The organism is Corynebacterium sp. MSK218 (genome assembly GCF_030232655.1).
Classification (GTDB): Bacteria; Actinomycetota; Actinomycetes; order Mycobacteriales; family Mycobacteriaceae; genus Corynebacterium.
In genome coordinates this window covers 57,672-171,629 of sequence record NZ_JASPGN010000002.1, presented here as the reverse complement: position 1 = coordinate 171,629, position 113,958 = coordinate 57,672, and the positions used below count along the sequence as shown (strand labels likewise).

General features: G+C 60.1%; 106 protein-coding genes, 5 tRNA genes and 1 pseudogene (2 of these 112 running past the window's edge). 39 read left to right on the top strand and 73 right to left on the bottom strand.

The annotated features are described in order from the left end of the window. Both QP922_RS02460 and QP922_RS02455 read right to left on the bottom strand, forming a co-directional pair. Positions 1–58 carry the 5' end (the start) of a response regulator gene (locus QP922_RS02460; RefSeq protein WP_284807719.1) on the bottom strand. Its footprint begins 587 nt before the window's first position, so only the first 58 of its 645 coding nucleotides appear in the window; the start codon lies at positions 56–58; its stop codon lies off the left edge, out of view. Then, positions 55–1,239, bottom strand: coding sequence for a sensor histidine kinase (locus QP922_RS02455; RefSeq protein ID WP_284807717.1), 1,185 nt, complete (start codon positions 1,237–1,239; stop codon positions 55–57). Before QP922_RS02455 ends, QP922_RS02460 begins: the two co-directional genes overlap by 4 nt. 87 nt (positions 1,240–1,326) lie before the next feature. Between QP922_RS02455 and QP922_RS02450 the strand changes: the two genes are divergently transcribed. From QP922_RS02450 to QP922_RS02440, 3 genes are read left to right on the top strand one after another with little or no spacing between them, the layout of a single operon-like run. After that, positions 1,327–2,115, top strand: a complete 789-nt coding sequence (locus QP922_RS02450) for a PrsW family glutamic-type intramembrane protease (RefSeq protein ID WP_284807715.1) — start codon at positions 1,327–1,329, stop codon at positions 2,113–2,115. After that, the gene (locus QP922_RS02445) at positions 2,112–2,534 is read left to right on the top strand and encodes a hypothetical protein (protein WP_284807713.1); all 423 of its coding nucleotides are present in this window, start codon (positions 2,112–2,114) and stop codon (positions 2,532–2,534) included. The genes QP922_RS02450 and QP922_RS02445 overlap by 4 nt, the downstream gene beginning before the upstream one ends. Continuing rightward, positions 2,531–3,301 carry a PrsW family glutamic-type intramembrane protease gene (locus QP922_RS02440; protein WP_284807711.1) on the top strand — a complete coding sequence of 257 codons (771 nt, stop codon included), beginning with the start codon at positions 2,531–2,533 and terminating at the stop codon, positions 3,299–3,301. The genes QP922_RS02445 and QP922_RS02440 overlap by 4 nt, the downstream gene beginning before the upstream one ends. On the opposite strand, the gene QP922_RS02435 is transcribed toward QP922_RS02440, so the two are convergent. Then, positions 3,261–4,604, bottom strand: a complete 1,344-nt coding sequence (locus QP922_RS02435) for a M20 metallopeptidase family protein (protein ID WP_284807709.1) — start codon at positions 4,602–4,604, stop codon at positions 3,261–3,263. The two genes, QP922_RS02440 and QP922_RS02435, sit on opposite strands and share 41 nt — an antisense overlap. A 64-nt stretch (positions 4,605–4,668) precedes the next feature. On the opposite strand from QP922_RS02435, the gene QP922_RS02430 reads away from it, so the two are divergent. The 3 genes from QP922_RS02430 to QP922_RS02420 are packed head-to-tail and all read left to right on the top strand — an operon-like array spanning position 4,669 to position 7,143. After that, the gene (locus QP922_RS02430; protein WP_284807707.1) at positions 4,669–5,748 is read left to right on the top strand and encodes an alpha/beta hydrolase; all 1,080 of its coding nucleotides are present in this window, start codon (positions 4,669–4,671) and stop codon (positions 5,746–5,748) included. 10 nt (positions 5,749–5,758) lie between these two features. After that, positions 5,759–5,965, top strand: a complete 207-nt coding sequence (locus QP922_RS02425) for a hypothetical protein (protein WP_284807705.1) — start codon at positions 5,759–5,761, stop codon at positions 5,963–5,965. A 50-nt stretch (positions 5,966–6,015) separates the two neighbouring features. Next, positions 6,016–7,143 carry an HNH endonuclease signature motif containing protein gene (locus QP922_RS02420; RefSeq protein WP_284807703.1) on the top strand — a complete coding sequence of 376 codons (1,128 nt, stop codon included), beginning with the start codon at positions 6,016–6,018 and terminating at the stop codon, positions 7,141–7,143. A 429-nt stretch (positions 7,144–7,572) separates the two neighbouring features. Here QP922_RS02420 and efeB read toward each other — a convergent pair whose 3' ends face one another. From efeB to lepA, 4 genes are all read right to left on the bottom strand, one after another. Then, on the bottom strand, positions 7,573–8,817 hold the full coding sequence (efeB, locus tag QP922_RS02415) for an iron uptake transporter deferrochelatase/peroxidase subunit (RefSeq protein WP_284807701.1): 1,245 nt from the start codon (positions 8,815–8,817) through the stop codon (positions 7,573–7,575). Beyond that, positions 8,817–9,950, bottom strand: a complete 1,134-nt coding sequence (locus QP922_RS02410) for an EfeM/EfeO family lipoprotein (protein ID WP_284807700.1) — start codon at positions 9,948–9,950, stop codon at positions 8,817–8,819. The genes efeB and QP922_RS02410 overlap by 1 nt, the downstream gene beginning before the upstream one ends. Positions 9,951–9,962: 12 nt before the next feature. Next, positions 9,963–11,906, bottom strand: coding sequence for an alkaline phosphatase family protein (locus QP922_RS02405; protein WP_284807698.1), 1,944 nt, complete (start codon positions 11,904–11,906; stop codon positions 9,963–9,965). Between the two features lie 237 nt (positions 11,907–12,143). Then, positions 12,144–13,991, bottom strand: a complete 1,848-nt coding sequence (gene lepA / locus QP922_RS02400) for a translation elongation factor 4 (protein WP_284807696.1) — start codon at positions 13,989–13,991, stop codon at positions 12,144–12,146. 18 nt (positions 13,992–14,009) lie between these two features. Here lepA and QP922_RS02395 point away from each other — a divergent pair, with 18 nt between their 5' ends. The 4 genes from QP922_RS02395 to QP922_RS02380 all read left to right on the top strand — a co-directional run bounded on the left by QP922_RS02395 (position 14,010) and on the right by QP922_RS02380 (position 16,912). Continuing rightward, the gene (locus QP922_RS02395) at positions 14,010–14,531 is read left to right on the top strand and encodes a type II toxin-antitoxin system PemK/MazF family toxin (RefSeq protein ID WP_284807694.1); all 522 of its coding nucleotides are present in this window, start codon (positions 14,010–14,012) and stop codon (positions 14,529–14,531) included. 118 nt (positions 14,532–14,649) lie between these two features. Next, positions 14,650–14,913: a 30S ribosomal protein S20 gene (rpsT, locus tag QP922_RS02390; RefSeq protein WP_284807692.1), complete on the top strand. Its 264-nt coding sequence runs from the start codon at positions 14,650–14,652 to the stop codon at positions 14,911–14,913. Next, complete coding sequence (locus tag QP922_RS02385) at positions 14,914–15,723, top strand: DNA adenine methylase (protein WP_284807690.1); 810 nt, start codon at positions 14,914–14,916, stop codon at positions 15,721–15,723. Beyond that, positions 15,716–16,912, top strand: a complete 1,197-nt coding sequence (locus QP922_RS02380; protein ID WP_284807688.1) for a type II restriction enzyme — start codon at positions 15,716–15,718, stop codon at positions 16,910–16,912. Before QP922_RS02385 ends, QP922_RS02380 begins: the two co-directional genes overlap by 8 nt. 17 nt (positions 16,913–16,929) lie before the next feature. Here the strand turns inward: QP922_RS02380 and QP922_RS02375 are convergent, their stop codons facing one another. The 26 genes from QP922_RS02375 to QP922_RS02250 form a co-directional block, all read right to left on the bottom strand. Next, positions 16,930–17,571: a LysE family translocator gene (locus tag QP922_RS02375; RefSeq protein ID WP_284807687.1), complete on the bottom strand. Its 642-nt coding sequence runs from the start codon at positions 17,569–17,571 to the stop codon at positions 16,930–16,932. After that, complete coding sequence (locus QP922_RS02370) at positions 17,568–17,936, bottom strand: ankyrin repeat domain-containing protein (RefSeq protein WP_284807685.1); 369 nt, start codon at positions 17,934–17,936, stop codon at positions 17,568–17,570. The genes QP922_RS02375 and QP922_RS02370 overlap by 4 nt, the downstream gene beginning before the upstream one ends. Positions 17,937–17,947: 11 nt before the next feature. Beyond that, positions 17,948–18,886: a DNA polymerase III subunit delta gene (gene holA, locus QP922_RS02365; RefSeq protein WP_284807683.1), complete on the bottom strand. Its 939-nt coding sequence runs from the start codon at positions 18,884–18,886 to the stop codon at positions 17,948–17,950. After that, positions 18,883–20,133 carry a ComEC/Rec2 family competence protein gene (locus QP922_RS02360; protein WP_284807681.1) on the bottom strand — a complete coding sequence of 417 codons (1,251 nt, stop codon included), beginning with the start codon at positions 20,131–20,133 and terminating at the stop codon, positions 18,883–18,885. The genes holA and QP922_RS02360 overlap by 4 nt, the downstream gene beginning before the upstream one ends. Beyond that, the gene (locus QP922_RS02355) at positions 20,130–20,756 is read right to left on the bottom strand and encodes a ComEA family DNA-binding protein (RefSeq protein ID WP_284807679.1); all 627 of its coding nucleotides are present in this window, start codon (positions 20,754–20,756) and stop codon (positions 20,130–20,132) included. The genes QP922_RS02360 and QP922_RS02355 overlap by 4 nt, the downstream gene beginning before the upstream one ends. 83 nt (positions 20,757–20,839) lie before the next feature. Then, complete coding sequence (locus QP922_RS02350) at positions 20,840–21,628, bottom strand: DegV family protein (protein ID WP_284807677.1); 789 nt, start codon at positions 21,626–21,628, stop codon at positions 20,840–20,842. After that, complete coding sequence (locus tag QP922_RS02345) at positions 21,628–22,326, bottom strand: histidine phosphatase family protein (RefSeq protein WP_284807676.1); 699 nt, start codon at positions 22,324–22,326, stop codon at positions 21,628–21,630. The genes QP922_RS02350 and QP922_RS02345 overlap by 1 nt, the downstream gene beginning before the upstream one ends. Further along, on the bottom strand, positions 22,323–22,790 hold the full coding sequence (gene rsfS / locus QP922_RS02340) for a ribosome silencing factor (RefSeq protein ID WP_039676388.1): 468 nt from the start codon (positions 22,788–22,790) through the stop codon (positions 22,323–22,325). The genes QP922_RS02345 and rsfS overlap by 4 nt, the downstream gene beginning before the upstream one ends. Before the next feature lie 106 nt (positions 22,791–22,896). Continuing rightward, positions 22,897–23,514 carry a nicotinate-nucleotide adenylyltransferase gene (gene nadD / locus QP922_RS02335; RefSeq protein ID WP_039676389.1) on the bottom strand — a complete coding sequence of 206 codons (618 nt, stop codon included), beginning with the start codon at positions 23,512–23,514 and terminating at the stop codon, positions 22,897–22,899. Next, complete coding sequence (locus QP922_RS02330; protein WP_284807673.1) at positions 23,507–24,367, bottom strand: cutinase family protein; 861 nt, start codon at positions 24,365–24,367, stop codon at positions 23,507–23,509. Before QP922_RS02330 ends, nadD begins: the two co-directional genes overlap by 8 nt. 10 nt (positions 24,368–24,377) lie before the next feature. Beyond that, a complete protein-coding gene (locus QP922_RS02325) occupies positions 24,378–25,283 on the bottom strand; it encodes a cutinase family protein (protein WP_284807671.1) in 906 nt (301 codons plus the stop codon). Positions 25,284–25,473: 190 nt separating this feature from the next. Continuing rightward, positions 25,474–26,742: a glutamate-5-semialdehyde dehydrogenase gene (locus QP922_RS02320; RefSeq protein WP_284807670.1), complete on the bottom strand. Its 1,269-nt coding sequence runs from the start codon at positions 26,740–26,742 to the stop codon at positions 25,474–25,476. A 33-nt stretch (positions 26,743–26,775) separates the two neighbouring features. Then, positions 26,776–26,934, bottom strand: a complete 159-nt coding sequence (locus tag QP922_RS02315; RefSeq protein WP_156126963.1) for a hypothetical protein — start codon at positions 26,932–26,934, stop codon at positions 26,776–26,778. Positions 26,935–26,982: 48 nt separating this feature from the next. After that, complete coding sequence (locus QP922_RS02310; protein WP_284807669.1) at positions 26,983–27,489, bottom strand: DUF1707 SHOCT-like domain-containing protein; 507 nt, start codon at positions 27,487–27,489, stop codon at positions 26,983–26,985. After that, positions 27,489–28,394, bottom strand: coding sequence for a D-isomer specific 2-hydroxyacid dehydrogenase family protein (locus tag QP922_RS02305; protein ID WP_284807667.1), 906 nt, complete (start codon positions 28,392–28,394; stop codon positions 27,489–27,491). The genes QP922_RS02310 and QP922_RS02305 overlap by 1 nt, the downstream gene beginning before the upstream one ends. A gap of 12 nt (positions 28,395–28,406) precedes the next feature. Further along, entirely contained in the window at positions 28,407–29,336 is a 930-nt protein-coding gene (locus QP922_RS02300; RefSeq protein WP_284807666.1) for a D-isomer specific 2-hydroxyacid dehydrogenase family protein, read from the bottom strand. Next, positions 29,336–30,496 (bottom strand): glutamate 5-kinase, encoded by a 1,161-nt coding sequence (gene proB, locus QP922_RS02295; protein ID WP_284807842.1) that lies wholly within the window; start codon positions 30,494–30,496, stop codon positions 29,336–29,338. Before proB ends, QP922_RS02300 begins: the two co-directional genes overlap by 1 nt. A 91-nt stretch (positions 30,497–30,587) precedes the next feature. Next, the gene (gene obgE, locus QP922_RS02290; protein ID WP_284807665.1) at positions 30,588–32,114 is read right to left on the bottom strand and encodes a GTPase ObgE; all 1,527 of its coding nucleotides are present in this window, start codon (positions 32,112–32,114) and stop codon (positions 30,588–30,590) included. A 67-nt stretch (positions 32,115–32,181) separates the two neighbouring features. Beyond that, positions 32,182–33,018: a class C sortase gene (locus tag QP922_RS02285; RefSeq protein ID WP_239187688.1), complete on the bottom strand. Its 837-nt coding sequence runs from the start codon at positions 33,016–33,018 to the stop codon at positions 32,182–32,184. After that, positions 32,999–39,064 (bottom strand): DUF5979 domain-containing protein, encoded by a 6,066-nt coding sequence (locus QP922_RS02280; protein WP_284807663.1) that lies wholly within the window; start codon positions 39,062–39,064, stop codon positions 32,999–33,001. Before QP922_RS02280 ends, QP922_RS02285 begins: the two co-directional genes overlap by 20 nt. Beyond that, on the bottom strand, positions 39,061–40,434 hold the full coding sequence (locus QP922_RS02275; protein WP_284807662.1) for an isopeptide-forming domain-containing fimbrial protein: 1,374 nt from the start codon (positions 40,432–40,434) through the stop codon (positions 39,061–39,063). Before QP922_RS02275 ends, QP922_RS02280 begins: the two co-directional genes overlap by 4 nt. Before the next feature lie 32 nt (positions 40,435–40,466). Continuing rightward, positions 40,467–41,303, bottom strand: coding sequence for a class C sortase (locus tag QP922_RS02270; protein WP_284807661.1), 837 nt, complete (start codon positions 41,301–41,303; stop codon positions 40,467–40,469). A gap of 30 nt (positions 41,304–41,333) precedes the next feature. Further along, positions 41,334–42,914 carry a SpaH/EbpB family LPXTG-anchored major pilin gene (locus tag QP922_RS02265; protein ID WP_284807660.1) on the bottom strand — a complete coding sequence of 527 codons (1,581 nt, stop codon included), beginning with the start codon at positions 42,912–42,914 and terminating at the stop codon, positions 41,334–41,336. 278 nt (positions 42,915–43,192) lie between these two features. Beyond that, positions 43,193–43,471 carry a 50S ribosomal protein L27 gene (gene rpmA, locus QP922_RS02260; RefSeq protein ID WP_042531960.1) on the bottom strand — a complete coding sequence of 93 codons (279 nt, stop codon included), beginning with the start codon at positions 43,469–43,471 and terminating at the stop codon, positions 43,193–43,195. A 43-nt stretch (positions 43,472–43,514) separates the two neighbouring features. After that, the gene (gene rplU / locus QP922_RS02255) at positions 43,515–43,820 is read right to left on the bottom strand and encodes a 50S ribosomal protein L21 (protein ID WP_010190885.1); all 306 of its coding nucleotides are present in this window, start codon (positions 43,818–43,820) and stop codon (positions 43,515–43,517) included. A 200-nt stretch (positions 43,821–44,020) separates the two neighbouring features. After that, positions 44,021–47,098, bottom strand: a complete 3,078-nt coding sequence (locus QP922_RS02250; protein ID WP_284807659.1) for a translation initiation factor IF-2 N-terminal domain-containing protein — start codon at positions 47,096–47,098, stop codon at positions 44,021–44,023. A gap of 162 nt (positions 47,099–47,260) precedes the next feature. Here QP922_RS02250 and QP922_RS02245 point away from each other — a divergent pair, with 162 nt between their 5' ends. Continuing rightward, the gene (locus QP922_RS02245; protein WP_284807658.1) at positions 47,261–48,064 is read left to right on the top strand and encodes a hypothetical protein; all 804 of its coding nucleotides are present in this window, start codon (positions 47,261–47,263) and stop codon (positions 48,062–48,064) included. On the opposite strand, the gene arsB is transcribed toward QP922_RS02245, so the two are convergent. Then, positions 48,061–49,125: an ACR3 family arsenite efflux transporter gene (gene arsB, locus QP922_RS02240; RefSeq protein WP_284807656.1), complete on the bottom strand. Its 1,065-nt coding sequence runs from the start codon at positions 49,123–49,125 to the stop codon at positions 48,061–48,063. The two genes, QP922_RS02245 and arsB, sit on opposite strands and share 4 nt — an antisense overlap. Before the next feature lie 113 nt (positions 49,126–49,238). Between arsB and QP922_RS02235 the strand changes: the two genes are divergently transcribed. Then, complete coding sequence (locus tag QP922_RS02235) at positions 49,239–49,589, top strand: ArsR/SmtB family transcription factor (protein WP_284807654.1); 351 nt, start codon at positions 49,239–49,241, stop codon at positions 49,587–49,589. Positions 49,590–49,708: 119 nt separating this feature from the next. On the opposite strand, the gene ndk is transcribed toward QP922_RS02235, so the two are convergent. The 6 genes from ndk to QP922_RS02205 are packed head-to-tail and all read right to left on the bottom strand — an operon-like array spanning position 49,709 to position 56,098. Further along, a complete protein-coding gene (gene ndk, locus QP922_RS02230; RefSeq protein ID WP_039676402.1) occupies positions 49,709–50,119 on the bottom strand; it encodes a nucleoside-diphosphate kinase in 411 nt (136 codons plus the stop codon). 48 nt (positions 50,120–50,167) lie between these two features. After that, a complete protein-coding gene (locus QP922_RS02225) occupies positions 50,168–50,479 on the bottom strand; it encodes a hypothetical protein (protein ID WP_204099652.1) in 312 nt (103 codons plus the stop codon). Positions 50,480–50,484: 5 nt separating this feature from the next. Further along, entirely contained in the window at positions 50,485–51,330 is an 846-nt protein-coding gene (locus QP922_RS02220; protein ID WP_284807651.1) for an alpha/beta hydrolase, read from the bottom strand. 45 nt (positions 51,331–51,375) lie between these two features. Beyond that, on the bottom strand, positions 51,376–51,822 hold the full coding sequence (locus QP922_RS02215; protein WP_070669512.1) for a DUF4233 domain-containing protein: 447 nt from the start codon (positions 51,820–51,822) through the stop codon (positions 51,376–51,378). Beyond that, entirely contained in the window at positions 51,819–53,348 is a 1,530-nt protein-coding gene (gene folC, locus QP922_RS02210) for a bifunctional tetrahydrofolate synthase/dihydrofolate synthase (RefSeq protein ID WP_502869580.1), read from the bottom strand. Before folC ends, QP922_RS02215 begins: the two co-directional genes overlap by 4 nt. Then, on the bottom strand, positions 53,348–56,098 hold the full coding sequence (locus tag QP922_RS02205) for a valine--tRNA ligase (RefSeq protein ID WP_284807648.1): 2,751 nt from the start codon (positions 56,096–56,098) through the stop codon (positions 53,348–53,350). Before QP922_RS02205 ends, folC begins: the two co-directional genes overlap by 1 nt. 57 nt (positions 56,099–56,155) lie before the next feature. Here QP922_RS02205 and panB point away from each other — a divergent pair, with 57 nt between their 5' ends. Together panB and panC are read left to right on the top strand one after the other, a co-directional pair. After that, entirely contained in the window at positions 56,156–56,977 is an 822-nt protein-coding gene (gene panB / locus QP922_RS02200) for a 3-methyl-2-oxobutanoate hydroxymethyltransferase (RefSeq protein ID WP_284807646.1), read from the top strand. 10 nt (positions 56,978–56,987) lie between these two features. Beyond that, entirely contained in the window at positions 56,988–57,809 is an 822-nt protein-coding gene (gene panC, locus QP922_RS02195; protein ID WP_284807644.1) for a pantoate--beta-alanine ligase, read from the top strand. Here panC and QP922_RS02190 read toward each other — a convergent pair. Next, positions 57,806–58,768: a malate dehydrogenase gene (locus QP922_RS02190; RefSeq protein WP_284807642.1), complete on the bottom strand. Its 963-nt coding sequence runs from the start codon at positions 58,766–58,768 to the stop codon at positions 57,806–57,808. The genes panC and QP922_RS02190 overlap by 4 nt on opposite strands. A gap of 191 nt (positions 58,769–58,959) precedes the next feature. Between QP922_RS02190 and QP922_RS02185 the strand changes: the two genes are divergently transcribed. Next, the gene (locus QP922_RS02185; protein ID WP_284807641.1) at positions 58,960–59,703 is read left to right on the top strand and encodes a TetR/AcrR family transcriptional regulator; all 744 of its coding nucleotides are present in this window, start codon (positions 58,960–58,962) and stop codon (positions 59,701–59,703) included. Positions 59,704–59,981: 278 nt separating this feature from the next. Here QP922_RS02185 and clpX read toward each other — a convergent pair whose 3' ends face one another. From clpX to QP922_RS02170, 3 genes are all read right to left on the bottom strand, one after another. Continuing rightward, positions 59,982–61,277: an ATP-dependent Clp protease ATP-binding subunit ClpX gene (gene clpX, locus QP922_RS02180; protein ID WP_284807638.1), complete on the bottom strand. Its 1,296-nt coding sequence runs from the start codon at positions 61,275–61,277 to the stop codon at positions 59,982–59,984. A 519-nt stretch (positions 61,278–61,796) separates the two neighbouring features. Continuing rightward, positions 61,797–62,420, bottom strand: a complete 624-nt coding sequence (locus tag QP922_RS02175) for an ATP-dependent Clp protease proteolytic subunit (protein WP_039676418.1) — start codon at positions 62,418–62,420, stop codon at positions 61,797–61,799. Positions 62,421–62,441: 21 nt separating this feature from the next. Continuing rightward, positions 62,442–63,041 (bottom strand): ATP-dependent Clp protease proteolytic subunit, encoded by a 600-nt coding sequence (locus QP922_RS02170; RefSeq protein ID WP_284807636.1) that lies wholly within the window; start codon positions 63,039–63,041, stop codon positions 62,442–62,444. A 138-nt stretch (positions 63,042–63,179) separates the two neighbouring features. On the opposite strand from QP922_RS02170, the gene QP922_RS02165 reads away from it, so the two are divergent. The 6 genes from QP922_RS02165 to QP922_RS02140 all read left to right on the top strand — a co-directional run bounded on the left by QP922_RS02165 (position 63,180) and on the right by QP922_RS02140 (position 68,643). Then, complete coding sequence (locus QP922_RS02165; RefSeq protein WP_284807634.1) at positions 63,180–63,860, top strand: metal-dependent transcriptional regulator; 681 nt, start codon at positions 63,180–63,182, stop codon at positions 63,858–63,860. A 115-nt stretch (positions 63,861–63,975) separates the two neighbouring features. Further along, entirely contained in the window at positions 63,976–64,443 is a 468-nt protein-coding gene (gene nrdI / locus QP922_RS02160; protein WP_039676421.1) for a class Ib ribonucleoside-diphosphate reductase assembly flavoprotein NrdI, read from the top strand. A 50-nt stretch (positions 64,444–64,493) separates the two neighbouring features. Continuing rightward, a complete protein-coding gene (nrdE, locus tag QP922_RS02155; RefSeq protein ID WP_284807632.1) occupies positions 64,494–66,689 on the top strand; it encodes a class 1b ribonucleoside-diphosphate reductase subunit alpha in 2,196 nt (731 codons plus the stop codon). A 51-nt stretch (positions 66,690–66,740) separates the two neighbouring features. Next, the gene (gene nrdF, locus QP922_RS02150) at positions 66,741–67,766 is read left to right on the top strand and encodes a class 1b ribonucleoside-diphosphate reductase subunit beta (RefSeq protein ID WP_204099638.1); all 1,026 of its coding nucleotides are present in this window, start codon (positions 66,741–66,743) and stop codon (positions 67,764–67,766) included. Continuing rightward, positions 67,750–68,022, top strand: coding sequence for a hypothetical protein (locus tag QP922_RS02145; protein ID WP_034655492.1), 273 nt, complete (start codon positions 67,750–67,752; stop codon positions 68,020–68,022). Before nrdF ends, QP922_RS02145 begins: the two co-directional genes overlap by 17 nt. Before the next feature lie 39 nt (positions 68,023–68,061). Beyond that, the gene (locus QP922_RS02140) at positions 68,062–68,643 is read left to right on the top strand and encodes an NADPH-dependent FMN reductase (protein ID WP_284807630.1); all 582 of its coding nucleotides are present in this window, start codon (positions 68,062–68,064) and stop codon (positions 68,641–68,643) included. A gap of 174 nt (positions 68,644–68,817) precedes the next feature. On the opposite strand, the gene tig is transcribed toward QP922_RS02140, so the two are convergent. The 3 genes from tig to QP922_RS02125 form a co-directional block, all read right to left on the bottom strand. Continuing rightward, complete coding sequence (gene tig, locus QP922_RS02135; protein ID WP_284807629.1) at positions 68,818–70,173, bottom strand: trigger factor; 1,356 nt, start codon at positions 70,171–70,173, stop codon at positions 68,818–68,820. 73 nt (positions 70,174–70,246) lie between these two features. Beyond that, positions 70,247–70,320, bottom strand: a tRNA-Pro gene (locus QP922_RS02130). 140 nt (positions 70,321–70,460) lie between these two features. Next, positions 70,461–71,291 (bottom strand): DUF1542 domain-containing protein, encoded by an 831-nt coding sequence (locus tag QP922_RS02125; protein ID WP_284807628.1) that lies wholly within the window; start codon positions 71,289–71,291, stop codon positions 70,461–70,463. A 166-nt stretch (positions 71,292–71,457) separates the two neighbouring features. Between QP922_RS02125 and QP922_RS02120 the strand changes: the two genes are divergently transcribed. Together QP922_RS02120 and QP922_RS02115 are read left to right on the top strand one after the other, a co-directional pair. Further along, a tRNA-Gly gene (locus tag QP922_RS02120) sits at positions 71,458–71,532 on the top strand. Positions 71,533–71,589: 57 nt separating this feature from the next. After that, a complete protein-coding gene (locus tag QP922_RS02115; protein ID WP_284807627.1) occupies positions 71,590–72,432 on the top strand; it encodes an aldo/keto reductase in 843 nt (280 codons plus the stop codon). Here QP922_RS02115 and QP922_RS02110 read toward each other — a convergent pair. Then, positions 72,429–72,902 carry a ribose-5-phosphate isomerase gene (locus QP922_RS02110; RefSeq protein WP_010191143.1) on the bottom strand — a complete coding sequence of 158 codons (474 nt, stop codon included), beginning with the start codon at positions 72,900–72,902 and terminating at the stop codon, positions 72,429–72,431. The genes QP922_RS02115 and QP922_RS02110 overlap by 4 nt on opposite strands. 110 nt (positions 72,903–73,012) lie before the next feature. Between QP922_RS02110 and QP922_RS02105 the strand changes: the two genes are divergently transcribed. Further along, on the top strand, positions 73,013–73,384 hold the full coding sequence (locus tag QP922_RS02105; RefSeq protein ID WP_284807626.1) for a hypothetical protein: 372 nt from the start codon (positions 73,013–73,015) through the stop codon (positions 73,382–73,384). Here QP922_RS02105 and QP922_RS02100 read toward each other — a convergent pair. Beyond that, on the bottom strand, positions 73,381–73,995 hold the full coding sequence (locus tag QP922_RS02100) for a mycothiol-dependent nitroreductase Rv2466c family protein (protein WP_284807625.1): 615 nt from the start codon (positions 73,993–73,995) through the stop codon (positions 73,381–73,383). The genes QP922_RS02105 and QP922_RS02100 overlap by 4 nt on opposite strands. Positions 73,996–74,094: 99 nt before the next feature. Between QP922_RS02100 and pepN the strand changes: the two genes are divergently transcribed. Both pepN and QP922_RS02090 read left to right on the top strand, forming a co-directional pair. After that, complete coding sequence (pepN, locus tag QP922_RS02095; protein ID WP_284807624.1) at positions 74,095–76,635, top strand: aminopeptidase N; 2,541 nt, start codon at positions 74,095–74,097, stop codon at positions 76,633–76,635. Between the two features lie 75 nt (positions 76,636–76,710). Next, positions 76,711–77,820, top strand: a complete 1,110-nt coding sequence (locus QP922_RS02090; RefSeq protein WP_284807623.1) for an HNH endonuclease signature motif containing protein — start codon at positions 76,711–76,713, stop codon at positions 77,818–77,820. Positions 77,821–78,003: 183 nt separating this feature from the next. On the opposite strand, the gene QP922_RS02085 is transcribed toward QP922_RS02090, so the two are convergent. From QP922_RS02085 to QP922_RS02055, 7 genes and pseudogenes are all read right to left on the bottom strand, one after another. Then, entirely contained in the window at positions 78,004–78,750 is a 747-nt protein-coding gene (locus QP922_RS02085) for a GntR family transcriptional regulator (protein WP_284807621.1), read from the bottom strand. Between the two features lie 52 nt (positions 78,751–78,802). Next, complete coding sequence (locus tag QP922_RS02080; RefSeq protein WP_284807620.1) at positions 78,803–79,477, bottom strand: SDR family oxidoreductase; 675 nt, start codon at positions 79,475–79,477, stop codon at positions 78,803–78,805. Positions 79,478–79,494: 17 nt separating this feature from the next. Further along, positions 79,495–80,682, bottom strand: a complete 1,188-nt coding sequence (locus tag QP922_RS02075; RefSeq protein WP_284807619.1) for an alkylhydroperoxidase domain protein — start codon at positions 80,680–80,682, stop codon at positions 79,495–79,497. 29 nt (positions 80,683–80,711) lie between these two features. After that, entirely contained in the window at positions 80,712–82,346 is a 1,635-nt protein-coding gene (locus tag QP922_RS02070; RefSeq protein ID WP_284807617.1) for a dipeptide ABC transporter ATP-binding protein, read from the bottom strand. Position 82,347: 1 nt separating this feature from the next. Further along, the gene (locus tag QP922_RS02065) at positions 82,348–83,202 is read right to left on the bottom strand and encodes an ABC transporter permease (protein WP_284807615.1); all 855 of its coding nucleotides are present in this window, start codon (positions 83,200–83,202) and stop codon (positions 82,348–82,350) included. Further along, positions 83,199–84,206 (bottom strand): annotated as a pseudogene (locus QP922_RS02060) (ABC transporter permease). The gene QP922_RS02065 and the pseudogene QP922_RS02060 overlap by 4 nt, the downstream one beginning before the upstream one ends. Next, positions 84,207–85,865: a TIGR04028 family ABC transporter substrate-binding protein gene (locus QP922_RS02055; RefSeq protein ID WP_284807613.1), complete on the bottom strand. Its 1,659-nt coding sequence runs from the start codon at positions 85,863–85,865 to the stop codon at positions 84,207–84,209. A gap of 112 nt (positions 85,866–85,977) precedes the next feature. On the opposite strand from QP922_RS02055, the gene QP922_RS02050 reads away from it, so the two are divergent. Next, on the top strand, positions 85,978–87,858 hold the full coding sequence (locus QP922_RS02050) for an FAD/NAD(P)-binding protein (protein WP_284807612.1): 1,881 nt from the start codon (positions 85,978–85,980) through the stop codon (positions 87,856–87,858). Between the two features lie 96 nt (positions 87,859–87,954). On the opposite strand, the gene QP922_RS02045 is transcribed toward QP922_RS02050, so the two are convergent. After that, positions 87,955–89,115, bottom strand: coding sequence for a cystathionine gamma-synthase (locus QP922_RS02045; RefSeq protein ID WP_284807611.1), 1,161 nt, complete (start codon positions 89,113–89,115; stop codon positions 87,955–87,957). A gap of 181 nt (positions 89,116–89,296) precedes the next feature. On the opposite strand from QP922_RS02045, the gene QP922_RS02040 reads away from it, so the two are divergent. Together QP922_RS02040 and QP922_RS02035 are read left to right on the top strand one after the other, a co-directional pair. Continuing rightward, on the top strand, positions 89,297–90,220 hold the full coding sequence (locus tag QP922_RS02040) for a mechanosensitive ion channel family protein (RefSeq protein WP_284807840.1): 924 nt from the start codon (positions 89,297–89,299) through the stop codon (positions 90,218–90,220). A gap of 2 nt (positions 90,221–90,222) precedes the next feature. Further along, positions 90,223–90,612 carry a globin gene (locus QP922_RS02035; protein ID WP_284807610.1) on the top strand — a complete coding sequence of 130 codons (390 nt, stop codon included), beginning with the start codon at positions 90,223–90,225 and terminating at the stop codon, positions 90,610–90,612. On the opposite strand, the gene ald is transcribed toward QP922_RS02035, so the two are convergent. Next, the gene (ald, locus tag QP922_RS02030; RefSeq protein ID WP_284807609.1) at positions 90,609–91,691 is read right to left on the bottom strand and encodes an alanine dehydrogenase; all 1,083 of its coding nucleotides are present in this window, start codon (positions 91,689–91,691) and stop codon (positions 90,609–90,611) included. The two genes, QP922_RS02035 and ald, sit on opposite strands and share 4 nt — an antisense overlap. Before the next feature lie 127 nt (positions 91,692–91,818). Between ald and chrA the strand changes: the two genes are divergently transcribed. Continuing rightward, positions 91,819–93,000, top strand: a complete 1,182-nt coding sequence (gene chrA, locus QP922_RS02025; protein ID WP_284807608.1) for a chromate efflux transporter — start codon at positions 91,819–91,821, stop codon at positions 92,998–93,000. Between the two features lie 40 nt (positions 93,001–93,040). On the opposite strand, the gene QP922_RS02020 is transcribed toward chrA, so the two are convergent. The 5 genes from QP922_RS02020 to QP922_RS02000 all read right to left on the bottom strand — a co-directional run bounded on the left by QP922_RS02020 (position 93,041) and on the right by QP922_RS02000 (position 98,855). Then, positions 93,041–93,697: a DUF8185 domain-containing protein gene (locus tag QP922_RS02020; protein WP_284807607.1), complete on the bottom strand. Its 657-nt coding sequence runs from the start codon at positions 93,695–93,697 to the stop codon at positions 93,041–93,043. 3 nt (positions 93,698–93,700) lie between these two features. After that, on the bottom strand, positions 93,701–94,162 hold the full coding sequence (locus QP922_RS02015) for an acyl-CoA thioesterase (protein WP_284807606.1): 462 nt from the start codon (positions 94,160–94,162) through the stop codon (positions 93,701–93,703). A gap of 70 nt (positions 94,163–94,232) precedes the next feature. After that, complete coding sequence (gene ettA, locus QP922_RS02010) at positions 94,233–95,903, bottom strand: energy-dependent translational throttle protein EttA (RefSeq protein ID WP_284807605.1); 1,671 nt, start codon at positions 95,901–95,903, stop codon at positions 94,233–94,235. Between the two features lie 83 nt (positions 95,904–95,986). Beyond that, positions 95,987–96,586, bottom strand: coding sequence for a single-stranded DNA-binding protein (locus tag QP922_RS02005; protein ID WP_284807604.1), 600 nt, complete (start codon positions 96,584–96,586; stop codon positions 95,987–95,989). Between the two features lie 184 nt (positions 96,587–96,770). Next, positions 96,771–98,855: a bifunctional copper resistance protein CopD/cytochrome c oxidase assembly protein gene (locus tag QP922_RS02000; RefSeq protein WP_284807603.1), complete on the bottom strand. Its 2,085-nt coding sequence runs from the start codon at positions 98,853–98,855 to the stop codon at positions 96,771–96,773. Between the two features lie 76 nt (positions 98,856–98,931). On the opposite strand from QP922_RS02000, the gene QP922_RS01995 reads away from it, so the two are divergent. The 3 genes from QP922_RS01995 to QP922_RS01985 all read left to right on the top strand — a co-directional run bounded on the left by QP922_RS01995 (position 98,932) and on the right by QP922_RS01985 (position 100,701). Then, positions 98,932–99,858, top strand: a complete 927-nt coding sequence (locus QP922_RS01995) for a LysR family transcriptional regulator (protein WP_284807602.1) — start codon at positions 98,932–98,934, stop codon at positions 99,856–99,858. Positions 99,859–99,900: 42 nt separating this feature from the next. Then, positions 99,901–99,974 (top strand) — tRNA-Arg (locus QP922_RS01990). Positions 99,975–100,053: 79 nt separating this feature from the next. Then, positions 100,054–100,701, top strand: a complete 648-nt coding sequence (locus QP922_RS01985; protein ID WP_284807601.1) for a hypothetical protein — start codon at positions 100,054–100,056, stop codon at positions 100,699–100,701. On the opposite strand, the gene QP922_RS01980 is transcribed toward QP922_RS01985, so the two are convergent. Continuing rightward, positions 100,702–100,887, bottom strand: a complete 186-nt coding sequence (locus tag QP922_RS01980) for a PspC domain-containing protein (protein WP_070673102.1) — start codon at positions 100,885–100,887, stop codon at positions 100,702–100,704. A 120-nt stretch (positions 100,888–101,007) separates the two neighbouring features. Here QP922_RS01980 and cmrA point away from each other — a divergent pair, with 120 nt between their 5' ends. Then, positions 101,008–101,820: a mycolate reductase gene (gene cmrA / locus QP922_RS01975; RefSeq protein WP_284807600.1), complete on the top strand. Its 813-nt coding sequence runs from the start codon at positions 101,008–101,010 to the stop codon at positions 101,818–101,820. Positions 101,821–101,878: 58 nt separating this feature from the next. Here cmrA and QP922_RS01970 read toward each other — a convergent pair whose 3' ends face one another. Next, a complete protein-coding gene (locus QP922_RS01970; protein WP_284807599.1) occupies positions 101,879–103,423 on the bottom strand; it encodes an alanine/glycine:cation symporter family protein in 1,545 nt (514 codons plus the stop codon). A gap of 292 nt (positions 103,424–103,715) precedes the next feature. On the opposite strand from QP922_RS01970, the gene orn reads away from it, so the two are divergent. The 4 genes from orn (at position 103,716) to QP922_RS01950 (ending at position 106,096) form a co-directional block, all read left to right on the top strand. Continuing rightward, positions 103,716–104,348, top strand: a complete 633-nt coding sequence (orn, locus tag QP922_RS01965) for an oligoribonuclease (protein WP_284807598.1) — start codon at positions 103,716–103,718, stop codon at positions 104,346–104,348. 49 nt (positions 104,349–104,397) lie between these two features. Next, positions 104,398–104,470 (top strand) — tRNA-His (locus QP922_RS01960). A gap of 192 nt (positions 104,471–104,662) precedes the next feature. Then, entirely contained in the window at positions 104,663–105,523 is an 861-nt protein-coding gene (locus QP922_RS01955) for a siderophore-interacting protein (protein ID WP_284807597.1), read from the top strand. 27 nt (positions 105,524–105,550) lie between these two features. Next, positions 105,551–106,096: a DNA-3-methyladenine glycosylase gene (locus tag QP922_RS01950; protein WP_284807596.1), complete on the top strand. Its 546-nt coding sequence runs from the start codon at positions 105,551–105,553 to the stop codon at positions 106,094–106,096. A 43-nt stretch (positions 106,097–106,139) separates the two neighbouring features. On the opposite strand, the gene sucD is transcribed toward QP922_RS01950, so the two are convergent. The 4 genes from sucD to QP922_RS01930 form a co-directional block, all read right to left on the bottom strand. Further along, a complete protein-coding gene (gene sucD, locus QP922_RS01945) occupies positions 106,140–107,018 on the bottom strand; it encodes a succinate--CoA ligase subunit alpha (protein WP_284807594.1) in 879 nt (292 codons plus the stop codon). An 8-nt stretch (positions 107,019–107,026) separates the two neighbouring features. Beyond that, on the bottom strand, positions 107,027–108,199 hold the full coding sequence (gene sucC, locus QP922_RS01940; protein ID WP_284807839.1) for an ADP-forming succinate--CoA ligase subunit beta: 1,173 nt from the start codon (positions 108,197–108,199) through the stop codon (positions 107,027–107,029). A gap of 198 nt (positions 108,200–108,397) precedes the next feature. Next, positions 108,398–109,033, bottom strand: coding sequence for a hypothetical protein (locus QP922_RS01935; protein ID WP_284807590.1), 636 nt, complete (start codon positions 109,031–109,033; stop codon positions 108,398–108,400). Positions 109,034–109,099: 66 nt separating this feature from the next. Next, complete coding sequence (locus tag QP922_RS01930; protein WP_284807589.1) at positions 109,100–110,329, bottom strand: L,D-transpeptidase; 1,230 nt, start codon at positions 110,327–110,329, stop codon at positions 109,100–109,102. A 281-nt stretch (positions 110,330–110,610) separates the two neighbouring features. Here QP922_RS01930 and QP922_RS01925 point away from each other — a divergent pair. Further along, a tRNA-Lys gene (locus tag QP922_RS01925) sits at positions 110,611–110,683 on the top strand. 60 nt (positions 110,684–110,743) lie between these two features. On the opposite strand, the gene QP922_RS01920 is transcribed toward QP922_RS01925, so the two are convergent. The 4 genes in view from QP922_RS01920 to QP922_RS01905 are tightly spaced (at most 11 nt apart) and all read right to left on the bottom strand, a layout consistent with a single transcriptional unit that may run on beyond the window. Continuing rightward, a complete protein-coding gene (locus QP922_RS01920) occupies positions 110,744–111,244 on the bottom strand; it encodes a 2'-5' RNA ligase (RefSeq protein WP_070673081.1) in 501 nt (166 codons plus the stop codon). A gap of 11 nt (positions 111,245–111,255) precedes the next feature. After that, a complete protein-coding gene (locus QP922_RS01915; RefSeq protein WP_284807588.1) occupies positions 111,256–112,017 on the bottom strand; it encodes an ABC transporter ATP-binding protein in 762 nt (253 codons plus the stop codon). Beyond that, positions 112,008–113,168 (bottom strand): FecCD family ABC transporter permease, encoded by a 1,161-nt coding sequence (locus QP922_RS01910; protein ID WP_284807586.1) that lies wholly within the window; start codon positions 113,166–113,168, stop codon positions 112,008–112,010. Before QP922_RS01910 ends, QP922_RS01915 begins: the two co-directional genes overlap by 10 nt. A gap of 2 nt (positions 113,169–113,170) precedes the next feature. Continuing rightward, on the bottom strand, positions 113,171–113,958 hold the 3' portion of the coding sequence (locus QP922_RS01905) for an ABC transporter substrate-binding protein (RefSeq protein WP_284807584.1). The gene runs 358 nt beyond the window's last position; 788 of the gene's 1,146 nt are visible here — the last part of the coding sequence; the start codon falls outside the window, past its right edge; it ends in the stop codon at positions 113,171–113,173.

Genomic DNA, 113,958 nt, shown 5'->3' with positions numbered 1-113,958 from the left:
TGAAACGGATGCCGCGCCGCAGCGCCTGCTCGTCATCGACCAACACCACTGAAATCATTGTGCGCTTGCCTCCTCCGGGAGTTCGAGGACCCAGGTGAAGGTGGAGGCGTCGTCAAGCACGGTGAAAGTACCTCCAGCCAGCCGGGCGCGTTCCTCCAGCCCCAGCAAACCGTTGCCGCCGCCGGACTCCGGCTGGGCCGCCACTTTCTTGTTCTGCATAGTCACCCGCACCTTACCCTCCTCATTGTCCACGGTGAGCGTCACCTTCTGCCCCGGCGCGTACTTGCGCGCATTCGTCAGCCCCTCCTGCACAGCACGGCCCAGCGTGTGGGCGGCTAGTGTGCCCAAATTGTCGATGCGCTCGTGCGCATCCCCCTTGACGTACCGCACCTTCGTCCCCGCCGCGCGTGCGCGCTCGATGTGTTCCTCGATGCTCGCGCGCGGATCCACCCGGTCATCCACGCGCAGCGCCTTGATAACCCCGCGCAGGTCCTCCACGGCGGACTTCGCCTCGGATTGGATGGTGTCGGCCGCCTCGGCGACGCGCTCCGGGTCGGCGTCCTTGCGGTAGCTCAAGCCTCCCGCGTAGACGGAGATGAGGCTGAGCCGGTGCGAGAGGGAATCGTGGATATCGCGTGCAATGCGGTTGCGTTCCTCCAGGCGGGCGCGTTCCTCGCGCGAGCGCAGCTGGTCCTCGTTGAGCTCCGCCAAGCTCACCAACGTGACCTCGCGCTGGCGGCGCTGCGCGCGCACCGAGCCGGTAATCCAGGCGACGACGAGCACAATAATTCCAAAGAACCCGTAGCCGTAAACCGACAGGTAGCTCAAGTGCAAGTACGGCACCGCCATGACGGTCACATACGAGACCACCAGCACCACCGTTCCCGCCAGGGACCACCGCAGTCGGCCGCGCGAGATAAGCGAAATCAACACCACCAGCACTGACAGCGACAGTGGGCGAAACCCGCCGAGCGCTAAGACGAGCAGAGCCGCACTCAGCGCCACCGGGTGGCCGGGGTACTCCTCGTGGATGTTGCGCTCGCGCCGCGAGTGGTGCAGGGCAAAGGGCAGCAAAATCCACGTGACAACGGCACAGACAACCATGAAGGAGGTGATGTAAATTTCCCGGTCGGTCACCTCAAAGCTTTCGATCTGAAGGATCCACGTGGCCATATCCGCCAACACGCAGAGCAGAATGAGCAGCACCGTGATCCACAGCGGTCGCGTCTTTCTCGTCATGGTTGTCACGATAGCCCTCCCCCACGGTATGGAAATCCTCCCTGCGGAGGATACCGGCACCCCGGCGCGGTTCATAGCCTAAACCTCATGAGAAGAACACAGACTTTGTACGAACTGCTCACCGCCGCCGGGCTGGTGTACGTCGCTTATGATTTCTCCCACGGCGCTTTCGTCACCACCAGCGCGCTCGCCGCGGTGTTGTACGCGGCCGTGGCCATTGGTCTCACGCTGCTGATTCTGCGCAAGCACCCAGGCATTGCGCACGGTGTGGTGTGGGGCATCGCGGTCACCGGAGTCGCGGCTTCGCTCAACGAGTGCATGAACCACCTCCTCATCCGTACGGTCCCGGACTGGCTGGTCATCGCTGGAATCGCCCCACTTAACGAGGAAGTCCTTAAATTCCTCGGCGTCGTCTTCATCTGCACCTGCGTCATCCGGCCCCGCCACTGGGCGGACTACGTCTTCGTCGGCGTGGCCGTGGGCATGGGCTTTAGCGTGACCGAGAACGCCGTCTACTACGCCAACATGACACTGGAGAACCTCGACTCTGATCTCAAGGGAACGCTTCTGGGGCTCCTTGCCCGATTCATCGCGAACCCGCTCATGCATTCCTTCTTCACCTCAATCGCAGCTTACGGGCTCTCCCGCCGGCAACCGGTGCGCTGGTTGCTCATCGCCATGGCGGTGCACTTCACGGCTAATTTCGGCCCGTCTATCTCTACCGCGTTTGACGACGCCCTATGGCCCATCTTCCCCACCTTCCTCATCCTCATCGGCCTGTGGGTGGCCATGATTGTCAGCATTGTCAAACTCCGCAAAATCCTCCCTGCGGAGGATACCGGCGCAAACCCGCAGTTCGTAGGGTCAAAAGCATGAGAAACACACTGATTTATTCCTGCATCGGCGTCCTCGCCGCAGTACCGCTTGCCGACGCCCTCCTCCCCGACCCCACTCCCGACACCACCCCCGTGCGCGGTATCCCGGGGCTCGAATGCCCGGAGGATCCGTACGCTTCCTCGCAGACATGGAACTGCGGGAGCGCGACCATCATTTCTGAGGAAGGCAGCTCCTCCCGCGAGGTCGAGACCTACCTGCCGCGCCAGCACCGCTCCTTCAACGGGACCAGCGTGCTGACCGACGCCCCCATCACCACCCAGGCTGCCGAGCTCTACCGCGTCGAAGACGGCGACGGCATCACGCTGTCTCAGCGGCACAACAACACCATCTCCTTCCTCCACATCGAGGGCCCGAAGGCACGTGACTTCGCCGACCGCGTGCAGCCGGAGGACGCATGAAGTACCTGTACTACCTGCTGACCCTCGGCGCGCTGGCCGTCACCGCCTTCCACTACGCGGGCGAGCCCTTCCTGCCCGCAAGTGCTCTGGCCGCCGTGATCTTCGCCGCCGTCTTTGTCTGCCTCACGCTGTTCTTCCTGCGCCGCCGGGATGGAATTGCGCACGGCGTGGTGTGGGGCTTTGCCGTCTCCGGACTCGCGGTGGAGCTCAATACCAACATGACCCATCTCCTTGTCCGCGCAGGCCTAGAGTGGCTGGGCGCTGCCGGCTACGCGCCACTCAACGAGGAAGTGCTCAAGTTCCTCGGCGTGCTACTCATCTGCACCTGCGTCATCCGGCCCCGCAGCTGGCTCGACTATGTCTTCGTCGGCGTGGCTGTGGGCCTCGGCTTCACTGCGGGCGAAAATGCCACTGCCTTCGCGCGCATGACGGTGGATAACCTCGATTCGGATACCGCTGGCGTCCTCGGGGCAGCCGTCATTCGCCTGGTGTCCAACCCGCTCTCACATGCGCTGTTCACTGGGCTTAGCGCCTATGGTCTGGCCCGAAAGCAGCCGGTGCGCTGGCTCATTGCGGCCATCGCGGTGCACGTGACGAAGAACCTTTTCCCGTCGTTAAGCGCTGCATTCGACGACGCCATCTGGCCCCTCCCCGCCGGCCTTCTCGTCGTCTTAGCGCTGTGGGTGGCCACCATCTGGGGCATTATTGCGCTGCGGAAGAAGGCGGCTACTGCTCGGAGCCCGTTGCCTGAACGGGCGTACGCATAGCCTTCGTGGCCGGCGAGGGATGAGCGTCTTCGGCGGCGAGGCGCTCGAAGGCCACCGCCGCCAGGGCTGCGGCTTGGTCACCCAGCACTGAGTCGTCGAAAGTCACCAACGGCGAGTGGTTCCACTCGCGCATATGCTCCGGGGTTTCCGGATTGGCTGTACCAAACCACATGAACGTGCCCGGAACCTGGGCCAGCACCACGCCAAAGTCCTCCGAGGCCATCATCGGCGTCTCCATCGGCAGGACATTCTCAGCGCCAAACATGCCCGCCCACAACGACGCCGCAAACTGGTCTTCTCTCGGCGAGGTTTTCGTCGCGGCATAGAGCACCTCAAAGTCCACCTTGGCCGTGCAGCGATGCGAGGCTGCCACGGAGCTCGAGACTTCAATGATCATCTGGCGGACGGCTTCGATGTGTTCGTCGCGAAGCACGCGCACCGTCGCCCCCAGCTCGGCCTTATCAGGAATGATGTTGACCGCGCCGTCGCCCGCGCGCAGGTTCGTCACGGTGATGACGATGGGTTCGTTAGCGTCGAAGCGCCGCGTCAGGGCCACCTGCAGCGCCATCTGGATTTCCGCGAGCGCCGCCACCGGATCCACAGCGTCGTGCGGGCGCGAGCCGTGACCGCCTTTGCCGTAGACCGTGATCCACAGGTTGGAGGACGACGCCATCATCGGGCCGCCAATGTGGTGGAATGTGCCCCGATCCTGCGGCCCGACGTGGAGACCGTAGGCGGCAATGGGACGGCGTCCAGCAGCGTCAAGCACGCCTTCTTCAACCATGGGCTGCGCACCACCAGGGCCCTCCTCGCCTGGCTGGAACATGAAGGTGACATCCCCCAAGAGCTCCTCACGGTGGCGGCACAGCATCTTCACCGCTCCGATAAGACCAGCCGTGTGCAGGTCGTGGCCGCAGGCATGCATGTTGTTATTCCGCGACGCAAAAGGACTACCCGTCTGCTCGCGCAGCGGCAAAGCGTCCATGTCCGCGCGCAGCAGCACCGACACTGGGCGCTCGCCGCGCTTGCCTCCGCGCAGCACCGCCACGACCGAGCTCAAATCATGCCCACGGTGAATCTCCAAAGGCAAACCTTCGAGTGCTTCCAACACCTTCTTCTGCGTGCGCGGCAGGTGCAGGCCAATCTCCGGATTCTGGTGCATATCGCGCCTAAATTCCTGCAGCTCTGGGAGCAGCTCGCGGCCCTCCTCAAGGAATACCTCGGTGGCGAGCCGGTCCCCCAACTTCGCAGAAACCATGGGAAGCGGGGGTAGTTGCTGGCGGTGGCGCGGCGCCATCTTCATGGTGTCATCCTTTCGCAGAGTGGTTTCCCCGAGCCTACCTGCGACTGTATTAATGTACTAGGCCATGAAGGTCCTTTCCGCGCTGGTGGCCAGCTCCCTAATGTTCACGCCCGGCTCCTCCTACCAACTGTCGAGCCGCGACGAAGCCTCCTCACAGTGGGCCGTCGACACCATGTTTAACGTCATCGATGGCTTGGGCACCTCCTCCCATCTGCTCACCGACGCATGGTCTACGGAGCAGGAAGAGTACCCGTACCCGATTAGGGACATCGACGAGGTCTCCCTCATAGAGCGGCGTGCTACCGACGAACCCGGCCGTGAGAAGTGGATCGTGTCCTCGCCGTCGATGGGTCGTGACATTCCCGTCGACGTCGTCGTGGGCAACGGCGGGCCCGTTGTGTACTTTCTCGAAGGCGTAGATTCCCCGGAGACCTCGAACTGGATCACCAAAGGCCACGTACGGCGCGTGTTTGGGGATACGGATGCGAGCGTGGTGATTCCATCGCAAGGCGCAGGTTCCATGTGGACGGACTGGAGAGAAGATGACCCGAAGTTGGGCCGCCACAAGTGGGAAACGTTCCTCATCACAGAACTGGCTCCGCTGGTGGAGGCGGAGCTGAACCACAACGGCAAGCGCGGGCTCATTGGGTTGTCCATGGGAGCATCGGGCGCAGTGATGATGGCGAACAACAACCCGGGCTTCTTCAATGGCGTGGCGGGCATTTCCGGCTGCTATTCCACCACCAGCAAGGTGGGCCAGGGTACGGTGGACTTGACGGTGCGCACCAAGGGCGGCGACCCAACGAACATGTGGGGCCCGCGCGGTTCGGAGGATTGGCTGCGCAATGACGTCATGTCCCACCCGGAGGGGCTGCGTGGCACGGCGCTGTACCTCGCCGCGGCCTCGGGCGCGTGGACGGACGAGGAGCTGGCGGCTTATCCCGGAAAATCCGTCAATGACCGCATCGGGGGCACCCTTTTGGAGGCCGGCTCGCGTCGCTGTACGGAGGAGTTTTCCGCCGCGCTTTCCGACGCCTCAATCCCCCACACCACCGACTATCTCACCGACGGCACCCACGACTGGGTGATGTTTGGCAAGCAATTGCAGCCGGCGTGGGATGCGATTAAACCGGCTCTCTACTAACGTCGACGGCATGTCCCACTCCCGCAGCGCTTCCATCCCAGCAGCCATTCTTGTGGGAGGGCTTATCCTCCTCGCAGTGTTCTACGTCGGCTTAAGCCGCCATTACAACGCGCAGGAGCTCCACGCGCTTATCGACGGCGCCAATGCCAACGGCCAGGACTATAGCGTCGTCATCCACAACGAGCTGACTGGGAGCTATTCCTTTAACGCCGAGTAATTCTGCGTTCCGGTTGCGGGGCCTTTGGGCCTACTTTAAGCTTCGTGGCCATGGGGGTATTAGAAACCTACTTCCACTACCGCAACTCGGGGATCGCGCTAGTGGAACAAGCAACCAGCTCACCCGATGAGCTCCGCGCGCTCGGCGCCGACGCCAATGATGCTGTAGAACTCGCCCACCTTCACCGCATCTACTTCGGGCACACCCGCTTCACCGGCAAACAACGCAAAGCACGCGCCGCCGCAGTGGCACAACAACATAGCCTTAGCATTCTCACCCTGATTGAGTCCTACACCGCCAAAGTAAACAAAGACCTCGACGCCTGGAACCTACGCATAAAACTTGCCGGCACCCCCGCCCACAAAATCCGCCAGGTAGCCACCAAGCGTTTAAAGGAGCTTCGTGCCAAACGCACCGCTAAGCCCGGAGTACGCTTCACCTACCGGTCCAAGGGACCGAACTCCATCACCATCACCGACACCCCAACCGTCATCGCCGATATCCGAGGAACCCTCGAATCCGTTAATAAAACAAACCTGCTTGAGGCTGCCCGCACCGTCATTGTCACCGGTGGTATCGGCACCAAACCCGCCGTGCATGCTCAAGTCGTTGTCACCCTCAACGAGCTCGACCAAATTATTAACGGTGATGGGGAGGAAATCGAACTTAACCTCACCAACGGCGCACGCATGACCGGCGCAGACTTCTTAGCCTATAAGTTTGCCGAGATTGGCTACGCCACCATCATCCACCCCCTTGAAGGCCCGGTTAACTCCTATAGGCTTCAGCGGCATGCCAGCTGGAAACAACGCATCAGCCTGGCTGCCGAATTCCAAACCTGCTCTAGGCCCGGCTGCAACCAACCAGCTGATTACTGCGAAGTCCACCACCTCATCCCCTGGCAAGCAGGAGGTTTCACCAACCTCAAAAACCTCACCTTCCTGTGTGCGTATCACAACGGTATTAACGATGATGACCCGAAACGACCCACCGGACGCGGTTACATGTTCCGGTTGAATACCGGGGTGAGCTACATCCCGCCCTGGGGTATGCCAATTACCGCCATGCCCGAATACCAAGAAGCCACAGCCAGACTCGCCGCCGAACAGCAAGCAAAACCACCATCAGCACAAACCCCAACCGCACCACCAGAACAGCCGCCACCTGACAGCAGCTAACACCCCAGCCACCAAACACAGAAAGGACACCACCAACCACCAGTACACGCCGAAACCCGCCAACCAAAGCCAGGTGCGCGGGGATATCGGCGATCCCTAACCACGCTTCACTCGCCGCCGGATACAGCAGAGGCACTGACGGCAAGGCCTTAAGCCCTTAAAGAGCGAAACCCGCCAACCAGAAGGAGGTTGACGGGAAATTCGGCGCTCGTGGGATAAGTGCCGGGCAGCGAGCGAAGATAACCACCTCGTCGCGCACGCCCGCGCCAATCTGGCTTGCGCAGTGTGAAGCGCACAGTGCTAATGAAATGGGGTCCGCTAATGGAATGGGTGTTCTCGGTACAGGGCTATGTGCGAATCATGCTCCGGAAGTCCCGGTTTCGGACCCCAAGAATTCAAGCCCCAATGGCACGCAACGCGCGGACTAGGTTAGGCGGTGAGAAGTGCGCGTCCGAAGAAATCCGACTCATCGCGCACACCTGGCAACGCGTAGAAATAGCCACCGCCATAAGGACGGATGTAGTCCGCGAGCGGCTCGCCCTCAAGGCGCTTTTGTACGGTAATGAACTGGCGCTCCAGATCCTGTTGGAAGCAGATAAACACCAAACCTACATCGAGGGTGCCATTATCGCGCACGCCGTTGTCGTAGTTATACGCGCGGCGCAGCATAAGCTGATCCGCGGTCTCCGGAGTGCGCGGGTTAGCCAAACGGATATGGGCATCGGTAGGAATGACGTCTCCGTGATCGTCGAGGTAGCTTGGTTCCGCCCATTCATCGCCGCCCGAGAGCGGCCCGCCAGTGGCACGGTCACGCCCGAAAATCTGCTCCTGTTCCGCAATGGAAATACGATCCCAGAACTCCGTGTACATCGCAATAAGGCGCACCACCATGTAGCTTCCTCCCGCGGCCCACGCGGGCTCATCGGTACCAGCCCACACTAGGGTGTCGTGCTCCTCTTCTTTCGGGTTCACTATTCCATCCTTGAAACCCAAATGGTTACGTTGCGTGCCGGACGGGCGGGGCTCGTTCATGTATCCAGACTGGCGCCAGCGCACCGCGACGTCGCCGCGTGTGTGGCGCAAGATATCGCGCAACGCGTGCAAAACGGTGTCGTGCTGGTCGGCGCAAATCTGGATGGCGAGGTCACCATGACAGAGATTTTCTTGAAGCGAGTCGTCGGCAAAAGCTTCCATCGTGGATAGGTGCGCAGGTTTGTGCGAGCTGAGGCCGAAACGGTCATCAAAAAGAGACTCGCCCACCGCCACGGTAATGGACAGATTGTCCGTAGGCAGGTCAGTTCCCAGCTCGCCGGAATCATTCGCCGGGTAAGCAATACCATCGGGCGCGGTCTGGCCGCCTGTAGTGAGGAAGCGAGCGCGATCCGTTATGGTGCGCAGAAGGGTCTCCAAACGCGACACATCTGCGAATTGGATATCAAGAGCAATAACCTCACAAAACTTCTGTGGCGCCGTCACAATGCCCTCTTGGTGCTCGCCGTGAAAGGCGGCAACTTCCTCAAGGTCCTTACTCCTGCCATTGTCCGGATTCGTCATCGGCTTGGAAGAACCGAAGAAGCTCGATTGCGCATTCGCCGTTGGTACGGCGACCGCCGCGGTACTCGCGGCGAGTCCCGAAAGAAAAGAGCGACGAGAGAAGTGAAACGGGCAGGTCATTAATCCATCCTTCGGACAACAGTCATGGTAGCTACCGGAGCGAGCAACTCGTTGGCGCTCGCAACCGCAGCTTGCAGGCGCAAACGATCCTTCTGGGACCACTCAGCAAAGGCGACGTCATACTTCGCATCGAATTCAGCGGCCAAAGCATCAAGTTCTTCAAGTTGGGCGTAAATCGGCGCCGTATCTAGCCCGCGGCCTTCCACCAGCTCACGTACAGGGTCGAGCATGAAACGAGTGGAGAGGACATTGGCGCGCAATGCCACTGGTAGCGCATGGGCGCCGTAATCACGCTCGCCGCGCATATCGAATCGCTCAAATTCCTCCATCACCTCGTGAGTGCGCAGGCCATAATCGGGAGCTGGCACTGTAAAATGCGTCTTTTCAAGGGTCTCAACTTTGGCATGAACGGCGGCCACAAGGGCGTCGGCAAGCGTAGGCGTGAGGTCGGCGTCGGAGAAGAGCTGCTTTTCGACGCCCCCATACTCAACATCCTCTCCCAGCCACAGACCCGAATAGTTGTCGAAGGTGCGAAAAAACTCGTAGAACTCGAGGTAGGCGGCCTGTGCATCGGCACGATTACCGGAATGCACAGCCTTACCCAAGGCATCAGCTTTGCTAGCAAGTTCGGGAAGGCGCTTCTTTTGTTGCGTTGCCTGTTCAATGGCGACCGCGGAAATCTCACGATCCGTAATAGGCACCATCTTCGGAGCGTTCGTAAAGGTGGAGCCAGACACTGTGAAGTTATTCGACTTAATGGCGGAGTCGTTATGGAACACGCACGTCAGGTGGTACGTACCGTTCTGAAGCTTGGGGGTCCAGGCGCGCTGAGCAGGGCTGCCAACGCGCTCGAGGACCTGGTAGGCGTTACCCGCATCATCTGCAACGTAGACGGTGAGGGCAAGGCCGGTAGTGTTGAAGACCTTCCACTCCGCCTGTCCCTGAACGTCGTCCGGAGTCGGACAGTGGTACACGTCGCGCACATTGAGCTGCGGCTCCGGTTTCTCAGCAGACACCTTAGGGGGCGCATCGGAACGCGAAGAGCTGAGCCCGAAGGAGCTTTGAGCATCGGCGGTGGGGGTGGCGATGAGCATGACGGCAAGCGCCGCAGTGGTGATATGGAAGGTCTTCATGGGTTTGTCAGATTAGAACGGCAGCTTGATACCGAGCTTGTCTAGGTCCAGGCCGGGGTGACCGTTCATGAACCAACCAACGACACCGGCGGCAGCAACGGCAAGCACGGCGAGGATGGCGAAGACGCCACCCTTGGAAGACTCGGAAGACTTGTCCTTCTTATCTTTGTCCTTCTTATCATCGGAAGGCTTGGTCTCAGACGGCTTGGTCTCAGACTGCAGCTTGGTGATTTCCGGAACGCCGTTTTCGGTCACCTTCGGATCATTCATGCCCTCGACGACCGGCTTGAGGTTGGTGCCAGCGCGAGGGGTGACATCGACGTGTTCGATCGAGGCATAGTCCTTTGCCACCGTGCCGTCGGTCTCGTTGAGGAAAAGCTTTGGAGCTTTCTCACCGTTGAAGTCAAACATGTTGTTCAGCTCGCCGGCGCGTTCATCGAAGGCGATGCCACCCAAGCGGCCCAGTCCGAAGTTGTCCTGGATGAACTTGGTGACGGAGGTCTGCTCGGTGTAGGTCGAATCAACGAAGTTGGTCTTGGCGTACGGGGAAACCACGATAAGCGGCTGGCGGGTACCCGGACCGCACTGACCATGCTTGTCACCGGCAACGCCGACCTTAGCAGCAGCCGCAGTGCAAATCTCGGAGTCTTGGTGTGGGTCATTGGAGCCGTTGAGGATCTTCGGTGCCTGGTGGTCGTACCAACCATCGGAATCATCGTAGGCAATAATCACGGCGGTGGAGTCCCACTCCGGGGAGTTCTGCAGCTCGTTGATGTAGTGGGTAATAAAAGCCTGTTCATCGAGCGGGTTGGAGTAGCTTGCGTGACCATCCTGGAAGTTCGACGCCTTAAGGAAGGACACAGCCGGCAGGTTGCCCTGCTCGAGGGCGGTGTCGAAATCCTTTAGATCGTACTGGTGGTTAGCCCGGTCCGTCTTGCCGATCATGTCATCGCTCGACGGCGCGAGGTGGTGGGGATTCGCCGTCGATGCGTAGTACTGGAACGGCTGGTGGTGCGGGTTGTAGTCCGTCTGAGGATTACCGTTCAGCGTGGTGTGAGACGAGCCGCAGCGAGCACGGGAGGTATCGGTGGCCTCTTCAGTCGGACGGAAACCACCCTGGAACCAGCCCCACGTGACGTCCTTTTCGTTGAGCTGGTCGCCGATGTTCTTGGAGTGCATCGCGGTGACTTGGTTGGTGCCAGCGGAGGAACTGTTGGAGCAGTCGTCGTACAGCGGATCCGGGTCTCCCACCACGGTGGCGGTCTTTCCGTCTTCCGAAACACCGGCCAAAGCGTGGTTCTCGCCATCTTTGATGGTCTGCTGCTCACCCGTGGCCGGGTCATGCATCGTGGCACCAGCAACGGTTCCTGCAATAAGGTTCAGCGCGCCCGGTGTAGATGGACCGAAAATAGTGGAGAACGAATTATCGTTCATGGCGAAATTCTGCGCGTAGTTCCACATGCCGGTAACGGTGTTGCCATCGTAGTAGCCCATGGTCAGGCCGGTGGTGCCGTAGGACTGCGGGTCATACTTGTCATTGTCTACAGACACAGTCTCAGGGAACTTGTCCATCTTTCCACCGTTGTAGGCCTTCTGCTCATCGGCGTAGTGGTGGTTCTGGTCCGCAGTCACAGCCTGCTCCGGGGTGAGACGGAAAGGCTTAGTGGAGTTCGGGTTCTTATCTCCGAGCAGGTCATTGTTCTCCAGGTTGTTGACCTTCGGGGTGCCTTCCTTGGCCTTAAATTGCGGGGCATCCTTTTCACTGCCCTGCAGCTTCTCGCCGTCTTTATTGAGGGCATTCGGGTACGTTGCGAAGTAGTGATCGAAGGAAATATTCTCCGAGTAAATGACCACGACGTGCTCGATGGGGGTCGTGGGGGCAGCTAGGGCCGGGACGGCGGACGTGGTTGCAGCAACTGCGGCGCACAGGGCCACAGCACGAGAGCGAAGTTTCATGGAAGATTCCAACCTTAGATGAGACTCTTAGGAACAATGAGGTTGAAAGTGGCTGTGGCTCGCCAGATGAGTCATCGGTCGCTTTCACAGCGGATTTAACGCCTACTGTGACGTTGCCGCAACAAAAGAAAAAGGGCATTCCCCGGACAGAGAATGCCCTGAAAACGCTGCCTAGACGACCAATTTTCCGTTCAGCGGACATGACAGCAGTTCATCTACAATTCATAATAACTTTTCCTAATCGCTATCCGTGGACAGCGCCGCCACGAAGGCCTCCTGGGGCACCGACACGGAGCCGATGGACTTCATGCGCTTCTTACCGGCCTTCTGCTTCTCCAGCAGCTTGCGCTTACGCGAGATATCGCCGCCGTAGCACTTGGCCAGCACGTCCTTGCGCATCGCGCGGATGTTCTCGCGCGCGATAATCTTCGAGCCGATGGCCGCCTGGACGGGCACCTCGAACTGCTGGCGTGGGATGAGCTCCTTGAGCTTCTTCGTCATCTTATTGCCGTACCACTGCGCGGACTCGCGGTGCACGATGGCAGAGAAGGCATCCACCGGATCACCGTTGAGCAGAATATCGACCTTTACCAAGTCCGCCAGCTGCTCGCCGGCCTCCTCGTAGTTGAGGGAAGCGTAGCCCTTGGTGCGGGACTTCAGCATGTCGAAGAAGTCGAAGATGATTTCACCCAGCGGCATGGTGTAGCGCAGCTCCACGCGGTCCTCAGACAGGTAATCCATGCCGCCCATCTGGCCGCGCTTGGACTGGCACAGCTCCATCGTCGAGCCGACAAATTCCTCCGGCACGATGATGGTCATCTTCACAATCGGCTCGTAGACCTCACGCAGCTTGCCACCGGGCCAGTCCGACGGGTTGTGCACATAAGACTCCGTACCGTCTTCTGCCACCACACGGTAGGTCACCGACGGTGCGGTGGAAATCAGGTCGAGGCCAAACTCGCGCTCCAGTCGGTCGCGGGTGATTTCCATGTGCAGCAGGCCCAAGAATCCGCAGCGGAAGCCGAAGCCAAGAGCCACGGAGGTCTCGGGCTCGAAGGTGAGGGAGGCGTCGTTAAGCTGCAGCTTCTCCAGCGCGTCACGCAAGTCCGGGAAGTCCGCCTGGGAGATGGGGAACAGACCCGAGTACACCATGGGGTTCGGGTCGGCGTAGCCCTTGAGCGGCTCAGTAGCGCCATTCGACGCCCACGTAATCGTGTCACCCACCTTGGTCTCACGCACATTCTTCACACCGGTGATGAGGTAGCCCACCTCGCCCGGGCCCAGGCCCTCACACTTCTGCATGGTGGGTGAGACGATACCCACCTCAAGCAGCTCATGGTTGGCGCCAGTGGACATCATGGTGACTTTCTGGCGCGGGGTGAGCTTGCCGTCCATCATGCGGATGTAGGTCACCACGCCGCGGTAGGTGTCATAAACCGAGTCGAAGACCATGGCGCGGGCCGGGGCATCGGGCCCGAACTCGGACGTCGGAGCGGGGATGAGTTCGGCGACCTTATCCAGCAGCTCAGGCACGCCCTCGCCGGTCTTGCCGGAGACGCGCAGCACCTCTTCTGGTTCGCAGCCAATGATGTTAGCGATTTCCAGGGAGTACTTCTCCGGGTCAGCCGCAGGCAAGTCAATCTTGTTGAGAACCGGGATGATCTCCAGATCGTTTTCCATAGCCAGGTAGAGGTTGGCTAGGGTTTGGGCTTCGATGCCTTGGGCGGCGTCGACAAGCAGGATGGCGCCCTCACACGCCTCCAACGCACGGGAGACTTCATACGTAAAGTCCACGTGGCCGGGGGTATCGATCATCTGCATGACAATCTCCTCCCCCTCACACGCACCGGACTGAGGAATCCAGGGCAGGCGCACGTTCTGCGCCTTAATAGTGATGCCGCGCTCGCGCTCGATATCCATGTTGTCGAGGTATTGGTCGCGCATATCGCGCTCCTCCACCACCTGCGACAACTGCAGGATGCGGTCAGCCAGCGTCGACTTGCCGTGGTCGATGTGGGCAATGATGCAAAAGTTTCGGATCTTGGACGGATCCGTAAACGTCGTGGCCGCAAAGTTTCTAGACATGCGTTTAGAATAGACGACATGACTAGGTTGGCCCGCATTTTAGGCTTCGGACGCCCCGAGCCTGTCGATGACGGCCTCCAGCGCATCACCGAGCGCCTCGGGATGAACCAGCCCAATGTAGTAACGGAACCGCGCAAGGCCGCCGACATCCGCGTCGAGGCTGCCGCCGCCCATCCCCGCAGCGTCTTCTTCACGCCCGACATGGATGGCCAGGCTGACTCCGGTGAAGTGGTGTGGGTCTGGGCACCTTCCGACGGCAAACAGTCCCCACCGCGCGAACGCGCCGTGCTTATTGTCTCCCGCACCCGTACCACCGTGCTGGGTTTGCTGATTTCGGCCAACCCGGGGCATGCGAACAAGGAGGAATGGCTCGACATCGGCACCGGCGAATGGGATGAATCCGGCCGGCAGTGTTGGGTACGCATCGACCGCGTGCTGGAAATCTCCGAGGAGCAATGCCGCCGCCAAGGCACGCTCTTCCCAGAGAGGCGCTTCGAGCGCATTGCCAACCGGCTACGCTCGCGCTACCACTGGGCGTGATTTGGGTTTTCGTAGCTTGGCTTGCTAAATTTTGTGGGATGCCGAGGCATGTGTGGCGGTCAGGACCTTGGGTCCGCCTTCCTCGGTCAACATTCCTACGACTCTAAGAGGTATAACAATGGCAAATATCAAGTCTAAGCAGAAGCGCGTTCTCACCAACGAGAAGTCCCGTCAGCGCAACAAGTCCGTACGTTCCGCCGTACGCACCGAGATCCGTAAGTTCCGCGAGGCCGTCGAGTCCGGCGACAAGGCTGCAGCTGAGAAGCAGCTGCGCGTTGCTTCCCGCGCACTGGACAAGTCCGTATCCAAGGGCGTCTTCCACCGCAACAACGCGGCCAACAAGAAGTCCGGCATGGCCACCGCCTTCAACAAGATGGCCTAAATGAAACCGCTCCTGAAGTGGGTGGGCGGAAAACGTCAGTTACTTCCCGCCATCCACTCCATGCTGCCTGAGAGCTTCGACACTTATGTCGAGCCTTTCTTGGGCGGCGGAGCGGTTCTTTTTTCTTTGGCGCCCTCCCGCGCCCGGGTCAATGACCTCAATACCGAGCTCATTACCGTCTACGAGGTCGTCCGCGATGATGTGGACGAGCTCATCGCCCTGCTCAAGGGCTATCCGAATGATTCGGATTTCTTCTACGAGATGCGCGCCCGCGATCGTTCTCCGGAGTTTGCGCACTTGAGCGCCGTCGAGCGTGCAGCACGTACGATTTATCTCAACAAGACCTGCTACAACGGGCTCTACCGCGTTAATAATGCAGGACAGTTCAACGCCCCCTTTGGCCGCTACGCCAATCCCACGATTTGTGATGAGCCGAACCTGCGGGCGGTTTCTTCCTATTTGTCCGCCAACGATGTGGTTTTTTCCAACGGTGATTACGCTGCGTTGGAGGCGCATGAGGGGGATTTTGTCTACTTCGATCCGCCTTATGACCCGGTAAACCCGACGAGTAATTTCACCGGTTACCAATCCGGCGGGTTCGGCCGTGCGGATCAGATTCGCCTCAAAGAGACGTGTGACGAGCTAGATGCGCAGGGAGTGAAGTTCCTACTGTCGAATTCCGCGACGGATTTCATCAAGGAGCTCTACGCCGACTATCGCATCGAGATTGTGGGGGCCACGCGCGCGGTGAACTCCGTGGCGTCGAAGCGCGGCAAGGTCAACGAGGTGCTGGTGCGCAACTATGCTTAACGACGCCGCGTGGGACCTCGTCTTCCCCCACATCCAGGCCGAGATTGCCGAATCCGGTTTCACGGTCCTGGAGGCGAGTAAGCTCAAACGGTTGTCGGGGCGTGAGCCGCGTTTGATGGCTAAGCACGATTTTTCTGCGGCACGCCCACAGGTATTCCAAGAGCATGGGCTGTCGATGTTGCCGATTCGCCGCGATGCGTACCTCATTGGCCGCTTCGATCTGTACCAGCCTTTCCCGGAGCAGGCAGGCCCTCTGACGACGATGCCGGTGCCGCGGCATATTAAGTCCATCGACTTTGACAACTTGAGCTCCGAAGCCGCAGCGCTCACGGCAGCAAGCTTGAGCGGAATGGTGGATGATTTCATCGGTGCCGAGTGTGTCGCGACGGTCAGCGGGCGCATGTCGACGCTGCAGCTGCCGATGACTATCGACGGCCGCGAGGTGGTTGTCGACCGTGCCCAGATGGAGATTGATGCCGGTTTTGAATCGGCGGAACATCTCGTCCTGCTGGAGGCGAAGAACCACGTGTCCCCCGACTTCAATATCCGCCAGCTGTATTTCCCTTTCCGCCGCTTCAGTCTGGCATTGGACAAAGAGATCGTACCGGTCTACATGGTGTATTCCAACGGCGTGTTCCATTTCTACCGATATGCGTTTAGGGATCCGGCGGATTTCCGCTCCATCGAGCTGGTCGCGGCCCATCGCTATATCCTCGGCCCCTCGACGGTCACCGCCGAGACCGTACGCAGCATTTTGGCTGCCACGCAGGTAGAACGCCCGGGGTTCCCTTTCCCCCAGGCTGATTCCTTTGCGCGCGTTATTAGCTTGTTGGAGAATCCGATTCCCAAGGCAGACATGCCGGAACAGTATGGCTTTACCCCGCGCCAGGCGGATTACTACACCAACGCGGCTCGCTACCTTGGCTTGACGGAGCTGCGCGGTACCCGCGATGAGCGCAATGCTGCCCTCATTCAGGCGCTGGCTTCGCGCCCGGTGTTCCGGGATATGCTTGCGCACGTGGTGGACACGTGCCGTGCGCTGAGCAAGGACGAGGCTTATGCCTTGATGCGCGCTGCCGACTTGGGGCTTAAAGAATCCACGCTGCGCCGGCGCTCGTCCACGGTGGCGGCGTGGTCGCAATGGGTAGCGGAACTGCTCGAGATGGGCCAGCTCCGCATACCGAGTTAGGAGGCTTGGCTTGTGGGCTAGGCGGCTTGGATTCCGGCCCAGACGAGAGCGCAGCCGGCGACGACGAAGAAGGCACCGGAGCCGATATCAATCCACGGACCCGCGGCGAGAAGGCGCCGGCGAATCGCGCGCGTCGAAATCACCGTGGAGAGAAAGACAAACAGCAGGTAGCTCGATAGTGACAGGCTCAACACCAACACTATCGAGAGCCACACCGGCGGGTGCGGCGGCAGCAGCGGAGCCACCACCGCGGCCAAGAAGAGCACGATTTTTGGGTTAGACAGGTTGGTGGCAAGCCCAGTGCGGAAGACCTTAGCCATCGACCCCAGGCGAGCAGCCGCATCGTCCTCATCTTGCGGGGGATGCTTGCGCAGCTCAAGGCCTGAGCGAATGGAGAGCACGCCCATGAAGACCAAGAAGCAGCCTCCCACGACCTGAATAAGCGACATGACCCCCGGGAATGCCGACAGCAGAGCCGCGGCGCCAAAGACCGTCAGCGTGCACCAGAAGAGCACGCCGACCTGGATACCGGTGGCCGCCGCGATGGCATGGCGGCGCGAGCGCGTGGCGTAACGCGTAATCAACACGACGTCAGGGCCCGGCGCGGCGGCGCCCACCAGGTTCATCAGCAAAATGGCCGCGAATGCGGACCAGCTCATGACAGGCGCTCGAGAAGATCCTCGCGGCCGAACATGCGAGCCGAGTCAATGGCATTGGGCTGGCCGGCGGTGGGATCGGCGTGAGCGTCAAGGAGGGCGTCGATAACCGCGTCTTCCTTCTTGAAGATAGCCCCGGCCAGCGGGGACTGGCCGCGATCGTTGAGGAGGTTGACGTCGGCACCGGCGGCGACCAGCTGGCGCACCAGCTCGGCATGCCCGTGGTAGGCAGCGAGCATGATGAAGGACTGACCTTCTTGGTTCACCATGTCGACGTTGACGCCCTGCGCGATGTAGTCGAGCAAGGTGGCGTCGCCGCTGCGAGCGAAATCAAAAAGCTTGGTTACAAAGTCCTGGATCTCATCCATGGTGGGATAGTTTAGCGCGCTAACTCTGCCACCCGCCGCACTGCGGACTCAATGGCGAATTCCTCGTCGCCGCCTTGGCCCTTGACCGCGCCATCGAGTTCCGCCATGAGGATGACGGCCTTGGTGATGTTGTCCCCCGACCAGCGGCGCGCTACCGGTTGAGTAATTTTAACGGCATATGGCGCCATACCGGTCTGGGAAGCCAGCGAGTACTGGTCTCCCCGCGCGGAATAGAGGCGCGCGATGTTGCCCACCTTGTTCGCCAACGCCGAAGCGATAGCCACGGGGCTCGCACCCAATTGGAGTGCGCGGCGGCACGTCGACACGGCCGCTTCTACGCGCCCGGCCACGGCCGCATCCGCAATGTCCCAGTTAGCCACTTCAGCCACGCCCACGTAGTACTCGTGGACCGCTTCGCGCGTGACCTTGCCGCCGGTGTCGAAGACGAGCTGGGAGATGGCGGAGGCGAGTTCGCGGAGGTCGGACCCGACGCCGTCGAGAAGCGCCTGCACCACGTCCGGGGTGGGGCGCACGCCGTGGGAGGCAAACTCGCGCGTGGCCCACGGAGCCAGCTCGTTGGGATACAGGGAAAACACCTCGTGGACCTCACCGCTCTTACGCAGAGCAGCGACGATCTCCGGTGGCTTCTTCTTGTTCTTCAGCGTCTTCGCCGTCACCGAATATAAGAGGATGAGGGTAATGCCGGGCATGGGGTTGGCGCAGGCGTCGAGAAGAATGCGCGTAACCTCTTTGCCGGCCTTCTCCACATCACTGATGACGATGCAGCGCTCATCCCCGAAAAGGGAGGGGCTGGTGGCCTCGAGGATTTCTCCCTCGCTGACCTCCGAGGCCTTGAGCTTGGTAACATCGCCCTGCTGAACGCTCAGTCGGGCGCGCTCGGCTAGGAATTCATCGTCGCCGAGGATGAGGTGCACGGACATGCCTGTCATCTTAACAGCGCCGCGATGAGCCACCCCACGAGCAAGAGCACCGCGACGGGACCGGCCTCGACGGTGGTTAGCGGCATGGCGGCAGCAACGCCGTGTATCCAGTCCGCAAGCGGTTCGATGAGAATGACGAGCGGGCGGCCGAGCCCTACCTGCGCGAGCACGGCGGCAATGAGACCCACGACGGTAATAATCGGCACGACGGGGGCTGCGAGCACGTTGGCGATGACAGAGACCACCGATACCCTGCCCGCCATGAGCGCGATGAGCGGCATGGTGACGATGTCCGCGGCAATCGCCACGGCGAAGGCGCGCGCGATAATGCCAGTGCCGAGCACGCGCAGCAACAGCGGGGTCAGCGCCACGATACCGACGGTAGCCGCGACGGACAGCGCGAAGCCAAAGCTAACGGCCAGGTCGCTATCGGCAGCGAGCAGAAAGAGCACGCCGAGGGAAAGCGCATGGAGCGGCTCCATCGTGGAGGAATTGAGCACGGCAAGCAGCCCGGCCACCCCAGCGACGGTAGCGCGCTGGACGGAGGGCTCCCACCCCACGAGTGCGACAAACAGTGCCAACGCGCTTGCCGACGCCCCCACCCGCACCTTCTGCCCCCTCACCACCAACGCCGCGGCGGTGCACACGATGGCAACGTTGGACCCCGACACCGCGCTTAAATGCGAGAGCCCGGTATCGATGTAGAGCTGCTTGTCTTCGGGGCTTTGGAGGCTGGTATCGCCCAACACCATGCCGGGTATGAGGCCGTTATCGCAGATGGCGCGGAAATTCTCCGCAACTTTAGCTGTCCAGCTGTGTGAGTGGGCAGTGAGCTCGCCGCTGAAGACGGTCTGGCCCACCCCGACGCGATCGGAAGAGCCGGGCCGGCCGTGGATGGTCACGAGCGAGCCGGCGTAGGCCTCGGGCTGTGAGGTGAGGAAGACCGGCAGCTGGGTCGGGTATCCAGGAACGCTCAGGCGCACCATCCAGCCGGAGGCAGTCTGGATGGGGTCCGCGGTGAGTTTTCCGGTGACCTCGGTGCCAAAGTGGAAAGCCTCGGCTCGCCGCATGCGCACCGCCGCCAGCGTGGCGAAGAGCGCGCCGCTGGCCGTACACAAAATGGCCTGGCCGGGCGCGCGCCGAAGGAAGGCGAAACAGGCGACTAGCCCTAGTAACAACCACGGCTGGCCGAAGAGCACGGCGAGCGTGGCCACCCATGCCACCACCGCAGCCGGCGTAAGCCGCAGCTCCCTCATGGACGCACCTTGTCCTTAAGCTGAGCGAACTTCGCCGGTCCAATGCCGGATACATCCATGAGCTGTTCTATCGACGTGAAGTGGCCTGCCTCCTCGCGGTGCGCAATGATGGCCTCGGCCGTTGCCGGGCCCACGCCCGGCAAGGTGATGAGCTCCTCAGCGGTCGCAGAATTGAGCGACACGGTGTCGTCACCGGTCTCGCCCCCGCCGCCGTCGTCGTCCTCAGCGCCGGGGAGGGCGCCGACGGTGATCTGTTCGCCGTCGTTAAGCTTTTGCGCCAGGTTGAGGTTATCCGTGGGCACTTTAGGCCCCGCGGCCTCGAGGGCATCGTTTACGCGCGCGCCCGGCGCTAACGTGACTAGGCCCGGGGAATCCACCTCCCCAACCACGGACACCACGATATCCGCCGGCGGCGCGCTGCTCACCGCGGGAACCTCGTAGGGGTTAGCTGCCTCGCGCGAGCCACCCAGCCACAGCAGCAGGCCCACCCCCGCCAGCCCCACCGCAACCAGGGCAAGCCGCGGCGGCACCCGCAGGCGCGGGCGCGGGTAGTCCACGGAAAGCAACTCTTCTTCCCCGGTGGGCCGGGTGAGGTCACGCAGGCGGTCAGCGATAGCATTCATGCCCGTGACGCTACGCAGCCCGCTACCTCGCCGTCGAGGGCTTAGGCCGCAACCTGTGGATAACTTGTTGAAGGCGTCAACAGTTAGCTGAAGACGACGGAGACGCCGATGGCTCCGGGGCCGACGTGGACCGAGAGGACGTCGGTAAGCGCAACGCGCATAAACGATGACTCCGGCAACGCCATACGCAGCAGCTCCTCGAGGCGGCGCGCGGAGGCCTCGTCTTCGTTGTACTGCACCGCAACGAACGCAGGCTTGCCCTCCGCGCGGGAGGCCACCAAATCCACGAGCTTGGTAAAAGCCTTGGTCTGCGTGCGGGTTTTGCCCACCATCTCCAGTTTTCCGGCCTGCACCGCCATGATGGGTTTGGTGGCAAGCAGGGCTGTGGATAACATCGCCGTCGCCGCCGACATGCGCCCAGAGCGGCGAAGGTCATCGATTGAGTCAAGGTAGACCCACGTGTGCCCGCGCTCTAGCGTGTTGATGGCCGCGGCGTAGCACTCCTTCAGAGACGCGCCTTCCTGGGCAAGCTTGGCAGCGGTCATGGCCGCCGCGCCCATGGCCATACCGGCGGTTCCAGAGTCAATGACCCGGACGGTATCGGGGAAGACGCCCGAAGCCGTCACCGCCGCCGACCACGTGGAGGACAATTCCTTGGACAGGTGGATGGCCAACACACCGTCGTCTCCGGAACGCTCCATCTCGCGGCCGTAGAGAGCAGCGAGCTCTAGCGCGGTGAGGCCGGAAGTAGACAGCTCAGCGCCGTCCTTGCCGTGGCTCTCCATGACGTGGAGATCCACCACGGTAATACCTAGCTCTTCCACGATGTCCGCGGGGAGCCCCGCGGCGGAGTCGGTAACGACGCGAATCACTAGACGTCCGCCCCCGCGCCGCCCACGACGGCACCGCCCATGTTCCAGCCGTCGAAGTACCACTGCGCGCGGTCCACGTTCTCCGGGGTAAATTCCAGCGGGGACAGCGGCTGGGAAGCATCGAATTCGGGGCGGGCGGTCAGCTGCGACCAGTGGGTATTCTTCAGCCCGGAGAGGATGCCGTACTGGTGGTGTTGCAGGCCCAACAGGTGGCAGGTCAGCGCGGAGATGGCGCCGCCGTGCGCGACGACGAGCACCGCGCCTTCGTCCCATTCGGGGTGGGCGCGCATCAGCTCATCGATGACAGGGCGGGCGCGGGTGGCCACATCCACGCGGCTTTCTCCCTGCGGCGGGGCCCAAGTAGGGTCGTGGCGCCAGATTGCGCGCGCACCAGGATACTGTTCATCGACTTCGGCAGAGGTCATTCCTTGCCAGTCACCAAGGTGGGTTTCACGCAGGCGCTTATCGACGTCCACCTCGATCCCCAATTTCTCCCCTATCACTGCCGCGGTATCACGGGCACGGATGAGGTCGGAGGAGACGATAGCCGTGATCTGCTTGTCTACGAGGAGATCGGCGGCGGCGCGGGCTTGGGAGAGGCCGACCTCAGAAAGCTCGGTGTCCAAGTGCCCCTGCATCCGGCCGGTGGCGTTGTAGGTGGTTTGACCGTGGCGGATGAGGAGGAGGCGGCGCGTCATAATTCGTCGTCTTCCGGCTCCGGCTGGGCCAGCGGAATCTCTTCGATGGACTCGACGTCGCGCGGATTGACTTCGGTGGACCACTCGCCTGGGCGCTCTGGTGTCTCGAGACCGGGGATCTCAAGGAGCGGGCAGTCGTGGTAGAGGCGGTCGAGACCGTAGAACTCGCGTTGGTCGTTGCGCTGAACGTGAACGACAATGGGGCCATAATCAAGCAGAACCCAGCGGTTTTCGCGGTTGCCCTCGCGGCGCTTGGGCTCAAAGCCCTTCTTGGTCAGCTCGTCTTCGACTTCCTCGACGATGGAACCCACCTGGCGCTCGGTATCGGCAGAGGCCAAGACAAAGACCTCGGTGATGGCGAGCACGTCGGAGACGTCAATGGCTGCAATGTTGGTGGCCAACTTTTCATCCGCAGCCAGGGCAGCGGTTTCCGCCATGAGGCGTGCTTCATCAGTAATCGACATGACTATCCCTACACAACGCGTACAGTACTAAGACCTCTAGTCTTACACGCCGAGAACCTATTTTCCTAGTCAATCGCCGTGGCCAACCCCCACGCCACGACGATTCTTACAGAGGCTTCTCCGGATGCGGGCTATAGAGGTGGTTCTTGGCGATGTACTGCACCACCCCATCCGGCACCAAGTACCACACCGGCTGGCCCTGCTGGGCGCGGGCGCGGCAATCGGTGGAGGAAATCGCCATGGCGGGGATTTCGATGAGCTCGATATCGTCTTGGGATTCGAGCGGCAGCATGTCTTTGCTGAGCTCGTAGCCGGGGCGGGTCACGCCAACAAAGTGCGCCATCTCCAGCATCTCTTCCCAATTTCGCCAGCTCATAATGGAGGCCACCGAGTCCGCCCCAGTGATAAAGAAAAGCTCCGCATCCGGGAAAATAGCGCGCAGGTCACGCAACGTATCAATGGTGTAGGTCGGGCCCTCGCGGTCAATGTCCACGCGGGAGACCGTGAAACGCGGGTTGGATGCCGTGGCCACCATGGTCATGAGGTAGCGGTGCTCAGCAGCGGTGACCTTCTTGTCCGCCTTTTGCCAGGGCTGGCCGGTGGGCACGAAGACCACTGTGTCAAGGCGGAAGCGGTGGGCTACTTCACTGGCGGCCACGAGGTGACCGTTGTGGATGGGATCAAACGTGCCACCCATGATGCCGATGCGTTGCGGACTAGTCATGGCTGGTGAGTATACCGGCCACGGCGTCGATGACCTGCACGTCCTGCCCGGAGAGTTCCCCTAAGAAATAGGACGCGTGACGCTCAGCCTTGGTGGCTAAGGCGCGGTTGGCGGCTTCGAGGGAGAAGTCACAAACAAAATCGCCATCCAGACAATAGTCAACGTAGCGCGTTACCGGCAGCCCGGCACGGTTCTGCGTCCACGGGACCTGGTGCAGAGGGTTGCCAAAGGTGAGCACGGCATGCAGGCGCCCGGTGTCAGCGAGGTAGCCCTCGACACTCGTCGCGACCAGCGCTCCCTGCGAATAACCGGCGGCTACCCACCGCGGGTGGCAGTCGGTGGCGGCCTCATAGTCGTCTACCACCTTCGGGGCATTGCGGGCACCGGTGCGCAGACTATCAACGGCTCCGAATATCACTGAATAGGCCAGCTCCCCAAGAGAGTGCTGCTGGAGAACTCCAAACGCTCGCTGGACGAGCTGCAGCGGGCCTAAGTCCTCACCTTCCTGCGCCAAGGGAGGAAGGTTCATGGCGGCGGGATAAGAGTCCGGATCGAGCGCTAGCACATAGACGCCATCCATAGCGCCCGGGTGGCGCTGCTCTAACTGGTGGAACAGAGCCGCGAAGTTACGGCCCTCAAAGCCAGTGGACTCTGGGGCCTTCGCGGAGTAGCGCTGCGGCCCGACGTACTCGCCCTGCTCCTCATTTTGATCCGAACCACGGGCGACGAGGACCACGGTGCTCGGGCAAGTTTCTACGTCGCCGACGGCTGCGGCCGTAGGCGTGTTTAGAAAGGACGCTGCTGTGACCAACGCGGCAGCGCTACACGTCAGGGCAGGAGAAGAAAGCTTCACCCTACTTTATCTAGCGGAACCGAGCGCCATCGACCATTCGGCCAATGGAATCGTAGACTTGGCCATCCCACTGGTGAGGAGTGAAAAAGTACTGGCCATGGGAACCGCCGGTGGGTTCCGCGGCGTAAAGGGTGCCCACGGAGAGGTCGCACACGGCGTCGAGCGGCAGGCAGTAATCAACGCGGTTGCCAGTAGCGCGCGGGTAGGGCATGAAGCCCATCGGGCCACCGGCGCCCTGGGTATTGCCCACCACGGAGGGGTCGTTCTTGCGGGTCAGCGGGTTGCCGAAGGTAACCACGCCGGCGAGCTGGCCGCGGTTGGCCAGTTCTTTCTCGTGGCTAGCGATGACCATCGCGCCCTGGGAGTAGCCGGACAAGATGTACTGCGGGTGGCAGCCGGTAGCGCCCTCGTAGTCGTTGATGGCGCTCATGACACCACGCTTGCCGGTCTGCACGGAGTGTGAGAACTGATCCAAGGCCGATACCGCAGTGTTCATGACTGGCTTTGCGTACTGCAGAACCACGCCGAGCGCCTGCGCCGCGGTGGTAGGCAGGCCCACGTTCGGCACTGTGTACTCCGGGTACGTCGCTGGGTAGTACTTGGGTTCCAGACCGAGGACGTAGACGTCCTTCATCATCGAGTTGCCACCGTGGGTGGCCTGGTAGTGCGATTCGGCGTTGCGCAGCATGGCGCGGATGGATTCGCCTTCCCACCCATTGGAGGCACGGCCTCCCTGGTTGGAATACTGCGTCGGGTAGATCTGGCTGTTTTGACCGGAGCCACGAGCGGCCACGAAGACCACTGCGGGGCAGTGCTCATCGGCGTGGGCGGCGGGCGCGGTTACGGCCTGGGGAATGACAAGGGCAGACACTGCCATGACGGCGGCGGCCACGGAGGAAGCAATGCGGGACAGCATAAGAGGAAGGCACCAATCAGTTCTTTGTTATTACCGCGCTATAGATTACTCAGGACTTCACCACCGTGCAGCACGAACCCCCACGCAAGGCAGACAATCTACTCGAAAAGTTTTCGAGTAGATTGTTTTGCGCAGGTCAGACTCGAAAAAATCCTTTCGAGTAGTTTTCGAGTAGCTTTTCTAGCTGTCCTTAGGGGCGGGTCTGGCCGGTGCCCTGAAGGATCCACTTGGTGGAGGTCAGCTCCGGCAGCGCCATGGGGCCGCGCGCATGCAACTTTTGGGTAGAGATGCCGATTTCGGCGCCCATGCCGTAGACTTCGCCATCGGTAAACGCAGTGGAGGCGTTGAGCATAACGGCGGCTGCATCGACCTCGTTGGCAAAGGTCAAAAGAACGTCGGCGTCTTGGGCGGCAATGGCCTCGGTGTGGCCGGTGGTGTACTTAGAAATGTGCGCGATGGCACCATCAACACCGTCGACCACCTTGGCGCAGATATCCATGGAGAGGAATTCCTCGCGCCATTCTTCCTCGGTGGCCTCCACGGCGTCCTTCACACCGAAGGCCTCAAGTTCCTTGACATCGCCGTGGATGGTGACCCCTGCTTCCTGGAGGGAGGTGATGATGCGGAGCTTCGAGGCGTCGGAAAGCGCGGCGTCAATAAGCACGCCCTCCGTGGCATTGCAGACGGACGTGCGGCGGGTCTTGCCGTTGACCACCATGTCGATGGCCTTGTCCAGGTCAGCCGAAGCGTCGACGTAAAAGTGGCAATTACCGGTACCCGTCTCAATGGCAGGGACGGTGGCGTTTTCCACCACGGCGTTGATGAGACGCGCGCCGCCACGCGGGATGACCAGGTCCACTAGGCCACGAGCGGTGATGAGGTCCTGCACGGAATCGTGGGTCTCACAGGGCAAAAGCTGCACGCCCTCGCGCGGAAGATCGAACTCGGCCAGGGTGTCCTGGAGAAGTTCGACAAGCTTGGCGTTGGAATTCTTCGCGGACTTGGAACCGCGCAGCAGCGGCACGTTGCCGGACTTGAGCGCGAGGCCAAAGGCATCCACGGTGACGTTCGGACGGGCCTCATAGACCATGCCCATCACGCCGAGTGGGACGCGAACCTGCTTCATCTGGATGCCGTTATCCATGGTGCGACCCTGCAGGATCTCCCCTACCGGGTCCTGGAGGGAGGCTACCTGGCGCAAGCCGCCGGCAATGCCCTCGATGCGGGCAGCATCAAGCGAAAGGCGGTCAATGAGAGACTCGGACATGCCGTTGGCACGACCAGCCTCAATATCAAGCTGGTTGGCAGCAAGGATGTCCTCAGTGTGCGCGATGAGGTTCTCTGCGGCACGATTGAGGATCTCATTCTTGCGCGGAGTGGGCAGCTGCGCGAACTGCGGCGCTACCGCCTTGGCGGCGCGTGCTTTGGACAGAACTTCTTCACGTTCGGTGTTGCTCATGCCTTACCAGCGTACGGAAGAAGCACGGGTCCGTCAGGGTTTTCTTGTGAAATAGACCAAGCACGCCACCAGCGCAAAGACAGGGAAGACGAGCCACGCCAGCTCCCAGTGCACGAGGAAGTGGAGTAGGAGGAATGCGAGGACCGCGAGGATGCTGGCGATGAGGAAGATATTACCGTTTCTTTTATTCATAAAACGGAATATACAACGATTCTTTACTATGTGCAGCGCACGAGGGGTTTAATACCCAATTTCGCGGCGGCGCTCGGCCGCAGCACGCAGGCGCTCAGCGCGCTTTTTCTTTTCTCCTTCGGAAAGCTCATCGAAGAGCTCTTCATCCGACTCGCTAAAGTTCAACACGCCGCGCGCAGCCCAGGAAGCGAAGAACGCAATGACGGGCGAGATCCAGAAATAGCTCCAGTCAAAGACGAAGAGGCCTAGGAATAGCGCAATCATCGCTACCGACCAGATGACGGAATCCGCTATCTGGACCTTGCGGCCGCGGGAGAGCATCTCCTGCAGCTCCGCCTCGTGGCGGCTAGCGGGTGCGGTGGCGCTTGGTGTGGAAAGCTCCGGCAGGTCTGCGAAAATCTTGGCCACTTCCCCAAGGGTGCGCGCCGCGGCAGCCTCACCGGTACGTTGCTCAAATTCATCGGGGCCCAACGCACCGTTGACGAAGTGCTGGCTCAACTTCTCTAGGGCCTCGGAACGCTCCGCATCACCAACGCGGATGTCTGGGTTCTCCATTAATAACCTGCCTTCGGGTCAACCAAAGTTGGCAGCGGCTCCCGCGCTGCGAAAGCCTTGGCCACCTTGACGGTGTGCGCACCAATCTTCTCCCGCACGGAGCGCTGCGTATTAGCAATGTGAGGGGTGATGACCACGCGCTTGTCCTGCCACAGCGGGTGATCCTCCGGCAACGGTTCAGGGTCGGTGACGTCGAGCGCCGCACCGGCAATCTCCCCTGCCTCAAGTGCCGCGACGAGGTCCTCGGTCTTAATGAGCGGCCCGCGGCCCACGTTGACCACCACCGCATGCTCCGGCATCTGCTTGAACGCTTCTGCATCCACCATGTGGCGGGTCTCCAGGGTCAGTGGGGCGATGAGGACGAAGTAGTCCGCCTTCGGCCAGACCTTCTCCACCTGGGAAATGGGGTAGGTCTCATCTGCCCCTTCGACCGGGTTACCGGAGCGATTCACCGCGACGATGCGCGGCCCAAAACCGGACAACATGCTGATCAGCCGCTTGCCAATGCCACCGGCACCAATGATCGCCACCGTCTTGTCGTCGTACAGGTAAGAGGTGTGCGCCTCCATTTCGGCATAGGAATCAAACGTGCCGTTGACGCGACGGTGCGCATGCAGCTGTGCCAAGAGCAGCGCGATGGTGGATTCCGCCACCGTGTTGTCATAGACCCCGGCCGCATTTGACCACGGCACGCTGCTGTCCTTCATCGCCTCAAGGACATGGTCCACGCCCGCCGAGGGAATCTGCACGAAGCCTATATTTTCCGGGAGTGGATCAGGGAAATCGGTGCCGTCACCGGTGTAGATGAGGAAGGAGGCCTCATCTAGTGGGACGCGCTCAAACCCTGCGGCGTCGAGCACCGCGATGGTTTCCTCCCACTGCTTCGGTTCAATGGCGTACTTCATGCATGTCCTCCACTAGTATCCGGCGTCCGGGTCGACGCGCGTGGGCATCGGTTCACCGCGCTCCCACGCGGCGGCGTTGGCGTTGAAGATAGCACCCATGTGGTGCTCGGCCACTTGAAAAGATGCGCCCATATGCGGCGTCATCGTGGCATTAGGCAGGTCATAGAGCGGGTGACCCTCCGGCAGCGGCTCCGGGTCCACGACTTCCAGGCCCGCGCCGGCGATGGAACCTTTGCGCAGGGTCTCCACCAGATCATCAGTGACCACGGTGCTGCCGCGCCCGACGTTGACGAACACCGCAGAATCCTTCATGGCGCGGAAAATCTCAGCATCAAAGAAGTGTTCCGTCGCCGCCGTGGCGGGCAGAATATTAATCACAAAGTCCGCCTCGCCCCACACCTGGTCCACCTGCTCGATGGGGATGGTGACATCCGCGCCGTCCACCGCGCGCCCCGAACGGTTCACCGCGGTGATATGCACGTCAAAGGGCTTGAGGTAGGCAATGAGCTGCCGCCCGATTCCCCCAGCGCCCACAATCACCACGCGCTGAGGCCCCTGCTGGTCATAAAGCCAGGCCTGGGATTCATCAAGCTCCTTGGCTACCGACCACGACTTGGCCAACGCAAAGGCCTTGTGGTGGTGAGCTTGCGATAGCAGAAGCCCCAGCGCGGATTCCGCCACCGGTTTGGCAAAAGCCCCGGCCGAGTTGCACCATGGCACCCCATCAGAGCGGATGATTCCGGCTTCAATGAGGTGATTGACTCCCGTAAAACAGTATTGCACCCACTTGATATTCTCCGGCAGGTCCGGCACCGCCGCGGGGTCCGAGGAGGTGTTGACGAAAACCTCGGCCTCGGCGAGGCTTTCCACTCGTTCATGCCCCGCGGCGTCGATGTCCTGCACTGTTGGGGCCCACACATCGGGGCCCATGAAATAACGCATTAAATTCGGGATGCGAAATTAGACAGGTAATCCGCGTGGACAACGGGACGGCGCATATCCTCCGGCAGCTCCTCGGTGTGCTTGCCCAGCAGGTCGCGCAGCGTGGCGGAGTCGTAGCCCACCTCACCACGGCCGATGACCTGGCCCTTCGGGCCCATGATATCCACAATCTCGCCGGCACTGAACTCACCCTTGATGTCCGTGATTCCCACGGCCAGCAGGGAGTTTCCGCCGCGCACCACGGCTTCCATGGCGCCCTCATCCAGGCGCAAGGAGCCGCCAGTATCTGCGCAATACAAAGCCCAGAACTTCCACGCGGAGAGGCGGCGCTCCTCGCGGGTGTGGAAGACGGTGCCTACTGAGGCGTCGTCAAGCGCCTGCCCAATATTGTCCGTCGAAGTCAACAGCACCGGGATGCCGCCGCGGGTGGCCAGACGGGCCGCAGAGACCTTCGTGGCCATGCCGCCGGTGCCGACCTTGCCACCATCACCAGCGACAACTGCCTTGAGGTCCTTACCGGTGCGCACCTCTTCGACGAACTTTGCGTCCGGCTCCGCCGGGTTCTTGTCATAGAGGCCATCCACGTCGGAGAACAGGAAGAGCGCGTCCGCGCCGACAAGGTTGGCCACGAGCGCGGAAAGACGGTCGTTATCGCCGAAGTGCATCTCGGAGGTCGCCACGGTGTCATTTTCATTCACAATGGGCACCGTACGCATCTGACGCAGGCGGTCAATGGTGCGCTGGGCGTTGCGGGCGCGATCGCGCTTGCCGACGTCCGACGCAGTCAGCAGCACCTGCCCAATGGTGCGGTTATAGCGAGCAAAGGACACTCCCCACTCATAGGCAAGGTGGACCTGTCCCACTGCCGCGGCGGCCTGCTTGGTGGCCAGATCAGTGGGGCGCGTGGTCAGGCCGAGCGGGCCCATACCCGCAGCAACAGCACCCGAAGACACGATGATGATGTCGGAGACATGCATACGCGCACAGACGGCGTCGACGATTTTGTCGATCTTCTCCGTGGACGTGACAAAGTCATCACGGGTCAGCGAGGACGAGCCGATTTTGATGACGATGCGCTTGGCTTCAGAAATCTGCTCACGCAATGGTGAGGAAAACCCGCTGGATTTTTCCGACAGAGCGGGCGTTGCCGGATACTCCATGTCCGGGGTTGGCCCCTCGAAAGGTTCGAGAGGGAGAGGATAGTCGAGCTGGTTGTCGTGTTCGGATGACATACCAGCTCAGTATACCGGGCTAGCCCTGCCAGCGATCGCGGTTCGCGGACTCGCGGGTGACCTCCTCATCCACGCCATAATCGAACTCATCCACCAGACCGCGGCGCGCTTGGGAGGCACGCTTACGCTCAGCGGCGGACACACGGTTGGTGCCCATGAGGCGGGCATCCTGGCCGCGGCCAGCATCGGTTGCGCGTCCGCCGGCCATTGGCTCGTACTCGAAAGTGATGTCACCGATGGTCACCGGGCAGCCTTCCACTGCACCCATCTTGTGCAGTTCAGCTTCAACACCTGCCTTGGCTAGGCGGTCCGCGAGGTAGCCAATGGCTTCGTCGTTCTCAAAGTCCGTCTGACGGATCCAGCGGTCAATCTTCTCGCCTTCGACAATGAAACCACCTTCCACCTCGGGGTCCTTGGTGATGGTGAAATCAGCGAAGTGGCCCTTCTTCTTAGCAACAGACTTCGGCTGGATGATGGTGTGTTCCTTATCCACCTTTGCCTTCGGTTGGGACTTGCGGTGCTCGTTAACCATCTCCATGAGCTTGTACTTCAGTGGGTCCAAGCCCTTGCGAGCGACAGCCGAGATGATGAAGACGGGCCAGCCGAATTTCTCCTCGAGGTCGTCCTTGACGAATTCCGCGAGTTCTTCTGCTTCCGGCACATCAGCCTTGTTGAGGATGATGACGCGGGGGCGCTCGCGCAGGTCCCCGAGGCCAGTGTCCTGATCCAGCAGCTCCTGGTATTTGGCCAACTCGGACTCGAGTGCTTCAATATCGGATACGGGGTCGCGCCCTGGTTCAATCGTGGCGGTATCCACCACGTGAGCAAGGACCGCAGTGCGCTCGATGTGGCGCAAAAAGTCCAAGCCGAGCCCCTTGCCTTCGGCTGCGCCCGGGATAAGCCCGGGGACGTCCGCCATGGTGAAGGACTCATGTCCCATGTCCACCACTCCTAGGTTGGGCTGGAGGGTGGTGAAGGGATAATCACCAATCTTCGGCTTAGCCGCTGAGAGGACGGAGATCAGAGACGACTTGCCCGCGGAAGGGAAACCGACGAGGCCGACGTCTGCCATGGACTTCAGCTCCAGCACCAGTTCACGGGCCTGGCCGGGCTCGCCCTGCAACGCAAAACCTGGGGCCTTGCGGGCAGCAGAGGCCAGCGCCGCGTTACCCAGACCGCCGTATCCACCTTCTGCCGCCACGAACCGGGTGCCCGGCACCGTCAAGTCTGCGAGCATCTCGCCGTCCTCGGTGTAGACAACAGTGCCGACCGGCACATCGAGAATGAGGTCCTTGCCGCGCGCACCATTGCGCCAATCACCGGCACCATTGCCGCCGCGTTCTGACTTAATGTGCGGGCGGTAGTGGAAATCCATCAACGTGTGGATCTGAGTGGAGACCTCCAGCAGGATGTCTCCGCCGTGGCCGCCATTGCCGCCATCGGGACCGCCGAGCGGCTTGAACTTTTCGCGGTGGACAGACGCGCAGCCATGCCCGCCGTCGCCTGCCTGCAGGTGCAATACCACTCGGTCAATGAATCGTGCCATGCTCGCTACTCTCCAAACGGGCCTTTGCCAGTTTCCGAATCACTCAGTGCTTAATGTCTAAAGTTAGTCAGTCTACTCGCTGCCTACGCGACTTTCCGCGACGCCGCTCATTCCACCACACGATCACCAACACCGTGGAAATGAGGATGAGCGCTAAAATCATCCACCACGATAGCTTAGGTTGCCACCCTGATTCCTCCTCTACCTGAGTGGGGACTCTTTCTGCATGCACGAGCAGTCGATCCGTATTTATGCCATAAGGCGTGCAGGTAATAAGCGTGAGTTTGTCTTTCCCCGCTTCATACGTGACAGCTTCATAGTCTTCGGGTTTGACCACCTCGCGACCGGTGACTTTGTAAGTGAGTGTTTCCCCCATGACGTCGACAGTCACGGTCTCTCCATCACGCAATCTGGGAAGATTATCAAACATTGACGCGTTAACCATTCCAGTATGCGCAGAAATCACGGCGTTGGTTCCGGGTCCACCAACAGGCAGAGAGGAACCAAACATGTGGCCAGCCCCGCTATACAAAACGTTAGGTGCTGTTGTGTGAAAAACTGGCAGGTCCACGCCAATAGAGGGAATCCTCAAGCGCGCTATTACCCCGCCCGTCTCCGGAGCATTGAGGGTATCTAGGTAGCGCTCGAAGCCAGGTGAATCAGGCGTCGGGGGATAAGCGTGGTGGCCTTGCTGCGCCAGCCAGTCGTTATAGTCATGCGCCGCATGAAGATAGTGTTGGCGTTGTGTTGGTGGGTCAATGTCGCGAACAGACCTGCCATAGGACTCTGCTTGCTGGTACAGGTGATAGTCGTTGTACTGCGTAGCAACTATGGGGTACAGCAGAATGAGGATTCCGGCGACGATGAGCCAGAAAGAACGGCGCTTATTCTTCCGCTTCGTCATCGTCCTCCCTGTTGCGCATGTATATCCACAGCCCCAACCCCAATACTGCGAGGCCAAGCACAAGCATCCACACTAGTGTTTGCATGCCAGTATCCGGCAGCATTGCTGCCAACAAGCCGCTCAAACGTAACGCCCCATACGTATCGGAAGCCGACACCTGGGATACAGGAGCTGCATCGGTCTCTTTTGCATACGCTTCCGCTGTCACCGACACCGTTCCCTTATAGGTGAAAGCAGTGTCGGTGTCCTGGTTAATCAGAACATCGAAAGAGCAGTTCTTCTTATCTCCTGGCGCTAGACGGCCTGCGTCCCCCACATTGCACACCGCCGCGGGGATTAGCCCGTTGTTGTTGATCGTGAATTCTTCACCAGCATCATTACGAACTGTAAAGCCAGCCAATTCGGGTTCCTTAAAAAGGAAGTTACCCACAGCTAAGGCACCCTCGTTCTCGACCTCATAGGTAAAGCGCATGGTTTCTGCTGAGTCAGGAAGAATTGCGGTATCCGCAACAGCACCGCTCAACGCACTAATCGGTGCACCGTCGATCTTCTTCTTGACCTTGAGTCCAGGGAAGGAGTTTTTGGCGGTGAAAGCCCACTTCGCACCATTCGTCGACAGATCAGTTGGGGTGCTTACTGGCAATACATCGAAAGTCCATGTACCACCAGCGAGGCGTCCATCAGTATCATTCGTTGTTCGCGCTGTCGGGTTGCCCAAGCGCTCACCTGAACTTTCAACGGAAACAACAGCGCCGACGTGACCCTCAGCCGTTTGTTCCCGGATCGTGCAATTGCGTTCGACTTCAATTCCCTTCAGTGTGTGGGATTCACCCGATTTAAGATTGAAAGACGCGTCACCGCAGCTAGATGCGAAATTGAAAGTCTTCCCTTCGCCGGCTGCACCGGTCGAAGTTTTGGTGAACGTGACATCGACACGATCACGCAAGTGCATCGCCTCTGCACCCAGAGTCATCACCGGCTCACCCGAGCGTGATTGCAGCTTCGGATCAATGCGGAAGTCAAAGCTGTACTTCTTCATCGCATCCGTTACCTCGTCAGCGGTAAGTGAAGCAAGCTTTTTGGTTGGGTTCTTAGCATCGGGTTGTCCCCCAACCCACTTTCCAAACTCCACGTATGGAGTGCGCTCGGACCTAGTTGATTCCAGTTGCACTCGTGGCTGTAAGGCTGAGGACTTACTCAGATCCAAAGTGCAGTCATATCCCACAGGAAGTTCCACAACACTTCCGCCTGAGGGCTCAGTACTATCAGTCACCGTGTAGGTGGAGTTAGTGTTTGCCGCAGCAATACTAAAGGATTTCTGCGTGCCTGAAGGATCCTTGCAGGCAAGGTCGTACTCGTAATCAGCTCTGTCCGCGCCACCTAAGTAGCCGTCCTGCATTGGGACGATACGTACCGGTACCGTACGGCGTTTATACGTGTTTACGAAATCAAAGGACTCAACCGAGGATTCAGCAGACCCCACACGTTTAGAAATCTCAAGTGCATCAGCACTCCACGTCAATTCCGGTGGGGTTAACGAAGGCTCACCTTCAGTCGCGGTACACCAAGCACCGGATGGAACTTCCACTTCAGTTGCTTTAAATACCCTGTTAGGATCGGCAAACTTTTCACTGTCTCCAGCCGTAAGAGTCGTGGGCAGACCAATATTAGAAGTGGAGTAACCCACGCCTTGGCACTGGTAGCTAAAGCTAAAGTTCACGCCTGGTTTGGCGTTGCGCAAGATCCTCATATCGTCATCCGAAGCGACGATTTTCTTGCTCATCCCGAGCTTTGATTTGACGAAGTCGTAATAGTTGGTCAGCGTCAACACGTTATTTGACGTCCCATCGGCATTATCTGCCTTGATAGGAATCTGCTGCGAGGTGGTAGTCCCTTCCTTAACCTCGGAGTCGATGAAAGGCTCTGCATCATTACGCTGTAGGCGCCACTCCACTTTTTGGGGAATGAGATGAGTTTCAAGCGTGGGCTTGCCCTCACCCTGCGCCTTTTTCAAATCAAGCTGACCAAATTTGTCTCCGGTGATGGAACAATCTGCGCCAACCGGAACATTGACAAACTCGGTATGCCCAGGGCCCGTGATTTGTTTGACCTCTACTGGTGGCAGCTCTCCAGACTCAGCGGCCGATCCCTCGGGGTCCTTGCACACCATGGTGAAGTTGTGCGTGTAATAAACGCTATCTCCCGTGACATCAGGTTTAGCCTTTTCAATGTCGATAGGAGTATTCGCAATCTTGGTGAGATCCACCTTTGCTAGTTGGCGCTTATAGGTGTTGATGAGGCTCACCGGAGTATCACCATTGACGGTGAACTCAAGTGTCTTTTCAGCACGTTGACCGACAGCTTCTACCTCTTGAGTAAAGGTAATTCCTTCCGCAGCAGTAGTGTCGCCTTCGGTCACACGACATGTGGACCCGTCCGGAACATCTCCGAATTCAAGCTTTTGGGTCTGCGGATTGTCGGATTGCGGGGAACTCACCTTACCGTTATGCGAGACCACTACACCGCCGTCTGGCGGGGTACACACAACAGAAACGTCGAACTCACGCCGGTACTTAACGTTCTTTCGCACCTGCGAAATGTAATCCGCAGTTTCCCCATCGAAGACCACATTCTTGGTGATAGTCATCTTCTTGTCCGCGTAGTCATACGTGTGCGCAATATTAACTACAGTCTGCGGGCCAACAGTGAAGACTCCCGAATCAACCCCTTGTCCGGTGTCGAAAGATTTGGCCAACTCATCAGTTTTAAGCGTGGAATTGCGAGTGATCTCATACCCGCCTTCACGCTTGCCATCGTCAGCGTTGATTTCCTTAACTTGGCACGTACTCGACTCCGGGATAGAGGAGCTAGGCACCTGGTGAGAAGTTTCACCTGGCTGCAGAGTAAACCGCGCGTGCTCACCTAAGTCCAACGGAGTACCGTTCGATGCTTGACATTCCAGGGAGTATTCCACAGGCTGAGCAAAGTTCCTGATGCCTGCTGTTCGTTGTTTGATGGTGACACCGTCACCGGCAGCCTTGAAGGTATTGACCAAGTCAACTTTTTCTTCAGGCTTTCCAACTTCGAGGCTGAGGGAGCCTACATTGGAAGACCAATCCAAACCGCGAACGGTATCGGGGTCCTTTTCAGAGAAGCGGCAGGTGTTGCCATAGGGCACGCGCATAGAGCCGCTAGGCCCATCGTTAACGAGCGATGCTTGAGCTGGATCGGCTACGTCGGCAACGAGCCGCTTTGTTTCCCCACCGCCTAAGCGAAGCTTTCCGCGAAGATCAGCATTGGCATACTGTCCTTCTGAAGTTTCAATGTTTCGGACACCACAGTCAAAGGAAACTTCGTAGTCGGCCGGCAACAGATTCGAAATCCCAAGCTCTGCTCGCACCAGCTTTTGAAGGTCAACGGTAGCAAGCCGACTGACGTAGTGATTGGATACGGTCACGGCATTTTGCTTTGAGTCGGTCGTATCTTCAACCTTGAGTACCGGCTTAGATTTGGCTTCCTCATTGGTCAATGAGGTGACCTGGTCAGAGGTATTGGAGGCCGTAATGCGGGTCCTATCCACCACCTGGTTGGGAAACTCCGGTTGTTTGGACTCCCAGATTCGGCACTCAGAGCCGACTCGAGCGCCCTTGATGTACTGAGCGTTCTCACTTCCGCTAGACAGCTGTAGAGTTCCCTCGACCTTGCCTGCGGCATCATTTGGGCTCTCACAGACGTAGGATACTTCATAGGTTCCACCAGCCGGGACCTTGGCTGCTGCAGGTCCAATGAGGTTCTTCTGGACTCTCACATCACGGCGCTGGAAAGAATACCGGGCATCAATCGTCACTGTTGAAACGTTTGTATCTTGACCGGAATCCGGTACTTTCAGCGGGTATGCTTCGGCCTGATTCTTCTCCACCACAGCGCCATCAAACTTCAACGTGCGACCGTCAAAAACAATGGTCTCAGTTTCGGTTCCCGACAAACCGGACAGTGGCTTAAGCAAACAATCACGTTCTAGTGGCACACCCGTAAATTGAGCTGTGCCATCCAGCTGGTTGGCCCCCGCAGACGTCGTTTTCATGGTGACAATCTGGTCATAGTTCGCACTGTCACAGATAAGCTCAAAGCGATAGTCACGTGGGCTTCCGAGCTTGTCCACGGCTTCGCCATGAATATGCTTAGACACGTTGACGGTTCCAGTACGCGCTTCGAAAGCATTGCCTGCAACTGCGCTGCTTACGCCCACAGCGTTGTTGGCGCCCTCAGCGAGTTTAACTGTCGCAGTTGGAATTGCCCCTGTGCCTGTTGTCACGGCGGTTCCGGTCCACGTCAATTTCAACTGAGTTCCTGGACTCGCCTGTGTATTCTTCTCCGACAGGGTACATGTTGCCCCGGCCGGCAAACCAGTGACGGTGTATCCGGCGCCGTCAGCAAGCTCACGCGAATCCGCAAGTTTGATGTCGGGATACGCGGCTTTGAATCCTTGCGGTTCAGTACAGGAGTACCCAATGTCATACGTAAGTAGCTGGATGTCCTTGTAGTTCTTAGCAGTGCCACTAACTGACTTGCGCAGGTTAAGAGACGAAGGCTTAAACTTTGGAGTCCACGTCACTTTGCACGTCACGGGAACGGAGGTCTTGTTCTCCATTACTAACGTTGAAGTGCCGGTCGCAGCGTCCTTTTCCAGGGTCACGCCTTTTCCTGCGGGGACGCTGCCTTCTTTCACCGTGATGTTCTTCGTTGCGTCCGTAGGGTCAGTGCATTGCCATGAGGGCGCGTAACGGTTGAAAGCAAGGTTCTTCTGAGAACCTTGCGCAGCGGAACGAAAGACCATCGAATCGCGTGCTATCGTTCCAACAGCATTGAAAGGATCCATAGTTCGCAAAGCTTGCGTATATGTTCCCTCGCCTTGCCACGGAACTGGAGTCTCTGTACTACCGAGGCGCGTAGCCATCGAAAAATCAAAGGACGTTGCTTGCCCCGTTGCAGCTTTTTCCATCGTGGAATCAACGGGCGCAACGCTTCCTGTCATACGCCCCATGTTGAGTGCTAAGGCGAAGGCTTGGGTCCTGTAACGCGTAAACAAACCAACATCGAGGGACCTCACACCATCACCGCCCAGGATGTAGGTGCCTGCGGGATTCGTATAGGACGTGTTTTCCTTACAATAGACGTCCTTAAAAGTGTTATCGCCACGGTTGTAATAACTTTCCTCACCGGTTCCGAGGATGCTATTGGGGTGTCGATTCGGATCACAGGCAGGATAAAAACCAGGTGGAGTAATGCGACGGTACAGGTGCATGTCTTGGTTCAGCTCCGGCGCATCGAAAGACATATTTTCACCGTACAAACCGGATTCGGTTGCCTCCGCGTCGATCGCAGTGATGCGGAAGTCCTTGACATTTTGGCCGGTAGCTTTGTCTTTAATCCTGATATCGCGGAACTGCACCTTAGCCATTTGGTTGCTTTCCCTCAGACTAGATGGGTTGGTAAAAGTCACCGCTGGGGTGCCGCTGTCACCGGCGAAAGGTTTGAAATACTGGACGCCTTCAATCTCGTTTCCAAAAACTCGGTTATTTACCGGCCCCGATAGGACGTTGAACTGATTAACGTCCGTGGACCAGTTGGTTGAGCCTCCTCCTGCTCTTTCCGAGTATGGAAGGAGGTTTACAGTAAAGCTCATCTCATAACGCCCCATGTCCTTCGTTACACGGGTCGGCGTGGGAGAGAGCACCTGCAGCAAGCCTGCCATGTCAATCCAACACAGCTGTTGGGCGTACTCTGCCACATCACCGGTGCCCCTCCTGAAAGAACACTGGTGGAACATGTTCTCGTTCGAGCCCCAGTTTCTCGAGGTTTGTGCTTGTGCCTGGGCAGTAGTGTGCTTTTCCCATGGGCTATTGGGCATGGCTAGGCCGGCAATCACGATCACGGCCGTCACGATGATTGCACCCAGGCGCTTCATCGCTGTGGTCAATGTGGTCATGTAAACCAGTGCTCCTAAAGATTGTGGGTGTTTCGTTGAACAGCGAAAATCCGTCACGGTCTTTCACCTGTTTCGGGCTCAGAGCCTTCGATGGCATCGTCGTCCTTGTCACGACGCCGCGAGAAAAATACCAAGGCCAGCGCGATAAGCGTGAGACCTGCCAAGACAATTCCAACGACGCTAGCACCAGTGCTGGCCAAGGAGTCAATGACACGGCTCAGTGGACTCGGGTTCGGCGAAGTGGTTGGCTGCGCCTCGCTCGGTGTTGCATGCTGTGGGTTTGAAGGCCGCTCGCTCGGTGTGCCAGTAGTCTCTCCTTCACCCTCGGGCTTTTCCGAAGACCCCTCGGAGCTGCCTGCGGCACCAAGTCCCAGCGCTGCAACGAGAGCGGCAATGGGCCACCACAGCTGCGACTCGCTAGAGCCACTAGGGCGCTCAAGGGCTTCGATCTCTACTTCAACTGTGTTGGACTCTTCCGGTGAAAGGCCAATTGAGCAATTGGGAACGAGGGGTGAACCGCCCCGTGGATCTGCCCCCTCGGTCTTGGGTACGCAGTAGCCGTCTGGGGAGAAAATCGCTGTGTTGTGAACAGGCGAAGCAGTGTCCGCGTTCTCCTTCACGGAAGTCTTGATATCAAAGTGGACCTTGGTTTCTGGATTTCCCTTCCGTGCGCCGGCAAGCTTCGTCAAGCCAGATTTCTTAAGGGAAAAGGTCACCCGATTTCCTGGCTCCCCCACCACATAATCTTCGTTGGCAACAAGGTCCAGGGTGCCGACCGTATTCGCTACGTGCACGTTATTTATGCCCTTAAAACTGAGGCGGTCTTCCAAGGCATCGATCACTACATACTGGTGTAATTCGCCATTGGCATCGCGCGGCGGAACCGACGCGGTGATCTGAAAAACCAGTTCATCCCCCGGCTTTGTCTTATCAACACGTGCTTTCTTCTCAATAACCGTGGGCTGGTTCTTTGCCCGCACCAGAGAGGTGTTCTCCCCGACATAAACCAGAATCGGCGTAGCTACATCGCGGTGCACATTGCCAGTGCGCAGGTTGACCTCTGAGACTTGATAGACACCTGGCTGAAGTCCATAGAAGCTGGCCTTGCCCGCCCCGTCGGTGTCTGCAAAGTGGGCTTCGCCGGTGCGGTAGCCGGGATCGTCGCCAAGCAAGCGGGGATTTTCTAGCGCTAGTTTGCCAAGATCCGTGGTTGCATCAGCCTTCAGGTCAATCAACTGGACAGCCTTAAAACGTGCCTGCGTATCCGCCGGTTCCCCTGCCACACCAGCGCCCAGGGTTTTGGCAATAACTAAATTAGCAGCCTGCTGGGCGTAGGCAGGTGCAATACTCAACAAGCTCACACACACAATCATGAAGGCAGCAAACGCAGACGCAAGGCGTCCGGTGGAATAAGCATGTGACTTCATGAGCATTGGAACTTTCACTTACTATAAATTTCTTAATCCTGCTCGCGATTCTTGCGTCGTCGGGCAAAGAGCCACAGCAGGTAAGCAATGATAAAAACAACAACAGCAATGGCAATGGTCATCCATGACTGCCACGGGGGCTTAAACCCCTGGTCATAATTGGCGGGCACGTCTGTGCGCTCACCATGAACCAACAGGCGGTGGGAATTGATGCCATAGGGCGTGCAGGTGACGAGAGTGAGAAGATCTCGTCCTTCTTCTATCTTGAGGTGCTCTACTTCTTCTGGGAGAACGGTTTCAATCTTTGTGACCTTGTAGGCCAAGACCTCACCCATGACTTCCACGGTGAAAACTTCACCCTTTTTGATGTGGGTTAGGTTGTCGAACATCGTAAGAGTGGCGAGTCCCGTATGCCCCGTGAGCACCGAATGGGTTCCCTCACCTCCCACTGGAAGTGCAGTACCGTACAGGTGGCCTACGCCATGGGCAAGCACGCTTGTCGACGTCCCGTGGTACACCGGCAAATCAATGCCCACACTGGGGACACGAACGCGAGCCATGGGGCCTGCCGCGTGCAGGATTTCTAGGTACTCCCTATAAGCGGCAGAATTGACATCGACACCGTTGATCCACGGGTCCGGGGCACCAACCTCCGGCAGTTGGGCGTTGTATTCCGCGGCTCGTGCAAATTCAGCGGCGCGCTCATCCTCAGACAAACGCGACACTGAACGCGAGTATTCCTCTGCTATCTGGTGCTGCTCAATGTTCTTGTAGTAGGTCACGACGACCGGAGACAAGAACACCAGCAGAGCCAGGATGAGATAAACGATGGAGCGCGGATTACGACGTCGCCTTCTGCGTTGGGTCATGCAGTGCCCCGCCTTCCCGGAAACCCTTAATTAAGCAGTGCGGGAATCCTTGTAGGAGGTGTAAATACCGCGAGCCAGCAGTGCGAGACCAACAAGGAACACCAAGATAATTCCCCAGGCACCGGTAGCCGGCAGCTGGCCCAGTACGGAGTTGCGCTGGTTATCTACCTCGACAGCCAAAGTCTTAGCAGCCAGGTCCACAGTGACATGCTGCGGTACCTCGTTGCGGACGAAGTTCTTCGGTGCCTTGGTCTCCAGTACGCAGTAGTCCTTGGTAGTCACGCCAGTGGCCGCAGCAAAGGACTGCACCGGAATGGTATAGCCCTTTGCCTCAGACTTGAGGCTTGGAGCGGTGCCCGTGGAACCGGAGGTCACAATCGTGGTTGCTGGAGTTCCTTCAGCGGTGGTAGCCATGTTCAGTGGGGAGCCGAGCAGCTGCCAGTTCTCGCCCTCCTTCTTGCACTGATAGAGCTCGAATTCAGCACCATCGAGGGAATCGCCTTCCTTGGCATTTCCAGAAGTCTTGGTGATGGTCAAGGTACCGAACGTGGTCTTGGTCGGATTATCCTCTACGTCCGGGGTAGCCGGATCATCACCGTTGGTATCTACCTCAGCACCGTTGGGAAGAAGGATCTTCGCGGTGTTGGTGATTTCACCGCCTTCTGGCGCCTTAGTGATGGTAGCTGGGAACTCAACAAGAACCTTCAGGCCCGGCGCACCCTTACGGGCTTCCTGCAGCTTGGCCAAGCCCTCCTTGGAGAACTCCACCTGCAGAGTGTTGGTAGCCGCATCCAACGTAATGCTGTAATCGCCTGCTGCCAAGGTTTCGCCATTGGTGGCACCAGCGAGCGAGACCTTGACATTTTCCGTTTTGACGGACAAGGCAGCGTTGAGCGGGTCTTGGATGATGAAGCGGGTCAGAGCATCTGCGGGTACCGGCGCATTGACGGTGTAGGTCAGCTGCTTACCGATAGTCGCATCAGCATCCTTAACCTGCTTGGAGGGAACTAGGTTCTGGTTCTTCGGCTGAACAGTCTGCTCGTAGCTCCACTGTCCGTCTTCATCGTGTGGCAGCGTGATGAGGAAAGGCGGGGCGGTAGTGTAACCACCGCGATTGATCTCAGTGATCTTGTAGGCGCCGACCTTTAGGTTGTCAGTATCCGTGTCAAAGGTGACAACACCGCTAGCATCAGTCTTCTTGGTCACAGCGGTAAAGCTGCTATCGATCGGAGCATTTTCTGCGGTGAAACCGGAGAGCTGTTTCCAGCCTTCCTGCTTAGTCAAATCCACATTGACGCGCTCAACCTTGAATTCGGTATCTGCCAGCGGGGTGCTGGTATCACCCGGATCACCAAGGTACTTGGTGATGGTCAGTTTAACCGCCTGGTCAGGGTTGATTAGGGATGCATCCTTGGGAGTGGCAGGTCCCGGAGGGACTTCGACGCCAGACTCAGACGCAGCCGGCGATGCAGCACTTTCACTTGGGGAGGCCGGTGCTGCTGGAGAGGGGGTTTCGGACTGGGCAAGGGCCGGAGCTGCAAAACCCGCACCGGCGATAGAGATGGTACCGGCTGCGATAACCGCAGCAAGGCGGGTAGAGACCTTATTCATAAGTATTCCGTTCTCCCATCAAAGGGGATAAAAAGGGCACACTCACTGCACCCTTGGGGAGCATGTCAACAAAATGATACTTCTCGAGCACAGTTCAAGCAAACCGTGCACTGTTCTCATGTCATAGCACTTTTATCATATATAGGTCGGCCCTGCCCCAAACCGAATTACTAATAAGCTCCTCAAGTTAAGTGAAACGGTACTGCTCAAACGCAAAAGCCCTCCCTCTCGCTAATGAGAGGAAGGACCTAGCCTAAAGCGCTAAAGGTGCGGAGATATTAAGCAGTGGCCTCTGCGGCTACCTCTTCGGCCGGCACGATGTTGACCATGCGGCGGCCGCGCTTGGTGCCGAACTCGACGGAGCCGGCAGCAAGAGCGAACAGGGTATCGTCGCCGCCGCGGCCAACGTTCTCACCCGGGTGGAACTTGGTGCCGCGCTGACGCACGATGATCTCGCCGGCCTTAACCTGCTGACCACCGAAGCGCTTGACGCCGAGGCGCTTGGACTCGGAATCGCGACCGTTGCTGGAGCTGGAAGCACCCTTCTTGTGTGCCATGTGGTTTTCCCTCCTTCAGGGATGAATTAGAGCCGGTTAAGGCTTACTTGATACCGGTAATCTTCAGCGTGGTCACCGGCTGACGGTGACCGAGGCGACGCTTGTAACCAGTCTTGTTCTTGTACTTGAGGATGTCGATCTTCGGGCCCTTGCCCTGCTCGACAATTTCAGCGGAGACGGAGACCTTCTCCAGGTCTGCAGCCTTCGACTTGACGGTTGCGCCATCGACGAGCAGAACCGGGGTGAGAGCAACGGAAGAACCCGGCTCACCCTCGATCTTCTCGACCTTGACGAGGTCACCTTCAGCAACCTTGTACTGCTTTCCGCCGGTCTTGACGATCGCGTACATAGAGGGCTACCCCTTATCTAAACTCGGCTCGCCAGCGGCTGGGTGACGCCTCTGGCGAATGGACATTGGACAATTGCGTTCAGATCATAAGCCGCGAGAGACGCGCGAAAACCGCGTTCGTCCCATCCAGCGCATTCATGGTCTAAACAGCGACTGTCAAAGACTACCCCGTCAGGTGCCGAAAAGGCAAAACGCCTTTTCTAGCGCGACCTGCGGCGGGTAACGCGGCGCCTACCACGGCCGGCCTTGCGGCTTGCCGACGCCCCCTTGATCACCGTGCCCTTCCCCGACTGCTGTTCCTTCTCCGGTTCCTTCTCCACGACGCTCGGCTGCTGGGACTGCATCGAGCGGCGCACAGCTCGGCGACGGCCACGACCACGGGAGCTGCGGGTTGAGGTGCGCTCAGAAGAAGTAGTCGAGTCAGCCTTTGTCTCTGGCCGTGTCTCTTCCTGCGGCTGTGACTGTTGCGGTGTCTGTTCGAAGTCCTCGCGCTTCGGGTGCACATCGGACCGTGAATTGCCGCGGGTACGACGCTTGCGGCGCGGCGACTTCTCGAATTCCTCGACGGCCTCTTCGTACGTCTGGCTCGGCGCCGGTTGCGCGGCCTTCTCTTCTTCCTGCTCGTCGTTGTGCGCCAACTGCGCATCCTCGTGGACTTCAAACGTCCGTGAGGTGCGCGTTGCGCGGCGCGGCTTACGGGAGCGCTTCGATTTCTTCGGTGACATGCTCTCCGCCACGGCATAGCCAATGGACGCGCTATCCGGGGTGCCAGCTTCAACCTCGTTCGTGCCGGACTCATCGTGGGGCTCGTCGTCTGAGTCGACGACCACAACGTTGGCTACGAGATCCTCAAGCGAGGAGTCCTTATCCTCTGCAGCTTCCTCATCGTCGTGGCGGTGCATACGCACCACCGCCGGGTGCTGCTTCGGATCGCGCTGCGGCGCGCGGCGCTGGTTGCGTCCGCGACGCTGCGGCTTGGAGCTCTCCTCCTCCGGCTCCTCATCCACCGGGTACTCGTGAATGATGATTCCGCGACCGTTGCAGGCCTCGCACTCAGTGGAGAAGGTCTCAATGAGACCAGTTCCCACGCGTTTACGGGTCATCTGCACCAAGCCCAGTGAGGTTACCTCGGAGACTTGATGGCGGGTGCGGTCGCGGCCCAGTGCTTCCTTGAGGCGGCGCAAGACGAGGTCCTGGTTTTCCGGCAGCACCATGTCGATGAAGTCAACAACGATCATGCCGCCCATATCGCGCAGGCGCATCTGGCGCACGATTTCTTCGGCTGCCTCAAGGTTGTTGCGGGTCACGGTTTCCTCAAGGTTGCCGCCGGAGCCTGTGAACTTGCCGGTGTTGACGTCGATGACGGTCATGGCCTCGGTGCGCTCAATGATGAGCGTGCCGCCTGACGGCAGCCATACCTTGCGGCTAAGAGCCTTGTGGAGCTGTTCGTCAATGCGGTAGGTGCTGAAGGCATCCTCGCCATCGTGCTCGCTGGCGTCATAGCGAACGACGCGGTCCGCCAGGTCATGCGCCATAGAATCCACGTAGGCGCTCACCGTGTTGTAGGAACGCTGGCCATCAACCACCAAAGTGCTGAAGTCTTCATTAAAGAGGTCACGCACCACCTTGATGAGCAGATCCGGCTCCTCATACATCGTTACCGGCTTAGCGCCCTTCGTGGCCTTCTCGTGCGCGGCACGGGCACTAATGTCCTCCCACATCGAGTGCAGGCGGTTGACGTCGGTCGCGATGTCCTCTTCCGGCACGTTCTCCGCGGCAGTGCGGATGATGGCGCCACCATCGCCGGGGATGACGCGCTCGAGGATCCCCTTGAGACGCTTGCGCTCCGGTGCTGGCAGCTTGCGAGAAATACCCGCGCTACGCCCGCCCGGAACATAGACCAGGAAGCGGCCGGCGAGCGAAATTTGCGTCGTCAAGCGCGCGCCCTTGTGGCCAATCGGGTCTTTAGCCACCTGGACCAGAATCTGATCACCCGACTTGAGGGCATTTTCAATCTTGCGGCCGCGCCCACCAATGCCGAGCGCGCGCCAGTCGACGTCCCCCGCATACAGCACACCGTTGCGGCCCTGTCCGATGTCGACGAAGGCGGCCTCCATGGAGGGCAGGACGTTTTGCACACGGCCCAGGTAGATGTTGCCGATTTGGGAGGGGTGCGCTTCAGTCGTCACGAAGTGCTCGACAAGAAGATCATCCTCGAGCACACCGACCTGAGTAATAATGCCGGCTCCGTCGGTGCGCTGCTTATCGCGCACTACCATGGTGCGCTCGACTGACTCGCGGCGTGCCAAGAATTCTGCTTGGGACACGATGTGCTGGCGTTCGCGGCCTTTCTCGCGCAGCTCGGCGCGGCGACGACGCTGCGCCTCGATGCGGGTCGAGCCCTTAATCGCCTTCGGCTCAGTAATCAGCTCTGTGCCGTGGCTATCGGCACTGCGTCCCTGTGCCCCACGTCCGCGGGAGGTTCCGCGGCTGCCGCGACGGCGACCACGCGAGTCACGCGATGGTGCTACATCCTCGTCAACGTCATCTGCGTCATGCTGCTCTGGCTGCTGTCGCTGCGGTTTCGGGGTTGCCCGCGGTGCCATGAAAACCGGTGCGAAGTCGTAGACTTCTGGGTCTTCCTCCGGCATCGGCGTGATGAGCGGGGTGAGGTCATCCTCGCCCTCATCATCTCCGGACTCAGCGAGGGCTTCCTGCAGCATCTCCGCATCGACCTTGTCCACGATTTGAGAGATCTCGTTGTCGACGTTCTTGCGTACGCGATCGCGCAGCTTCTCTTCCTCTTCGCTCAGCTGCTCCGGCTGCTCGAGCTGTTCTGCATCCTCGGGTTCAGCCTCTTCAGCCTTTTCAGGCTTATCCGCTTGGGCTGCCTTCGCCTTCTTATCGGCCTTCGCGGTGCGCTTGGTGGCGCGCTTCGCTGACTTCTTCTTTGCCGTCTTTTTCGCCGTCTTCGCTGGCTTGTCGTCTGCCGGGGCAGCGTCGGTAGTCTCTGCGGCTTCTGCCTCGGCGTCGGCGTCGACTGCGGGCGCGAGGGCGTCGATGAGCTGGCCAATCTCCTCCGGTGTTACAGAAGCCTGCGCGGACTTCTTCATCCCCAACTCTGCGAACTGAGCCACCATATCTTTAGAGGCCACCCCAATCTGCTTGGCCAAGGCATAAATACGCGTTTTGGGTGCCAGCGCCTCGCGGTCAATCCCAGCTACCGCCGCTGCCAACGGCGATTCAGTACGTGCTTCTTCTTTTTTCTTGGATGCCATAAGTGGCTTATCTCCTGCTGTCTGCTCACCCCGGGCGCAGGTTGCCGCCACACGGTGGTGAGACTTTAAAAAATTCTCTGTAATTCCGTATTCAGTTGTGGTTCTCTGTGCCATTTATTTTGGCACAGCTTTCAGCTTAGGCCACATGTTAGTATCGCCGCTATGTCCGAGCTTGAGCGCACAAACACGCCTAAGGTCCCAGCACACCCTGAATCAGCGCCGCGCACTGTGGCTCAAGCACGCGAACGCAACGAAATCGCGATGCGGGATATCATCACCGTTGCCGTACCGGCGGGCATCGCGTCCGGCCTTCGCGCTGTTGACTTTCCCTACCCCTACGCGGTACCCGTCTATGCGGTGCTGTGGATCGCCATCATCTACGGTGCCATCCGCATCATCCGCAGCAAACCAAAATTCGTGCAAGCCGCCCAGGAAGAGTTCCGAGCAGGCGATTACCCTACCCTTGCTTATCTGCTGCCCGTGTTGGCCATATTCTCCCCGCTTATTACCGAAGGGATTAAATCCACCGGGATTATCGGCGATATCTCACTCAATCCCATCCTGGTTGCCGCGGGCCACACTGCATTTGCTATCCCGGCATTCATCATCGGTGGCCGTGCCTTCGGCACCACTGCTTTCCGTGTGGGCAAGCGCCGCATCAAGGCCATCACGGAAAAAGACAGCCTCGACGGTGTCACTGAGCAGAGCATCGCCGCGGTGGAGGAACACCCAGAAGTCCTCAGTGGGCTGGTGGCGGCGGGCGCCGTTACCGGTAACACAATTTCTATCCCGGCGTTGAGCCGGCTGCTCGGTTATGAGGAGGGGCTCGAAGAAGAACTCCGCGAACTAGAAGCGGCCGGCGTGGTGAAGCTACCTGGTCTCATCCAGTGGAGTGGTGAGCGGACCTTTAACATCACTCTGACCGAAGCTGGCGTGCGCAGCATCGACGCCGCACGCACGCGCTAGCGCGGAAGAGTGGCATCTCCCGGGAAGAGTTTCGGACCAATCCACAGCATGAAATAGACCAGACCAACGAGGACTGGAATCTCAACAAGGGGACCAATCGTTCCGGCAAGGGCTTGAGCAGACACCGCTCCGAAGGTGCCTATGGATACTGCAATGGCAAGTTCAAAGTTATTTCCTGCTGCAGTAAACGCCACGCTGGCAGACTGCGCATAGTTCATACCAACCGCCTTGGCCACGCCCAGCGACAGCACAAACATGCCCACGAAGTAGATGATCAGCGGCACGGCCACGCGCACTACCGCTGCTGGTTGCTCCACAATATGCTCGCCCTGCAGGGAAAAGAGCAACACAATTGTGTACAGCAGACCAATCATGGCCAGCGGTGATACGGCTGGGAGGAAGCGGTTCTCAAACCATTCCCGTCCTTTTACCTTTTCGCCCCAGACGCGAGACAGCACACCCAACAGGAGCGGGATGCCCAAGAAGACAAGCACGGACTTAACAATGGCCCAGAAGGAAAAGTCGGCGCTCGTCGTGTCTAGGCCCAGCCACCCCGGGAGGGTGCGAAGGTAGAACCAGCCCAGAACACCAAACATAGCGACCTGGAAGATGGAGTTGAGGGCGACAAGGACTGCCGTTGCCTCGCGGTCAGCGCACGAGAGGTCCGACCACACAAGCACCATGGCAATACAGCGCGCAAGGCCCACAATGATGAGGCCGGTACGCAGCTCCGGCTGGTCCGCCAAGAACAGCCACGCCAGGGTAAACATAAACGCCGGCCCCACCAGCCAGTTGAGGACGAGCGATACCGCCATGAGGCGGCCATCCGTGGCAATTTCCTTGGTCTTCTCGTAGCGGACCTTGACCAAGGGCGGATACATCATGACGAGGAGGCCAATGGCGATCGGGATGGAAATCCCGCCGACTTCAACGGCCCCTAGGGCTTGGCCAATTCCGGGAATGAAGTGGCCAATGAGCAGTCCGGCGGCCATCGCCAGAATAATCCACACGGGTAAAAATCGGTCAAGAAAAGACAACTTCGGGCGCTGCGACACGGCCACGTCTCTCCCTCCTTCGACATTGAACAGAGCACGATACGAACGCGCACTGTACAGCATATATTGATAGACGTCAATATAACATAGGGGGCGAAGAAAGCTCCTATACTGATCACATGGCTTCCTCTTCCACGCCCGAGACCAGTGCGCCCAGCACTGAGTGCTGCTCCTTAAGCATGGGCCCACTCAGCGACGCCGAGGCGATGCATTTTTCGCAGCAATTCAAAGTCCTCGCAGACCCAGCCCGCCTTCGTCTGCTATCCATTTTGTGCGAGGAAGGCTGTGGGCCAATGAGCGTCACGGAGCTCACCGAGCTCACTGCGCTGAGCCAGCCCACGGTCTCCCACCACTTGGCACGTCTGCGGGAGGCCGGTCTGCTATCCAAGCAGCAATGCGGCCGCACCGTCACCCACCAGGTACACAAAGACGCTTTTGCGGCCTTACGCACGCTGCTGTCGTTCGACTAACTGGCCCCTGACCTGTTCTGCGCTCGAGCACGCAGGTCGGGGTTCAGTAGCAGAAATGACAAAAGCCCGAGCAGTTCAAATGCTCGGGCTTTAATGCGCGCTAGGCGCGGTGAACTTCTTTAGAGGTTCGGGAACCAGATGGAGATCTCGCGCTCAGCGGACTCCGGGGAGTCGGAACCGTGGACAACGTTCTCGCCGACGGTCAGGGCGAAGTCACCGCGGATGGTGCCCGGGGTGGCCTTCTCTACTGGGTGGGTGCCACCGGCAAGCTGGCGCCATGCGGCGATAGCGGACTCGCCCTCGACGATGCCAGCAACCAGCGGTGCGGAGGTAATGAAGTCAACGAGCTCGCCGAAGAAAGGCTTGTCCTCGTGCTCGGCGTAGTGCTTCTTGGCGGTCTCCTCGTCGGCTACGCGCAGATCCATAGCAACGAGCTTAAGGCCCTTGCGCTCAATGCGGGAGATGATCTCGCCCACGTGGCCGTTCTTGACGCCATCCGGCTTGATGAGAATGAGTGTACGTTCAGTCATAGGGCACATAGTACAGGTAAGCCGTGGCCGCGTCCGCGCGGAGGGGCATTAAGTGAGACGTTGCACGATTTCCTCGGCACGCTCATGGCTGGTCCCCCGAAACCACATCTGCACTTGGCGCACAGCAGTACCGTACTGACCATTTCCAAGAAGGCCCTGCAGCTCTTCTTTCTGCCACTTTTCGAGATCCTCAAATTCCACGGGACGCTGCTCGTTGTGGCTCTTGAGCATGCCCACCACGAGGAAGATGAACGCAGGAACAAGCAGCGCAAGCGGCAGCGCATAGCCGCCGTCAAATAGCTTGGCTAGGAGGGCGGCAAGGCAGAGCAGTGCGGAGAGGCCGAAGAGAAGGTAGCGCATGGTCGCTAGTCTAGCGCGTCGAGCGTGGATGTCAGCCACATGCGTGAGCTCATAAGCAGGCGCTTTGCCGCAGCAGTATGCGGGGCCCACAGCTCGAAAGCGTGGACGCCGCCTTCGACGACCTCGCACTGCGTGGGCACACCAGCCAGCTCTAGTCGCTGAGCGTAGTTGAGGATTTCGGCGTAGAAGAGTTCGCTGCCGCCAGCGTAGAGCCAGGCTGGGGGCAAACCTGCAAGGTCAACACGCCGGCCGGGTACAGCATACGGCGCGTCTGGGTTCTCGCGAACGTAATAGCGCCAAGCTCGTGCATTGGAGTCCGCGTCCCAGATGACGTTGCGTTCCTCGGAGGCCGCGCGGTCATCGAGCATCGGGCAAAACAGCCACTGCCCTGCCGGTTGAATTCCGCCTTCGTCATGAAGCCGCTGGCACAGGGCCGCAGCCAGCCCGCCACCAGCGCTTTGGCCACCGATGACGATGTGTTCAGGCCTCACCCCCAACTCTTCGGCGTGGGTAAGAAGCCAGTGGTGGGCCGAGTGGACGTCGTCAAGCGCTGCCGGGTACGGGTGTTCCGGGGCAAAGCGGTAGTGGGGAGCCACGATCGTCACGCCCACCTCGGCGGCGGTTTCCTTGAGGTGCTTGACGTCCTGGCGGGGATGGCCCATGAGCAGGCCGCCGCCGTGAATCCAGAGCACTGCGGCGCGGGGATTCTCCGGCGCATAAATGGTGGCGTGGATGTCCCGGTTCTTCACGCGCCGGGTGCGCACGCCGTGAATGTAGGGCGCGGGCCACAGCGCCGGGACGATACGGCCCGCACGGCGGATGAGTGGGTTAGTTGGATCGAAGAGCGACATGACTGCCGCACCTGCGCGCAACTCCGGCCGAATGTACACGCGCGCCTACTTCTCGTTGAGGTGTTGCGTGGTGAGGTAGCCGCGTTCCATGCGGGCCACGATAACCGAGCGCATATACGCCGCCAAGGCCCAGAGCAGGGCAAAAATGATGAAGATAGTCGCGACAGACCAGTGGATCATAAAGCCCAGCACAATGCCGATGATGTGGAGGACAATCTGTACGCCCACAATCCACGGCTTATTCATGAATGGAAAGGAGGCCAGCAGGAGGACCATAAACCCGATGACTACGCCGTAGTTGAACGGGGTCCACAGGGTGCCATCGTAAAGCTTGTAAAGCATGGGCAGTGCCAGGACGAGAGTAAGCAGCTCCAGGGTGAGGGAGCTGGCTACGACCATGCCGCCGAACTGCTTGAGCGGGTCCTTAGTGGGGGCTTGGCCGAGGCCTAGCGGGCCAATTTCGTCCTCGGGGATGGGCTTGCGGGAACTCATGCGGGCTCCTTTCCAAAGAGGGCGCGGGCATCGCCTGCAGTGACGACCGAGCCGGTAATGATGATGCCGGAGCCGGACTGGACGTCGGCGTCTTCTGCCAGCTCAACGGCCTGAGCATAGGCGCCGGGCAGGTCGGGTTCAACAAAGACGCGTTCCTCACCGAAGATATCGCGGGCTAGTTCGGCCAGCTCATAGGCATCGCGGGCACGCGGGGAGGTGTTCTGAGTGATGACGACTTCCGTGAGCACGGATTCTAAGGCCGTAAGGATGCCGGTGGCGTCCTTGTCGGTGAAGATGGACACCACGCCGATAAGGCGCGCGAAGTCGAAGTCACGGTCGAGCGCTGCGGCCAGGGCCTTAGCGCCATGCGGGTTGTGGCAGGCATCTAAGAAGGTTGTGGGGCTGGTGCGCACGCGCTCTAAGCGGCCGGGCGAAATGGCCTTGGCAAAACCGGTACGCACGGAGGCAATGTCGATGGGGTTGCCTGACGACGCCCCAAAGAACGCCTCCACCGCCGCCAACGCCACGGCCGCGTTCTTGGCTTGGTGCTCGCCGTGCAGGGGCAGGAAGATGTCTTCGTAGAGACCGCCCAACCCCTGGATCGTGAGCTGCTGGCCGCCCACGGCGATACGGGATTCCAGCGCGGCGAACTCCGAACCGGCGCGGGCGACACCAGCGCCGACGTCCACCGTGCGCTGCAGGATAACCCGCATGGCTTCTGGGTCTTGTTCGGCGATGATAGCGATGTTCTCCCCCGGCGTGAGCACGTCGTCGGCATCGTGCTCACGGGCCTTGATAATTCCGGCCTTCTCGCTGGCGATTTCCGTAATGGTGTCACCGAGGTAGTCCGTGTGGTCCATGCCTACGGGCATGACCACGGCAACTTCGGCGTTGACCACGTTGGTGGCATCCCACGTGCCGCCGAGGCCAACCTCGACCACGGCGACGTCGATAGGCGCATCAGCGAAGGCCGCATATGAGATGCCCACGAGCACCTCAAAGGTGGACATGGGGATCTCCGAGCGGGAATCCACCATTTCTACGTAGGGCTTGATTTCGCGCCAGATGCGCACGAAGTCGCGCGGGTGGATGGGGTGGCCGTCGATGCCGATGCGCTCGGTGACCAGCTGCAGGTGCGGGCTGGTGACTAGGCCAACGCGGCGGTGGAAGGCCCGCAGCAGCGAATCGATCATGCGCGCGGTCGAGGACTTGCCGTTGGTGCCGGCAACCTGGATGACGTGGAAAGAACGCTCCGGGTGGCCCAGGAGATCCATGAGCACCTCGATGCGCTCCAGGCTCGGCTCAATAATGGTCTCCGGTGCACGCGCGTTGAGCTCCGCGGTGACCTGGGCCAGCTCGGCGAGTTCTTCTGGGGTAGCCTGCTCGGGCGCGGCCTCCTCGTAGTCCTCTTCTCCGCCGAGGTTGAGGGTCAGGCCGGAGTCGGTGATTTCGACCGGCCCGCCATCGGTGCCCTCCGCGAGGGCATCAACGATTTCATACTCCTCGCGGCCTTTCTCCTCCGCCACTACTTGAGTCCCTCCAGACGTGCGGTAATGCGAGCAACCTCTTCCTGGGCCACCTGCTGGCGGGTGCGGATCTTCTCCACCACGGCTTCCGGGGCCTTGGACAGGAAGGCCTCATTACCCAGCTTCTTGCCGGTCTGATCCAGTTCCTTCTGCGCCTTGGCCAAGTCCTTCTCCAGGCGCTTGCGCTCGGCTTCCACGTCCACGGCACCGGACGTATCCAGGGTGACCTCCACGGTGGCCTGGGACAGGCGCACCTCGATGGAGGCGGATGCAGTAAAGTCCTCGCCCGGCTCAGTGGTGTTGGCCAGGTTGCGGATGAGGCCCTCCTGGTTCTGCAGGTCAGCCGCTGCGAAGTCGAGGCGACCCGGAACCTTCTGGGAGGGCTTCACACCCTGGTCGGAGCGGAAGCGACGCAGCTCGGTGATGAGCTTGTCGGCATCCTCGATGCGGCGGGCAGCCACCTCGTCCTTCTCCGCGCCACCGTTGGTGTGCTCCTGGGTAGGCCACTGCGCGGTGACGATGGTCTCCCCGCCGGTGAGTGCCTTCCACAGGACTTCAGTGACGAAAGGCATGGTCGGATGCAGAAGGCGCAGGACCAGGTCGAGCACGCGACCCAGGACGATTTGGGTACTGCGTCCCGTTGCCTGCTCCTCAGCGGTCGCTGCATCAAAGTCGCGCGGGATCTGTGTCTTGGCAATCTCCAAGTACCAGTCACACAGCTCATCCCACACGTAGTGGTAGAGCAACTCGTTGGCCTTTGCGAACTGGTAATCATCGAGATAGGCGTCCACCTTGACGCGGACTTCTTCGGCGCGGTCGAGGATCCAGCGGTCGGCGTCGGAAAGCTCCTCGCGTGCCGGAAGCTCCGCCACACCCGCGCCGTTCATGAGCGCGAACTTGGTGGCGTTGAAGAGCTTGGTGGCGAAGTTGCGGCCGGCGGCAGCGGCGTCGACTGCCAGCGGCAGGTCCACGCCCGGGTTGGCGCCGCGGGCCAGGGTAAAGCGCAAGGCATCCGCACCATAATCGCGGACCCAATCCATCGGGTCAATGCCGTTGCCAAGGGACTTCGACATCTTGCGGCCCTGCTCATCGCGCACCAGACCGTGGAGGTAAATGTCCTTAAACGGCACCTGTGGGCGGCCATCCTTGCCTTCACCAAGCAGCTCCGGGGTGTGGGCGCCGGCAAAGGTGCCGAACATCATCATGCGGGCTACCCAGAAGAAGAGGATGTCATAAGCGGTGACCAGCACGTTCGTGGGGAAGAACTTTTCTAGGTCGGCGGTCTTCTCCGGCCATCCCATGGTGGAGAAAGGCCACAGCGCAGAGGAGAACCAGGTGTCCAACACGTCCGGATCCTGCTCGTAGCCTTCCGGCGCTTCCTCATCGGGGCCGAGGCAGATGATGTCGCGTTCCACTTCGCCGGCCTCGTTGGTCTTTTCGGGCCCATACCAAATGGGGATACGGTGGCCCCACCACAGCTGGCGGGAGATGCACCAATCGTGCATGTCATCGACCCACTCGAAGTAGCGAGGTTCCAACGCCTTCGGGTGAATAGTGGTATCACCTTCGCGGACGGCGTCACCGGACATCTTCGCCATCTTCTCCACGGCCACAAACCACTGCAGGCTCAGGCGCGGCTCAATCGGCTCACCAGAGCGCTCCGAGTGGCCCACGGAGTGGACATAGGGGCGGATCTCCTTGACAATGCGGCCCTGCTCGCGCAGCGCCTCGCGGATTTCCACGCGGGCTTCTTCGCGGGTAAGCCCATCGAACTGCGTTCCGGTGTTGGCGATGTGTCCGGTGGTGTCCATGATGGTGGGCATGTCCAGGTCATGGCGCTGGCCCATGGCGTAGTCATTCGGGTCGTGCGCCGGGGTGATCTTCACCGCACCGGTACCGAATTCCATGTCCACGTAATCATCGGCGATGATCTTCAGGCTCAGATCATCGCGGAAGGGGTGCGGCAGCTCCTGGCCCACCAGGTGGGCGTAGCGCTCGTCGTCGGGGTGGACGGCAATGGCGACGTCACCCAGCATCGTCTCCACACGGGTGGTCGCGACAATGAGGTGCGGTTCATCGTCGTTAAGCGAGCCATAGCGAATGGACACGAGCTCGCCCTCGACGTCCTTGTACACGACCTCAATATCGGACACGGCGGTCTCGAGCACTGGGGACCAGTTGACCAGGCGGTTGGCCTGGTAGATCATGCCCTCGTCGTAGAGGGTCTTAAAGATGGTCTGCACGGCGCGGGACAGGCCCTCATCCAGCGTGAAGCGCTCGCGGGACCAGTCCACCGAGTCACCGATGGCGCGCATCTGGTTCTGGATGGTGCCGCCGAACTCTTCCTTCCATTCCCAGACTTTGTTGATGAAGTCTTCGCGCTCATAGTCCCAGCGCTTCTTGCCTTCCTGCTCACGCAGGCGGGCTTCCACCTTGGTCTGGGTAGCGATACCGGCGTGGTCAGCGCCCGGCAGCCACAGGGTGGCATAGCCCTGCATACGCTTACGGCGAATGATGGAGTCGATCAGAGTGTGGTCCAGGGCGTGGCCCATGTGCAGCTGGCCGGTGACGTTCGGCGGCGGCAGCACGATGGAATAAGGCTCCGCCTCCGAGGAAGCATCCGGGGTGAAATAACCGGCGCTTACCCAGCCTTCGTAGAGGTCTTTCTCTACTGCCTGCGGCTCCCAGGACTTGGGAAGCTGGTCCGCGCGGTTGGTGCCAACGAGTTGCTCTTTATTCTGATCAGTCACCTGGTCAACTCTACCCTGTGCGTCAACTGGCACCTGACCCCTGGCTAGAGTAAGGGCATGTCTCACACCCCTGGCCACCGCGCCCGTCTTCGAACCCGCCATTTTGCCCGCGCCAAGCAGGAATCTTCGGCTTTTGCCTGCATGACCAGTTATGACTGCATGACCGCAGAGATTTTCGATGAAGCAGGCATAGACCTCCTGCTCGTGGGCGATTCCCTGGCCAATGTGGTGCTGGGCCGCGAGACCACGTTGTCTCTCACCCTCGATGAAATCATTCCGTTGGCCCGCGCGGTGGTCACGGCCACCTCTCGCGCCTTCGTGGTGGTTGACCTGCCTTTCGGCACGTATGAAGCCGGTCCTGCCCAGGCGCTGGAGTCTGCCGTGCGCGTCATGAAGGAGACCGGCGCGCAGGCCGTGAAGTTGGAGGGCGGCGCCGAGCGGGCCCCGATTGTTGCCGCGCTTGTCGACGCCGGAATTCCCGTCTGCGCCCACATCGGTTTCACGCCCCAGCAGGTCCATGCCTTGGGCGGCTTCGTGGTCCAGGGCCGCGGCGCTGGTGCGGAGAAGCTGCACGAGGATGCCCGCGCGCTTGCCGACGCCGGCGCCTTCGCCGTGGTTCTCGAAATGGTCCCTGCTGCTCTTGCCGAGCAGGTAACCGCGGATCTGCCTATCCCCACCATTGGTATTGGTGCCGGCGCGCAGACCGACGGACAGATCCTGGTGTGGACCGATGCCTTCGGTTTAGGTGGGCCCAAGGCACCGCGCTTTGTCCGCCGCTACGCGGATCTGCGCGGCGCGCTGTTGAAAGGAGCGAAGGAGTACGTAGCCGATGTGAGCGAACGCTCCTTCCCCAACGCCGAGGAATCCTTCGAGGACTAGGGTTTGATTCATGAAGATTCTTCGTACCAAAGCTGAGCTGCGGGATTTCCGCGCATCTCTTAGCGGATCTGTCGGTTTCGTGCCCACGATGGGCGCGCTTCACGACGGCCACGGTTCCCTCGTGCGCCGCGCCCGCGGGGAGAACGACCACGTCATCTGCTCGGTCTTTGTGAACCCGCTGCAGTTCACTGACTTAGGTGACTGCGAGGATTACCGCGCCTACCCGCGCGACCTTGACGCCGATGCCGGGCTGCTGGATTCGCTCGGAGTCGATGCCGTCTTCGCTCCCAGTGTGGAGGAGATGTACCCCGGAGGCACTCCCCGGGTATGGGTTCGCACGGGTGAGATGGGCTCGGTCTTGGAAGGTGCTTCGCGCCCCGGCCACTTCGATGGCGTGGCCACGGTGGTCACCAAGCTCTTTAACCTCGTGGGCCCCGACCGCGCCTACTTTGGCCAGAAAGACGCCCAGCAGGTGGCCATCCTGCGCCGCATGGTGAGTGACCTCGACCTGCCGGTGGACATCATCAGCGCGCCCATCGTCCGTGCAGTAGATGGTGTGGCCGAGTCCAGTCGCAATGCTCGCTTGAGCCCTGCCGAGCGCGAGCAGGCCGTAGCCCTATCCCGGGCACTCTTTGCGCTGGACGCCGGTGCCTCGCTCAACGACGCCCAGGCCCAACTCGCCTCCTCCCCCGGCGTCACGGTGGATTACCTCACCGTGGTGGACCACGCCACGCTCGAACCCGTTGACGCACAACACCGGCCCGCTCTAGCGCTGGTGGCAGCGCAGGTGGGGCCGGTGCGGCTCATCGATAACGCGGTGCTTAAGGCTTAGCCCTTCAGCAGGTGGGCAACAGCCTCGCGCTCCTCACGCAGCTCCTGTACGGAGGCCTCGATGCGCTCCTTCTGGAAATCATTGAGCTCGAGGCCCTGAACGATTTCCCACTTGCCGTCGCGGGAGATGGTGGGGAAACCGGCGACGAGACCCTCGTCCACTCCGTAGGAGCCATCCGAGACAATGGCGGCGGTGCGCCAATCCTCGGTGCCATGGATCCAATCGTGCATGTGGTCCACGGCGGCAGACGCCGCCGAGGCTGCCGAGGACTTACCGCGCACAGCGATGATTTCCGCGCCGCGCTTGGCCACCTTAGGAATCATTTCTTCCTTGTACCAATCCTCATCCACTTCGGCGTTAGAGAAGGTCAGGTCTGGGAACTGGGAGGCGGAGTGGTTGCCCCACACGGCTACCTTGGTCAACTCACCAGTGGGCACTCCTGTCTTCAGGGAAACCTGGCTCAGAGTGCGGTTGTGGTCGAGCCGCATGAGCGCGGTGAACTGGCTCGGGTCCAAATCCGGGGCGCTCTGGGAGGCAATGTAAGCGTTGGTGTTGGCCGGGTTGCCCACGACGAGAACACGGACGTCGCGTGCGGCGACGTCATTAAGCGCCTTGCCCTGCACGGTGAAAATAGCACCGTTGGCCTCGAGCAGATCGGCACGCTCCATGCCTTTCGTGCGCGGACGGGAACCCACAAGGAACGCTGCCTTGGTGTCCTTGAAGGCCACGTTCGGGTCATCGGTGACGGTGATGCCGCGCAGAAGCGGGAAAGCGGAGTCATTGAGCTCCATGGCCACGCCTTCAGCGGCGCCAATGGCCTGCGGAATCTCCAGCAGGGCCAGCTCCACTGGGGTGTCCTTGCCATAGACATCACCGGCAGCGATGCGCCACAGCAGCGAGTAGGCGATGTTGCCGGCAGCGCCGGTCACAGTGATCTTGACGGGTTGAGATACGGTCATGTGTGACATCCTTTCGACTCGGTACTCGCCTTCCCAGCCTAGTCCCGTTTCTTTCCCCCATGGGGTGCAATTTCACCCCCGAAATACCCAAGATTGGTGTACTTGAACTCCGTCTCTACAGTTTTTCGGCATAGTAGTAAGAAGCGGAAACAACCAGCCACCATTTCAACGCGTACAAGGACGGAACATTCATGAACACTGAGACCACATCGGTCAACGCCGGCTCTGTTGAGCACGTGATCGATGTTGCGATCGCGGAGTTCTCTGACCATGGCTATGCCGAGACCAAGCTCGACACTGTGTCGAAGCTTTCTGGCATGTCCAAGCGCATGATTCACTACCACTTCGGGGACAAGAAAGGTCTGTACCAGCAGGCCTTGGCCACCGCCGCCAAGCGCCTGAACCCGCCGGAGGGCAGCCTCGCCGTTGACTCGGCCGTGCCTGTGGAAGGCGTGCGCACCCTCGTTGACTGGATGTTCCGCCAACACGTGGAGCACCCGGAGGCCATCAAGATGATGACGATGGAATCCTCCCACAGTGTGCTGGAGTCCTCGCAGGCGATTATCGACGTCTCCCAGATCTCCCTCCACCTCGACAGACTCCTCATGCTGGGCCAAGATTCCGGTGCTTTCCGCCCGGGCATTTCCGCCAATGACATTTTCACGCTGATTTCGGCGCTGACGATGTACCGCGTGACGAATCACGCGATGATGAGCAATCTGCTCGACATCGACATGCATACCCACAACAACACGGAGGGTCTACACCGCATGGCCGTCGATGCCGTGCTGGCCTTCCTTACGGCGAATATCCCCGATATCGGTTTCGAGTCCTACCTCTCCCAGAATGAGACCGAACTTGAGGCCGAATCAGCACCCTTGGACGTCTACTCCACCGAGGACGAGGGCGAGACGTCCACGAACCTCTACGAGTAGCCCGCCCTCCTTACGGCGCCATCGCCGCCCCTCGATTCCCCGCCCTACCCGCACAGTATTCGCCTGGGTCTCCTTTCCGACTCCGCGCGAACTCCCTTATCCCCCGGCACCGCGCGAGCAAAGGGACCAAAGTACAGGAACCATCTGCGCGCTGGACTCAATAAAAGCCCAGCTCATGATCACGCGCCACTGCTAAAAGGTCCCACTCATCTGGTTCCTTTGCTCCTGCAACGGCCTCACGCCGTTGCGGTAGCCCGCCCTGCGATAGATGGAACCGACTACGCGGATTCCTTCGCTTCGTCTGAATAGACGAACTCCGGCTCACCTTCGCCCTTCACGCAGGCTTCGGTGATGTGGACGCTGGCAATGTCCTCACGGTCCGGCAGGTCATACATCACCGGCACGAGCAGCTCCTCCATGATGGCGCGCAGGCCACGAGCACCAGTCTTGCGCTCCAGTGCCAGCTCGGCGATGGCATCCAGCGCTTCATCCTCGAAGTGCAGCTCCGCGCCGTCCATGCTGAACAGGCGCTGATACTGCTTGACCAAGGAATTCTTCGGCTCCACGAGGACCTTGACTAGGGACTCACGGTCCAAGTTATCCACCGTGGCTACAACCGGAAGACGGCCAATGAATTCCGGAATAAGACCGAACTTCACCAAATCCTCGGGGCGTACCTGGGAGAAGAAGTCCACGGACTCTTTTTCATCCTTGGTTTCCAGCTTGGCGCCGAAACCAACGCCCTTCTTGCCCACGCGCTCCGAAATCACCTTGTCCAAACCAGCAAAGGCGCCAGCAACAATGAACAAGATGTTGGAGGTATCCAGCTGGATGAACTCCTGGTTCGGATGCTTGCGCCCGCCCTGCGGTGGGATGGCGGCGACGGTACCTTCAAGAATCTTGAGCAGCGCCTGCTGCACACCTTCACCGGAGACGTCACGAGTGATTGACGGGTTCTCCGACTTGCGGGAAATCTTGTCTACCTCATCAACGTAGATGATGCCGTGCTGCGCGCGTTCAACATCGAAATCGGCTGCCTGGAGAAGCTTAAGCAAGATATTCTCCACATCCTCGCCCACGTAGCCGGCCTCGGTAAGACTGGTGGCATCGGCGATGGCGAAGGGGACGTCGAGAAGCCGGGCTAGGGTCTGCGCCAGGTAGGTCTTACCGGAGCCAGTGGGGCCCAACATGAGGATATTGGACTTGGCAATCTCCACTTCCTCTTCCTGCGCCTTCTTGCGGCGGCTCTCCAAGCCCGCGGCTTCTTCTGCCTTGATACGCTTGTAGTGGTTGTACACTGCCACCGACAGCACGCGCTTGGCTTGGTCTTGACCGATGACGTATTTGTCCAGGAAGGCCGAAATCTCCGAGGGACGCGGCAGGCGCATCTCCTTCTCTTCATCCGCCTCGGCCTGAGCTGCGCCGAGCTCCTCCTCAATGATCTCGTTGCAGAGCTCGATGCATTCGTCACAAATGTAGACGCCGCCGCCGGCGATAAGCTTCTTTACCTGCTTTTGGCTCTTTCCACAGAAGGAGCACTTGAGCAGGTCAGCGCTTTCTTGCATACGTGCCATGAACGCCTTTCAACTCTTTTCTCTGAGGGTGTTAGTGGGGCGATTCTACCGCAGCCCCCGCGGTCTTCGTTCCACTCTAGTAAACCACTCGGATATGAGCGTCATTCCCAACTGAGTGGCGCGCCATTGAATTTAAAACAGTCTTTAATGAACATTGACAGAGCTGCTTGCTCGTTTACTTCTACTGTCCGCCTCTTCACCGACATCGACGTCAGCAATGCCCTCCACACCACCGGCGCTAGCCGCCTAGGCTGAAGCTCGGACGCATCCACCCCAACCGTTCAGGAGCAACGCCAGGTTCGACCTTCAAGACCAGGCCGCGACCGATCTCGACGCAGATGCCGTGCTTGTCGACGTCACCTCGCGCGACTCCGTGCGAAACCTCTCCTGGGACGTCGACAAGCGCTATGGCCGCATTGTCATCCTGCCGCTTTATGAGGGCTAAGCCGCTTTACGATGAAGCAAGCCCCGCCCCGGAACACATCCGGAGGCGGGGCATCGTGCCTACACGCAGCTTACCTAGGCGTTGAGCTTGCGGTAATCAAAGACGGTATCGATGAGACCGTACTCCACTGCCTCCTGAGCGGTGAGAATCTTGTCACGGTCCGTGTCGATGCGAATCTGCTCAGCGGTGCGGCCGGTGTGCTCGGCCAGGGTCTCTTCCATGAGGCGGCGCATACGCTCAATCTCGTTGGCCTCAATCTCAAGATCAGAGACTTGGCCCTGGGTGCCCTGCGTACGCGGCTGGTGAATCAGCACGCGGGAGTTCGGCAGAGCGGCACGCTTGCCCGGAGCACCGGCGGCCAGCAGCACGGCGGCAGCAGAAGCAGCCTGGCCCAGGCACACGGTCTGTACATCCGGGCGGACGTAGCGCATGGTGTCGTATATGGCCATCAGCGCGGTAAAGGAACCGCCCGGGGAGTTGATGTACATCGTAATATCGCGGTCCGGATCCTGAGATTCCAGGACCAGCAGCTGCGCCATGATGTCGTTGGCGGAGGTGTCATCGACCTGAGTGCCCAGGAAGATGATGCGCTCCTCGAACAGCTTGGAATACGGGTTAGTGGTCTTGGATCCCTGTGCGTTCTGCTCAATGAACTCCGGCAGAACGTAGCGGGAAGAAGGCATCTGAAGGTTAGACATAGTAATGAGGCTCCTTGTTCCCTAGTTGGTGATAGGACCGTTGACGGACTCGATGACTTGGTCGACGATGCCGTATTCCTTGGCCTGCTGGGCGGTGAACCAGCGGTCGCGGTCCGAATCCTTGGTGATTTGCTCGAAGGTCTGGCCGGTGTGCTCAGCAATGAGCTCAGCCATCTCACGCTTGGTCTGCGCGAACTGCTCGGCCTGGATGGCGATGTCTGCAGCGGTACCACCGACACCAGCGGAAGGCTGGTGCATCATGATGCGCGCGTGCGGCAGAGCGTAGCGCTTGCCCTTGGTGCCGCCGGAGAGCAGGAACTGGCCCATGGAGGCAGCCAGGCCCATGCCGTACGTGGCAATATCGCACGGCGAGTACTTCATCGTGTCGTAAATGGCCATGCCCGCGGTGACAGAGCCACCCGGAGAGTTGATGTAAAGCGAAATGTCGCGAGTGGGGTCCTCGGCAGACAGCAGGAGGATCTGGGCGCAGAGCTTGTTCGCAATCTCATCATCGACCTGGGTTCCCAGGAAGATAATGCGCTCGCGCAACAGGCGCTCATACACGCTATCGCTCAGATTCATACCCGTAGACGACGAGTTCATTGAAATCTTCTCAGACATTAGTGGTTCTCCTTCAAGTGAAGAATGCTTTAACTGGCCCCACCTTACCGGCATTCCTCTCAAACTTGGCCTCTGTTCGCTATGAGCGTTGGGGCGCAGCGCCAAAGGCGCATACGGAAGCTGGGTTAACATTTACTCATGTCTGTTTCCGAGCTGTCCACCAGTACCCAGAACTATTTGAAAGCTATCTGGGGGCTAAAGGAATGGTCATCCGAGCCCGTTACCGCCACACTTATTGCGGCACAGCTGGGACTCAAGCTCTCCTCGGTTTCCGATGCAGTGCGCAAAATGTCGAAGCAAGGACTCGTGTCACACACGCCCTATGGCTCTGTGGAGTTAACCGAACTTGGCAGGCAGTACGCATTGGTCATGGTGCGCCGCCACCGATTGCTTGAGTCTTTTTTGGTTCAAGCATTGGACTACACGTGGGACGAAGTCCATAATGAAGCCGAAAATCTCGAACACGCGGTGTCCGACATGCTCATAGAACGTGTGGATAAGTTCCTTGATTACCCCACTAGGGATCCACACGGCGATCCTATCCCTACGGTTGACGGACAGATCACAATCCCCAGTGCGCATCGCCTCACCGACAGCGGTGCACAATCGCAGGTGACCGTGGAACGCATTTCTGATTCCGACCCACAACTGCTGAAGTTCCTTGAAGAGCGCGGCATTGTCACTGGGGCTGTTCTTAGCACGCGCGAGGGAGCGCCCTTTTCAGATTCTCTCGAAATACAGGTGGCCGGCAGCACTCAGTGGGTAGTACTTGGACGCCCAGCTACCGACGCAGTGTTTGTAGCACACAACAACCTTTAGACCTTCCCCTTTGCATTAATCCTGCTCTCACCTGCCCTTTTCAAAACTACGTTAGTCCGTAGTTGCAACTACGGCATTGCGTAGTTAGTCTTTTCGAATATCACCTATCCCACTTATGGCTAAGGCCAGGATGAGCAGGATTGCCATGTCAGACTCACCAGATTTGGTGTACTTTTCCAGCGTTTCAGAAAACACGAAAAGATTCGTCGAACGCTTAGATAGACCCGCGGTGCGCATTCCACTGCGCCCCAAGAAAACCGGGATGATCCAGGTATCACACCCGTACGTACTCATCGTTCCCACCTACGGCGGCGGCTCGCTCAAACGCGCAGTCCCCAAACAGGTCATCGACTTCCTCAATGACCCAATCAACCGCTCCTTTATCCGGGGCGTTATTACCTCAGGGAATACCAACTTCGGAAGTGCTTACTGCGTCGCCGGACGCATCATTTCCGCCAAGTGCCACGTACCGGAGCTGTATCACTTCGAGCTTCTCGGCACCCAGAGAGACATTGCCGCCGTAAAGCAAGGCCTTCAAAAGTTTTGGGAGCAGCAAAAGCAGCTAACGATGACACCCCATTAATCCCCCACAAGATGAAGAACACATCCGCATCACACAGATTGGAAAACACAATGTGGCCTCTCGATGCCACCCCCACACAGACTAATGGCGCTACGCCCCGCACCGCTTCAGCAGACAATGCCGGCGGTGTCGGCAAGCGCAAGAGCTACCACGCACTCAACGCGCAGCTGAACTTGTTCGACGCTTCTGGAAAAATCCAGTTTGACAAGGACATTCAGGCAGCACAAGACTATGTCACGCACCATGTCGCTCCCCGCATGCATCAGTTCGATTCCACCAAGCAACGCTTGGAATGGTTGGTTGATAACGAGTACTACGAGCGGGATTTCCTTGAGCTTTATGATGACGCCTTTCTGTGCGCCATGTACGACAGAGCTCATCGAGCTAAGCACCAGTTCCGCACCTTCCTCGGCGCATTTAAGTTCTTCACTTCTTATGCACTGAAAACCTTTGATGGCTCCCGATTCCTAGAAGGCTACGAAGAACGCGTCGCCACCACAGCTTTATACCTTGCACAGGGCGACGAAGAGCTCGCAGAAAAGCTGGTGGATGACATCATGACCGGACGATTCCAGCCCGCCACCCCTACTTTTCTCAACGCAGGTAAAGCCCAGCGCGGCGAAATGGTCTCCTGCTTCCTCCTGCGAATCGAAGACAATTTGGAGAGCATTGGCCGCAGCGTGAACTCTGCACTGCAACTATCAAAGCGCGGTGGTGGAGTGGCCTTGTTGCTGAGCAATCTGCGCGAATCCGGAGCCCCGATCAAAAAGATAGAGAACCAGGCTTCCGGCGTAGTCCCAGTCATGAAGATTCTCGAAGATAGCTTCAGCTATGCCAACCAATTGGGCGCCCGGCAGGGCGCTGGAGCCGTCTACCTGCATGCGCACCATCCAGATATTCTTCGCTTCCTGGATACCAAGCGGGAAAATGCCGATGAGAAAGTCCGCATCAAGACTCTTTCGCTGGGGGTTGTTATTCCAGATATAACCTTCCGGCTGGCCAAAGAGAACAAAGATATGCATCTTTTTAGCCCGTATGACATCACTCGCGAGTACGGCGTAGCCATGTCTGACATGTCCATCACCGAGTACTACGACGAGTTGGTTGCCAATCCGCGAATTTCTCACACGACCATTAAGGCCCGCGAGTTTTTCACCACGCTGGCTGAGCTTCAGTTTGAATCCGGATACCCCTACATCCTCTTTGAGGATACGGTCAACCGCGCTAATCCCCTCAAAGGACATATCAATATGTCCAACCTGTGTAGTGAAATCCTCCAGGTCAACACGCCATCGACCTACGGAGCTTCGGGTGACTACACCACCGTTGGCCAGGATATTTCCTGCAATCTAGGTTCGCTCAACATTGCGAAGGCTTTTGAATCACCGGACTTTGGGGAGACCGTCGAAACCGCAGTGCGTGCCCTCACGAAGGTTTCAGACCTGACGAACATCGAAGCTGTTCCTTCCATCGCTCACGGAAATGCTTCCATGCATGCCATTGGTCTGGGCCAAATGAATCTCCACGGCTTCCTTGCTTCACAGCGTATCCCTTATGGCTGCGCCGAGGCACTGGACTTTACAAATATTTATTTCCTCACGGTGACCTACCATGCGCTCCGCGCATCCCATGCACTCGCGGTTGAAAAAGGTCAACGATTCACAGGCTTCGAAGAATCCACCTATGCCACTGGCGCCTACTTTGACAAATACATCGACCAAGACTGGGCGCCAGCCACTGACCACGTAAAACAGCTCTTCCACGAAGCAGGCGTACAGATCCCCCAACGCGAGGATTGGCTACGGCTCAAGAATCAAGTGATGCAAGACGGCATCTACAACGCCTACTTGCAGGCAGTTCCACCCACTGGATCAATTTCCTACATCAATGACTCCACCGCGTCCATCCACCCGATTGCCTCCAAGATTGAAATACGCAAGGAAGGCCGCTTGGGGCGCGTGTACTACCCCGCACCGGAAATGACCAACGACAACCTGGAGTATTTCGATGACTCCTACGCCGTGGGATACGAAAAAATCATCGACACCTACGCCATGGCCACCCAACACGTGGACCAAGGGCTTTCCCTGACCTTGTTCTTCACCGCTGATACCACCACGCGGGACATCAACAAGGCACAGATCTATGCCTGGAAAGCCGGAATCAAGACCCTCTACTACATCCGTTTACGCCAATCCGCGCTCCAAGGAACCGAGGTCGAAGGCTGCGTCTCCTGTGCTTTGTAGGAGCACGGTCCCCCCCTTGTCCACAACCATTCACTCAGAAAGAAAGAAGCTATGTCTTCAACATCGAATAGTGCTGAACTAACCAGCATTTCAGTTACTCCGCCGAGCTACCGGCATGATCCTTCAGCCCGCATCCGCGCCATCAATTGGAACCGGGTGAGCGATGACAAGGATCTTGAAGTGTGGAACCGTCTAACCGCCAACTTTTGGTTGCCAGAGAAGGTCCCGCTTTCTAATGATCTCCCGGCGTGGCAGAAGATGACACCCGAGGAACGCAACCTCACCATGCGGGTGTTCACGGGACTCACCACCCTGGATACTGTCCAGGCCACCGTGGGTGAAATCTGTCAGATTCAAGATGCCCGCACCGAACACGAGGAGGCCGTGTATACCAACATCGCCTTCATGCAGTCAGTCCATGCCCGTTCATACTCTTCAGTGTTTTCTACCCTGAGCAGTACAAAGGAAATTGATGAAGCATACCGCTGGGCGGTGAATAACGACCTTCTCCAGGCACGCGCCAAGAAAGTGCTCGCGCACTATTTTGGGCCGGATCCACTCAAACGCAAGGTGTCATCGACGCTGCTTTCCTCGCTGCTTCTCTACGCGGGTTTCTATCTTCCCTTGCACTTTTCTGTCCACGCCACCCTGACAAATACGGCAGACATGATTCGCCTCATTCTGCGTGACAAGGCAGTGCACGGCTACTACTCGGGCTACAAGTATCAGCGCGGTCTGGAATCCACGACTCCGCTACGGCAGAAGGAGATGCGTGATTTCACCATTTCTTTGCTCGAAGAGCTTTATGCATTAGAGCTGGACTATTCCGGCGAGCTATATGAGCCTTTGGGACTCATGGATGATGTAGCCGTGTTCGTTCGCTATAACGCCAATAAGGCACTCATGAATTTGGGCTACCCGGATTATTTCCCGCCCGAAGAAACGGAAGTGAACCCAGAAATCCTCGCGGCCCTAGCCCCCGGAGCAGATGAGAACCATGACTTCTTCTCCGGATCTGGTTCCTCCTATGTCATTGGTACTGCTGAAGAAACGAGTGATGATGACTGGGATTTCTAAACCTTTTCCGCGACCGGACCAAGGAAGCTGGCTTGAGACCATCGCGCTGTTTGAAGCCATCCGCGAAGGAAACCAACCCGCAGCCATGCGGCTTTTGAATACATCCGCCGCACGAGAGGCCGTCCTCGGGGGGCTTCTAGGACTCATCGAACTGTACTTCCGCCATGAAGAAGGAGACAAAGTAGATGGCTTCCTCACCGCCGCCCACGCTGCCGGCCCACCACCGGCCTTTGGCTGCAAGCCTTTTCTCCCTTGACCACGTCTCCCTACACCCAACTAAGAAAGAAGGTTTACCATGACCACCCCACGTATCAGCGTTATCGTCGGCAGCCTGCGCCGAGAATCATTTGCACGCAAGATTGCACACGAGGTGCTCACGATGATCCCTGAAGACTACGAGGCAAACATCGTGGAAATCCGTGACTTGCCGCTCTATGACTTCGACTACGATGACCCCACCGTCACGGACAAGCCCACTCCGGCTGAGTACACCACCTTTCGAGAGTCCATCAAGAACTCGAGCGGGATCCTCTTCATTACGCCAGAAAACAACCGCACTATCCCCGCCTGCCTCAAAAACGCAGTGGACATCGGCTCTAAACCCAACTCAGATGTGGCGTGGAAGAACCTTCCCGCAGGTATCATTAGCCACTCTGTAGGCCGCATGGGCGGCTACAGTTCACAGAAGAACCTTCGCCTCGCCCTGTCCTACTTCGATATGCCGCTTCCGGGTCAGCCCGAAGTATTTCTGGGTCAATCCCCCACCCTTTTCGAAGAGTCCGGACATCTCAATGAACGCACCGCAGACTTTGTCAAGGATTACGTTATGCGCTTCCTGCAGCTAACCGACAAGGCCTTTAGAGCCACGAACGGCTAGCGGTATCCCCAGCCAACACCCATCACCGCCCTCTACGAAGTACTCAAAGACTCCTAGAGGGCGTTGACAATGACACAAACCCCGGATTCAGGCCCATCCTTGAGCTACCTGAATCCGGGGTTTCGCGCGCGCTCGCCACCACACATGTGGCAGCGGCACATTACAAGCGGGAGATTACTTCTCCTCGGAAGCCTCAGCCTCGTCCTCATCGATCTCACCGAAGTACTGGTCAACATCAACCTTGTTGCCAGCCTCATCGGTGACCTCGGCACGGCAGATAGCCATTGCCAGGGCCTTGCCACGGCGAACGTCAGAGAACAGGTTGCCCAGCTGGTTGCTGGACTGCAGCTGCTGGATGAACTGGTTCGGGTCCATGCCGTAGGACTGCGCGGTGAACAGGATGTGGTCAGTCAGCTCCTGCTGAGATACCTCCGGCTCCTCAACCTCAGCCAGTGCGTCGAGGAAGAGCTGGGTACGGACGGACTCCTCAGCGGACTTGCGAGCATCAGCATCAAACTCCTCGCGAGTGGTGCCCTGAGCCTCCAGCAGCTGAGCCAGTGCCTTCTCGTCGTGAGCCATCTGGCCCATGATCTGGTGCAGCTGAGCGTGAACCTGCTCGTCGACGATAGACTTCGGCAGCTCGAAGGAAACCTCGTCGAGAGCGGCCTTGAGGACCTCATCGCGAATGTTGGCGGCCTGCTCGGACTTCTTGGTTTCCTCGACGCGGGTCTTGGTGTCCTCGCGCAGCTCGTCCATGGTGTCGAACTCGGAAGCCATCTGTGCGAACTCGTCGTCGAGCTCCGGCAGCTTGCGCTCCTTGGTCTGCTGGACGTGGACCTTAACGGTAGCCTCTTCGCCCTCGTGCTCACCGGACTGGATGGTGGTGGTGAACTCGTTGTCCTCGTCGGTCTTCATGCCGCGCAGAGCGGTGTCGAGGCCCTTGATGAGGTTGTCATCACCAATGCGGTAGGTCATGCCCTCGTGGGAAGCCTCATCCAACTTGGTGCCGTCCACCTCAGTAGTGATGTCGATGACAGCGAAGTCACCGGTCTTCATCTTGCGCTTGGTGTCCTTGAGCTCGCCGAAGCGCTCAGCAAGGTTCTCGAGTGCCTTGTCGACGTCCTCATCGCCCACCTCGAGGGCCGGAACCTTGACAGAAATCTTGGAGAAGTCCGGAACCTCAAACTCCGGGCGCACGTCTACCTCAGCGGTGAACTCGACAAAGTCGTTGTCCTCCAGCTTGGCAATGTCAACCTCCGGCTGGCCAATAACCTTGAGGTCGTTTTCCTCAACGGCCTGCTCGTAGCGAGACGGCAACATGTCATTAACGACCTGCTCGAGGATAGGGCCGCGGCCGAAGCGGGCGTCGATAAGCTGGCGCGGAGCCTTGCCCTTACGGAAACCGGGGATGGAAACCTGCTGCGCGATCGCCGCGTAGGCCTGAGCGATTTCCTTGTCCAACTCAGCGAACGGAACGTTGACGGTGAGCTTGACGCGCGTATCGCTCAGCTTGTCTACGGTGGTCTTCACGAGAAACTCTCCTGATTGTGATCGTTTAAAAATGCAATTAAGGGGCCTGGATGAGTGTCCAGGCCCCCATACGTCGGGGCGACAGGATTTGAACCTGCGACCCCCTGCTCCCAAAGCAGGTGCGCTACCAAGCTGCGCCACGCCCCGTATGGAAAGCCTCTGCGCCGGGGGAAGTCCCGCACGCAGCTGCGCTTCATACTGGGGCTAGTGTACCGATATCCGCTTGACTATCCCAACACCGGCCCCAATTTGACGCCCTTTCTGCATGTCAGAGGCTCTTTCCCCGCTTAGAAGTCGAAGTCAAAGTCAAACATTCCACCATCGCCTCCGTCGCCGCCAAAGAGACCGTCGAAGAAGCCTCCTTCATCGCCTCCTCCAACATCACCGGCGCCCATATCTCCGCCGCCATCCATGTCACCGCCAACATCCGCCATGTCGCCTGCATCATGGCCACCCATGTCGCCACCCCAGTCGCCGCTTTCAGCCGCCGCGGCAGAGTAGCCGACGCCGGACATGCCCGCGAACATGGCGTTGAACATCATGGAGTAGCCCACCATCCACACTCCGGTGGTCAACGCATCAGCCCACCACGGGCGCGAGTACCAACCGGCCGGGACTGGGCGACCTGCTACGACACCACCCGGGTAGTAGTTCGGGGTTTGTGCCGATGCGCTTGGCGACGCCGTCAGCGTCTCCCCATTTGCCTCCACCGTGCGGGTCTCCGTGACCTTGCCGGCCTGGCGCTGGCCCTCCAGCGGCGGGAGTTCGGGACCCGGGTCCATGCCCATAATCTCGCGGGCGGCCGCCACGTAGTACAGACCCTCCAGCGCGGACTCACGCGCAAGGTGCGCCTGCTTGACTGTGCTGGCCTGGGAGATTGCGGAATTTGCAGCGGTGAAACGCTCGGATGCATCCGCCATGGCCTGCTGGGAGGCAGTATCGGTTCCGCTCAGGTTCATCACCTGACCGCCCAGACGCTCAGTCCAGCGGCGGGCATCCGCCAGGGCATCGTCGAAGCGTTCGGATTCTCGCAGCTCCTTTTGCTTCTTTCCGTTTAACGAAGACAAGAACCATACGCTGCCACCGACAGCGATAATGATGAGCAACAGAGCGGCCACGAGAACACCTCTCCTATCAGAGCCGTGAGTTTTACAGTGATTGCATTCTTACCCACCGTAACGTCTAAAGCCCTGCTCTAGTTCCCGTTTTCGCATCGGCGCCGGTGTGCGCTAAAGTAGACGCCACACCGATTCGCGCGCTCATCGCGACGAGTTTCGGGGTTGTGGGAATGTCGTATAGTGGCTAATACCTCAGCCTTCCAAGCTGAAGACGCGGGTTCGATTCCCGTCATTCCCTCCAAATTTTTCTGGCGGTCTCCTCCACAGGAGCCCGCCTTTTCTGCGTACAGTGGTGCCCATGACTACATCGAACGCTGTACCGACGATCACACTCAACGACGGCAACACCATCCCCCAGCTTGGCTACGGAGTCTTCAAGGTCGACCCTGAGAAGACCGAAGAGCTGGTCCTCGAGGCCCTCAAGGTGGGCTACCGCCACATCGACACCGCTGCCATCTACGGCAACGAGGAAGGCGTGGGCCGCGCGATTGCCAAGTCCGGCATCCCGCGCGAGGAGCTCTTCATCACCACCAAGCTATGGAATGACCGTCAGACCGACGCAGCCGCAGCACTCGACGAGTCATTGGAGAAGCTGGGCCTTGACTACGTTGACCTCTACCTCATTCACTGGCCCTGCCCGGAGAACGATACTTATGTCGAGGCATGGAAGCAGCTCATTGAGCTGAAGAAGGCAGGTAAGGCCAAGTCCATTGGTGTCTCCAACTTTGAGCTCGATCACTTGGAGAAGCTGGAAACCCATACCGAGGAAACGCCCGTGGTCAACCAGGTGGAGCTGCACCCCTACCTGCAGCGCTGGCGCGAGCTCGATGCCTTCCGCGCCCACAAGGTACAGATTGAGGCTTGGGGTCCACTAGGCCAGGGTAAGACGGACCTCTTCGAACAGCCGGAAATCACCGAGCCTGCCGACAAATACGGCGTTTCCCCCGCTCAGGTGATCATCCGCTGGCACCTACAAAATGGCGTCATCGTGTTCCCGAAGTCCGAAAACCCTGAGCGCATTGCGCAGAACTTCGATGTCTTCGGTTTCGAGCTGGAGGAGTCCGAGATGGCTGCGATTACTGATCTCGACCTCGGGGAAGAGGGCCGCGGCGGCACTCACCCCAAGGAGATGAACTACTAAGCCTCCGGAAGCTCCGGCGGAATGTTGGTGCGCTCGTACTCGGCAAGAATGTCGATACGGCGTTGGTGGCGCTCAGCACGGGACCACTCCTGATCCAGGAAAGCGTCCACGATAGCGAGCGCCTCCTCCTCGGAGTGCATACGACCACCGATGCCGATGAGCTGGGCGTTATTGTGCTCGCGAGCCAGGCGGGCAGTCTCCGGGGACCACGCCAAGGCGCAGCGCGCGCCCTTCACCTTGTTCGCGGCGATCTGCTCACCGTTTCCGGAACCGCCGAGCACGATGCCCAGCGAGCCCGGATCATTAACGGTCCGCAGCGCGGCCTCAATGCAAAATGCCGGGTAGTCATCCTCGGCGTCGTACTCATGGGCACCGCAATCAATGACGTCGTGGCCCTGCTTCTTCAGGTGTTCGGCGATGACGTTCTTCGTCTCGAACCCTGCATGGTCTGCTCCTAGATAAACGCGCATGCCCAACATCTTAGCGGTCAGCGAACACACCCGCCGACCCGTTTTAGCAATAACTCAAAATTGATATGGTGGGGCAGGTCTACTCCCCTAGGAAGGACCCAGCTACGCCTATGAACACTCGTGTTTGTGTCCTTTACGTCGGCGCAATCCTTGTCGGCGCAGGTTTATTCGCCGCCGGTTTCTTCACCGACAACGTCTTCATTCTGCCTCTTCTCTTGGCAGCAGTGATGACGCTGGCCCACCTCAGCGTGGGCCTGTGGTGGCTCCTGCATAAGCCACGCACCGCCGGCGGAATCACCGCCGGCGTCCTAGCGCTACTTGCGGGCGCCTCGTGGGGCACGTGGGTAGCCGCCGAGTGGGAGGAATATCAGGCGCAGAGCTATCTGCCCATCATTAACATCGCGGGACTTCCTGCTTTCGTGCTCACCCCCATCGTCCTCGTTTGCGTCATCGCGGCGGCAATGCGCAACCGCACGCGTTAGACCTGCGGGGCTTCCGTGCGGGAACGCTTGAGCTCGAAGAAGTAGGGGAACTGGGCGAGGCGCACGGAGGCGTCGAAAAGCTCGCCGGCATCCTCACCAGTAGGAACACGAGTAATCACTGGCCCGAAAAAGGCGGTATCGCCGAACTTCACCACAGGGGTGCCGACCTCATCGCCAACCTCGGAAATGCCGCGGTTGTGGAACTCGGTGAGCTTGTCATCCATCTCTTCGGTGTTGGCCACGGAGGCGAAGGTGGAGGGGAGGGAGACGTCGTCAAGCGCCTGCTTAATGATGTCGTCGTAAGCGCCGTAGCCCTTCTTGCCGCCCTGGCCCTCCGTGTGGATGCGGGTGCCCATCGCGGTGTAGAAGGCATCAACCTTCTCCGGGGCCTCAACGGCAATCTTGGCTGCCACGCGGGCAGGGCCCCAGTTGGCCTCCATCATCTTCATGTACTCCGGATCCAGGTCACGGCCCTTGTTGAGCACGGACAGGGACATCGGTTCGAAGGTCACCTCGATATCGCGGACCTTCTCCACCTCCTTGATCCAGCGCGAGGTCAGCCATGCAAAGGGGCAGGAGCAGTCGAACCAGAACGTTACGGATTGAGCCACGGTAAATCTCCTTTGATTGTGCGGTCTGTGGCATCCCACCCTAGGCGTGTGACTACGCTGGTGCAGAGACTTAATCACCGACGAAGAGGAGTAACCTACATGACCTCGATTAACCTCACCCGCGAGGAAGCCCAGCAGCGCTCGGGCATGGTGGAGGTAGAGCACTATGACGTCGCCCTCGACCTCACCGGGGAGGAGTTTTTCACGTCCACCACGGTGGTGAAGTTCCGGGTAAAGGAAGCCGGCTCAACCTTCATTGACTTGCGTGGGGATGAGCTTGTCGAGGTCCGCCTCAACGGTGCGCCGTTGCCTACCAATGCCTATGACCCGACTTACGGCATCCCGTTGTCGGGTTTGCAGGTGGCTTCTTATGAGCTGAAGGTTGTGGCGAAGATTCGTTACTCCCGCACGGGCGAGGGCCTGCACCGCTTCGTCGACCCCGTTGACGGCGAGGCTTACCTCTACACCCAGTTCGAGACTGCCGACGCCAAGCGCGTCTTCGCCTGCTTTGACCAGCCGGATTTGAAGGCTACGTACTCGCTGGCTTTTGAGGTCCCGGAGCACTGGACGGTGATTACGAACTCCCCCATCACGCGTTCAGGCAATACCGTGCGCGCGGCGGTGGATTATCCGCTGTCGACCTACCTGATTGCGCTGTGCGCGGGCCCGTATGTAGGCGTGACGGATACGTGGACCGGCACCTTGGCGGAGCGCCCGGAAGGCTCGCCTGCTAAGTCCGTTGAGGTGCCGCTGGGCATTTACTGCCGCCCGTCGCTTATGGATTCGCTCGACGCGGAGCGCATTTTTACTGAGACCAAGCAGGGCTTTGATTTCTACCACCGCAACTTCGGCTTTGCCTACCCCTTTGGCAAGTATGACCAGATTTTCGTACCGGAGTTCAACGCCGGTGCGATGGAGAACGCCGGCTGCGTGACCATCCGCGACGAGTACGTCTTTACGTCGCAGGCCTCGCACTACAAGTACGAGCGCCGTGCGGACACCATTCTCCACGAGCTGGCCCACATGTGGTTCGGCGATTTGGTGACCATGCAGTGGTGGGATGATTTGTGGCTCAACGAGTCTTTTGCTACCTGGTCAGCGGCGATTTCCCAGGCGGAGGAAACTCAGTACGAAACCGCGTGGGTAACCTTCGCCAACGTAGAGAAGGCCTGGGCCTACCAGCAGGACCAGCTGCCCACCACGCACCCGATTTCCACGGATGCCTCCGATATTGAGACCGTGGAGCAGAACTTTGACGGCATTACCTACGCCAAGGGTGCATCGGTGCTCAAGCAGCTGCAGGCCTATGTGGGCCGCGAAAACTTCTTCGCCGGCGTGCGCCGCCACTTCCAGGAACACCAGTGGTCGAATGCCACGTTCGGGGATCTGTTGCGCCACCTCGAGGAGGCCTCGGGGCGCGACCTGTCCTTCTGGGCGCAGCAGTGGCTCAAGACCACGGGCGTGAACACGCTGGGCGTGGCGTTGGAGACAGACGACTCCGGCACCATCACCCAGGCCCACCTCACCCAGCGCGGTGATACTCTGCGCACGCACCGCATCGCTGTCGGCGTCTATGCCTTGCAGGGTGAGAAGGTGGTGCGCACAGAGCGCATCGAGATGGATATCGACGGCGCCTCTACCGAAATTCCGGAGCTTGTGGGCCGCGCGCTTAGCGACGTCCCCTTCGTCCTTCCCAACGACGATGACCTGACCTACTGCCTCATCGATCTGGATGCGGGTTCCCTGCAGTTCCTGCTGGAGAATATCGAGAAGTTCGAAGATCCTATGGCCCGCACCCTGTGCTGGTCCACCGCGTGGGAGATGACCCGTGCAGGTACCATGCGTGCCCGCGATTTCGTCGCACTCGTCGCCCGCGGTGCGGAGGCCGAGACCGAGCTCGCCGTGCTCGAGCGCATTCTTACCCAGGCGGCAACTGCCCAGTCCACCTATGCCGACCCAGTGTGGGCGAAGGAGGACACGCAGCTTGCCGACGCCCTCCTGGCAGGCGCCCGCTCCGACGACGCCGAGCGCGCAATCGTCTTCACCCAGGCGCTGGCCGGCATCAAGCTTCACGACGCCTCCCGCGCCTTCTTCCAGGACCTCCTTGAGGCCTCCGCGGATGCGGGCCTGCGCTGGAAGGCGCTCACCGCGCTTATCGCCGATGGCTCGCTTGCCGACGTCACCGGCCCCGAGCACGCCGGCGCCGCCATGACGGCTGTAGCTGAGGAACTCGAGCGCGATAACACCGCGACGGGCTACCAGGCTTCGCTTAAGGCGCTGGCTGCGGTGAACACCGAGGACAACAAGCGCGCGGTATGGGACGAAATCGTCGCCGGTGAGTTGGGTAACCGCGACTTGGAGTCGAAGCTAGCGGGCCTGACTTTTGTCGGCTCAGACGAGCTCCTGCCGAGTGCTGAGTTCTTCGACGTGGCGGAAAAGATTTGGTCCGCGCAGTCCAATGAGATTGCCCTGACCACGGTGACCGGGTTGTTCCCGCGTTGGGATGTCAGCCAGGAGACCCTCGACCGCGCCGACGAGTTTCTCGCCCGCGACCTAGCCGGCGGCCTGCGCCGTACGGTCACCGAGCAGCGCGACCGCCTCGCCCGCGCCCTGCGCAACCGCGCCGTCGACCGCGGTTAATCGTTTTCTCCCCGCAACCAGTGTCTTTTCTGCTCCGGTTGCGGGGTTGGTGGGCCTGTTTTAAGCTTCGTGGCCATGGGGGTATTAGAAACCTACTTCCACTACCGCAACTCGGGGATCGCGCTAGTGGAACAAGCATCCAGCTCACCCGATGAGCTCCGCACGCTCGGCGCCGACCCAGCCGATGCTACAGAACTCGCCCACCTTCACCACATCTACTTCGGGCACACCCGCTTCACCGGCAAACAACGCAAAGCCCGTGCCGCCGCGATGGCACAACAACATAGCCTTAGCATTCTCACCCTGATTGAGTCCTACACCGCCAAAGTAAACAAAGACCTCGACGCCTGGAACCTACGCATAAAACTTGCCGGCACCCCTGCCCACAAAATCCGCCAGGTTGCCACCAAGCGTTTGAAGGAGCTTCAGTCCAAGCGCACCGCTAAGCCCGGAGTACGCTTCACCTACCGCTCCAAGGGCCCGAACTCCATCACCATCACCGACGCCCCGACCGTCATCGCTGATATCCGCGGAACCCTAGAATCCGTTAATAAAACAAACCTGCTTGAGGCTGCCCGCACCGTCATTGTCACCGGCGGTATTGGCACCAAACCTGCCGTGCATGCTCAAGTCGTTGTCACCCTCAACGAGCTCGACCAAATTATTAACGGTGATGGGGAGGAAATCGAACTTAACCTCACCAACGGCGCACGCATGACCGGCGCAGACTTCTTGGCCTACAAGTTTGCCGAGATTGGCTACGCCACCATCATCCACCCCCTTGAAGGGCCGGTTAACTCTTATAGGCTTCAGCGGCATGCCAGCTGGAAACAACGCATCAGCCTGGCAGCTGAATTCCAAACCTGCTCTAGGCCCGGCTGCAACCAACCAGCTGATTACTGCGAAGTCCACCACCTCATCCCCTGGCAAGCAGGAGGTTTTACCAACCTCAAAAACCTCACCTTCCTATGCGCCTACCACAACGGCATTAACGATGATGACCCTAAACGCCCCACAGGCAGGGGCTACATGTTCCGACTGAATACCGGGGTGAGCTACATCCCACCCTGGGGTATGCCAATAACCGCCATGCCCGAATACCAAGAAGCCACAGCCAGACTCGCCGCCGAAAAGGCAGCTAAACAAGCCACAGGGCAACCACCCGACCCACCGGGTGCGAGCTAAAGCACGCACCCAGGCCGAAACCCGCGAACCACACCACGGTCAGCGGGCACATCGGCGATCCCACATGTAGCCCAAGCAGATGCGCGCATTCTGTAACCGCACGATTGGATTAGGCGCGGGGTTAGCCCGGACTTGAGACAAACAAGGTTCGCGCTAAAGGAAGAAGAATTCGGGCGAAGGGGGCTAGTCGAGGGACGGTGAGGGGTCCTCGCCAAGCTCAACTTCGACGGAGACGGCGTCGGGGCGCAGGGTCTCTTCCAACTGGGCAACCACCGTACCGTCCTCCATCTTGACGGTGCGGGTAATCCGCAAGACCGGTTGCGTACGGCCGACCCCAAGTACCTTTTGTTCCTCCGTGCGCGCGGTGGCCGCCATGAGGGAATCTCGCTTGAACACCGGTGCAAGCCCCAGCTCCGCCAACAGCGTAGACAGCGGCTTCTCCAAGTCCTGCTCCTTAAGCTCTGGTGCCAAGGAATGCGGGATGAGCAGGGTCGTGGCCATGATGGGCGAGCCTTCCGACACATGCACTGCGCGCGCCTCCCACACGGGGTCCTCGTCCTCGATGCCGAGGGCGGAGGCGAGGTGGCCGGGGGCGTCGATAAGCACAAGTGAAAGCACCTGCACCGAAATATCGAGACCGTGTTCGCGCAGCTGCTGCAGAGCACTGCGCCCACTCGTCAGGCTCAACGTCGGCGGGGTCGCACGCACGAAGGTGCCGCCAGTGCGGCCTCGTTTGCGGTCGATGAGTCCTTCAATCTGCACGATGTCGAGCGCGTGGCGCACCGTCATGCGCGCCACCTTGTATTCCTGGACCAGCTCCCGCTCCGTAGGGAAACGGTCGCCCGGCTGCAGCTCACCGGATTCAATCTTGCTCCGCAGCGAATCCGCGATCACCAAGTAGGCGGGGCGGCGACGTTGAGAGGTGGACACGTCTCACAACTGTACCGCGCCCCACGGTTTTTGCATCTCGAGCGACGGGTGCTTACTTTCGCTGGTTGAGCTCAATACGCGGGCGCACGCGAATCTCGGTCAGCTGCGTCGTCGGGCCGGCATCGACGGTGGCGCGGATCGCCTTCGCTACCTCGACCGGGGCGATAACGTGCTCCGGGTTGTAGTCCTGCAGGCCCTTGAGCATCGGGGTATCCGTCGGGCCCGGCGCAACGGTGGACACGCGGATGCCGAGCTCAGCAAGGCGCAGGCCGTCAGCAAGCGCGTAAAGCGCATGTTTGGTGGCCGCGTAGATGACGTTGTCGCCATAAGAGTGGATACCAGCACCAGAGTTGATGAACACCGCAAGTCCCTCGGCCGCACGCAGCGCGGGCAGGAGCAGGCGGGTCAGCTCCGCAGGAACGTGCACATTGAGATCCATCTGCGCGCGCCAATCTTCAGGCCGAGCGCTTTCCACCGAGCGCTTGTCCGCCCGAGCCGCGGCATGCACGAGCACGTCCACGCGCTCCAGGTCAGAGAGCTCGGTGGGAAGCGCTGCGCCGTCGAGAAGCGACAGCAAGTCGACGCTCACCGGCACGATGTTCTCCGCCTCCGGCAGCTCCCCGGCGCGCCGGCCTAGTGCATACACGCGGTGGTCTCGCGCAAGGTCCTTGATGATCTCCACGCCCATCCCACCGGTTGCTCCGGTGACAACGGCAGTCTTCAGCATGTTTGTTCCTCCTTCGGTTAGCGGAAGCGCTTCGGCACGTCCGGCTCCCCCAGCGTCAGCATCAGGCGATTTGCCCAGTTGAAGAACGCGGAGGAGTTGATGACGTCGATGATGGATAGCGTATCGAAACCGGCGTCGGAAAGACGCTCGACGTGGGAGGCGTTGAAGGCGAAGGGCGACTCGGTCAAGGCCACGGCAGCGTCACGGATGGCGGACCACTGCGCAGAGCCCAAGTCAGCGGAAACGCCCTCGTCGAGCAGGCGATCAACCGCCGCGGCGTCGCCGCCCTCCTCCTTAGCGCGCTGCTGGTGCACCGACGCGCAGTACTCACAGCCGTTGAGGCGTGAGACCACCGTGGCGGCCAGCTCACGCTCGGCGCGGCCCAAGCCACCATCGGTGTTGTAGAAAATATCCAGGTCCGTGAACGTGCGCGCCTTGAGTGCTGCCGGGTCGCGGGCAAGCAGGCGGAAGTACTCCATGTCGATGCGCTCGGGTTTAATCAGCGCGTCGCGCTGCACGTCGGTGAACTCCTCCTTCGGCTGCGGTGGCACCCACGGCTTCCAGCCCAGCGAGTGCGCCACAAAACCCTGCGGCTTAACGACGTCCGGCACCAACGTCCCCTCCCCCGGAACCCAGTCCGGGGTGTGGGAGGGTCGCGGCGCCTCCATCACGGGTGCGGGCTGCGCGGAGCCAGCCAGAACGGACAAACCGTGCGCCACCCGCAGCTGGAAGGACAGGAAGCTCACGAGTTGTGCCAGCGTCACGATGTCGTCGTTGGACCAGCCGGCCGCCTGGAGATGACCAATCGCGGCCGGGGAGGCGTCCTTAGGGTGGAAGGCCAGCAGGTGGGCGAAGTCAAGGGCGGCGGCGAGGCGCGGGGAGCCGTCGAAAAGCGCAAAGCCGCCATCAATGTAAGGGCCGGTGGTGATGCCGCGCTCCACCGCGCGGGCCACTTCTTCGGCGAGTTCCTCCGATTCCTCCGCCAGCAGATCAGAGTAAAAGGCGACGGCAGACGTCGCCTGGTAAATGCCAGCAACAAACGTCGCGATGGCGTAGCGCTCCGCATAGCTGAACGTGCCGGGCTCTGTAGGCTCGAGGAGCGCAGCGAAGGAGGCCTGTGCGTTGTCCTGTGCTTCGGGGCGGCGCTCGCGCAGCTTGGCGACGTCCCCCTCGACGCCCGCCAGTAGGTTAATGATGTCTGCCATGAACTAATCCTTTCTTGATTGGCCCCAGGCTACAGGCCGAGGTTGAGGTCGCCGGCGCGGTAGCGCGAGCCGGGAATGGCCTCGATAAGCTTCCGGGTAAACGGTGACTGCGGGTTGCTAAAGACCTCGGCGGTGGGCCCGGATTCGACCTGCTGCCCCTTCGAGAGCACCGAGACGGTATCGGAAATCTGGTTGACCACCGCTAGGTCATGCGAGATGAAGATGTAGGTCAGGCCAAGTTCCTCTTGCAGCCGGGCAAGCAGGCGCAAAATCTGCGCCTGTACGGTGACGTCGAGCGCAGAAACGGCCTCGTCAAGGATGACCAACTCCGGTTCCACAATCATGGCGCGCGCGATGGCCACGCGCTGGCGCTGGCCACCGGAGAGCTCGCGTGGGCGGCGGTCATAGTAGTCCGGGTTGAGCGCCACCAAGTCCAGGAACTCCTTGGCCTTGGCTTTCGCCGTGCTTGCACGCGCCCCCTTCAGATTCCGCAGCGGCTCAGCCACCGTCTGACCGATCGTCTGCTTGGGGTCCAGGGAGCCGTAGGGATTCTGGTAGACCAGCTGGATGTTGTTTCGCTCTTCGCGCAGGGCTTTACCGCGCAGGCCCACGATGTCGCGCCCACCCACGCTAATACTGCCCGACGTCGGGGTGTTGAACATGGCGATGCTGCGCCCAGTCGTCGTCTTGCCGGAGCCGGACTCGCCCACTAGCGCATGGGTGGAGCCCTTGGCCACGGTAAAGGAGATGTCATCGACGGCGGTGAAATCACCGAAGCGCTGGGTCAGGCCCTCCACCTGTACCAAAGGTTCGCCCGCGGTGCGTTCAGTAACCGGCGCGGCGCCGGCGTCGGCGACGGTGAGGGAGGGGGCGTCGGCAAGCAGGCGTTTGGTGTAGTCGTGACGCGGGTTCGTCAGCACGGTGGCGGATAGGCCCTCCTCGCGCAGCTGGCCGGCCTCCATGACCACGACGCGGTCGGCGCGGTCACCAGCCACCGCCAAATCGTGGGTAATGAAGAGGATGCCCATGCCGAGCTCCTCACGCATGTCATCGAGGAGATCGAGGATAATCTTCTGCACCGTGACATCGAGGGCGGAGGTGGGCTCGTCGGCGATGATGAGGTCCGGCTCCAGCGCCACGGCCGCAGCGATGAGCACGCGCTGCTTCATACCGCCCGAGAGCTCATGCGGGTACTGGTTATAGCGGCGCTCGGGGTCATCGATGCCAACGTGCTCCAGTAGCTCCAACGCCTTAGCTTTGCGCTCGGCCGCGCTGCCGATGTGGTGGATGGCTAGGCCCTCCTCCACCGAGGCGCCGATGGTCTTGAGAGGATTAAGCGAGTTGTTCGGGTCCTGCGGGATGAGCCCGATGCGGCTACCGCGCAGCTCGAGCCACTCGCGGCGACGCAACGAAGTGATATCGCGGCCATCGAAGGTGATGGTGCCGGCATCAATCGTGGCGTTGGAGGGCAGCAGGCCGATGGCGGCCATAGCAGAGGTAGTCTTACCGGAGCCGGACTCGCCCACGATGGCGGTCATTTGCCCTGGGTACACCGCAAGGTTGACGCCCTGGACGGCGGAAACGTCACCGCGTCCGGTGGAATAGGAGACGTTGAGGTCTCGCACGGTGAGCAGGGGCTGCGTTGAGCGTGTTGCTTCAGACATTTTAGGCCTCCACGGGGAAGTTGCGGGACAGGCGGTTGGCGGACATCACCACGGCTGCCAGAGCGATGCCGGGCAGGATGATGAGCCACCAGGCGGTGGCCATGAAGTCGCGGCCCTCGGCAATAATGAGGCCCCACTCCGGGGTGGGCGGCGGGGCGCCGTAGCCCAGGAAGCCGAGAATGGATAGCTGCAGGATAGCGGTGCCGAACTGCAAGGTAGCCAGAGCGATAACCGGAGTCAGCGAGTTCGGCAGGATGTGGCGCAGCAGCACCGTGGTGCGGGTCGCGCCAGCACCGTAAGCCGCCTCGATGTACTCGGCATTCGCCACGGTGATGATCTGGGAGCGGGCCAGGCGCGCGAAGGTGGCCACGGAGGTAGCACCGACGGCGACCGCCGCCTGGACCGAGCCGAAGCCCAGCACGATGATGATGGACAGCGACAGCAGGATGCCGGGGATGGACAGCAGCACGTCGACAACGCGCATAAGGATAGTGTCGACGACTCCCCGCAGGGAGCCGGCCACAAGACCAATGAGCGTGCCGACGACGAGTCCCACCACCACAGCGATAAGCGCCCCAAGGAGGGACTGGCGCGCGCCGTACACCACGCGGGCATACAGGTCGCGGCCCACGGCATCAGTACCCATGAGGTGGCCGTTCTCGCCCGGCGCGAGCAGAGCAACGTCGGTGCCGGCATAAGGGTCGGCCGAGGTAAACAGGCCCGGGAACAACGCAGCAAGGAAAGCCACAGCCAGAATGACGATGGCGATAATCGAGCCCGGCTTAAGCCAAGGGTTGCCCTGGCCAGCAGCGGCGCGACGGTAGCCGCCGCGCGGCTTAGTGTGCATCATGCTCATGAGCGCACCGTCCTTTCTTCAGCGCCAACAGCCGGGGCTGCGGCGGGCGTACGGGGAGCTTTGTGGTCGAAGGACTTCGCGCGCAGGCGCGGATCGAGCACCGGGTAGAGCAGGTCCACGACAAGGTTGATGATGATGTAGGCCGTGGCAGCGATAAGCACCACTGCCAGCAACACCGGGGTATCGCGGTTAGCCACGGCCTGGGCGGTCATGTAGCCCAAACCGGTGCGACCAAAGACGGTCTCCGTCACCACGGCACCGCCCACGAGCTCGCCGAAGAGCAAGCCCGCCATGGTCAGAGTCGGCAGCAGCGAGTTGCGCAGGATCGTGCGCCAGAAAATCCACGACTCCGACGCACCACGCGAGCGCACCGCCTGCACGAAGGGACGCGACTGCGTCTCATCGATGGAGCGGATGAGCACCTGGATGAGTGGAGCAGTCATCGGAACCGCCAGCGTGAGCGTGGGCAGGATAAGCCCCTCCACGCTGCCGGGCTCAATGACGCGTACCCAACCCAGCTGGAAGGAGAAGACCTAAATGAGCAAAATACCGATCCAGAATCCGGGCAGGGAAACCATGAGGGACGGCAGGCCGCGGAAGAAGCTAGCGATACTACCCATCCCCGGCAGCGTGGCCAGAAACGCCACAAGGACAGCCACGATGATGGCCAAGCCAATGGAGCAAGCGGCGAGGATGAGGGTGTGGGGAAGGGCGTCGGCAAGCAGCGTGGCTACCGGCGCACCCGACTGCGTCGAGTTACCGAAATGGCCGGTTAGGAAACCTCCCAACGCGGTGAAGTACTGCACCATGAGCGGCTTATCTGCGCCCATCTCCTCACGGATAGCGTCAATCTCCGCCTGGGACAGGCCCAGGGCCGGGTCACCGAAGCGCGACTGCACCGCATCCGACGGCAGCGCCGACAGCAGGAAGAAGGCCACGGTATAGGTAATAAGCAGCACGAGCACGGCTTGCCCGATGCGGTTAAGAATCTGCCGGGTCGTCATTTATTTCTCCTCCTCATCCGATGCCGCGCGCTGCGGCGCGGCGTCGATGGTGACCTCGTAGAACCACGGGCGCGCGACCGACTCGGGACTAAAGCCGGATACCTCCGGGCGCACGGCGTAGACCACGGGTTCCTCAAAGAGCGGCAATACATAGGCCTGCTCGGTGATGTAATCCTGGACGTCTTCGGTGGCCTTGATGCGGCCTTTCACGTCGGGGGTGTCGAGGACGACGTCGAGAAGCTCTTGCAGGTGCTTATCGACGGGCTCCCCTCCCCCATCCTGATTAAGGAAAGCGTCGCGGTTGTTGATGCCATAGAGCGAGGTGATGACGTCGTAATCGGCGCGGCCCACCATTGAGTGATAAATCTGCACCTTGTTGACGTCCTTAGCGTCGGCGTTCTGGGTGGCCTGGTCACCGGCGTTGACGCGGATTTCAATTCCGATGCCGCGCAGCTGATCCTGCACCATGGTCATGACCTCCTTGGAACGCGGCTGCGGCAGCGCGGTGTTCGTGCGCAGGCTCAGGCGCTTTCCGTCCTTGACGCGGATGCCATCGGGGCCTGGCTCCCAGCCGGCCTCGTCGAGGAGGCGCTTCGACTCTTCTGGGTCAAAGGTGTAGGCAGCGGATTGGTCCTTGTAGCCCAAGCCGGTCTCCGCCACAGTTGAGGTGGCCAGCGGGTAGGAATCGGAGAAGAGTACGCGGAGGATCTCCTCGCGGTCAACACCGTGGATGATGGCCTCGCGCACGCGCTTGTCCTGCAGCAGCGGGTGATCGAAGCGGAAGGCGAACTGGTTATTCATCGAGTTGGTGCCGCGCGAAACAATGCTGATGCCGCGGTCTTCCAACAAGGATTCCTGCGGGGCGGAAATCTGGCGAGCGATGTCCGCTTGTCCCGAGGTAATAGCACCGGTGCGCACGGATTCCTCGGCGGCCAAGATATAGTGAATGCCGTCCAACTGCGCGCGGCCCTGGTGCTTCACTGCGGGCGGGGCCCAGTCATAATCCTCACGGGCCTTGAGCTTAAGATCGGTGCCGATTTCTTCCGACTCCACCACGAACGGCCCCGAGCCAATGACGTTGACCGCGTTGCCGGGGCCGAACCCTTCGTTGTCGAGCTCGAGGGTCGAATCAGACAGCAGGCCAGCGTTGTAGGCGGAGGTGGCTTGGAGGAAACCCGGGGAGGGTTTGGTGAAGTAGAACTTCACGGTGTCCTCGTCCACGACTTCGCCGCGGTCATAGTTCGCAATCTGCTCTGAGCTGGTCAGCGTGCGGGTTTTATCGCCGCGGCCGAACAGGTCAAAGTTCGCCACGACGTTCTCCGCAGTAAGTGGGGAGCCATCGGAGTAGGTGACGTCCGTGCGGATATCGAAGGTGTACTCAGTGGCGTCCTCGTTGACTTTGGGCATGTCCGTGGCGATCCACGGCGAGAGCTCGAGGGTCTCTGGGTCTTGGTAGAGCAGGCGGTCGGTGAGCTGGTTGACCACACCGCCGTTGGGATAGAAACCCGCGGCCGGCGGGTAGAGCGTGCGGAAAAATTGCGGCTCGAGATAGGTGAGGACGTTGTCCTCTCCGGCCGGCCGTTCCGTGGCCGAGCAGGCGCCGACGGAAGCGGCAAGAGCTGCTGCCAGGGTGGCGGCGAGTGCGCGTAGAGTTTTCACGGTAAGAGCTTTCACAAGATAGTTCGTTGACGTGCGTGCGATTTAACACAACGCATACCGACCGGTATTATTCCACTAGACAGCACAGTCTAAAAATTGAGGTTTGATTATTATGCCCTCCATCGCCATCGTCGGCGCCGGCCCCCGTGGCATCTCGCTGGTTGAGCGCCTCGCCGCCCACCTGCGCGCCACCCCTCTTGCAGCACCCCTGACGCTGCACATCATCGACGACGCCCCACTGGGCGCCGGCCGTATTTGGGATACCGAGCAAACTCGCACGCTGTGCATGAACACGCTCGCTGGCGCGGTAACCCTCTTCACTGAGCCGGGCTCCACCACCACCGCCCCAGTACTTGAAGGCCCCATTCTCTACGAGTGGATCCAGCTGCTGCGCGGCGAGCGCCCAGAACTTTCCCCCGCCAAACTGGAGCTTTACGACGCCTTCCCACCCCACCGCGACCTCGCCAGCTCCTTCGCCGAGGAACTGGAGCAGACCCACCCAGAGTCCAACCCTTCCCGCGCGCTCTACGGCGCCTACCTGGAGTGGGTCTATGAGGTAGCACTGGCACAGCTTCCGGAGAACGTTAACGTGGTCCAGCACCGCGCCCGCGCGCTGTCCGTGGAGGACCGCGGTGAGCAGGATGTCATTACGCTTTCCGATGACACCACCATCACCGCCGACGCCACCGTCCTGGCCTACGGCTGGCAGGTCCCGGCACTCAACGAATCCGAGCGCGCCCTGGCGGACGCTGCGCAGTCAGGGCTGCACTGGGTCCGCCCCGACAACCCCGTTGAGCAGCCGGTGAGCGCCGTTCCTGCGGGCGAGAAGGTCCTGGTCCGCGGACTGGGCATGGGCTTCTTCGACGTCATGGCGCTGCTGACCATCGACCGCGGTGGTGAGTTTGTGGAAGATCCTTCGACGCGCTCCGGGCTACGCTACGAGCCGAGCGGCGACGAGCCGCACTTCATCGTAAGTTCGGGCCGCGGCTACCCGTATATCCCGAAATCGGAGTACCACGCGCTGCCGCCAAAGGCAGCGCTGACCCGCTTCCGCGCCGCGGTCGCCGCTCTCGATCCGAAGGCTGAGCTCGACTTCGGCACGCAGCTTGTGCCGCACATCCTGCGCGATGCTTACGCCGAGTACTACGAGAACCAGGCGCGCGTGGCCCCTGAAGCGCTTAAGCGCCCACTCGAGGACATCCTGGCAACTATCGACGCCACCGCGGTCAATGCTGCGGACTTGCGCAGCATGGCGAACCAACTCACTGCTGCGCTCGAGGGTTCCTCGAACCAGCCACTAGACCTGGCACACTGGGCCCACCCGCTGGCCGATTTTGAAGGCGGTGACCTTACTGAATACATCGCAGAGAGCCTAGCGCGCGATATCCGTGAGGCCGTCGCCGCTGCCGATTCCCCGCTGAAATCCGCACTGTGGGTCATCTCCGCCGCGCGCAAGCCCGCCTCCATCGCCGGTTCCGAGGGCCGCATGACGTGGGAGTCTCGGACCAGTACCTACAAGGAATTCATGGCTTTCGGCCAGATGGTGGGCTCCGGTCCGCCGCTGTTCCGCACGCGCCAGCTGCTCGCGCTTGCCGACGCCGGCCTCGCCACCTTCCTCGGCGAGCGCCCCCAGCTCGAGGTGGGCGAAAAGTTCACGCTGCGCACCGCGCATGGCGAGGCCTCCTCGGCCTGGCTTATCGACGCCTGGATGCACTCCCCCGACGTCCGTCGCGCCGCCGACCCTCTCGCGGTCTCGCTCAATGGCCGCGTACGCGCCTTCGTTGACCACGGTCAGGCTACCGGCTCGCCGGAGACGACCTGGAACCGTCGCGTGGTCAACCCCGGCGGTGGTAAGGATCCCCGCTTGCATATCGTCGGCATCCCCACCTACGCGCAGTGGCCGGACACCACCATCTCCCCCATGCCGGGCACGGACCCGCTCATGCTGCAGGAGACCGACCGCACGGCCGGCTCCCTGCTTGACTGCCTCTAGTCACGCTCAACACAAGCACCAATACCCGTGACAACCGCGGCCCTGAGCATGCCCTCAGAGGCGCGGGCAGCCCGCGGTGCTCAGCATGGCTCGGTGCTAGCTAAGGGCGTCGAGGGCCTGCTTTAAGTCCTCGAGCAAGTCCTCGATGGACTCGATACCTACCGAGATGCGCACGAGGTCCGCTGGCGGGACGAGCTCGGAGCCCTCGGCCGAGATGTGCGTCATGTTCTGTGGGTGCTCAATGAGGGACTCCACACCGCCGAGGGATTCGGCCAGCGAGATGAGCTTGGTGTTAAGACACACCTGGCGGGCATGTTCTTCGCTGTGAAAGCACACTGACATCATGCCGCCGAAACCACGCATCTGTTTCTTCGCCAGCTCGTGACCTGGGTGGGACGGCAGGCCCGGGTACAGAACCTGCTTAACCTCGGGGCGGGACTCCAGGAATTCCGCCACTGCCTGCGCGTTGGCGCAGTGGCGGTCCATGCGGACCTCGAGGGTCTTGATGCCGCGGGCGGTGAGGTAGGCGTCGAAAGGCGACGAGACTGCACCGACGTTGCCCTGGAAGTAGAGCAGGCGCTCATCCATCTCAGCCGAGTTGGTGACGACCGCACCTCCTAGCACGTCCGAGTGGCCGCCCAGGTACTTCGTGGTGGAATGCAGCACGTGGTCTGCGCCGAGATCTAGGGGGTTCTGCAGGTAGGGCGTGGCGAAGGTGTTGTCGACGACGATGTGGGCGTCGGAAAGCGCTTTGACCGCCTGAGCCACCTCGGCGATGTCCGTGACCGTCGTGGCCGGGTTGGTGGGAGTCTCGAGCCAGATGAGCTTCGTGTTCTCCTTGAGGGCCGCCTTAACCGCTGCGGTATCGGCAGTGTTGACGATGCTCAGCTCCACGCCCCACTCACCGTAATCGTGGTGCAGCAGGCGGTACATGCCGCCATAGGCATCGTTGCCCAGAATCACGTGGTCACCCGGGCGGACGATGATGCGGATAAGGGTATCGACGGCCGCCATGCCCGTGGCAAAGCAGCGAGCGTAGGACGCGTTCTCAAGTGCCGCGAGGGTTTTCTCCAAGGAGTGGACCGTGGGGTTGGCCACGCGGCCATACTCGTAGCCGCCGCGCAGCTGCGCGAGACCATCCTGCTGGAAGGTCGTGGAGGCATAGATCGGCACGTTGATGGATCCCATGTAGGGATCCGGCTGGTAACCGGCATGGATGGAACGCGAAGAAAAGCCAAGAGTGCGGTTGTCAGTCATGGCACCACAGTCTAGACCAAGCTGTTCAGTAGTGAGAGTGACAGCCTTTTAATATTCACTCATCGTGCCTACTATCGGTAGGCGTCCCTCACGAGCAAACGAAAGGCCCCCCGTGATCACTTTTACTACCGCCGAAGACACCGCCGTCGATAGCGTCACCCAGTGGTGGCAAAGCGAGCACATGCGCTCGTGGCTCGTCGATAAGCCCATCGGCATCGCGCTCATCCTCATCGTCGCCATCGTGGGCAATTGGCTGTTGCGCCGCCTCATCACCAAACTGGCTGACAACAGCATCAAGAAGGGCAAGCTCAGCTCGCCGCTCTCGCCACGCAAAACGCACGCCGAGACCGATAAGGCCCTCGCCTCCACCAACGAGGCCCGCCGCGTGTCCCGCATCCAGACCCTGGCGGGCGTCGGACGTTCAGCGGTGTCTATTTTCGTCTGGGTCTGGGCCGCACTAGCCATCCTGGACAAACTCGGCGTCAACGTCGCCCCGCTTGTCGCTTCAGCAGGTGTTGTCGGTGTTGCCCTCGGTTTCGGCGCCCAAGCGCTGGTGAAGGACTTCCTCTCCGGCATTTTCATGCTCATGGAGGACCAATACGGCATCGGTGACACCATCGACCTGGGCAACGGTGTCTTCGGCGATGTGGAATCCATCTCCCTGCGCATTACGACCGTCCGCGATATCGATGGTGCGTTGTGGTACGTCCGCAATGGCGAGATTCTGCAGGTAGCCAACCACTCCGACCGCTACTCGGTAGCCCGCATCCAGGTGCCAGTTGCACTCAGCAACGATCCGGACAAGGCCTACACCGTCATCAACGCCGCGGCTGCCGACGCCTCCCACGACCCCGCCATTCGAGACATCATCCTCGTCGAACCGACTGTCAACGGCATGTCCGGCCTTGAAGTCGACCACATGTCCTTCCGCGTGTCCGTCAAGACCCTGCCCGGCAGACAGTGGGACGTCCAGCGCGCGCTCCAGTCCAAGATTCTCAGCGCGATGCATGCGGAAGGAATCGCCACCCCCTACCCGCGCGGGATGGCCATCTTCGACATGGAAGAATCAGGTCAAGGACAAGGCCTGACGCGAAAGGAAAACTAGGCATGCAACCGAACAGTGTGTACGAGGCCATCGGCGGGATGGAGACCTTTGAGAAACTCGTTGGCGGCTTTTATGCCCAAGTGCGCACTGACGGCGTCATCGGCCCCATGTATCCGGACCAGGATTGGGATGGCGCGGAACAGCGCCTGCTGTGGTTCCTCGTTCAGTATTGGGGCGGCCCGCAGCTCTTCTCTGAGAACCGCGGGCACCCACGCCTGCGCATGAGGCACGCCCCCTACCCCATCGACATGGCTGCCCATGATCGCTGGTTGGAGCTCATGGGAAACTCCCTAGCAAAGATTGATGAGGAGACCATCCCGCCGGCCTACCGCACCATGATCTGGGATCACATGGAGCGGGTAGCGGCGATGCTCATCAATACCGCGCCTTAAAGGTTGAAAGCGTCCTTCACCGGCTGGGAGACCAACTCTCCACCGCGGGTCATCAAGCCACCCGCCAGGCCCGGGAAGCGCTCAACCGCGGCATCATAGCCGCCTGCAGCAAGCGCGCGCATGTAGGGCAAGGTGGCCGAACCCAGCGCGCGGGTGGAGGTGTTGGCCACCGCACCCGGCATGTTAGCCACACAGTAGAAGAGGGTGTCGTGGACCTTGAAGGTCGGGTCGTCGTGCGAGGTTTTGTGGGAGTTCTCGAAGCAGCCGCCTTGGTCAATGGCGACGTCGACAAGCACGGCGCCTTCCTTCATGCGCTTGACCACATCTTCCTTCACCAGCTTCGGCGCAGCAGCACCCGGCACGAGAACCGCGCCGACAACGAGGTCGGCCTCAAGGAGCTCAGCCTCCAGCGCTGCCGGGTCGGACACGATGGTGCGCACGCCGCCCTGGTACTGCTCGTCGAAGCGCTGCAGCACGTGCGGGTCAAGGTCCAGCACGGTGACCTCAGCGCGCAAGCCGTGGGCCATAGCCACAGCAGACGCGCCGACCTGGCCGCCACCAATGACCACCACGCGCGCAGGCTGGGTACCCGGAACACCGGGGGCCAGCACGCCGCGACCACCCTGGGTAGACAGCAGGTGGTGCGCACCTTCAATGACCGCGAGGCGGCCAGCAACCTGGGACATCGGGGTCAGCAGCGGCAGGGTGCCGCGGGCATCGGTGACCGTCTCATAAGCGACGGCGGTGGTGCCAGCCTTCATGAGCGCCTCCGTGAGTGGGCGGTCAGCTGCCAGGTGGAGGTAGGTGAAGAGCAGGAGGTCATCGCGCAGGAAGCCGTACTCAGCCTCGAGCGGCTCCTTAACCTTGACCACCATGTCTGCGGCCCAGGCTTCCTCGGCGGTCGCAACGATGGTAGCGCCGGCCTCCGTGTAGAGCTCGTCCGGAAACGAAGCACCTGCGCCGGCATTGGTCTCGATGAAGACCTCGTGGCCGTCCTGCACGAGCGTCTGCACGGCGCTGGGGGTAAGGCCGACGCGGTTCTCGTTGTTCATGATTTCTTTGGGGGCTGCAATGCGCATAGTGTCAGACTCCTTTGGAGACAGAAAATGTTCGTGCCTGGCCCAGCTTAGTCCACAACGCTGCAGCTTGGGGCCGGATTTGCTTTTTGAATCGCGGTCGGCCCCCATAGGAGCTAGGATGCCGGAAATGGGCAATCTAATCGGTAATATGCGCGAAGTTGGCCGTTCATTTTTCCCCTTAGGATGGACCGCTTTCGGGGGCCCTGCGGCCCATCTGGGCTATTTCCGGACCGAGTTTGTGAGCCGCCGAGGATGGCTGAGCGACGCCGCTTATGCGGATGTGGTTGCCATGTCGCAATTCCTGCCGGGCCCGGCCAGCTCCAAGGTAGGCATGGCGCTGGGCTATGGACGCGCAGGGCTTGCGGGCATGGCGTATTCGTGGTTCCTGTTTACGTTCCCTTCGGCACTCATCCTCACCGTGTTTGGTCTGGCGGTTCCGGGCAGCGGGGTGAGCTGGCTCGACGGACTATTAGCCGGCCTTCTTGCTGCGGCGGCCGGCGTGGTGGTGCATGCCATTGTGGGCATGGCAAAGAAGCTCTTGACGACGCCCACCACCCGGGCCCTCGCCCTTATCAGTTCTGCCATACTCCTCGTGGCCGGATCGGCATGGCAATTAGCCGTGCTCGCTGTGGCGGGGCTGCTGGGGGCAACGATACTGCGCCGATTCTTGCCGGCGTCCACCGCACCCGACACCGCGAACGACCTCCGCACAGTACCCGCCGGGCTAGCGTGGGGCTGCCTGGGCGCGTTTTTCTTCCTGCTCGGCGGTTTAGCGGCTGCAGCACAGTTCACCGATTCCTACCTCGTCACCCGCGCCAACGCCTTCTACCAGTCCGGCGCTCTGGTCTTTGGCGGCGGGCACGTGGTGCTTCCACTGTTGGAAGACCAGTTCGTGGGGGCCGGCTGGCTGAGTCAGCAGGAATTCTTGGCCGGCTATTCGGTAGCGCAGGGAGTGCCGGGACCGCTGTTCACCTTTGCGTCGTATCTCGGTGCGGTTGATGGTGGCATCGCGGGCGCCATCTTGGGCACGGTGCTGATCTTTTTGCCTGGAGCGTTTCTGACACTATCTGCGCTGTATTTTTGGGCGCGGTGGAATCACCTGGCGTGGCTGCGCGGTGCGTTCTCCGCGATTAGTGCGGCCGCTATCGGCCTACTCGTGGCGGCCCTGTGGGATCCCATCATTACCCACGGGGTCACTAGCTGGACTTCTGGAATGATTGCGGTCGCTGCCGGCGCAGCTTTGTTCTTCAAGGCTCCGCCGTGGGCCGTCGCAGTGGGCGCGGCCCTGGCTGGCGCGGTACTGCTCTAGCGCATGGCAATAGAGCGCGCGGTGGCTTTGCCACCACGCGCTAGAAAAGGGACAGGCGCGTCGAGTGATAGACGCTGCCAAAAGGAGCATCCACACGCACCCAACGGCCTTTTCCAGCAACGCGCAGGTGGCGAGGCACATCCATGGGGGCAGCAAACCCTGGGATGAGTCCCAAGTTGGTGCAGGCGAAAATCATCCGCATGGGGATTTCAACCTTGTCCTCCCCGTTTTCTACCGTGATGACGGTTTGATTGAGCAAGCTTGACGGCGGACCCATCGGGCCAGAGAATTGGCGGGCCAGCTGCTGGCCTTGATCCGCGAGCTCACGCACGACGGTCACGGGAAGCGAATCGATCTCCACAAAACCGTCTTGCGGCGGCAGCGCACCGGGCCACGAGGGATCACGGGCGGGGCCGAGTTGAAGCTCCACGGGCTCGCCGAGGAGATCGGGGTTGGGGGAGGCCTCGAGGGCGTCGAGAAGCGACTGCGCTGCGACCACCGCACCATCACGCCCCACCGTGCCTTCGACGCGGCGGGAGGCCACAACCTCAAAAGGCGTGGTGACAAACACCTCGGCGTGGGCATCGTCGTGCTGGCGCAGGCGCACCGACGCCGAAGCATCGAGCCCAATCGCGCGGGTGAGCAGGGCACGCAGCCCTACCCCACCACCACTCACTTCGAGCGTTTCACCGACCATGGTCTAGGCGTTATCATCCAGCTCAACGACAGCATGCTCGAGGATAATGTTGCGCTCCTCCTCGCTCACCTCGCGCGGCATCTGCGTATCCGGGTCGATGGTGACCTGGACACAGTCGATAACGCAGGCAACCTGCCCCTGGGAGTCCTTGATCTTCTGACGCGTGGTAAAGGACGTGCGGCCCAAGCGCACAACCGTGGTTTCCACCGTCACCGTGCCGTGGCGGCCGTCCCACTTGATAGGGCGCACATAATCGGCCTCAATGTGGCGGACAAAGGCCACCATGTTAACGCCGCGCGAGTAGAAGTTGTGCATGGCAAACGCCAAGCGGGCTTCCTGCGCCAGCTCAATAAAGTTGGCATTCATCATGTGGCCGTACATGTCGAAGTCCGACCACCGCACACCAACGGTCAGCGCGTGGACGTTATCCGAAGTTTCCTCCGACACGACATTCTGAGCAGACATTCCAGGATCCTTCCTGAGGTTTAGATAGGCGCTAGGCTGCGCCTACCGGCTGAGGGGTGAGGGACTCAACCTAGCGGCTGAGCTTGCGGTGCGTCACGCGGGACGGGCGAGCTGTCTCTTCACCGAGACGCTCGACCTTGTTCTTCTCGTAATCACCGAAATTGCCCTCGAACCAGAACCACTGGCCTTCAGCAACGTTGCCCTCCCACGCCAAGATGTGGGTACAGGTGCGGTCGAGGAACCAACGGTCGTGGGAAATGACCACCGCACAGCCCGGGAACTTCTCCAGAGCGTTCTCAAGGGAGCCAAGGGTTTCGACGTCCAAGTCGTTGGTCGGCTCATCGAGGAGGATCAGGTTGCCGCCCTCCTTGAGCGTCAGCGCTAGGTTGAGGCGGTTGCGCTCACCGCCGGACAGAACCTTGGACGGCTTCTGCTGGTCTGGGCCCTTGAAGCCGAAGGCCGACAGGTATGCACGCGAAGGCATCTCGTTTTGGCCGACGTGGATGTAATCCAGTCCACCGGAGACGACCTCCCACACGGTAGCTTCAGGGTCAATGTTCTCACGGCCCTGGTCCACGTAGGACAGCTTGACGGTCTCGCCGACGGTTACAGTTCCGGAATCCGGCTGCTCCAGGCCCACGATGGTCTTGAATAGGGTGGACTTACCCACACCATTCGGGCCGATAACACCGACGATGCCGTTGCGCGGCAGGGTGAAGGACAGGTCCTTGATGAGGATACGGCCGTCGAAGCCCTTGTTGAGATTCTCAACCTCCACAACCTTGTTACCCAGACGCGGCGGGGTCGGAATCTGAATCTCTTCAAAGTCAAGCTTCTTGTACTGCTCAGCCTCAGCCGCCATCTCCTCGTAGCGCTGGAGACGGGCCTTGTTCTTAGCCTGGCGAGCCTTAGCACCGGAGCGAACCCACGCGAGCTCGTCCTTCAGGCGCTTCTGCAGCTTCTTATCCTTGGCACCAGCCACCTCGAGGCGCTCGGCCTTCTTCTCCAGGTAGGTGGAGTAGTTGCCCTCGTAGGGGTAGAGCTTGCCGCGGTCAACCTCACAGATCCAGCCCGCGACGTGGTCGAGGAAGTAGCGGTCGTGGGTCACGGCCAGGACAGCGCCCGGGTAGGACTCGAGGTGCTTCTCCAGCCACTGGACGGACTCGGCGTCGAGGTGGTTCGTGGGCTCGTCGAGAAGCAGCAGGTCCGGCTCGCTCAGCAGGAGCTTGGCCAGTGCTACGCGGCGGCGCTCACCACCAGAAAGGTTGGTCACCGGGTCATCGGACGGCGGGCAGCGCAGGGCTTCCATGGCCTGCTCAATCTTGGAGTCAACTTCCCAGGCATCGGCGTGGTCCAGCTCCTCCTGCAGCTTGCCCATTTCCTCCATGAGCTCGTCGGAGTAGTTCGTGGCCATCTCCTCGGCGATCTGCTCGAAGCGCTGCTTCTTCTCAAAAATCTCGCCGAGGCCTTCCTCAACGTTTTCACGGACCGTCTTCTCCTCATTAAGCGGCGGCTCCTGGAGGAGGATGCCCACGGTCTTGCCCGGATCGATGAAGGCTTCACCGTTGGAGGGCTGGTCGAGGCCGGCCATGATCTTCAGGATCGAGGACTTACCTGCACCGTTGGGGCCCACGACGCCAATCTTGGCGCCCGGGTAGAAGGCCATGGTGACATTGTCCAGAATGACCTTGTCACCGATGGCCTTGCGCACGTTTTTCATCGTGTAGATGAACTCGCCCATGTTTCACCCTTTGCTTCTGTCAGGAATGGTAAATAACAGTACAAAGACTACATCACATGGGCGCTGGCGGTGCCCTACCCTGGTTAGACCATGACCTCCTCCGGCTCCGGAATCTCCTCGGCGGCGCTCTGCGCCTGCTGGCGGTCAGCAGCCGTATCCTGCGGGGTGTCCTCGGTGGGCTGTAAAGCCTCGGGCATGGCCTCCGCCTGTTCCGACGGAGGTGCAGTGCTTTCCGACGCCGTATGGTCCACGTCCGGCACCGGCGGGTTCTCCCCCAACCACAACTGCTCCGCACCCTCTTCCCCATAGGGCGTGCCGATTTTTACCGAAGTAATAATGAAACGGTTCAGGTCCAAGCCCACATGGCCGGCCTTAATGTACGTCCTAGAACGATTGCCACCCTGCGGGTCCTTCCACTGGTCGGTGACAAGAGAGCCCATAACAAAGATGGGCATACCTTTGCTCAGTGATTTCTTGACGTTGATGGCGCACTGGCCCCAGACTTCGGCATCGATGAAGTTGACGTCGAGCTCGCGCCAAACAGTCTTGCCTTCCTCGGTGGTCTCGGGAACACTGCGGGAAGAGGCGATGCGGAAACGGGTTTTGTACATCGTCTCGCTGATTTTGGTCAGATGTGGGTCGCTGGTCAGGCGTCCGGTCAGTGAAATGGGATATTGCGACATTGCGGGGTCCTTTACGTGGTTCGTGATTCTGTGTCCAAGGAGGCGTCATCAACCTCCCTTGGTTCGCATCATTGCCACGCCCCACAGCGCCCGCAATACCCCAGCCACAAACCTGTGGATAACTTGTTGAAAGCGTCAACAAAGTAGGGGTTTAGGCCCCCAAATTTCACAGGCCACTACACCGTTAGTGCGGGCGGAAGCCCGTGTCATCCCCTTCGCTCATCTGCTTGAGCATGGCGTTGTAGCTCGCCAGGTCAGCATCGCCATCGATGTCGGCCTTCGCGTCATAGCGGCGGGCTTGGGCGCGGTCCTCGCGGAGCCAGTCGATAAACAGCTTTCCAAACACCACCACCAGCGGGAACTGGCCGAAGCCCCACGAGATACCGCCACCAGCGCGCTGGTCCTTGACAAAGTCCGGGTCCCACGGCAGGTTTAGCGACTCATAGAACTCCAAGCCCAGGATGGACTGCATCTGCATGAGATAAACACCGGCGAAAAGATGCAGTGGCATCGAGAAGAAAAGAATGGCCAGACGAATCTTGGTCGGTGCGCGCCACGGCAGCGGGTCAGGTCCGATGACCTCCCAGTAGTAGATGTAGCCGGATATCAGAAAGACCCAGTTCATGATGACGTGCCCGGCATGTTCTGAAATGGCGAGCTCATAGAAGCTCGGGAAAAGGTAGAGCACGTAGAGGAATGTCAGGAACTGCAGAACATTGACCGCTGGGTGCGTGAGAAAACGCAGGGTACGGGACTTGGTGAGGGCCACGGAGGCGTCGTGAAGCGTTGGCTTGCCAGGCTCCCCCGGCTCGAAGGCTTCCATCATGAGCGTGACCGGCGCGCCCAAGACCAGGCACAAAGGGATGGCCATGGAAAGGATCATGTGCACGAGCATGTGCATGGAATACAGCGCCGGCATATACAAGCCGATGCCGTTACTCAAAATGAGCGTCATGCCCAGCGAACCCACCAGGAACCAGGCGGTACGCTCAGCCGACCACGTGAGGCCGCGGCGCTTGAGGCGCCACAACGCATAAAGGTAGAAGCCCGCGAGGACGAGGCCGAGTGAGCCAAACATGAGGTCAAAGCGGAACATGGTCCACACGTTGGAGAAAGTGGGGGCGTCGAAAAGCTCATAGCCCACCAGGATCTGCATGGCATTCAGGTTCGGGTCACGTGGGGGCGGTGGTGGGGTGCGACCCATGGAAATAGCCACGCCCACGGTGGCGGCCATAATGGCAACCTCCACGATGGATACCCTAATGAACAGGCGCGGGGAACGCTTAAGCTGCGGAATGGTAATGCTTCGATGCACGTAGCCGACCGCCGCGAGCACCACGGTGAGCACGGCTTTGCTCAACACGAGCAGACCATACCGCGTGGAGAACAAATCACTCAGCTCGACGCGAATGAAGGCATTGACCACGCCTGTCGCAGCGAGAGCCACGATAGAAAACAGCGCCACCGAGGAGTAGCGGCGCACCGCCACATCCATGTCGGGGCCGAGGCGGCGGCCATGGGCGATAAGCCCCATGAGCCCACCGACCCACAACATAATGAAGAAGAGGTGGATAAGCAGGGAATTCGTGCCATAGTCGTGGTCACCGCCAGCCGCAGAGTGGCCCTCCATCCCGAGCGGGACTGTAAGGAGCAACGACAGGAAGAACGCACCCACCTGCCCTGCCCACGTGCGGGCAAGGAAGCCGACGAGGGCAACAAGAGCGGCAATACCGGCGGTCAGTAGCCAGACTTGCGACGCCGCAATCTGCCCCACCGCCATGCCCATCAGCTCCGGGTTGAGCACCTGGGCAATGGGCGTGCCTGTCAGGTCTGACATCACGAGGGGAACCTCAAGCAAGGACACCACGGCGGCGCCCACGGCCGCCCAGGCGCCGGTGCGGGCGGCAATGTGGCCGTCGACAGTAAGCCCAGCCCGAATGAGCTGATCGTTGTCCTTATCCGGTACGGCCGGGTAGATGAAGAAAGCACTGGCCATGAACGAGCCGATAGATAGCGCCATCAGCATCCACGCGGCTGCACGGAAGAAGGGCAGACCGAAGGTGGTGACGCGACCTGGGTCAGGGATGCCCAGTGCAGCGAGCGAGTCCGCGAGGAAAAATAGCGAGATAATTCCGCCGACAAGACCCGCAAAAACGACAAAAGAAAGATTGAGAAGGCGGGAAGATTGGGCCCGCGGACCGGATGGTGCGACCGCCGTCACAGGCGCATGTTGGGCCTGTGAGCTGGAGTTATCTTTCTCTTCGTGCATAGTGGGCAGTGTACCGCCCCTTCTTCTCTCTTACCTAAAAGGCAGCAAAGTCTCAGCAATAGGGTAGTCTGCACTCATGGACTCTCGTCAGCTTCACCATTTCCGCACCATCGTGGACCACGGTTCGTTCACGCAGGCTGCGGAGACGCTGCGGCTTACGCAGCCATCATTAAGCCTGACCGTTCGCAGGCTTGAGGAGGACCTCAACGTCAAATTACTTTCCCGCGGGCGCAGTGGTGTTAAGACTACGGAGGCTGGCGAGTTCCTCTATGGAGTTGCGACCTCCGTCGACACTCTTTTGTCCACCGCGACCACGCGGCTAGCGGAGATTGCAGCCGGAAATGCAGGGTCGGTGACCTTGTGCTCGGCGCCTGAGTTTAACTGGCTGTTTATGCCCTCGGTACTGCGGCGCATGCGCGAGCGCGCGCCACAAGTCAACGTCTCTCTCAGTGATGTGGAGCCCACCGAGACTCTCAAGCGCGTGCTGGATGGCACCGTAGAAATTGGCATCATACCTAGCACCAATCCGCAGCGATTCCAACACCTCTACGGCGAGCAGCTGGCCATTAGCCGCGCGGCTGATTTGGAGTTCCGCGTGGCTCTCCCCCAACGTTTGTCCCACCTGCCGGATCCGGTGCGCTTGTCTGCGCTAACAGCAGAGACGTGGCTGCTACCGCAGCGTTGGACGGAGCTGAGCGGGCTGCCGGAGCTGTTGGATCAGCTGTGGGCCACGGCCCCTGAGTGCACGCCTGCCACCGTGCAAGAGGTCTCGACGCTGCAGACAGGCCTGCCGCTCGTGGCGGGTGACTACGGCATCAGTCTCATGCCCCACACCGCCCAGGCTTTGGGCCAGCGAGGAGTGCACTTCCGGCGCATCGAGGAGCACCTGCCCTCGATGCAGGCTTTGCTTATCCATCGTGCAGACCGAGCGCTGACCCCGGCAGCACAGACGCTTCTCGACGTCCTCCTGGACACCTCCTCCGAGCTTCCTCACGTGAGCTAGGTTTCCGGCTGAGAGAAGTGCTGAGTTATGATGTCTCGGTACGCCTCCATAGCTCAGCGGATTAGAGCAGTGGGTTTCTACCCCATGTGTCGCGGGTTCGAGTCCTGCTGGGGGCACGCAGGTCAGAGCCACTTTTCGCCGCTTTATCAGGCGACTGAAGGTGGCTCTTTTTCACTCTCACTTATGCTGAGATATATGGATATCACTCTCGCCACGTTTGACCATGCCCCCGACACTGCGCTGAAGGGGAAGCGCTTTAGGAATGCCTGGGCGCCGTCGGAAAGCTATGCACAGTCGCGCCGAGGAGTACTCACCGGACAATATCCGCAACGCGGCGCGACCACACGCATCACGGAGATCTTCGAGGAAGCGGGGTATGAGATCCGGCAGGACGCAGACGGGGTTTCTGCCAAGCAGAAAGTGTTCCGGCTCCTCGAGCAACCGGATCCCGCCGCGGTGGCATCACTCGACGGCATCGTGGCGGTCTGTTCGCTCCAGGCAAGCGAGGATGGCACGGCGCCCATGTCGCTGCTGTGGCCGGGCGTGGCGGAGGACGGCGAGAGCACCGAGCTGGTGTCCCCGCTGGACCTCGCGCCAACGCTGGCGGCCATCGCCGGCCTCGACGTGCGCCCGAACGCCGCGCTGTCCTTTGACGGGCTCAACCTCGTGCCCCTGCTGCGCTACGGTGCGGCTGGACATGCGGCGCTCTTCTTCGACAACGGTGTGCGCATGATGGACGCCACGCTTATCGACGGCACCGCTACCCCACCCTCCGCCCTCCCGCGCTTGCAGGAGGAATGGGGACTGTGGAAGAGCTTTATGGGAATGGGTCCGCTTCAGTAATTACTGGATGGGAATGACAACCCACAGAATGAGGTAAAGCAAGATTCCAGAGAAACCCAAGAGTGTGGCTACAACGAAGAGCACGCGCACCAGAGTCGGATCAAGATCGTAGGTCTCCGCGATGCCACCGCAGACACCTCCAATCATCGTGTCGGTCGTGGAACGAGTTAGGCGTTGGTTGTTCATGATGCCTCCTTTCCCTTTCTATTATTCAGAGCGAGTGTGGGGAAGGGTATCGGGAAAAACCCTGATTTTCCTCTACTCTGGGTGGAAACTTTGACCTCAGAGAAAGGACGCCGTTTCACCATGGCTCATTCCCCCGGGCTGCCTGCCCCTACCCGCACGTCCTATGCCCTGCTTACTGGTGCTAGCCAAGGCATCGGCGCCGCAATGGCCAGGGATTTAGCAGCACGCGGCTACAACGTCATTCTTGTCGCCCGCCGCGAGGAAGTCTTGGAGTCCATCGCCGCGGAGCTGCGTTCCCGCCATGAGGTCGACGCCATTGCGTTGGCCGCCGACCTCTCCGAGGCTGCCGACGTCTCCCGGGTCATCGACTTCATGTCCGGCAAGGAAATCTCCATCATCGTCAACTCGGCGGGTATCGCCAGCTTTGGCAAGTTCATGGACCAAGACTGGGACTACGAGACGCGCCAATTCGATCTCAATGCGAAGGCCGTGCACCGTTTGACCCGCGCCGCACTTGACCAGATGCTGCCACGACGCAGCGGCGCTATCTGCAACGTTGGTTCGGCTGCCGGCAACGTCTCCATTCCGAACAACGCCACCTATGTGTTCACCAAGGCCGGCGTCAATGCGTTTACGGAGGCGCTGCACTACGAGCTGAAGGGTACGGGCGTGAGCTGCACGCTGCTCGCCCCGGGGCCGGTTCGCGACGCCGTCATTCCAAAGGACGAACAGTCCATCGTAGACAAGGTGGTACCGGACTTCCTATGGACTACCTACGAGTCTTGCTCTGAGGAGACTCTCGAGGCCATGGCCCGCAACCAGCGCCGAGTGGTTCCCGGACCACTGTCGAAGGCCATGAATGCGCTGGGCAAGATCGTCCCCACGCCGATTGCTGCGCCGCTCATCGGCAGCTTCTATTCCAAGATGGCCTAAAACGCACCACAGGCGCACCTCTCGATTGCCGAGAGTGGGCGCCTTAATGGTTGGGGTCTTACTTACTCTGTAGCGGGGAATCCTGTGCGATGGCCTTCTGCGCGGCCTCCTGGCGGGCGAGCTTGCGCTCTACCCAGAACTCGGCGTTCTTGATCCCAAGCGCCTCGGGGTCAAACTGTGGGTCCTTGCCGGCCTTCTTCTGCTCGCTGTAATCCTTGAGGCATTTCAGTGCCGGGATTTGCAGGAAGAGAATCGCAATGATGTTGAGCCATGCGGTTGCGCCCACGCCGATGTCACCCAGAGCCCAGGCGGCGCCCGGAGTCGAGGTAGCACCAACAACCACGGAACCTACAAGCAGTACGCGCAGTACCCACACCAGAGTTCGACGGGCGACCTTGCTCTTGATCCAGCGGTTGAAGTAAGTCAGGTTAACTTCTGCCATGTAGTAGTAAGCCAGAACTGTGGTGAAGGCGAAGAACGCAATAGCAATGGCAACAAAGGTTGGGCCGAAACCAGAGAGCAGGGTGTCGAGGCCGTGCTGAACGTAGCCCGGGCCGACCGCAACATCGTCCGGAATCGCACCGGCGTAGCGCACCGGACCGTCCTCGGATTCGTTCTCAAAGACCTTGTACATGTCAGTGGAGATGATGATAAAAGCGGTAGCGGAACACACGAAGAGAGTATCGATGTACACCGCGAAGGCCTGAACGAAGCCCTGCTTGGCCGGGTGGGACACTTCGGCAGCAGCTGCGGACTGCGGGCCCGTACCCTGGCCAGCCTCGTTGGAGTAGATACCGCGCTTCACGCCCCACATGATGGCAGAGCCCAACAGGCCGGAGAAGGCTTGCTCTGCACCGAAGGCGGACTTGAAGATCATGCCGAAGACCTCGGGGATCTGACTGAAGTTCACGAAGAGAATGATGATGGCGAAGAGGATGTAGGCACCAGCCATAAACGGAACCACGAGGGAGGCGAAGTTGGCGATGCGCTTGACGCCACCCACGATGATGATGGCGAGCACGCCTGCCAGGACGACGGCCGACCAACCAACGCTAACGCCCCATGCATTATCGACGGCCGCAGCCACACCGTTGGCCTGAATAGCCGGTAGGAAGTAGCTGGTGGCCAGAATCATGGCGACGGCGAAGACACAGCCGTAGACCAGCATGAAGGGGCCTGCCTTGGTGTGCTTGTAGGCCTTCTCGATGTAGTAGGCCGGGCCACCGCGGTACTCGCCAGTGTCCTGGTCCTTCTCCTTGTAGACCTGCGCCAACGTACATTCAACGAAGGACGTCGCAGAGCCCAGCAGCGCCACGGCCCACATCCAGAACACCGCACCTGGACCACCGAAGGCGATAGCGGTAGCAACACCGGAAATATTACCCACGCCGACGCGGCCGGCTAGGGAAATCATGAGGGACTGGAAGGAGGAAACTCCGGATTCGGAGCTTTCGCCGTCCTTGAGCTGCTTGATCATGTCGGGGATGCAGCGGATTTGAAGAAACCTAGTCACCACGGTGAAGTAAATACCTGCACCAAGGCACAGGAAGACCAACACGGGCGACCAAATTACTGCGTTGAGTGTGTCGATAAAGCCTGACATCGGAGGAAACCGTCCTTCGGGATTTGTGAGTGCCGTCACTTTTCGGGATGGATTCATCATGGCCCATCACCTAATGCTTTCGTGAGTAGAATCATGAAAAAGTTCGGCACCTCTGCCGCATCCACTCACCTCCACAAAGCAAACCCCCAGCTCACATCGATTAAGGTGAACTACCGCACCTCTTTGAGAAAACCTAACTCCGCAGCCTCCAACCACCCCCTTGAGCACCCCCGATAGCCGCCTGAGCCCCGCAACGAAGGCCACTACAGGGGAGGAAACTAAGGTGGGAGACATGAGTGAAATCCCCACCAAGAATGACCGCCTTGTCTGGATCGACTTGGAAATGACCGGACTTGACCCCAAGCGCCACGTCATCGTGGAGGTCGCCGCCGTGGTTACCGACGCCGAGCTCACCATCCTGGACGAGGGCCTCGACCTCGTAGTCCACGCCACTGAGGACGAGTTGGACCAGATGGATGACTTCGTCACCAAGATGCACGCCAAGTCTGGGCTCGACAAGGAAATTCGCGAATCCACCGTGACGATCGAGGAGGCAGAGGAAGCGGTCTTGAGGCTCGTCGAGAAGCACTGCGACCCCTCCCACCCCGCTCCACTGGCCGGAAATTCCATCGCCACCGACCGCATGTTCATCCGCACCTACATGCCGCGCTTGGATAAAGCCCTGCACTATCGCATGATTGACGTCTCGACGATCAAGGAGCTTGCGCGGCGCTGGCACCCGCGCGCGTATTACAACCAACCCGATAAGGGCATGGCGCATCGAGCATTGCAAGACATTATCGAATCCATCCGCGAGCTCGACTTTTACCGCCGTAGCGTCTTCCGCACCGATGAAGGCCCCACGAGTGAGGAAGCTGAGCAGCTCAAGGCTGACACGACCGCAGACTACCAGGCGTTTTTGTAAAATCCCCGGCGTGGGTTAACCTGTATCTCGTTGCTTTCAGGCAACGATGGTGGCTGTAGTTCAGCTGGTAGAGCACCAGGTTGTGATCCTGGGTGTCGCGGGTTCGAGCCCCGTCAGCCACCCCGAACAAACCCCGCATTTTGCTTGAGCAGGATGCGGGGTCAACTTTTTGCATTGAGCCCCAGCACCACCGCACCCGCGCACCACCAAGCCCCACAACCAGCCGGACTTGAGTATGTTAGCCTTACCTAATTGTATAGTGTGTAGGCTTCCGCCTGCACAGCAACTCAAGTTTTCAAAGGACAGTGATAACGATGGCTGGCCAAGCTAAAGAGGCAGCGCCGAAGCGCAAGCCCCGCAAGGCGCATGAAGCAACCGTAACTGGTCGCTACCAGGTCTCTCCGGATTTGGTTCGGTTGAGTATGAACTCCCCGGCTTTTGTGGGCAAGGAGCTGGAGTTTACGGATCACTACATCAAGTTGTTATTCGTGCCAGAAAGCGCCGATTATTCTTGGCCGTTTGATATCCAGCAGATTCGCGAAGAGCAGCCGCGTGATAAACAACCAATCCTCCGCACCTACACCCTGATTAACCTAGACCCAGAGACCGGGGACTTCGACGTTGATTTTGTCGCCCATGGTGATTCCGGCCTGGCTGGCCCGTGGGCACGCGTAGCTGAGGTCGGCGAGAAGATCGGCTTCCTCGGCCCAGGTGGCGCGTGGGGACCAACCGCAGACTATGAGCACTTTGTGTTCGCCGGCGATGAATCTGCAGCACCGGCCATCGGTGCCGGTGTCCAGCATCTCCCCGAGGGCGCGACCGCTACTGCCTTCATCGAGATCGAGGAAGAAGACCGCACGTTTGAGCTGCCCACCCGCGAGGGCGTGGAGATCGTCTGGGTAATCCGCAATGGCGCTACCCACGGCACTGAGCTATCCCGCGTGGTACGCGAGGCTGGTATCCCCAAGGAGAAGAAAACCAACTGGTTCATCCACGGTGTCGCCGAGATGATCAAAGAGCTGCGTCGCTTCCTTTTCGTGGAATCTGGAATTCCCAAGGAAGACGTTTCTATCTCTGGCTACTGGCGTATCGGAATGACTGAGGACCAGTGGCAATCTTCCAAGCGCGAATTCAACGCAGAGATTGAGGCCGAGGAAGAAAGAGCTAAGTCCTAACGCTTGTTTTCACGTTAGACTGCGACAATGATCGATTTCACCGACACCGCCGACGTCGTTGCTCCCCAGCTTCTTGGCACGGTGCTCACGCACAACGGCGTTTCGGTACGCATCACGGAGGTCGAAGCTTACCTCGGCGCAGACGATGAGGCCTCACACACTTTTAACGGCCGCACCCCGCGCAACGCCGCCATGTTCGGCCCGCCCGGCCGCCTCTACGTCTACATGTCCTACGGCATTCACCGGAACGGCAATATCGTCTGCGCGCCCGAAGGCACCGGTCAGGGTTGCTTGCTCCGCGGCGGGGAAGTCATCGAGGGAATAGAGCTTGCCTACCAACGCCGGGGTGACACGGAATTTCATAATCTCGCCCGCGGCCCCGGCAACTTAGGCAAGGCGCTTGGCTTCAGCATCGCAGACAACGGCACACCCATTCGCCTTAAACAACGCGATAAGGAACCTGAGTGGGTCCGCGGGCCGCGCATCGGCATCTCCAAGAACCAGGACGCCGCGCTGCGGTTTTGGATCCCCTTCGACAAAACAGTGTCTCGACGCCGCGGGCTCCCCCGCTAACCTTTTCTTAGTGCATGAGTTAGGAAACCCATGCACTACATTTTTAAACCAGAGCCGCTCGCACCAACTCTGCCGCTTGGGACGGGGTCTTTCCCACCTTCACTCCGGCTGCTTCCAACGCTGCCTTCTTGCCTTCTGCCGTACCAGAACCACCAGACACGATGGCGCCAGCATGCCCCATCGTCTTGCCTTCCGGCGCGGTGAAACCCGCAATATACGCCACCACTGGCTTCGTCACATGGTCCTTGATGTAGGCTGCGGCATGTTCCTCAGCGTCGCCGCCGATCTCACCAATCATGATGATCGCTTCGGTATCCGGGTCGTTCTGGAAGGCTTCAATCGCGGAAATATGCGTGGTGCCGATAATCGGATCTCCTCCGATTCCCACACATGTGCTGAAACCAATATCAGATAGCTCATACATCATCTGGTAGGTCAAGGTGCCTGACTTCGACACCAACCCAATCTTTCCTGGGTTCGGCGCGGTTTCTGCGGGAATGATGCCCGCATTGGACTGTCCCGGCGAGTAAAGCCCCGGGCAATTGGGCCCAATAATGCGCGTTGATGACTCTCGCCCCAGCGCATAGAGCTCCGCAGTGTCCTTGACTGGAATACCTTCCGTAATAATCACCACGAGCTCAATGCCGGCACGGATAGCTTCTTCCGCCGCATCCTTGGTGAATTTTGCCGGCACGAAGATGACGGTGACGTTGGCGTCTGTAGCTTGCATGGCCTCACGCACGCTTCCGAAGACGGGAATCTCACGACCCTCGATATCGACGCGCTCACCTGCCTTGCGCGGGTTGACCCCACCCACAATGTTGGAGCCGGATTCCAGCATGCGGCGCGTGTGCTTCATGCCTTCAGAACCCGTCATGCCCTGCACGATGATCCGCGAGTCTTTATTGAGAAAAATCGACATGTCTACTCCTAGTTCGCCAGCTCCGCAGCCCTACGGGCGGCGGCGTCCATGGTTTCGACCTGCTCGAGTTTGGGCAGGTGTGCGTCGTTAAGAATCGTGCGTCCCTGTTCTGCGTTGTTGCCGTCGAGGCGCACCACGAGCGGCTTGGGTTCAATCCCCTCAGAATCCAGAATCTTGTAGGCCTGCACGATGCCCTTGGCTACTTCATCGCAGGCGGTAATACCACCAAAGACGTTGACAAAAACGGATTTGACCTGCGGATCGCTGAGAATCACTTCGAGCCCGTTGGCCATCACTTCTGCGTTAGCGCCACCGCCGATATCGAGGAAATTCGCGGGCTTCGGCTGCGAAGAAAGATCTTCGCCGGCATAGGCCACAACGTCGAGCGTCGACATCACCAACCCAGCACCATTGCCAATAATGCCCACAGAACCGTCGAGCTTCACGTAGTTCAACCCCATCTTTTGCGCTTTCAGCTCTAGCGGGTCCGTCGCGCCATGGTCTTGGAGCTCAATATGTTCGGGGTGGCGGAACTGCGCATTATCATCAAGCGTAACCTTGCCATCAAGCGCAATAATGTCACCACTAACCGTCTTGACCAGTGGATTGACCTCCACCAGCGTGGCGTCCTCCTCCGTGTACACCGTGTAGAGCTTCTTAAACACGGGCACAAGCTTGGCGACGTCCCCCTCATCAAACCCCGCCTCATACGCCATGTCCCGTGCCAGTGTGTCCGTCATACCGTCGAGCGGAGAGAAACTGCGCTTAATCAGTGCGTCTGGGCGCTCTTCAGCAAGCTTTTCAATCTCCACGCCGCCTTCCTTGGAGAGCATGGCCAGGTAGCGGCGCTTGGTGCGGTCAAGCAGGATGGAGAAATAGTATTCCTCGGCGATGTCCGCGCCTTCTGCCACCATGACCTTGCGCACGGTGTGGCCCTTAATCTTCAGTCCAAGAATCTCGTTGGCTTTCTCCGCGGCTTCCGCGGGGCTGTGCGCTAACTTGACTCCTCCGGCCTTGCCGCGCCCGCCGGTTTTGACTTGCGCTTTGACCACGACAACCGGCGTGCCCAGCTTCGCGGCAGCTTCTTCTGCCTGTACGGCTGAGGTCGCAACAATGCCTTTGAGGGTGGGAACCCCATGAGCTTCAAAGAGGTCTCGAGCTTGGTACTCGTAGAGATCCACTTCTGCCTCCATCTTTGCAGTGAAAACTATTTCCCACCAAGATTCATCAAAACGGAGACGTGATGCAAACCACGCAGTATCCCTTGCTGCGCCACACTTCACACACTTTGCTGGCCGCGCAACGACGCCGCAATGTTGCCCGTAGTAGGACTACCCTGCGCCAGAATAGGATTAACTGATTTAACTTTCGGGGGCACCCTAAGCGACGCCGTCGATAAGCGCAGCCAACTCCTTCGACGCGCCTTTCATATCCTCGACGTCCTTCGCATCGCCCTGCGAATGGCGGAACATGAAGTTAATAACCTCCGCATTACCCACGCTGGTCACGCAAAAGAACTGCCGCAAGTCCGCCTCGGGGTGCTTGGCACAAGCGAAATAGCGGCCACCCTCGCTAAAATCGAGCTCTTCAAAGGGCTTTACCTCTTCGCCATTCTCTTCCTCTTGACGCTGGTAATCCTGAACAATAAAGGAACGCACATCTCGGGCGGCCTGATCATTGTCCTGCGGGCACGTATCAGTCTCACCCTCGTCCAGATAGCTAGCGTCAATCATGAACTGAAGTCCGTCACGTTGATAGAAACGGCCCCAACCATCAGGCTCACCCGAATCATAGGTTGGGTCGTGCGGCAAACCAGCAAACTCTTCCGGCATAGCCTCCAGCAATGCAGGGACATCAAATTCCTTAGCGCAGGTGCCTTCCTCGACCGGCACTGGCGTGCTAACGCTTGAGGCTTGAGAGTTGTCACGAGGCGCTGGTGCAACCTCACTGCCCGCAGAACACGCCACCAAAGACATCGGCGCAACCACTATCGCTGCTCGCATCAACCAGTTCATGGTGGGCTCTTTCCCTTCGCACAATCGACAGTTTGCCTGCGAGGCTACCCGGCAATCACCTGGTTGTTACTGGTTAGCGGTAGCGTTCCCCGCAGACCACGTCTCCCAGTCCATGTTCCAGTCCCCCAAACCGTCAAGCGGGCTGAGTACACCGCCGCCGGTATTGGAAACCCGAACCACGTCTCCGCGTTTGACGGTGTTCTGGAACCACTGGGCATCTTCGGTCGTGACGTTAATGCAGCCATGGGACTGGTTGTAGCTACCCAGAGCTCCTACCGCCCACGGCGCAGCATGAACGTAGATGCCGGAGTAGGACATCTGCGTTGCCCATTTGACGTTGGTCTTGTAACCGCCGGCATCGAGCGCCAGGCCGAAGGTGGTGGAATCCATGGTCAGGTCCGGATACTGGTCGCCGATGACATACACGCCATTCGGGGTATCCCACTTTCCATCCGTGCCCATGGAAATCGGAATCCGGCGCAGAACCTCACCGTTTTTGAATACCGACATCATCTTGGAGTTGTTATCTACCAACGTGATGACGCGGGCACCGATGGTGAAGTTCGTTGAGGCGTCCTCGCCACCGTAGACGCCGCCGCCAAGGTTGCGGCCGTAGAGGTCGACGTCGACAGTCACGCTCGTTCCCGGCTCCCAATACTTCGCCGGGCGCCAGCGCACTTCCTGGTTATTAACCCAGTAGAAAGCGCCCTCCACTGCCGGTTCAGTCTTGACTGTGATGGCCTCCTCGGCCGCCTTGCGGTCGGTGACGTAATTGCCAAAGCGCACGCCAATAACCTGTCCTACGCCCACTTCAGACTCTGGGAGGGGGCTCAAGGCAACTTCAGAAACGGCCGCCGCCTGCGGCGTTGTGAAGGTAATGGTTTTGTGGTTGCCGTCTTTGTCTTTCGCATCAATGGTGTAGGTGCGGTTGTAGCCCAGCACCTCGGCGTTCTTCCACGTTTTCGAATCGGAGGAAAGCTTGTCCTCCACCACCTTACCGGACTCGTTGGTCATGGTGACCTCTTTGAGCCCCGCAGTGGAGGTGACTTCAATCGGTTCAGAAGGGTCAACATCTTCTGCCCCATCCTTGAGCGAGAACTTGAGTTGCTTCGCCTTTGCGGCTGCCGACGCCGATGCTTCCGCCGCCGCGCTCTCCTGCGCCTCTTCGGCCGAAATCTCCGCCGCTTCTTCCTTGGTTTCTGGAGAACCAATGGTGCAGGCGGCCATCAGGGACGCGGCCGCAAGCAGTCCAGTGAGAAATCCTGCGGGACGTGCCTTAGGGAATAGAGAACGCACACAAACCCCTAGATAGATGAGACGTTGATAAAGACAATGCACCCAGCCTAGTCCGCACAACCATGTTCAAACTAGATGACCCCGCCGCCTTTAACCGTTTCGTTATCGATCCGCAGATCCCCGAGTACACCGTCGCCAGCTGAGCGTTCAATAGCGGCTATGCACTACCCTCAAAACCGCTAACAACCTGGCGATTTTACCTTTTTCTAGCCGGGGTGTTAAAGTTACATCTCGTTGCACGGCAGGCACTGAGGAAATCAGAAGCCGCTGGGACAACGAATGCGCCATTAGCTCAATTGGCAGAGCAACTGACTCTTAATCAGTGGGTTCGGGGTTCAAGTCCCTGATGGCGCACAGTACATCCCCTTCATCAACTCAGTTGGTGGAGGGGATTTCGCATGTTTGGGGTTAACCCTAAAACACCTCAAGCTGCTCCAACTTAGGCCGCCACCACGCGGCGCTCGTGGCGAGGAATTCCTTGTGCTCTGGCCCGGATATCTCATCGAGGGCCCGCAGGTACTCGGGCACCATGGCGCGAGGAAGGCGCAGCCCCATGGTCAGGTGGGGTGTCCAGCGTGGACCGCGCCCATCCGGGTTTGCGGCGCTCAGTTGGCGCGCTGCGGTCTCCAACTCATCGGTGGTTTCCAACATCCATGCCACTGTCTGTTTGCTCTTGGTGCCGAAAACAACGGTCCCTACGCGGCGAAATACTGCGGGAATAAGCGGCGGCAACACGTCGCGGGCCAGATCCACCACAGTCTGGCCCATCGTTGGCGCAAAGGTCACCGTGATGTGCGGGCGCTGGCGCTGGAGGGGGAATCCTCGCTCGGCTAGCTCAGCAAAGACCTCCCGCACAGACTCTTCGTCCTCCGGAGTGAGGTACAACAGGAGGTTCTCGGGCGAATTGCGACTCACGCCGCCTAAGTCTAACTAACCGCCTGCAGAGCCACCACGGGATGTCCGCGGTGCTCCACGATATCTGCCTCCACGCGATACACCTCGAGCAGAAGCTCAGGACTCAGCACATCCACCGGAGCGCCATGAGCATGGATCTGCCCGTCCTTCAGCACAACGAGCTGGTCACACATCCGGGCTGCCAAATTAATGTCATGAATCGCCACCAGCGCAAGACTGCCTTCCTCCTGCACTTTCGCCCTCACACGGCCCAAGACAAAGAGCTGGCGGTGGAGGTCGAGGGCGGACGTGGGTTCGTCGAGAAGCATGAGGCCCGGATGCCCCACCAGCATCTGCGCCACCGCGACGAGCTGGCGCTGGCCGCCAGAGAGCTCGTTGAGGTAGCGCTGCGCAATCGCGTCCAGCCCCAGAGAGTGCAGCACCTCGGCAGTACGGGCGACTGGGTCTTCGCATACTTCCCGACGGGCCGCGATCAGAACCGCCTCAAATGCTCGCAAGGCCGCGCTGTGCGGCAGGTCCTGCGGCACATAGCCGATGAGCTGGCGGCGCCGCTTCCCACGCGGAGCCTCTCCGTCGACGCGGAGATCCACCGTGCCGCCCCGCGCGCGGTGTACGCCGGCAAGCGCCGTAATGGTCGTGGTCTTACCGGACGCATTCGGCCCCAGCAATCCCACCACCTGCCCGCCGCGCAACGTGGGAAGACTTAATCCCTCCACGACCATGTGTGAGCCGTACCCGGCCGACAGGTCAGAAATCGTGAGTTCTACGTCCACAATGCCCTCCTCCGGGTCATGACGATGGCGATGAAGAACGGCACTCCCAACAGCGAGGTGACAATGCCGATGGGAATGGCCACGCCGGGTTTGATGACGAGGCTCAGTGCATGGGCGGCGCACATGACTGCTGACCCCGCGGCTATCGACGCCGGCACGAAGTAGCGCTGGTCCTCGCCTACCAACATGCGCGCGATGTGTGGACCGACAAGGCCGATAAACCCGATGATGCCGGCGAAAGCCACGGTGGTGGCCGCGACGAGCGAGACCACGACGAGCACAATGATGCGCAGCCGGGAGGTGTTAATGCCGAGGGCGGTGGCGCGGGCGTCGCCAAGCCGCAGCGCTGTCAAGCGCCACGACAGTGCCCCCAAGATGGGCAGCGCCACCGCAAGCACTCCGGCCAGCACGGCGTTAGCCTGCCAGCTGGCACGGGTCAGCGAGCCCATGGACCAAAAGACAATCTGTTGAAGGGCCTCGCTGGAGGAGCGGTATTGAATGAGCGCCAGCATGGCCTGGAAAAAGAAGACGAGGCCGATGCCGAGCAGCACCATCGTCTCCGACTTGGCGCCACGAAGAACGGCGGCGACAACGATAATAGCCGTGGCGATGGCCGCGGACAGCCACGCGATAAGCGCGAGGTTGAACTGCGGCTGGGCCAGCAGCTGCCAGCGCAGAACGATGGCGCTGGCCCCTCCGAAGGCCGCGGCGGCGGAAATGCCCAGCGTGAAAGGCTCGGCAAGAGGGTTATCCAGGATGGTCTGCATTTGTGCGCCGGCTACCGATAGGCTGGCCCCAATGAGCAGCGCCATGACCGCCATGGGCAGACGCAGGCGCCAGAGGACGGTACGCGTTTGCTTGTCGACGCCTCCCGGGTCCACCAGTCCCCGCAGTACCTCACCAGGAGTGAGGTCGATGGCGCCGACGATGACGCTGATTAGGAAGGCAGCGAGGGCTGCGGCGGCGAGGGCAAGAACGATGGCGATGCGTCGGCGCGTAACGCGGGAGTGTTCTTGTGCGAGCGCCGCGGCGGCCGCTACTGGGTTCGGCGCAGCGTTCGATGCAGCTTTCGGTGCAGCGTTCGGCTCGGAGTCTTCGTTCGTGATGTGCTGGGCACTGACTGGGCGTGCACTTGATGCGGTAATGCTCATGACTAGTTGGTGCTGAAGAAGGTTCCGTCACCGGGGACGGGCGAGTATTTCTCTTGGGCTTTGGCCCATTCCTGCTGCACATCGATGTCGGCGTAGTCCTCGGGGTGGAGCCAGGCAGCGATCTGGAGCAGTGCCAGGTAGTTGAAAGGCGAGTTGTAGAACTGGTGCCACAAGCCGTGGAGCTTGTGCTCCTTCACGGCGGTGAGATCGGGGAAGCCAGGTTGGACGTCGGCAAGCGTGGCGACACTGGCGTGGGCGTCCTTCTCGCTGATGCCGTAGCCGGCGGCCGCGAAGCCAGTGTGGCCCTTAGAGTTATCAACCTTGGAGGACCAGTCGCCGCCCGTAGCGATGATCATGTCCGGATCGGCGTCGATGACCTTTTCGGGGGTAAGGGCGCCGGACTCGCCGTCGATGAGGCCATCTGCCACGTTCTTACCGCCGGCGACGTTGACCAACTGGGAGATGTTGGAGTCATTCCAGGAGCCACAGCAGTCCGACACACCTGCCGCACGCCACACGAAGGTGGACGGCTTGTCTTTCACCTTCGCTGCGCGTTCTTTCACTAGGTCAACGTTCTTCTGCCAGTCCGCGATAAATTCCTCGGCGCGATCCTCATGACCAAAGATATCGGCGAAGATTTCCATGGTGGGCACGGTGTTCTCCAGCGGCTTGGCGCGGAAGTCCGTAACGGCGTAAGTGAGTCCGGCTTGGTCCAGTTTGTCAGTGAGCCCGGCAGTTTGGGATGCCTCGTACTGGTCTTTCGAAAGAACGATGAGGTCGGGGTCAAGGT

Bases quoted from the DNA above. Each gene is read 5' to 3' on its own strand.
- QP922_RS02450 (WP_284807715.1), top strand. From the start codon at position 1,327: ATGAGAAGAACACAGACTTTGTACGAACTGCTCACCGCCGCCGGGCTG.
- pepN (WP_284807624.1), top strand. From the start codon at position 74,095: ATGACCTCGATTAACCTCACCCGCGAGGAAGCCCAGCAGCGCTCGGGC.
- QP922_RS01910 (WP_284807586.1), bottom strand. From the start codon at position 113,168: ATGAGCATTACCGCATCAAGTGCACGCCCAGTCAGTGCCCAGCACATC.
- QP922_RS02380 (WP_284807688.1), top strand. From the start codon at position 15,716: ATGCTTAACGACGCCGCGTGGGACCTCGTCTTCCCCCACATCCAGGCC.
- QP922_RS02215 (WP_070669512.1), bottom strand. From the start codon at position 51,822: ATGAGTTCCCGCAAGCCCATCCCCGAGGACGAAATTGGCCCGCTAGGC.
- QP922_RS02035 (WP_284807610.1), top strand. From the start codon at position 90,223: ATGCAACCGAACAGTGTGTACGAGGCCATCGGCGGGATGGAGACCTTT.
- QP922_RS01985 (WP_284807601.1), top strand. From the start codon at position 100,054: ATGGATATCACTCTCGCCACGTTTGACCATGCCCCCGACACTGCGCTG.
- QP922_RS01970 (WP_284807599.1), bottom strand. From the start codon at position 103,423: ATGTCAGGCTTTATCGACACACTCAACGCAGTAATTTGGTCGCCCGTG.
- obgE (WP_284807665.1), bottom strand. From the start codon at position 32,114: ATGGCACGATTCATTGACCGAGTGGTATTGCACCTGCAGGCAGGCGAC.
- QP922_RS01935 (WP_284807590.1), bottom strand. From the start codon at position 109,033: ATGAACTGGTTGATGCGAGCAGCGATAGTGGTTGCGCCGATGTCTTTG.
- ettA (WP_284807605.1), bottom strand. From the start codon at position 95,903: ATGGGCGAGTTCATCTACACGATGAAAAACGTGCGCAAGGCCATCGGT.
- QP922_RS02270 (WP_284807661.1), bottom strand. From the start codon at position 41,303: ATGACCCAACGCAGAAGGCGACGTCGTAATCCGCGCTCCATCGTTTAT.
- QP922_RS02385 (WP_284807690.1), top strand. From the start codon at position 14,914: ATGAAACCGCTCCTGAAGTGGGTGGGCGGAAAACGTCAGTTACTTCCC.
- nrdI (WP_039676421.1), top strand. From the start codon at position 63,976: ATGGCTAAGGCCAGGATGAGCAGGATTGCCATGTCAGACTCACCAGAT.
- nadD (WP_039676389.1), bottom strand. From the start codon at position 23,514: ATGACTAGTCCGCAACGCATCGGCATCATGGGTGGCACGTTTGATCCC.
- cmrA (WP_284807600.1), top strand. From the start codon at position 101,008: ATGGCTCATTCCCCCGGGCTGCCTGCCCCTACCCGCACGTCCTATGCC.
- QP922_RS01980 (WP_070673102.1), bottom strand. From the start codon at position 100,887: ATGAACAACCAACGCCTAACTCGTTCCACGACCGACACGATGATTGGA.
- QP922_RS02265 (WP_284807660.1), bottom strand. From the start codon at position 42,914: ATGAATAAGGTCTCTACCCGCCTTGCTGCGGTTATCGCAGCCGGTACC.
- nrdE (WP_284807632.1), top strand. From the start codon at position 64,494: ATGTGGCCTCTCGATGCCACCCCCACACAGACTAATGGCGCTACGCCC.
- efeB (WP_284807701.1), bottom strand. From the start codon at position 8,817: ATGACCTGCCCGTTTCACTTCTCTCGTCGCTCTTTTCTTTCGGGACTC.
- QP922_RS02430 (WP_284807707.1), top strand. From the start codon at position 4,669: ATGAAGGTCCTTTCCGCGCTGGTGGCCAGCTCCCTAATGTTCACGCCC.
- QP922_RS02065 (WP_284807615.1), bottom strand. From the start codon at position 83,202: ATGAGCATGATGCACACTAAGCCGCGCGGCGGCTACCGTCGCGCCGCT.
- QP922_RS02075 (WP_284807619.1), bottom strand. From the start codon at position 80,682: ATGGCAGACATCATTAACCTACTGGCGGGCGTCGAGGGGGACGTCGCC.
- QP922_RS02315 (WP_156126963.1), bottom strand. From the start codon at position 26,934: ATGAATAAAAGAAACGGTAATATCTTCCTCATCGCCAGCATCCTCGCG.
- QP922_RS02190 (WP_284807642.1), bottom strand. From the start codon at position 58,768: ATGACCGTATCTCAACCCGTCAAGATCACTGTGACCGGCGCTGCCGGC.
- QP922_RS02140 (WP_284807630.1), top strand. From the start codon at position 68,062: ATGACCACCCCACGTATCAGCGTTATCGTCGGCAGCCTGCGCCGAGAA.
- QP922_RS02320 (WP_284807670.1), bottom strand. From the start codon at position 26,742: ATGAGCAACACCGAACGTGAAGAAGTTCTGTCCAAAGCACGCGCCGCC.
- QP922_RS02000 (WP_284807603.1), bottom strand. From the start codon at position 98,855: ATGCACGAAGAGAAAGATAACTCCAGCTCACAGGCCCAACATGCGCCT.
- QP922_RS02115 (WP_284807627.1), top strand. From the start codon at position 71,590: ATGACTACATCGAACGCTGTACCGACGATCACACTCAACGACGGCAAC.
- QP922_RS02045 (WP_284807611.1), bottom strand. From the start codon at position 89,115: ATGACTGACAACCGCACTCTTGGCTTTTCTTCGCGTTCCATCCATGCC.
- rpsT (WP_284807692.1), top strand. From the start codon at position 14,650: ATGGCAAATATCAAGTCTAAGCAGAAGCGCGTTCTCACCAACGAGAAG.
- rsfS (WP_039676388.1), bottom strand. From the start codon at position 22,790: ATGTCGATTACTGATGAAGCACGCCTCATGGCGGAAACCGCTGCCCTG.
- QP922_RS02165 (WP_284807634.1), top strand. From the start codon at position 63,180: ATGTCTGTTTCCGAGCTGTCCACCAGTACCCAGAACTATTTGAAAGCT.
- QP922_RS02050 (WP_284807612.1), top strand. From the start codon at position 85,978: ATGCCCTCCATCGCCATCGTCGGCGCCGGCCCCCGTGGCATCTCGCTG.
- QP922_RS02070 (WP_284807617.1), bottom strand. From the start codon at position 82,346: ATGTCTGAAGCAACACGCTCAACGCAGCCCCTGCTCACCGTGCGAGAC.
- rplU (WP_010190885.1), bottom strand. From the start codon at position 43,820: ATGTACGCGATCGTCAAGACCGGCGGAAAGCAGTACAAGGTTGCTGAA.
- panC (WP_284807644.1), top strand. From the start codon at position 56,988: ATGAAGATTCTTCGTACCAAAGCTGAGCTGCGGGATTTCCGCGCATCT.
- ndk (WP_039676402.1), bottom strand. From the start codon at position 50,119: ATGACTGAACGTACACTCATTCTCATCAAGCCGGATGGCGTCAAGAAC.
- QP922_RS02105 (WP_284807626.1), top strand. From the start codon at position 73,013: ATGAACACTCGTGTTTGTGTCCTTTACGTCGGCGCAATCCTTGTCGGC.
- QP922_RS01950 (WP_284807596.1), top strand. From the start codon at position 105,551: ATGATCGATTTCACCGACACCGCCGACGTCGTTGCTCCCCAGCTTCTT.
- chrA (WP_284807608.1), top strand. From the start codon at position 91,819: ATGGGCAATCTAATCGGTAATATGCGCGAAGTTGGCCGTTCATTTTTC.
- proB (WP_284807842.1), bottom strand. From the start codon at position 30,496: ATGGAGTATCCGGCAACGCCCGCTCTGTCGGAAAAATCCAGCGGGTTT.
- QP922_RS02435 (WP_284807709.1), bottom strand. From the start codon at position 4,604: ATGAAGATGGCGCCGCGCCACCGCCAGCAACTACCCCCGCTTCCCATG.
- rpmA (WP_042531960.1), bottom strand. From the start codon at position 43,471: ATGGCACACAAGAAGGGTGCTTCCAGCTCCAGCAACGGTCGCGATTCC.
- QP922_RS02395 (WP_284807694.1), top strand. From the start codon at position 14,010: ATGACTAGGTTGGCCCGCATTTTAGGCTTCGGACGCCCCGAGCCTGTC.
- QP922_RS02015 (WP_284807606.1), bottom strand. From the start codon at position 94,162: ATGTCTGCTCAGAATGTCGTGTCGGAGGAAACTTCGGATAACGTCCAC.
- lepA (WP_284807696.1), bottom strand. From the start codon at position 13,991: ATGTCTAGAAACTTTGCGGCCACGACGTTTACGGATCCGTCCAAGATC.
- QP922_RS02310 (WP_284807669.1), bottom strand. From the start codon at position 27,489: ATGGAGAACCCAGACATCCGCGTTGGTGATGCGGAGCGTTCCGAGGCC.
- QP922_RS02245 (WP_284807658.1), top strand. From the start codon at position 47,261: ATGTCCGAGCTTGAGCGCACAAACACGCCTAAGGTCCCAGCACACCCT.
- nrdF (WP_204099638.1), top strand. From the start codon at position 66,741: ATGTCTTCAACATCGAATAGTGCTGAACTAACCAGCATTTCAGTTACT.
- QP922_RS02285 (WP_239187688.1), bottom strand. From the start codon at position 33,018: ATGACGAAGCGGAAGAATAAGCGCCGTTCTTTCTGGCTCATCGTCGCC.
- QP922_RS02445 (WP_284807713.1), top strand. From the start codon at position 2,112: ATGAGAAACACACTGATTTATTCCTGCATCGGCGTCCTCGCCGCAGTA.
- QP922_RS02440 (WP_284807711.1), top strand. From the start codon at position 2,531: ATGAAGTACCTGTACTACCTGCTGACCCTCGGCGCGCTGGCCGTCACC.
- QP922_RS01955 (WP_284807597.1), top strand. From the start codon at position 104,663: ATGGCTGGCCAAGCTAAAGAGGCAGCGCCGAAGCGCAAGCCCCGCAAG.
- QP922_RS02405 (WP_284807698.1), bottom strand. From the start codon at position 11,906: ATGAAACTTCGCTCTCGTGCTGTGGCCCTGTGCGCCGCAGTTGCTGCA.
- QP922_RS02355 (WP_284807679.1), bottom strand. From the start codon at position 20,756: ATGAATGCTATCGCTGACCGCCTGCGTGACCTCACCCGGCCCACCGGG.
- QP922_RS02300 (WP_284807666.1), bottom strand. From the start codon at position 29,336: ATGCGTTATTTCATGGGCCCCGATGTGTGGGCCCCAACAGTGCAGGAC.
- QP922_RS02040 (WP_284807840.1), top strand. From the start codon at position 89,297: ATGCGCTCGTGGCTCGTCGATAAGCCCATCGGCATCGCGCTCATCCTC.
- QP922_RS02005 (WP_284807604.1), bottom strand. From the start codon at position 96,586: ATGTCGCAATATCCCATTTCACTGACCGGACGCCTGACCAGCGACCCA.
- QP922_RS02220 (WP_284807651.1), bottom strand. From the start codon at position 51,330: ATGTCGCTCTTCGATCCAACTAACCCACTCATCCGCCGTGCGGGCCGT.
- panB (WP_284807646.1), top strand. From the start codon at position 56,156: ATGTCTCACACCCCTGGCCACCGCGCCCGTCTTCGAACCCGCCATTTT.
- QP922_RS02080 (WP_284807620.1), bottom strand. From the start codon at position 79,477: ATGCTGAAGACTGCCGTTGTCACCGGAGCAACCGGTGGGATGGGCGTG.
- clpX (WP_284807638.1), bottom strand. From the start codon at position 61,277: ATGGCACGTATGCAAGAAAGCGCTGACCTGCTCAAGTGCTCCTTCTGT.
- QP922_RS02185 (WP_284807641.1), top strand. From the start codon at position 58,960: ATGAACACTGAGACCACATCGGTCAACGCCGGCTCTGTTGAGCACGTG.
- QP922_RS02420 (WP_284807703.1), top strand. From the start codon at position 6,016: ATGGGGGTATTAGAAACCTACTTCCACTACCGCAACTCGGGGATCGCG.
- QP922_RS02305 (WP_284807667.1), bottom strand. From the start codon at position 28,394: ATGAAGTACGCCATTGAACCGAAGCAGTGGGAGGAAACCATCGCGGTG.
- QP922_RS02410 (WP_284807700.1), bottom strand. From the start codon at position 9,950: ATGAAGACCTTCCATATCACCACTGCGGCGCTTGCCGTCATGCTCATC.
- QP922_RS02455 (WP_284807717.1), bottom strand. From the start codon at position 1,239: ATGACGAGAAAGACGCGACCGCTGTGGATCACGGTGCTGCTCATTCTG.
- holA (WP_284807683.1), bottom strand. From the start codon at position 18,886: ATGACAGGCATGTCCGTGCACCTCATCCTCGGCGACGATGAATTCCTA.
- QP922_RS02375 (WP_284807687.1), bottom strand. From the start codon at position 17,571: ATGAGCTGGTCCGCATTCGCGGCCATTTTGCTGATGAACCTGGTGGGC.
- QP922_RS02225 (WP_204099652.1), bottom strand. From the start codon at position 50,479: ATGCGCTACCTTCTCTTCGGCCTCTCCGCACTGCTCTGCCTTGCCGCC.
- QP922_RS02250 (WP_284807659.1), bottom strand. From the start codon at position 47,098: ATGGCATCCAAGAAAAAAGAAGAAGCACGTACTGAATCGCCGTTGGCA.
- QP922_RS02145 (WP_034655492.1), top strand. From the start codon at position 67,750: ATGACTGGGATTTCTAAACCTTTTCCGCGACCGGACCAAGGAAGCTGG.
- QP922_RS02020 (WP_284807607.1), bottom strand. From the start codon at position 93,697: ATGGTCGGTGAAACGCTCGAAGTGAGTGGTGGTGGGGTAGGGCTGCGT.
- QP922_RS01995 (WP_284807602.1), top strand. From the start codon at position 98,932: ATGGACTCTCGTCAGCTTCACCATTTCCGCACCATCGTGGACCACGGT.
- QP922_RS02325 (WP_284807671.1), bottom strand. From the start codon at position 25,283: ATGCTGTCCCGCATTGCTTCCTCCGTGGCCGCCGCCGTCATGGCAGTG.
- QP922_RS02370 (WP_284807685.1), bottom strand. From the start codon at position 17,936: ATGGATGAGATCCAGGACTTTGTAACCAAGCTTTTTGATTTCGCTCGC.
- orn (WP_284807598.1), top strand. From the start codon at position 103,716: ATGAGTGAAATCCCCACCAAGAATGACCGCCTTGTCTGGATCGACTTG.
- QP922_RS02425 (WP_284807705.1), top strand. From the start codon at position 5,759: ATGTCCCACTCCCGCAGCGCTTCCATCCCAGCAGCCATTCTTGTGGGA.
- ald (WP_284807609.1), bottom strand. From the start codon at position 91,691: ATGCGCATTGCAGCCCCCAAAGAAATCATGAACAACGAGAACCGCGTC.
- QP922_RS02090 (WP_284807623.1), top strand. From the start codon at position 76,711: ATGGGGGTATTAGAAACCTACTTCCACTACCGCAACTCGGGGATCGCG.
- QP922_RS02170 (WP_284807636.1), bottom strand. From the start codon at position 63,041: ATGTCTGAGAAGATTTCAATGAACTCGTCGTCTACGGGTATGAATCTG.
- QP922_RS02360 (WP_284807681.1), bottom strand. From the start codon at position 20,133: ATGAGGGAGCTGCGGCTTACGCCGGCTGCGGTGGTGGCATGGGTGGCC.
- QP922_RS02175 (WP_039676418.1), bottom strand. From the start codon at position 62,420: ATGTCTAACCTTCAGATGCCTTCTTCCCGCTACGTTCTGCCGGAGTTC.
- QP922_RS02345 (WP_284807676.1), bottom strand. From the start codon at position 22,326: ATGACGCGCCGCCTCCTCCTCATCCGCCACGGTCAAACCACCTACAAC.
- QP922_RS02235 (WP_284807654.1), top strand. From the start codon at position 49,239: ATGGCTTCCTCTTCCACGCCCGAGACCAGTGCGCCCAGCACTGAGTGC.
- QP922_RS02275 (WP_284807662.1), bottom strand. From the start codon at position 40,434: ATGAAGTCACATGCTTATTCCACCGGACGCCTTGCGTCTGCGTTTGCT.
- QP922_RS02110 (WP_010191143.1), bottom strand. From the start codon at position 72,902: ATGCGCGTTTATCTAGGAGCAGACCATGCAGGGTTCGAGACGAAGAAC.
- sucD (WP_284807594.1), bottom strand. From the start codon at position 107,018: ATGTCGATTTTTCTCAATAAAGACTCGCGGATCATCGTGCAGGGCATG.